The organism is Pedobacter frigidisoli (assembly GCF_004331675.1).
In the GTDB taxonomy this organism is placed as follows: Bacteria; Bacteroidota; Bacteroidia; order Sphingobacteriales; family Sphingobacteriaceae; genus Pedobacter; species Pedobacter frigidisoli.
The window spans coordinates 1-115,343 of the sequence record NZ_SJSN01000006.1; the positions used below are offsets into that span (position 1 = coordinate 1).

General features: G+C 36.2%; 101 protein-coding genes and 1 pseudogene (1 of these 102 running past the window's edge). 46 read left to right on the forward strand and 56 right to left on the reverse strand.

Translation table 11 applies throughout. The annotated features are described in order from the left end of the window. On the forward strand, positions 1–267 hold a 267-nt coding region (locus tag EZ449_RS08490; protein WP_131557664.1), incomplete at its 5' end, for an IS66 family transposase. Positions 268–540: 273 nt separating this feature from the next. Here EZ449_RS08490 and EZ449_RS08495 read toward each other — a convergent pair. From EZ449_RS08495 to EZ449_RS08510, 4 genes are all read right to left on the reverse strand, one after another. Beyond that, on the reverse strand, positions 541–792 hold the full coding sequence (locus EZ449_RS08495) for a hypothetical protein (RefSeq protein WP_131557666.1): 252 nt from the start codon (positions 790–792) through the stop codon (positions 541–543). Between the two features lie 259 nt (positions 793–1,051). Then, complete coding sequence (locus EZ449_RS08500; RefSeq protein WP_131557668.1) at positions 1,052–2,650, reverse strand: GxGYxYP domain-containing protein; 1,599 nt, start codon at positions 2,648–2,650, stop codon at positions 1,052–1,054. A 61-nt stretch (positions 2,651–2,711) separates the two neighbouring features. After that, positions 2,712–3,827, reverse strand: a complete 1,116-nt coding sequence (locus EZ449_RS08505) for an acyltransferase family protein (RefSeq protein WP_131557670.1) — start codon at positions 3,825–3,827, stop codon at positions 2,712–2,714. 268 nt (positions 3,828–4,095) lie between these two features. Further along, on the reverse strand, positions 4,096–5,163 hold the full coding sequence (locus EZ449_RS08510; protein WP_131557672.1) for an SDR family oxidoreductase: 1,068 nt from the start codon (positions 5,161–5,163) through the stop codon (positions 4,096–4,098). 169 nt (positions 5,164–5,332) lie between these two features. Between EZ449_RS08510 and EZ449_RS08515 the strand changes: the two genes are divergently transcribed. Continuing rightward, positions 5,333–5,914, forward strand: coding sequence for a Crp/Fnr family transcriptional regulator (locus EZ449_RS08515; protein WP_131557674.1), 582 nt, complete (start codon positions 5,333–5,335; stop codon positions 5,912–5,914). Positions 5,915–5,925: 11 nt separating this feature from the next. Here EZ449_RS08515 and EZ449_RS08520 read toward each other — a convergent pair whose 3' ends face one another. The 3 genes from EZ449_RS08520 to EZ449_RS08530 are packed head-to-tail and all read right to left on the reverse strand — an operon-like array spanning position 5,926 to position 11,345. Beyond that, entirely contained in the window at positions 5,926–7,752 is a 1,827-nt protein-coding gene (locus tag EZ449_RS08520) for a glycoside hydrolase family 2 protein (protein WP_131557676.1), read from the reverse strand. Positions 7,753–7,755: 3 nt separating this feature from the next. After that, on the reverse strand, positions 7,756–9,156 hold the full coding sequence (locus tag EZ449_RS08525; RefSeq protein WP_165499725.1) for a sulfatase family protein: 1,401 nt from the start codon (positions 9,154–9,156) through the stop codon (positions 7,756–7,758). Positions 9,157–9,191: 35 nt separating this feature from the next. After that, entirely contained in the window at positions 9,192–11,345 is a 2,154-nt protein-coding gene (locus EZ449_RS08530) for a GH92 family glycosyl hydrolase (protein WP_131557680.1), read from the reverse strand. A gap of 163 nt (positions 11,346–11,508) precedes the next feature. Here EZ449_RS08530 and EZ449_RS08535 point away from each other — a divergent pair, with 163 nt between their 5' ends. From EZ449_RS08535 to EZ449_RS08545, 3 genes are read left to right on the forward strand one after another with little or no spacing between them, the layout of a single operon-like run. Beyond that, the gene (locus EZ449_RS08535; protein ID WP_131557682.1) at positions 11,509–13,773 is read left to right on the forward strand and encodes a glycoside hydrolase family 95 protein; all 2,265 of its coding nucleotides are present in this window, start codon (positions 11,509–11,511) and stop codon (positions 13,771–13,773) included. A gap of 59 nt (positions 13,774–13,832) precedes the next feature. Further along, positions 13,833–15,053 carry a DNA cytosine methyltransferase gene (locus EZ449_RS08540; protein WP_131557684.1) on the forward strand — a complete coding sequence of 407 codons (1,221 nt, stop codon included), beginning with the start codon at positions 13,833–13,835 and terminating at the stop codon, positions 15,051–15,053. 4 nt (positions 15,054–15,057) lie between these two features. Further along, positions 15,058–15,612, forward strand: a complete 555-nt coding sequence (locus tag EZ449_RS08545; protein WP_131557686.1) for a hypothetical protein — start codon at positions 15,058–15,060, stop codon at positions 15,610–15,612. Positions 15,613–15,773: 161 nt separating this feature from the next. Here EZ449_RS08545 and EZ449_RS08550 read toward each other — a convergent pair whose 3' ends face one another. The 3 genes from EZ449_RS08550 to EZ449_RS08560 form a co-directional block, all read right to left on the reverse strand. Continuing rightward, entirely contained in the window at positions 15,774–15,968 is a 195-nt protein-coding gene (locus tag EZ449_RS08550) for a hypothetical protein (protein WP_131557688.1), read from the reverse strand. Beyond that, positions 15,965–17,152 (reverse strand): GAF domain-containing sensor histidine kinase, encoded by a 1,188-nt coding sequence (locus tag EZ449_RS08555; RefSeq protein ID WP_225872271.1) that lies wholly within the window; start codon positions 17,150–17,152, stop codon positions 15,965–15,967. The genes EZ449_RS08550 and EZ449_RS08555 overlap by 4 nt, the downstream gene beginning before the upstream one ends. Before the next feature lie 172 nt (positions 17,153–17,324). Beyond that, positions 17,325–18,749, reverse strand: coding sequence for a glycoside hydrolase family 125 protein (locus tag EZ449_RS08560; protein WP_131557690.1), 1,425 nt, complete (start codon positions 18,747–18,749; stop codon positions 17,325–17,327). A 318-nt stretch (positions 18,750–19,067) separates the two neighbouring features. On the opposite strand from EZ449_RS08560, the gene EZ449_RS08565 reads away from it, so the two are divergent. After that, positions 19,068–19,613, forward strand: coding sequence for a hypothetical protein (locus tag EZ449_RS08565; RefSeq protein ID WP_131557692.1), 546 nt, complete (start codon positions 19,068–19,070; stop codon positions 19,611–19,613). 186 nt (positions 19,614–19,799) lie between these two features. Continuing rightward, complete coding sequence (locus EZ449_RS08570; RefSeq protein ID WP_131557694.1) at positions 19,800–20,783, forward strand: SH3 domain-containing protein; 984 nt, start codon at positions 19,800–19,802, stop codon at positions 20,781–20,783. Positions 20,784–20,796: 13 nt separating this feature from the next. On the opposite strand, the gene EZ449_RS08575 is transcribed toward EZ449_RS08570, so the two are convergent. From EZ449_RS08575 to EZ449_RS08655, 18 genes are read right to left on the reverse strand one after another with little or no spacing between them, the layout of a single operon-like run. Continuing rightward, on the reverse strand, positions 20,797–21,564 hold the full coding sequence (locus EZ449_RS08575; protein WP_131557696.1) for a leucine-rich repeat domain-containing protein: 768 nt from the start codon (positions 21,562–21,564) through the stop codon (positions 20,797–20,799). Continuing rightward, on the reverse strand, positions 21,564–25,727 hold the full coding sequence (locus tag EZ449_RS08580; RefSeq protein WP_131557699.1) for an eCIS core domain-containing protein: 4,164 nt from the start codon (positions 25,725–25,727) through the stop codon (positions 21,564–21,566). Before EZ449_RS08580 ends, EZ449_RS08575 begins: the two co-directional genes overlap by 1 nt. A gap of 2 nt (positions 25,728–25,729) precedes the next feature. Continuing rightward, positions 25,730–27,109, reverse strand: a complete 1,380-nt coding sequence (locus EZ449_RS08585) for an ATP-binding protein (RefSeq protein ID WP_131557701.1) — start codon at positions 27,107–27,109, stop codon at positions 25,730–25,732. Next, complete coding sequence (locus EZ449_RS08590; RefSeq protein WP_225872272.1) at positions 27,076–28,563, reverse strand: contractile injection system tape measure protein; 1,488 nt, start codon at positions 28,561–28,563, stop codon at positions 27,076–27,078. The genes EZ449_RS08585 and EZ449_RS08590 overlap by 34 nt, the downstream gene beginning before the upstream one ends. Positions 28,564–28,571: 8 nt before the next feature. Further along, positions 28,572–32,246 (reverse strand): hypothetical protein, encoded by a 3,675-nt coding sequence (locus tag EZ449_RS08595; RefSeq protein ID WP_131557705.1) that lies wholly within the window; start codon positions 32,244–32,246, stop codon positions 28,572–28,574. Positions 32,247–32,257: 11 nt separating this feature from the next. Further along, entirely contained in the window at positions 32,258–36,196 is a 3,939-nt protein-coding gene (locus EZ449_RS08600) for a hypothetical protein (protein ID WP_131557706.1), read from the reverse strand. Next, positions 36,197–39,511 carry a hypothetical protein gene (locus EZ449_RS08605; RefSeq protein WP_131557708.1) on the reverse strand — a complete coding sequence of 1,105 codons (3,315 nt, stop codon included), beginning with the start codon at positions 39,509–39,511 and terminating at the stop codon, positions 36,197–36,199. A 3-nt stretch (positions 39,512–39,514) separates the two neighbouring features. Beyond that, complete coding sequence (locus tag EZ449_RS08610) at positions 39,515–39,934, reverse strand: GPW/gp25 family protein (protein ID WP_131557710.1); 420 nt, start codon at positions 39,932–39,934, stop codon at positions 39,515–39,517. A gap of 2 nt (positions 39,935–39,936) precedes the next feature. Continuing rightward, on the reverse strand, positions 39,937–40,215 hold the full coding sequence (locus EZ449_RS08615; protein ID WP_131557712.1) for a PAAR domain-containing protein: 279 nt from the start codon (positions 40,213–40,215) through the stop codon (positions 39,937–39,939). 2 nt (positions 40,216–40,217) lie between these two features. Further along, complete coding sequence (vgrG, locus tag EZ449_RS08620) at positions 40,218–41,945, reverse strand: type VI secretion system tip protein VgrG (RefSeq protein WP_131557714.1); 1,728 nt, start codon at positions 41,943–41,945, stop codon at positions 40,218–40,220. Positions 41,946–41,951: 6 nt separating this feature from the next. Continuing rightward, on the reverse strand, positions 41,952–42,671 hold the full coding sequence (locus EZ449_RS08625; protein WP_131557716.1) for a CIS tube protein: 720 nt from the start codon (positions 42,669–42,671) through the stop codon (positions 41,952–41,954). Positions 42,672–42,673: 2 nt separating this feature from the next. Beyond that, positions 42,674–42,835, reverse strand: coding sequence for a DUF5908 family protein (locus tag EZ449_RS22625; protein ID WP_165499726.1), 162 nt, complete (start codon positions 42,833–42,835; stop codon positions 42,674–42,676). Positions 42,836–42,840: 5 nt separating this feature from the next. Then, complete coding sequence (locus tag EZ449_RS08630) at positions 42,841–43,296, reverse strand: phage tail protein (RefSeq protein WP_131557718.1); 456 nt, start codon at positions 43,294–43,296, stop codon at positions 42,841–42,843. A gap of 5 nt (positions 43,297–43,301) precedes the next feature. After that, the gene (locus EZ449_RS08635; RefSeq protein ID WP_131557720.1) at positions 43,302–43,736 is read right to left on the reverse strand and encodes a phage tail protein; all 435 of its coding nucleotides are present in this window, start codon (positions 43,734–43,736) and stop codon (positions 43,302–43,304) included. Positions 43,737–43,757: 21 nt separating this feature from the next. Next, on the reverse strand, positions 43,758–45,188 hold the full coding sequence (locus tag EZ449_RS08640) for a phage tail sheath family protein (RefSeq protein WP_131557722.1): 1,431 nt from the start codon (positions 45,186–45,188) through the stop codon (positions 43,758–43,760). 4 nt (positions 45,189–45,192) lie between these two features. Next, the gene (locus tag EZ449_RS08645; RefSeq protein ID WP_131557724.1) at positions 45,193–46,971 is read right to left on the reverse strand and encodes a phage tail sheath C-terminal domain-containing protein; all 1,779 of its coding nucleotides are present in this window, start codon (positions 46,969–46,971) and stop codon (positions 45,193–45,195) included. Between the two features lie 17 nt (positions 46,972–46,988). Then, entirely contained in the window at positions 46,989–48,095 is a 1,107-nt protein-coding gene (locus EZ449_RS08650) for a hypothetical protein (RefSeq protein WP_131557726.1), read from the reverse strand. After that, a complete protein-coding gene (locus tag EZ449_RS08655) occupies positions 48,095–48,700 on the reverse strand; it encodes a DUF4255 domain-containing protein (RefSeq protein WP_131557728.1) in 606 nt (201 codons plus the stop codon). The genes EZ449_RS08650 and EZ449_RS08655 overlap by 1 nt, the downstream gene beginning before the upstream one ends. 475 nt (positions 48,701–49,175) lie before the next feature. On the opposite strand from EZ449_RS08655, the gene EZ449_RS08660 reads away from it, so the two are divergent. After that, positions 49,176–50,363, forward strand: coding sequence for a DUF1624 domain-containing protein (locus tag EZ449_RS08660; protein ID WP_131557730.1), 1,188 nt, complete (start codon positions 49,176–49,178; stop codon positions 50,361–50,363). A gap of 49 nt (positions 50,364–50,412) precedes the next feature. Here the strand turns inward: EZ449_RS08660 and EZ449_RS08665 are convergent, their stop codons facing one another. After that, positions 50,413–51,603, reverse strand: a complete 1,191-nt coding sequence (locus EZ449_RS08665; protein WP_131557732.1) for a BaiN/RdsA family NAD(P)/FAD-dependent oxidoreductase — start codon at positions 51,601–51,603, stop codon at positions 50,413–50,415. Between the two features lie 241 nt (positions 51,604–51,844). Here EZ449_RS08665 and EZ449_RS08670 point away from each other — a divergent pair, with 241 nt between their 5' ends. Both EZ449_RS08670 and purE read left to right on the forward strand, forming a co-directional pair. Next, on the forward strand, positions 51,845–52,984 hold the full coding sequence (locus EZ449_RS08670; RefSeq protein ID WP_131557734.1) for a 5-(carboxyamino)imidazole ribonucleotide synthase: 1,140 nt from the start codon (positions 51,845–51,847) through the stop codon (positions 52,982–52,984). Between the two features lie 179 nt (positions 52,985–53,163). Beyond that, entirely contained in the window at positions 53,164–53,679 is a 516-nt protein-coding gene (gene purE / locus EZ449_RS08675) for a 5-(carboxyamino)imidazole ribonucleotide mutase (protein ID WP_131558187.1), read from the forward strand. A 162-nt stretch (positions 53,680–53,841) separates the two neighbouring features. Here the strand turns inward: purE and EZ449_RS08680 are convergent, their stop codons facing one another. Then, the gene (locus EZ449_RS08680) at positions 53,842–54,405 is read right to left on the reverse strand and encodes a YqgE/AlgH family protein (protein WP_131557736.1); all 564 of its coding nucleotides are present in this window, start codon (positions 54,403–54,405) and stop codon (positions 53,842–53,844) included. A gap of 46 nt (positions 54,406–54,451) precedes the next feature. Between EZ449_RS08680 and pdxH the strand changes: the two genes are divergently transcribed. The 4 genes from pdxH to EZ449_RS08700 all read left to right on the forward strand — a co-directional run bounded on the left by pdxH (position 54,452) and on the right by EZ449_RS08700 (position 59,161). After that, positions 54,452–55,102 (forward strand): pyridoxamine 5'-phosphate oxidase, encoded by a 651-nt coding sequence (gene pdxH / locus EZ449_RS08685; RefSeq protein ID WP_131557738.1) that lies wholly within the window; start codon positions 54,452–54,454, stop codon positions 55,100–55,102. 317 nt (positions 55,103–55,419) lie between these two features. After that, positions 55,420–56,316: a 3-hydroxybutyryl-CoA dehydrogenase gene (locus EZ449_RS08690; RefSeq protein ID WP_205942969.1), complete on the forward strand. Its 897-nt coding sequence runs from the start codon at positions 55,420–55,422 to the stop codon at positions 56,314–56,316. A 31-nt stretch (positions 56,317–56,347) separates the two neighbouring features. After that, the gene (ruvB, locus tag EZ449_RS08695; RefSeq protein WP_131557741.1) at positions 56,348–57,370 is read left to right on the forward strand and encodes a Holliday junction branch migration DNA helicase RuvB; all 1,023 of its coding nucleotides are present in this window, start codon (positions 56,348–56,350) and stop codon (positions 57,368–57,370) included. Positions 57,371–57,652: 282 nt separating this feature from the next. Further along, positions 57,653–59,161, forward strand: a complete 1,509-nt coding sequence (locus EZ449_RS08700; protein ID WP_131557743.1) for a carbon-nitrogen hydrolase family protein — start codon at positions 57,653–57,655, stop codon at positions 59,159–59,161. A 215-nt stretch (positions 59,162–59,376) separates the two neighbouring features. On the opposite strand, the gene EZ449_RS08705 is transcribed toward EZ449_RS08700, so the two are convergent. Continuing rightward, positions 59,377–59,583, reverse strand: coding sequence for a hypothetical protein (locus EZ449_RS08705; protein ID WP_131557745.1), 207 nt, complete (start codon positions 59,581–59,583; stop codon positions 59,377–59,379). A gap of 136 nt (positions 59,584–59,719) precedes the next feature. Between EZ449_RS08705 and queG the strand changes: the two genes are divergently transcribed. Then, positions 59,720–60,652, forward strand: a complete 933-nt coding sequence (gene queG, locus EZ449_RS08710) for a tRNA epoxyqueuosine(34) reductase QueG (protein WP_131557747.1) — start codon at positions 59,720–59,722, stop codon at positions 60,650–60,652. Between the two features lie 148 nt (positions 60,653–60,800). On the opposite strand, the gene EZ449_RS08715 is transcribed toward queG, so the two are convergent. Beyond that, positions 60,801–62,660: a M1 family metallopeptidase gene (locus EZ449_RS08715; protein WP_131557750.1), complete on the reverse strand. Its 1,860-nt coding sequence runs from the start codon at positions 62,658–62,660 to the stop codon at positions 60,801–60,803. Positions 62,661–62,708: 48 nt separating this feature from the next. Continuing rightward, positions 62,709–63,665: an exonuclease domain-containing protein gene (locus EZ449_RS08720; RefSeq protein WP_131557752.1), complete on the reverse strand. Its 957-nt coding sequence runs from the start codon at positions 63,663–63,665 to the stop codon at positions 62,709–62,711. A 186-nt stretch (positions 63,666–63,851) separates the two neighbouring features. Here EZ449_RS08720 and EZ449_RS08725 point away from each other — a divergent pair, with 186 nt between their 5' ends. From EZ449_RS08725 to EZ449_RS08735, 3 genes are all read left to right on the forward strand, one after another. Continuing rightward, the gene (locus tag EZ449_RS08725) at positions 63,852–65,825 is read left to right on the forward strand and encodes a transglutaminase domain-containing protein (protein WP_131557754.1); all 1,974 of its coding nucleotides are present in this window, start codon (positions 63,852–63,854) and stop codon (positions 65,823–65,825) included. Positions 65,826–65,937: 112 nt separating this feature from the next. After that, a complete protein-coding gene (locus EZ449_RS08730) occupies positions 65,938–67,908 on the forward strand; it encodes a DUF3857 domain-containing protein (RefSeq protein ID WP_131557756.1) in 1,971 nt (656 codons plus the stop codon). After that, the gene (locus tag EZ449_RS08735; RefSeq protein WP_131557758.1) at positions 67,909–69,816 is read left to right on the forward strand and encodes a DUF3857 domain-containing transglutaminase family protein; all 1,908 of its coding nucleotides are present in this window, start codon (positions 67,909–67,911) and stop codon (positions 69,814–69,816) included. Here the strand turns inward: EZ449_RS08735 and EZ449_RS23280 are convergent. Then, entirely contained in the window at positions 69,800–69,922 is a 123-nt protein-coding gene (locus EZ449_RS23280) for a hypothetical protein (RefSeq protein WP_262711116.1), read from the reverse strand. The two genes, EZ449_RS08735 and EZ449_RS23280, sit on opposite strands and share 17 nt — an antisense overlap. Before the next feature lie 36 nt (positions 69,923–69,958). Next, positions 69,959–71,407: an SDR family oxidoreductase gene (locus EZ449_RS08740; protein WP_131557760.1), complete on the reverse strand. Its 1,449-nt coding sequence runs from the start codon at positions 71,405–71,407 to the stop codon at positions 69,959–69,961. Between the two features lie 217 nt (positions 71,408–71,624). Between EZ449_RS08740 and EZ449_RS08745 the strand changes: the two genes are divergently transcribed. Continuing rightward, positions 71,625–72,410 carry a murein L,D-transpeptidase catalytic domain family protein gene (locus EZ449_RS08745; RefSeq protein ID WP_131557762.1) on the forward strand — a complete coding sequence of 262 codons (786 nt, stop codon included), beginning with the start codon at positions 71,625–71,627 and terminating at the stop codon, positions 72,408–72,410. On the opposite strand, the gene EZ449_RS08750 is transcribed toward EZ449_RS08745, so the two are convergent. Next, positions 72,407–72,850 (reverse strand): hypothetical protein, encoded by a 444-nt coding sequence (locus tag EZ449_RS08750; RefSeq protein WP_131557764.1) that lies wholly within the window; start codon positions 72,848–72,850, stop codon positions 72,407–72,409. The two genes, EZ449_RS08745 and EZ449_RS08750, sit on opposite strands and share 4 nt — an antisense overlap. 163 nt (positions 72,851–73,013) lie before the next feature. Here EZ449_RS08750 and EZ449_RS08755 point away from each other — a divergent pair, with 163 nt between their 5' ends. After that, the gene (locus tag EZ449_RS08755) at positions 73,014–74,864 is read left to right on the forward strand and encodes a DNA topoisomerase (RefSeq protein WP_131557766.1); all 1,851 of its coding nucleotides are present in this window, start codon (positions 73,014–73,016) and stop codon (positions 74,862–74,864) included. On the opposite strand, the gene EZ449_RS08760 is transcribed toward EZ449_RS08755, so the two are convergent. From EZ449_RS08760 to EZ449_RS08780, 5 genes are all read right to left on the reverse strand, one after another. Further along, positions 74,861–75,238 carry a response regulator gene (locus EZ449_RS08760; RefSeq protein WP_131557768.1) on the reverse strand — a complete coding sequence of 126 codons (378 nt, stop codon included), beginning with the start codon at positions 75,236–75,238 and terminating at the stop codon, positions 74,861–74,863. The two genes, EZ449_RS08755 and EZ449_RS08760, sit on opposite strands and share 4 nt — an antisense overlap. A 185-nt stretch (positions 75,239–75,423) precedes the next feature. After that, positions 75,424–77,337, reverse strand: coding sequence for an AAA domain-containing protein (locus EZ449_RS08765; RefSeq protein ID WP_131557770.1), 1,914 nt, complete (start codon positions 77,335–77,337; stop codon positions 75,424–75,426). A 59-nt stretch (positions 77,338–77,396) separates the two neighbouring features. Continuing rightward, entirely contained in the window at positions 77,397–77,780 is a 384-nt protein-coding gene (locus tag EZ449_RS08770; protein WP_131557772.1) for a DUF3037 domain-containing protein, read from the reverse strand. Beyond that, positions 77,758–78,549, reverse strand: a complete 792-nt coding sequence (locus EZ449_RS08775; protein WP_131557774.1) for a HipA family kinase — start codon at positions 78,547–78,549, stop codon at positions 77,758–77,760. The genes EZ449_RS08770 and EZ449_RS08775 overlap by 23 nt, the downstream gene beginning before the upstream one ends. A 110-nt stretch (positions 78,550–78,659) precedes the next feature. Then, positions 78,660–78,848, reverse strand: coding sequence for a hypothetical protein (locus EZ449_RS08780; RefSeq protein ID WP_131557776.1), 189 nt, complete (start codon positions 78,846–78,848; stop codon positions 78,660–78,662). A 108-nt stretch (positions 78,849–78,956) separates the two neighbouring features. On the opposite strand from EZ449_RS08780, the gene EZ449_RS08785 reads away from it, so the two are divergent. The 3 genes from EZ449_RS08785 to EZ449_RS08795 are packed head-to-tail and all read left to right on the forward strand — an operon-like array spanning position 78,957 to position 80,306. Next, entirely contained in the window at positions 78,957–79,337 is a 381-nt protein-coding gene (locus EZ449_RS08785) for a hypothetical protein (RefSeq protein ID WP_131557779.1), read from the forward strand. A 26-nt stretch (positions 79,338–79,363) separates the two neighbouring features. Next, entirely contained in the window at positions 79,364–79,567 is a 204-nt protein-coding gene (locus EZ449_RS08790; protein ID WP_131557781.1) for a KTSC domain-containing protein, read from the forward strand. A 1-nt stretch (position 79,568) separates the two neighbouring features. Beyond that, complete coding sequence (locus tag EZ449_RS08795; protein WP_131557783.1) at positions 79,569–80,306, forward strand: DNA-formamidopyrimidine glycosylase family protein; 738 nt, start codon at positions 79,569–79,571, stop codon at positions 80,304–80,306. 221 nt (positions 80,307–80,527) lie between these two features. On the opposite strand, the gene idi is transcribed toward EZ449_RS08795, so the two are convergent. The 4 genes from idi to EZ449_RS08815 all read right to left on the reverse strand — a co-directional run bounded on the left by idi (position 80,528) and on the right by EZ449_RS08815 (position 83,140). Next, a complete protein-coding gene (gene idi, locus EZ449_RS08800) occupies positions 80,528–81,037 on the reverse strand; it encodes an isopentenyl-diphosphate Delta-isomerase (protein WP_131557785.1) in 510 nt (169 codons plus the stop codon). A 4-nt stretch (positions 81,038–81,041) separates the two neighbouring features. Next, positions 81,042–81,878 carry a phytoene/squalene synthase family protein gene (locus EZ449_RS08805; protein ID WP_131557787.1) on the reverse strand — a complete coding sequence of 279 codons (837 nt, stop codon included), beginning with the start codon at positions 81,876–81,878 and terminating at the stop codon, positions 81,042–81,044. Then, a complete protein-coding gene (locus EZ449_RS08810) occupies positions 81,875–82,768 on the reverse strand; it encodes a MerR family transcriptional regulator (RefSeq protein WP_131557789.1) in 894 nt (297 codons plus the stop codon). The genes EZ449_RS08805 and EZ449_RS08810 overlap by 4 nt, the downstream gene beginning before the upstream one ends. A gap of 93 nt (positions 82,769–82,861) precedes the next feature. Beyond that, on the reverse strand, positions 82,862–83,140 hold the full coding sequence (locus tag EZ449_RS08815; protein ID WP_131557792.1) for a hypothetical protein: 279 nt from the start codon (positions 83,138–83,140) through the stop codon (positions 82,862–82,864). Positions 83,141–83,438: 298 nt separating this feature from the next. Here EZ449_RS08815 and EZ449_RS08820 point away from each other — a divergent pair, with 298 nt between their 5' ends. The 10 genes and pseudogenes from EZ449_RS08820 to EZ449_RS22815 form a co-directional block, all read left to right on the forward strand. Continuing rightward, complete coding sequence (locus EZ449_RS08820; protein WP_131557794.1) at positions 83,439–84,179, forward strand: LytR/AlgR family response regulator transcription factor; 741 nt, start codon at positions 83,439–83,441, stop codon at positions 84,177–84,179. An 89-nt stretch (positions 84,180–84,268) separates the two neighbouring features. Beyond that, positions 84,269–85,369: a sensor histidine kinase gene (locus EZ449_RS08825; RefSeq protein WP_131557796.1), complete on the forward strand. Its 1,101-nt coding sequence runs from the start codon at positions 84,269–84,271 to the stop codon at positions 85,367–85,369. A gap of 150 nt (positions 85,370–85,519) precedes the next feature. After that, complete coding sequence (locus EZ449_RS08830) at positions 85,520–86,278, forward strand: LytR/AlgR family response regulator transcription factor (RefSeq protein WP_131557798.1); 759 nt, start codon at positions 85,520–85,522, stop codon at positions 86,276–86,278. 120 nt (positions 86,279–86,398) lie between these two features. Further along, positions 86,399–86,761, forward strand: coding sequence for a response regulator (locus tag EZ449_RS08835; protein ID WP_131557800.1), 363 nt, complete (start codon positions 86,399–86,401; stop codon positions 86,759–86,761). Between the two features lie 11 nt (positions 86,762–86,772). Beyond that, positions 86,773–87,402, forward strand: coding sequence for a hypothetical protein (locus tag EZ449_RS08840; protein ID WP_131557802.1), 630 nt, complete (start codon positions 86,773–86,775; stop codon positions 87,400–87,402). Positions 87,403–87,573: 171 nt separating this feature from the next. Then, positions 87,574–88,947 carry an exonuclease domain-containing protein gene (locus EZ449_RS08845; RefSeq protein ID WP_131557804.1) on the forward strand — a complete coding sequence of 458 codons (1,374 nt, stop codon included), beginning with the start codon at positions 87,574–87,576 and terminating at the stop codon, positions 88,945–88,947. A gap of 126 nt (positions 88,948–89,073) precedes the next feature. After that, a complete protein-coding gene (locus tag EZ449_RS08850; RefSeq protein ID WP_205942970.1) occupies positions 89,074–89,409 on the forward strand; it encodes an MmcQ/YjbR family DNA-binding protein in 336 nt (111 codons plus the stop codon). Between the two features lie 97 nt (positions 89,410–89,506). Next, the gene (locus tag EZ449_RS08855) at positions 89,507–89,923 is read left to right on the forward strand and encodes a VOC family protein (RefSeq protein WP_131557809.1); all 417 of its coding nucleotides are present in this window, start codon (positions 89,507–89,509) and stop codon (positions 89,921–89,923) included. A gap of 16 nt (positions 89,924–89,939) precedes the next feature. Further along, entirely contained in the window at positions 89,940–90,092 is a 153-nt protein-coding gene (locus EZ449_RS22810; protein ID WP_205942971.1) for an SRPBCC family protein, read from the forward strand. A gap of 18 nt (positions 90,093–90,110) precedes the next feature. Further along, positions 90,111–90,371: pseudogene (locus EZ449_RS22815) on the forward strand (SRPBCC family protein); the annotation flags it as partial. A gap of 54 nt (positions 90,372–90,425) precedes the next feature. On the opposite strand, the gene bioA reads toward EZ449_RS22815, so the two are convergent. Genes bioA through EZ449_RS08875 form a run of 3 tightly spaced genes read right to left on the reverse strand, consistent with a single transcriptional unit; the run spans position 90,426 to position 93,155 of the window. Then, positions 90,426–91,730 carry an adenosylmethionine--8-amino-7-oxononanoate transaminase gene (bioA, locus tag EZ449_RS08865; protein WP_131557811.1) on the reverse strand — a complete coding sequence of 435 codons (1,305 nt, stop codon included), beginning with the start codon at positions 91,728–91,730 and terminating at the stop codon, positions 90,426–90,428. Positions 91,731–91,741: 11 nt separating this feature from the next. Then, the gene (locus EZ449_RS08870; RefSeq protein WP_131557813.1) at positions 91,742–92,182 is read right to left on the reverse strand and encodes an NUDIX domain-containing protein; all 441 of its coding nucleotides are present in this window, start codon (positions 92,180–92,182) and stop codon (positions 91,742–91,744) included. Beyond that, on the reverse strand, positions 92,169–93,155 hold the full coding sequence (locus EZ449_RS08875) for a cation diffusion facilitator family transporter (protein WP_131557816.1): 987 nt from the start codon (positions 93,153–93,155) through the stop codon (positions 92,169–92,171). The genes EZ449_RS08870 and EZ449_RS08875 overlap by 14 nt, the downstream gene beginning before the upstream one ends. A 113-nt stretch (positions 93,156–93,268) precedes the next feature. On the opposite strand from EZ449_RS08875, the gene EZ449_RS08880 reads away from it, so the two are divergent. Continuing rightward, a complete protein-coding gene (locus EZ449_RS08880; protein WP_205942972.1) occupies positions 93,269–94,465 on the forward strand; it encodes a pyridoxal phosphate-dependent aminotransferase in 1,197 nt (398 codons plus the stop codon). Between the two features lie 215 nt (positions 94,466–94,680). Here the strand turns inward: EZ449_RS08880 and EZ449_RS08885 are convergent, their stop codons facing one another. Next, complete coding sequence (locus EZ449_RS08885; protein WP_131557818.1) at positions 94,681–95,925, reverse strand: ABC transporter permease; 1,245 nt, start codon at positions 95,923–95,925, stop codon at positions 94,681–94,683. A gap of 200 nt (positions 95,926–96,125) precedes the next feature. On the opposite strand from EZ449_RS08885, the gene queA reads away from it, so the two are divergent. Together queA and EZ449_RS08895 are read left to right on the forward strand one after the other, a co-directional pair. Beyond that, complete coding sequence (queA, locus tag EZ449_RS08890; protein WP_131557820.1) at positions 96,126–97,175, forward strand: tRNA preQ1(34) S-adenosylmethionine ribosyltransferase-isomerase QueA; 1,050 nt, start codon at positions 96,126–96,128, stop codon at positions 97,173–97,175. Between the two features lie 76 nt (positions 97,176–97,251). Next, positions 97,252–97,917 carry a 2-C-methyl-D-erythritol 4-phosphate cytidylyltransferase gene (locus EZ449_RS08895; protein WP_131557822.1) on the forward strand — a complete coding sequence of 222 codons (666 nt, stop codon included), beginning with the start codon at positions 97,252–97,254 and terminating at the stop codon, positions 97,915–97,917. 106 nt (positions 97,918–98,023) lie between these two features. On the opposite strand, the gene EZ449_RS08900 is transcribed toward EZ449_RS08895, so the two are convergent. The 6 genes from EZ449_RS08900 to EZ449_RS08925 all read right to left on the reverse strand — a co-directional run bounded on the left by EZ449_RS08900 (position 98,024) and on the right by EZ449_RS08925 (position 101,257). Then, positions 98,024–98,182, reverse strand: coding sequence for a lmo0937 family membrane protein (locus EZ449_RS08900; protein WP_131557824.1), 159 nt, complete (start codon positions 98,180–98,182; stop codon positions 98,024–98,026). A 321-nt stretch (positions 98,183–98,503) separates the two neighbouring features. After that, on the reverse strand, positions 98,504–98,725 hold the full coding sequence (locus EZ449_RS08905; RefSeq protein ID WP_010603503.1) for a DUF2795 domain-containing protein: 222 nt from the start codon (positions 98,723–98,725) through the stop codon (positions 98,504–98,506). An 86-nt stretch (positions 98,726–98,811) separates the two neighbouring features. Then, positions 98,812–99,360 (reverse strand): cob(I)yrinic acid a,c-diamide adenosyltransferase, encoded by a 549-nt coding sequence (locus EZ449_RS08910; RefSeq protein WP_131557826.1) that lies wholly within the window; start codon positions 99,358–99,360, stop codon positions 98,812–98,814. A 64-nt stretch (positions 99,361–99,424) separates the two neighbouring features. Next, a complete protein-coding gene (locus EZ449_RS08915) occupies positions 99,425–100,183 on the reverse strand; it encodes an ABC transporter ATP-binding protein (protein ID WP_131557828.1) in 759 nt (252 codons plus the stop codon). A gap of 55 nt (positions 100,184–100,238) precedes the next feature. Beyond that, positions 100,239–100,529, reverse strand: a complete 291-nt coding sequence (gene gatC, locus EZ449_RS08920) for an Asp-tRNA(Asn)/Glu-tRNA(Gln) amidotransferase subunit GatC (RefSeq protein WP_131557830.1) — start codon at positions 100,527–100,529, stop codon at positions 100,239–100,241. Further along, positions 100,526–101,257 (reverse strand): lysophospholipid acyltransferase family protein, encoded by a 732-nt coding sequence (locus EZ449_RS08925; protein ID WP_131557832.1) that lies wholly within the window; start codon positions 101,255–101,257, stop codon positions 100,526–100,528. The genes gatC and EZ449_RS08925 overlap by 4 nt, the downstream gene beginning before the upstream one ends. Before the next feature lie 388 nt (positions 101,258–101,645). On the opposite strand from EZ449_RS08925, the gene trpS reads away from it, so the two are divergent. From trpS to EZ449_RS08955, 6 genes are all read left to right on the forward strand, one after another. Next, positions 101,646–102,644 carry a tryptophan--tRNA ligase gene (gene trpS / locus EZ449_RS08930; protein ID WP_131557834.1) on the forward strand — a complete coding sequence of 333 codons (999 nt, stop codon included), beginning with the start codon at positions 101,646–101,648 and terminating at the stop codon, positions 102,642–102,644. A gap of 113 nt (positions 102,645–102,757) precedes the next feature. Beyond that, positions 102,758–103,372, forward strand: a complete 615-nt coding sequence (locus EZ449_RS08935) for a deoxynucleoside kinase (RefSeq protein WP_131557836.1) — start codon at positions 102,758–102,760, stop codon at positions 103,370–103,372. A gap of 66 nt (positions 103,373–103,438) precedes the next feature. Further along, positions 103,439–103,636: a DUF5808 domain-containing protein gene (locus EZ449_RS08940; RefSeq protein WP_131557838.1), complete on the forward strand. Its 198-nt coding sequence runs from the start codon at positions 103,439–103,441 to the stop codon at positions 103,634–103,636. Between the two features lie 3 nt (positions 103,637–103,639). Next, on the forward strand, positions 103,640–104,428 hold the full coding sequence (kdsB, locus tag EZ449_RS08945) for a 3-deoxy-manno-octulosonate cytidylyltransferase (RefSeq protein WP_131557840.1): 789 nt from the start codon (positions 103,640–103,642) through the stop codon (positions 104,426–104,428). 273 nt (positions 104,429–104,701) lie between these two features. Next, complete coding sequence (locus EZ449_RS08950) at positions 104,702–105,241, forward strand: hypothetical protein (protein WP_131557842.1); 540 nt, start codon at positions 104,702–104,704, stop codon at positions 105,239–105,241. A 58-nt stretch (positions 105,242–105,299) separates the two neighbouring features. Further along, positions 105,300–106,433, forward strand: a complete 1,134-nt coding sequence (locus tag EZ449_RS08955; protein WP_131557844.1) for a hypothetical protein — start codon at positions 105,300–105,302, stop codon at positions 106,431–106,433. A 142-nt stretch (positions 106,434–106,575) separates the two neighbouring features. Here the strand turns inward: EZ449_RS08955 and EZ449_RS08960 are convergent, their stop codons facing one another. Beyond that, on the reverse strand, positions 106,576–107,697 hold the full coding sequence (locus tag EZ449_RS08960) for a Fic family protein (RefSeq protein WP_131557847.1): 1,122 nt from the start codon (positions 107,695–107,697) through the stop codon (positions 106,576–106,578). Positions 107,698–108,112: 415 nt separating this feature from the next. On the opposite strand from EZ449_RS08960, the gene EZ449_RS08965 reads away from it, so the two are divergent. The 4 genes from EZ449_RS08965 to EZ449_RS08980 all read left to right on the forward strand — a co-directional run. Beyond that, a complete protein-coding gene (locus tag EZ449_RS08965; protein ID WP_131557849.1) occupies positions 108,113–109,729 on the forward strand; it encodes a CTP synthase in 1,617 nt (538 codons plus the stop codon). A gap of 21 nt (positions 109,730–109,750) precedes the next feature. Next, the gene (yidC, locus tag EZ449_RS08970) at positions 109,751–111,553 is read left to right on the forward strand and encodes a membrane protein insertase YidC (RefSeq protein ID WP_131557851.1); all 1,803 of its coding nucleotides are present in this window, start codon (positions 109,751–109,753) and stop codon (positions 111,551–111,553) included. A gap of 315 nt (positions 111,554–111,868) precedes the next feature. Further along, positions 111,869–114,727, forward strand: coding sequence for a S9 family peptidase (locus tag EZ449_RS08975; protein WP_131557853.1), 2,859 nt, complete (start codon positions 111,869–111,871; stop codon positions 114,725–114,727). Between the two features lie 120 nt (positions 114,728–114,847). Beyond that, positions 114,848–115,343 carry the start of a nucleoside recognition domain-containing protein gene (locus tag EZ449_RS08980; protein WP_131557855.1) on the forward strand. 782 nt of this gene lie beyond the right edge of the window, so only the first 496 of its 1,278 coding nucleotides appear in the window; the start codon lies at positions 114,848–114,850; its stop codon lies beyond the right edge, outside the window.

The following is a 115,343-nucleotide window of genomic DNA, read 5'->3' on the forward strand; positions in this document are numbered from 1 at the left end:
CTTTATGATGGCAGCCTTCAAATCGACAACAACCTGGTAGAAAATGCAATAAGACCGGTGAGCCTGGGCAGGAAAAACTATCTCTTTGCAGGAAGCCACGAAGCGGCGCAAAGATCAGCAATGATCTATTCTTTCTTTGCGATCTGCAAAAAACATGAGGTTAATCCCTACAAGTGGCTTAAATACACGCTGGAAAATATTATGTCCATAAACCACAAGAAAATTAAAGACCTGTATCCACAGAACTTTAAAAATATAAATGGTTAATTAAATATGTACTTTATAGGCTGCATACTGTTTTGTCGTGTTTGCCATTATTGTTTGTGTCGTAATGGCCGGTAATAATTATAATTCCTGTTGTCTTGTTAACTACCCAAGTGCTTACAAATAATTTACTGTCAGTTAGTTGAGTTTTTTGTTTTCCGTCTGTTGATAAAACTATAATTTGAATTGGATCATCCCAGTCAATTCCTTTCTTTCCGTCTAAGTCAACAGTCTGTGCTGAAACAAGTAAAGAATTAATTCCTAAGCTGTCAATTTTTATTTGTTCAACTTTCTGAAATACCCTTCGTTTGGAAAGTCAACTTGGTTTGTCTGTCCATTTTTTGTGTCAATAAATAAAAGGTATCTATTTTTAAAACCTTCCGTTTTACCCCAATTTTCAATTCGAGCAATCACATATCCAGTTCCTTCAACTTCTGTCAGCTTGTTAAAACTTACATAATTGTATTTGTCTTGTCCATACGTTGTCAAGGCGAAAGTTGTCAAGATAATTAAAAGTATGTGCTTCATTTTTTTAGTTTAAGTCTTTTATACTATTTTAAATATACAAAAGATAAATCCTGTCACTTTCGTTAAAGTGTTAAAACATGTTAAAGAAAAAAGGTTTTAATTTATATATAATTGATAGACAGGACGCCCTTATAATATCCATAGTAGTGAAATCACAAAAACAAAAAAGTGGTTCGAGAAAATGTCAGTCAAGTTCACAGAAAACCTCACAGAAATGTGAGTTTTTTTGCTTAAGCCTTTTATAGATTTAAACGTATCTCTATTTTGGATTAATGGACAGACCTTTTTCCTCACGGATAAGCTGAAAAAGGTGATCAGGGCGAACGATTAAATAATCCTCATTAAGTGAATTAGCCACATTTTTGAAACTTGTTGGCGAAATATTGGTCCATGGCTGGGCCTGTATAATTATAAAACGAGGCGAGTTTTTATTCCAACCTTTTGAAGCAGCGGCAATATGATTTTTCATTGCCTGCTCATTTGTGCAGTAATTACAGGAAAGCGCCATTCCAGGTAAACTATCATTATAAATAGTGAGTCCACCTCCTGTGTTCTGAGCAGTTACACCAAGTAACGATTTTGCCTGAGTAGCATAAATTTTTCCCACGTTGGGATTGATTCCACCAACAATAGTATTCCAAATGGTGATGACCCTTAAACCCGCTCGATTATTATAGTCCTCAGTTTTAGCAGCGAACTGTTTTAATAAATTTTCATCCGGCCACTTGTTAGGATAAGTGTAACCATATCCAGAGGGTCCAGAAATCAGATTATCATTATTAGTGGAAGATTGCCAATAGTAATTTAGTGCGCCAGGCATTGCATCAAGCATAGCCGGAGAAACCGTCCATCCCATTGGGACAGCACCACGATCTGGATTATTCCAAAGTTTGCGCATCAGGTGTTCTGTAAATTGTAAATTGTCGCCATCACTTAAAATGAATGCAACATAGATCTTATTTTTGAGTGCTGGTTTTGGCGGAATTGGTTTTATTTTTACTTTTCTAGATGTACCGCTATGAACGCTGAGGTTAGAACACCAGTCACTTGCAATGGTAGCAATACCATACTGTGAAGCCCGCTCTACTCCCGGCCCTTCCTGTGGCCACCAACCCATAAAGCTCGAACCTGGAGACATAGAAGATAAAAATTTGTTTAGCAACTCACTTTCGCCAGTAATTTTTGGGTCGAGCCATATTACCGCTACACCCAATGCCGCTGCGTATTCACGGAGAGCTGCTTTATGCGCATTAGGATTTAGCCCGATTAGCAAACGGTGATCAAGATTTGGCCAATACACATCATATAGTGATTGATAAACTTCAAGCTTACTACTAAATTTCCCTCTTAAATCTAACAGTATGGGCAAATTATAAGGTGCAGCAGTTAATTTAGATAATAATAGTGGCGATACAATCAAGGCATTTTTACTTTTTGCAAGTACTGTGGCTAGATTTATGGTGTGTGTTTGGGCGGTATCATAAACGATCAAACCCGAAATTTCGTTTCGGTATTTAGTAATCAAATCCCATTTATCTGCCGGTTCAGACCATTTTAAACCCAAAGACTGCAGCCAAGTATGCGGCCCCTCACCGAAAGCATCACCTTCATAAGAAAAAATACGTGGTTTTGTTTTGTTCACGATACCTTTAAGAGATGCAAATAAATACATTTCTGCTGCAGAATAAAACGATTTTTGACGAAGCGTGATTAAATCCTGAACTTTTGCGGGTGCTGCAAAAGATGGAAGCAGCTGATCTTTTGGCCATTTAACCTGAGCAATAGATGGTATTACTAATAAAATGATCAAAAGAAAACCTATCGCTTTAACTCTTAGTATTTTAATCAGTTTAATCATTAACTAAATATAGGGTTAAACTATTACTAATTTATGTAGTTGTAGAAAATCGTATTTAATCCTATGCAAACTTTTTTCTCAACCATTTCCGAACCGGCTCATCATACCATTTCAATGAGGCGTAAGCCAAAGCAATTCCACCTATTAGAATCAGTAAAGCATAAGGCCATGCCTCTACTATAGTTACGCCTTTATTATTGCTGATCCATGCCACATAGAAATAGACTAACGGGTAATGCACAAGGTAAAGAGAATAGGATATATCACCTAAAAATTTGCATATCTTATTTTCTCTTTGAGTTTGAATCACCCCACTAGCACCAAGATACACGATAAGCGGAAAAATGAAAATAATGCAAATAGACTCATAGATCCCGTTCATCCAAAGATGTGCTGCACCCCCAATTCGAGGCATATAAAGCACCATAGCAATTAATAGGCTACACAATAAGAAAGCGTTTTTAATTCGGGTAGGTTTTGCAATTCGTGAAAGTAACAAGCCAGCAAAGAAAGGGAACATAGTTCGGGTAAGCCCAATACGTACCTGTTCTACATTTAATGTCCAGCCACCACTTACATCGCCGTTAGTGATAGCCAAGTGTGCGAGTGCTATGGCCGCGATGCCTACTAAGATACACAAGGCAGTTTTTGAAAATTTCCTGATCCAGACCGCATAAAGAATATTGGCAATGTATTCAAAAAACAATGACCATCCCACGCTATTCAGTGGGTGCATTTCTTCCCAGCCACGTATATCAAGCGATAATGGTACGGGTAAAATAGTGTAACCAATTAGCATCACCAGCAGCATCTTCCAAATGGGAATAGTATGAATAAGTGGCCATATTGTAGAATCGGTATAATAAAACCCAATAGCGCCAAGCGTCATTCCCAAAATTACCATTGGTTGAAGACGTACAATACGGCGCTTAAAGAAATTGCCGACTGTCATTTTATTCCACCTATCATCGTAGGCATAGCCCATTACAAACCCTGATAATAAAAAGAAAAAATCTACTGCCAAATAACCGTGATTAACCAAAATATCCAAATGTCCGGTGCCTAGAGGTTCGGTAAGGTGAAAAGTAACAACGATTATGGCTGCGACACCACGTAGTCCATCTAAAATAGGGTAATGTGGCTTGGTGGCCAACTCTTTATTTTGGTCAATTATCATGCATTTTAAAAATTGCAATTTGCAAAAAATAGCTCACATTCAGCTATCAGAATATTTTTTTGTTTAAGCTAATAAAGTAAGAAATGCATTTTTTAATATTACGAATCTAACGACTTTACAATCGATAAAATGATATTAATACCAATTCCGGAAGCAAGGCTAACCGAAGGTAAGAACAAGATTACCGTCGTTCAAATCTCAATATTGCAAAAAACTGATTTCTGCGGTATCAGAAATCAGCTCTAAATTATCAAAAAGATTTATGGTGTTAAGGAATCAAATGTGCAGCTTTCAATTTCTTGAAGAGCTTATAAAAAGCCTCTTCAGTATCTTGGTAAATGGTAAAGCCCAATTTTCTACTCTTCGACATATCGGTCATCACCTCAATCGGTCTTCCCAAATCTAAATCGGTATGCCATGCCGTTGCCAAAAGACTTAACGATTGTTCTTTTAGTTGGTATTTTTCGGCCATTCGCTTCCAAGTTTCGGCATCATCTGCCATCTCTAGTTCCAATGGATGTACCTCACCATCAAAACCTATAACCTCAATATCGAAGTAATTAGCCAAGCGATTCCATAATCTGTTCCACCGAAATACATCGCCATTCACAATATTAAATGCCTCATTTTTAGCAGCATCTGTTGTAGATGCCCAAATTAGGTGCTCAGCCAGAATACCAGCATCTGTTACATCAGATAAGCCATTCCATTGTGCAGCAGAACCTGGCCATGTAAACTTACCTCTGGTTTCCTTACAAATGCTAGCATAAACAGCAAGTGTTGTTCCCATATTCATGGCATTACCAACAGCCATTCCGATAACGGTATGCGGCCTATGAATACTCCAAGTAAAGCCATCACGTTTTGCTGCTGCATAAACCTCATCTTCCTGTGCGTAGTAAAAGTTTTCTAAATCCAGTCTAGGGTGCTCTTCCCTTAATGGTGTTTCAGGTAAAAAACCTGCTTTCGCATAGGCTTCGAATGGGCCGAGGTAATGCTTTAAACCTGTAACAAGCGCCACATGTTCTACCGATTTCCCAGCAGACAGTGCCGTGAGAATATTCTTAACCATTAATCCATTAACCCTGATGTTTTCGGCTTCGGTTTCGTTACGCATCCAAGTGGTAATGTAAACATGCGTAGGTCTAATATCAGCGATGGCTACTCTTAGGCTTTCAAGATCCAAAAGATCGGCTTTTATAGGTTTAAGTTCTTTATTTTCGGTATTTGGGGTACGTGCAAGTCCGTAAGTTTCCCAGCCTTTTGATATTAATTTATCGGCCAAATTACTTCCTGCAATGCCACTTGCTCCTACTACTAACGCTACTTTTTTCATATATTATTTTTTTTGTGATGTTCAAAAATCCCTTACAAAATTAGAGATGTTTGCTTAGCCAGCTATTGATCTGTATCATATAATAAACTTGATTCAGATCAAGCGCCAATGCATTTTGGAAGTACCTGATTACCGATGAAAGAATTACCTTTGAGATTAAGATTAAAATATGATTGATATACTTTTTAAGCATATTCGGGAAAAGGTTTCACTTGCGATAACAGACGAAGCGCTGGTAAAGTCTTTTTTTATCGAAAAGAAATTAAGGAAAAGACAATACTTGCTTCAAGAAGGAGACGTGTGTAAATATTTAGCCTTTGTGGCCACAGGACTTATCCGCACCTATAATATTGATGCAAAGGGCGATGAACACATGAGTCTTTTTGGCTGGGAAGGTTGGTGGATTTCCGATTTCAATAGTTTTTTATCGGGCGAACCCGCAGTTTTTAACATTGATGCTATTGAAGACACTACACTTTTAACGATTTCATTGGCCAACTATGAAGCGCTTAATTTAGCTGTACCAGTAATGGATCGTTATTTCCGCATCCTATATCAAAATAGTTTGGTGACTAAGGAAAAAAGACTCATGAGTTCGATTAGTTATACCGCTGAAGAAAAATATGTAGGGTTAGTGAGTTCAAATCCACAGATGATAGAGCGAATACCACAAAACCTTGTGGCTTCATATTTAGGTATTGCTCCCGAAACATTAAGCAGAATTAAGAAAAAACTTGTTCTTCGTAAATAAGGCTAATCATTCTAACGTTGTATAAGTGCATTTATTTTTTTGCCCTCAGCGATTACTGCCTGATTAATTTCCTTTACCCTTTTTACATCCATTTTTTCCACCGTTCGATCATAAGTCAGCAGTCCATTAACCTCATGTTCCACATCAGTGGTTTGAGTGTAAACTGCAACACTTAGGCCTTTGTATTTCATCAACTGCTCAACCTGACTCATCAGCAGCACGTATTTATCCGTTAGTGCAGCTTGGGTTGGCTCGTAAGCATAAGCATTATTCTCTACAGGCCACATGTGGTCTCGCACGAAAAGCCCAACACCTCCAAACTCACCGAGTGAAGCCGCTCTTTTATCATCGGGTTGAGATGCATCATTAGGACCGATATAAATATGGGTGTCAACAAAATCTCCGTTCCCTGGGTCACCAGCTGCTTTTTGATAGCCCGGGTTGTTGTTGAATCCTGAGTTCCCGTTAACTAATCTGGAAGGATCGTATTTTTTTACCCAGTCTGTAATTTGTGGTACATCGAAAGCGCCCCAGTTTTCGTTAAAAGGTATCCAAGCAATAATGGAAGGGGAATTATAATGTTCATCCATAACTGCTTTAAGTTCTTTACGAAATGCTGGACGTACCCTTGCGGTATCTTCGTTTTGATACCATATTGCGGGCATATCCTGCCACAAGAGCATTCCCAATTTATCTGCCCAATAATAGAAACGCTTAGGCTCGGTTTTCATGTGCTTACGAATAAGGTTGAAGCCTGCTTTTTTAGTAAATTCAACATCAGATTTAAGCGCCGCTTCTGTTGGGGCAGTGAGAATTCCATCTGGCCAATAGCCTTGGTCGAGCAAGCCGACCTGCATTATAAATTTTCCATTGAGCAATGGACGAATAATGCCAGCTACCTTGCCCAATTTAATCTCCCGCATACCAAAGTAGCTGTTAATTTCATCTGTAATTTTCCCATCATTATCTTTGAGTGTAATTTTCAAATCATAAAGAAAAGGATCTTCCGGCGACCATAGCTTTGGGTTTGAGATGGGCAGATAAAAAACTTTCCCAGAGCTTCCTGAAGTTTGTGAAACGATCTTGCTGCCATCAAGCGCTACCGCAGATAAATTGGATGAACCAGCATCAACAGTTATCTGAAGTCTACTATGCTCGATATCAGGCAAGAGCCTTATATTTTTAATATGGACTGAACTAACGGGTTCGAGCCACACGCTTTGCCAAATACCCGAGCTATAGGTATAATCACCTCTAGGTCCATTTTTTCCTGATGGCATACGCCCATCGTTTGAATCGAAAGCAGCAACAATTAGTTCATTACTTCCACTCTTAAGCAAAGAAGTGATATCAAGTGAAAAGGCATCAAATCCCCCAGCATGAGATCCTGCAACTTTTCCATTTACAAATACAGTTGCGTCATAGTCAACTGCCTCAAAATTAATCAGTACGTTCTTGCCGTTCCAACTCTGGGGAATTTCGAAACGCTTACGGTACCACATATTAATTTCTTGCTTGCGCTCAATTCCTGAAATAACCGCCTCGGGACAGTAAGGCACTAGGATCTGCTCAGATTTTCCGCTAAAATCAGTTGGGATTTTGGGATATAGTGCGGAAGCTTTGTCTTTGCCTCCAATATAGTCCCATTTGCCATTTAACGACTTCCACTCCTTGCGCAAAAGTTGAGGACGCGGATATTCTGGAAATGGATTTACAGCCAACATTGCTTCGCTTGTCCATTTTGTAGGCAATTTTGCAATCTGGGCAAATACATTTCCAGAAAAAACTCCATGTAGCAAAATCGTAAAGCAAATGATAAATAAATTTCTATTTCTCATAAATTAATTCTCCTCTTTGTTTTTTGGTTGTCGGCTTAAAGCTTTCATTTCTGTTTCAATTCCTTTATCACCTTGCTGCTTCATAAATAACGCCAACTGATTTTTTAGCAGCTTTTTTGTATTACTATATTTAGCATCAGCAGCGATATTATTCAAGTTATAGGGATCATTAATCACATCGTACAATTCCTCTTCCGGTCGAATAACATATCCTTGGCTACGTTCTGGATTTGTATCCATCCATTGCTTAAAAAGATTAGAACTGGTGAGTACATTTGAGAATTTCTCCTTAAAATTAAGGTTACGAATATATAGATATTGTGCTGTTCGAACTGATCGAATTGCATAAGCGTCGCTCCCTTTAATAATTCCTCTGGTGGTTTGTTCGCCATAAACAAAATCGCTGTGGTGGTTGGTTTCACCAAATAGAACATTGGTAAAGCTCTTTCCATCAAATCCATTTTTACCTAAACCATCTACCGAACCCGTATTCATTTTTTCTGGTTTTCCACCGGCCATTTCTATCAATGTTGGCAAAATATCACAATACTGCATCATTGCCGCACTTCTAGTATTGGGTTTAACTTTACCTGGCCACTTCACAATAAAGCCAGATCGAAGTCCTTGATCATATAAAGTCCATTTGGAAAAAGGGAACGAATTACCTTGTTCGGTAGCAAATAGGATGATTGTATTTTCTTCTTGCCCACTTCGTTTCACCATTTCCAAACAAACGCCAACCAAACTGTCGAGGTAAGTAATTTCTGCAAAATACTTTGCCATTTGCTTCCGTGTAATTTTAGTATCGACCATGTTTGGCTTCAGCTTAATTTTCTCAGGATCGTAAGCGCTTTGATCGCCGCGTGTCCAAGGCTCGTGAGGCTGGTTACTCGTAAACATCAAAAAGTAAGGCTTTCCCTTTGATTGCTGAATGTATTGTTCCGCCCTACTTAAATCGACATCGATCCCGTTGCCGTTATCATGATCTCGTCCTCCCAAAAAATCAAATGGATAAGCTTCCATTGGTGCGTAATGCCGTTTTCCAATCAATGCGGTATTATATCCTTGTGCCTGCAAGTAAACTGGCAACGTTTTTATGCCATCATAAATCATGGTATGGTTTGGATAAGCGCCGTTTCTAACGGGTCCGAGGCCAGTAAGCAAAGATTGCCTTGTTGGTGAACAAACCGGCACCATATTAAACATATTATCGATGCACATCCCTTCTGCAGCGAGTTTATCTAAATTGGGCGTATGCACTTGTTTACTTCCAAACGGACCGATATCGTTCATCGAAAGATCATCGCCCATAATGAAAATGATATTCGGTTTTTGTGCCTGATGAACAATTGCATCAGGATTCTTGTATCGAAAAGCACTGATTACCAAGCAAGCAATCAACATTAAAACAATTAAAGAAAAGGAATTTTTCATCATCATTATTGTGTAATTACTTCAACTTTTCCACCGTTCTTAAATAAATTGTGAGGAACAAAATAACCATTATTTACTTTACCATCAACCTTTATGGAAGTTATTCCTCTGCCCTTTCCAGGCTTAGATATCGTTAACATTTTCCCGTTGCTTGTTCTCCATTTCACTTCATCAAAAAGTGGTGCAGTTACAATGTATTCAGGATCTGTTGCCGAAAAAGGATACAAACCCAAAGCGCTGAAAACGTACCATGATGACATTTCACCAGCATCGTCCATACCAGAAAGGGCTAAACCATCTGCTCCTATTCCGTAGAGCTCATTCAAGATTTTATCGATAATTTTCTGAGATTTTTCAGGCTTGCCAATAAAGGTATAAGCAAAAGGCGCTTCGTGATCGGGCTGATTTCCTTGGCAATATTGGCCAATCATCGTTTCTACATTTCTGGCAATGTATTTCGGGTTCCAAGGTAAGGTAAATAATGAATCTAGTTTCGATTCGAAACCTTTTGCACCGCCGTACAATTCGATTAAACCTTTCATATCATGAGGCGCATAAAATGAAACTTGCCAAGCATTTGCCTCACGATACATGTATTCATAATAGGGATATTGCGGATTAAAAGGCTTAATCCAGTCGCCATTTTCTAATTTTCCCCTCATAAAACGGGTTGATGGATCGAACATGTTCTTGTAGTTTTTTGATCTCGCCATCAACGTTTTATAATTCGCAGAATCGCCCAACTTCTTGGCTATTTGCGCCAGTGAATAATCATCGTACGAGTATTCCAAGGTTTTAGAAACACCCGCTTTGGCCTTAGTTTCTACATGAGGATTTTTAACATCGGGATCAGAAATGTAGCCTTTTTCAATATATTCTTTAATGAAAGGACGAGCGCCGCCCTCTACATTTGCATTCCTTAAAAATACTTGATACGCACTATTGATATCAAAATTATCAATCCCTCGTAAATAAGCGCCAGCAACCGATGAAGTTCCGTGATCACCATGGAAAAACGTAGGCATAAAACCTCGTTTCTCGCCAACATCAATCATCGATTTTATTACATCAGTTGTAACATCTGGCGTAATTAATCCCAATAAAACATCCTTGTTGCGGTAAGTATCCCAAAGGGATGGTTCGGTGTAATACCTAAAATCTGCTTTGGTAATTTTACCCTTAGCATCCTTAAATTCTCCATTTACATCACTCCGTAATGCAGGCCATAAGAATGATCGATACAGGCAAGAATAAAGCATTTCCTTTTGCTTATTTGTGCCTCCTTTTACTTGAATGGCAGATAAAAGCGTTTCCCAAGTTTGGGTAGCTTCATTTTTAATTTCATTAAATGTTTTGTTACCGATTTCCTTTTCTAGATTTTGCTTCGCATTTTCTACGCTTACGAAAGACAAGCCAATTTTTAATTCGACTGGTTTATTTGTACCATTTGCTAAATGAATAATTGTATTTCCACTGCGTTTGCCCTCTTCTGTTTTAATTAATTTTTCGATTTTGGTATTGATAGTAGCGTAAAAGAAAACATTTTCTCCGCCCTGAAATCCTTGAATAGTAAAGTCTCCAACTTGTTCCATATTCCAAGTAGAAACGCGACTATTCGCCTTGCCCATATCGAATAGAATTTGCCTATCTGTTCCGTTTTTATATTCGTATTGATGGAAACCACACCTCAAAGTTGAAGTTAGGTTAACATTCACTTTATAATCTTCTAAATAAACCTGATAAAAACCAGGTGATGAGCTTTCCTTTTGATGAGAAAATTTTGATCCGAACTTTTCTGCAGGATTAGACATAGGTAAAATCGGAATATTGCAAAGGTTCCAATGGCCTTTATTGGTGTGCGTAAAACCTAAAATTACGTTATCTTCGTATTCGTAACCCGCACCAGATCCGTACTCCGTTATTGGGCTTAATTGTACCATGGCATTTGGCAAAGAACTGCCCGGAAAAGTAAGTCCAGCCCACGATCTCCAACCATTAGGCAATTCATAACCCAATATTTTTGGATCGGTTAAAGGCGCCGTACCTATAAAAGTGTTTACGTATTTTGTTAAGGAAGTTTTCTGTTGACTTTGAACGCTATTTGATGCGAATAAAAGCACCGTTAGCACAATAAAAAAATGTTTGGTTAGGGTGTTCATTTGTTCTAAATCGTTTTAGTATGTGTAGTTCAAATATATAAATTCAAATAAGTGTTGAAACAAAATATCAGAATCGTTACTGAAAAAGACCTCATCAATATGGCCAAACCAAGCTACTCTCATTCAATAATTATATATTTGAGTACACCAAATAAAACCGAAAATGCTTTTGAAACTCAAGCAAATCATCAACTGTGCAGTTTTTTCATGCTTACTCCTATCTTTTTCAAATCCACTATCCGCTCAGAATAAAAGCAAGCTTATTATTTGGGATGATAAACCAGCAACCACTTGGATGACAGAAGCCTACCCTATCGGTAATGGCCGAATTGGGGGAATGGTTTTTGGAGGAGTAGCACAGGAACATATTCAATTTAACGAAAACAGCCTTTGGACTGGCGACGAAAACGACCGTGGAATGTACCAGGCTTTTGGTGATTTATTTATCGATTTTGATCAGGCAGATAAAAACTTTTCGAACTACCGAAGGGAATTAAATCTTGCTGATGCGCTACATTCCATCAGCTATACGCAGGGAAAAATCAATTATAAAAGAGAATATTTTTGCAGCTTTCCAGATAAGGTGATGGTGTTGCGATTGACAGCCAGCGAAAAGAAAGCTTATTCGGCTACGATCAGGCTTAAAAATGCACATCGAGGGTTGATCACTGTAAATGGAAATACAATCCAATTTAATGGAACACTGCCAAACGGTATGAACTACGAGGCAAAAGCTGTTGTAAAAATTGAGAATGGAAATAGCAATCATGTTAAGGATGATGACGGAGAGCGACTAAAAATTACCAATGCTGACGCCATCACCATTATTTTTACTGCAGCTACTAACTACAGCAATAAACGAGAACAAAACTGGAAAGGTGAAGAACCCGAACCAAAAATTGAGCGCATTTTTAGTAAGGTCAACAACAAATCTTACAAGCAATTGCTACAAAATCATATTCAGGATTATCAAAAATTATTTAATCGCCTAACGATAAATCTTGGCTCAACGCCGCCCAGTGAAAATATTTTGCCAACTTACAAACGATTAATCAATTATAAAAAAACAGCAGATCCGGAATTGGAGTCTTTAATTTTTCAATATGGAAGATATCTTTTAATCAGTTCTTCTCGGCCTGGTGGCTTGCCTGCAAATTTGCAAGGACTTTGGAACGAAAGCAACACGCCACCTTGGGGAAGCGATTATCACTCCAACATTAACATTCAAATGAATTATTGGCTGGCCGAACCGACTAATCTTTCTGAATGTCAAATTCCTTATTTAGATTACATCAATAGTATGCGAGAAGTGAGTAAAATGCATACTCAAAAAGAATACCCTAATACTCGCGGCTGGACAGTTAGAACAGAAAATAATATTTTTGGAGGCATGAGCTTCCTTTGGAATACCCCTGGAAGCGCTTGGTATGCTCAGGCTTTGTGGGAGCATTATGCTTTTACTAAAGATAAGAATTACCTAAAAACCTTTGCCTATCCTATTATAAAAGAGATTTCTGAATTTTGGGATGACCACTTGAAACGCAGACCAGATGGAACATTGGTTTCTCCATTAGGTTGGTCGCCAGAGCATGGACCAACCGAGGATGGCGTAACACACGATCAGCAAATTGTTTATGATCTATTTACAAATTACATTGAAGCCGCAGGAATTTTAGGAATTGATTCTGCCTATAAAAACCACATTGCTGATTTGAAAGCACATCTCTTAAAACCAAAAATTGGCAAATGGGGACAATTACAGGAATGGGAAACCGATCGTGATGATCCAAAAGACCAACACAGGCACATATCTCATCTTTTTGGTTTGCATCCGGGAAGAGAAATTAGCACCATAAAAACTCCAGAATTGGCGCAAGCTGCAAAGGTAAGTTTAATGGCTCGTGGCGATGAATCTACGGGTTGGTCTATGGCTTGGAAGATGAATTTTTGGGCGAGATTACAAGATGGAAACCATACTTATAAAATATTACAAAATTTTATTACACCGGTAGGCGGCTCAGGAACAGATTATAATAAAGGCGGAGGGATCTATTCAAACCTATTTTGCGCACATCCACCCTTTCAAATTGATGGAAATTTTGGTTATACCGCAGGGATTTCTGAAATGCTTTTGCAAAGCCAAGCTGGAGAACTACAGTTTTTACCTGCCTTACCCGATAAATGGGCATTTGGTAGCATACAAGGCTTAAAAGCAAGGGGAAATTTTGAAATCACAGATCTCCAATGGAAAAATGGTAAAGTAATTTCTTTGAGCATCAAATCTTTATCTGGTGAAGATTGCATCATTCGCTCACCAAACGTTTTGAAAGGCAGCTTTAAACTTATCAATGAAAAAACTTCGGGAAAAGATTTCCTTTATAGCTTTAAAACTCAGGTTGGAAAAACCTATCAATTTACCTCGATATAATCTGTTTTATGTTTAAAATGAATAGCTCATTTTAATTACTTTTACACGATTGATTTAAAATGATAAAAAGCGAAAATTTAACCTATTTAAGTTTATTCAGCAGTGCTGGAATTGGTTGTTATGGCTTTAAAACCGAGGGTTTTGATTGTGTTGCTACCGTAGAACTTCTCTCTAAACGATTAAAAATTCAGCAAAATAACGATAAGTGTAAATTCGCTTCCGGTTACATCAGCGAGGATATTACCACTGATAATGCAAAAGTTAAAATTAGGGAAGAGTTAGCAAAATGGAACATCGAAGCCAATGGAAAAGATCTCGATGTATTGATTGCTACTCCGCCTTGCCAAGGAATGTCGGTAGCCAACCATAAAAAAGGCAATGAACTCAATCGAAATTCTTTAGTAACCGAATCGATCAGGTTAACAAAAGAGATTAAGCCCAAATTCTTCATCTTCGAAAATGTACGTGCTTTCTTGAAAACACTTTGCACTGATGTTGATGGATTGGATATACCAATTAAGGAGGCGATAGAATTGAATCTAGCTGCAGATTACCAAATCAGTTATCAAATACTGAATTTCAAGGATTTTGGCTGCCCATCAAGCAGAACGCGATCTTTGGTAATTGGTGTTAGAAAAGACCTTAACAAACAACCCGAAAATTTCTATCCTGAAAAATCTCCTGAGCAGTTATTGAGGACAACAATCGGTCATTTACCTTTGCTAAAAACCATGGGTGAGATTGCCGAAAACGATATCTACCATAACTTTAGAAATTACCGTCCGGAAATGCAAGACTGGATTTCGGCTATTGGTGAGGGAGAATCTGCGTTTGATAACAAGGATTCGAAGAGAATTCCCCACAAAGTGATTGATGGAGAAATAGTTATCAATGTAAATAAAAACGGTGATAAGTATAAACGCCAATATTGGGATAAGGTAGCACCTTGCATTCACACTCGAAATGATATTCTTTCTAGTCAGAATACCGTTCATCCTGTTGATAACCGTGTTTTTAGTATCAGGGAATTGATGCTGATGATGTCGGTTCCAGAAAACTTTAACTGGCTCGACCAAAGTTTTGAAGATTTGAATAAGCTTTCCACAACAGAAAAGAAGAAAATCTTGGCAAAAGAAGAACTCAATATCCGCCACTGCCTTGGAGAGGCTGTTCCAACGGTGATATTTCAACAAATTGCCAGCAAAATAAAAACTGCGCTTGCAACTAAACACACTAACAATCAAAATATTATATTAGCGCTAGATGAAATAAATATCTAGCCAAATGAAAGTTGCAATTACCGATGAAATGCGGACTCGAGCGAAGATAGAATCGCAAAAGAGAAATCCGAACATCAAACATCATTTCGAGGTTACTCACCTTTCTTATAGCGACCGAGATGAACTTGGTTTTTTAGGTGAATTTGCCTGTTTCAGTTTATTAGGCTTAGCTTGGCAAAAGAATATTAGGGAAAATTACGATACCATCGATGATTTTGATTGCCTTGCCAAAGGTTTAAAAGCTGATATTAAAACTGAAACCATTCCAAGAAAGTATGCTTCAAAAATTCTCAACAAAAGCATTCTTGACAATGAATTATATGGAAAAAGATTGATCCATGAAGGACAGTTCAAACTTTTAAGCAAATACGATATTGTAATCTTCGGTTTTTTTATCAGAGATGAAGTTGATTTCTGGTATCCAATGGGTTACATCGAAACAGAAATTATCCTCAAAAATTATCCGCCGACGGTGAATAGATCTGATGGCGGGAAATATCCATTTGCGGGTTCTCCAATTCCAACTTCAATTTTAAAACCCTTTTCTGATTTGGTTTAAGCTGATCAATAATTATTGTTTGTGGAACAGGAACCAAGGTTATATGTTAATTTAAAATTTGCTAGCGTTAACAATGGAAGCGGCATCTTAAAACGCCCGAGAACCCTAATAATGATTATATATATTAAATGTAGATTACCTGCTTATGCAAAAATGCATTTTTAACAAACCTGCCTAATTTTTCGAACTATAATCTGTTGCTTGTTTTCTAAGGCAAACAGAAACATCATATAATCATCTCGCTCTTGAATCTCGATTTCCTGTACAATTCCCGAGCGAGAATCACTTTGAATTTCATCTCCGACTTTAATTTCAAGAAGATTTGAAGTTGGGCTATTATCGCTAACAGTTATCATTTAATAACCGGTAGAGATAATGTAAAACAAGTTTGTTCTGCAGTAGAAGAAACTGCTAAAGATCCACCATGCGCCTTTGCTATTTCAGAAGAAATATATAGCCCCAGCCCTAAGCCCTTTTGGTTAGGCTCTACTTCTCCCCTAGAAAATGGTTGAAATAATCGCTCTATTGTAGACTCTGATATTTGTTTACCAGGATTGGCTACACAAAGAGTAAATTCTTCGGTGTTACTAATTGCCGTAATATCTATTACAGCACCCGGCGGACTATAATTCAAGGCGTTGCCTAAAAGGTTTGAAAAAAGCTGTGCTATGCGTTTACCATCGGCACTTACTGGATGGAGCATATCAAAATTCATCGTGATTTTTCGATCAGGTGAAATGGCCTGAATCTCTTCTACAACTTGAAACAAAACATGCTCTAAATCTTCGTCTGGTGTGCGAGCAATAGCTATTCCACCTCCTAGTCTTCCACTTGCAAAATCGAGCATATTCTCGATTAAACCATTCATCCTAAATGATGAATCCTTGATAATTTTAACAAGCTTTTGAGTACGGTCTTCTAAATTAATTCTTGCCAATAACTGTGCACTATTTGCTACCGCATTAAGTGGATTGCGTAAATCGTGACCAAGAATGGCAATAAATTGCTCTCTTAATTCGGAAGTTTCTTTTTCTATTTGTAAGTTTTTATTTGATATGGAAAGCTGTTCTAGGGCATCTAAGTGAAAAGCAATTAAATCAGCAAACATTTTAAACATCCCCACAGTAGTTGGGTTATTAACCTTTGCTGGTTTTGGATCGATGGCACAAAGTGTTCCAAAAAAAGTGCCGTCCTTTAGGATAATAGGCATGGAGATATAGCTTTGAAAGCCATACATTAACGGGGTGTGATGATTTACAAAATTTTCATCCTCAGCAACATGGTCAATTGCAACGGCTTCGTGATGCTGCCTAATCTCATTACAAATGGTTGTTTCCAACTTTAATTCTCCGCCGGGCACTAATCCAAAATTTATTTCATCGTGTACCGCACAGGCAAGCCATTTATCTGTTGTAACCCTAGCAACTGCAGAAAAACCCATTCCTGTTGTTTTACAAACAATTTCTAAAATATGAGCGACCGCCGGAATTTGGCTAATCGAATCAATATCTGCAAGAAGATTTTTTTGGAATGATTGCAAAGCTCGTAATAATAAGTTTGCACAATTTACAAATATTTAATGTTAAAAGTGAAGTAATCAAAACATCTAACATAGCTTTTACACAGCATGAAGATTTTTAAGGTAAAAAAGTATAAATACGCTGTAAAAACCCATAAAAAAACCAGCTTCGGTTAAGAAACTGGTTATATTTTTAAGCTTTTAAAAGTGCGGGCTTTTCATGATAGGTTCTCCAAAGTAACTCACCAAACAACGTGTTCGACCAAGCAAACCAGGCCCTTGTAAAGTTTGCAGGATTATCCTTGTTAAATGATTCGTGCATGAAACCTTTGCCAGCATGGGTTTTCTTTAGTGTATCGATACAATATTTAATTTCTGCATCATCCTTTGAAGTTAATGCCCGCATGGTTATGCTCATTGGCCAAATCATATCTTGCCCAGCGTGTGGCCCACCTATTCCTTCTGCCGCAGTGCCTTTAAAGAAATATGGATTATCTTTTGAAAGTGCGAATTTTCTAGTGTTTTGATATATTGGGTCATCAGCGCTCATTGCGCCCAAATACGGTAAACTCAAGAGACTTGGCACATTGGAATCGTCCATTATATAAGAGCTTCCAAAACCATCAACCTCAAAAGCATAAATTTTTCCGTATTTAGGATGATGCACAATTGCATATTTCTTAAGTGCCGCATTAACTTCATCAGCTAAATTTAACAGGCTACTTTCTAAAGTTTTATCTGGCTGAAGTGCTTTAATCATCTCAGCAGCATGCTTTAAGCTTGAAACTGCAAAAAAGTTAGATGGCACCAAGAAAGGGAAAATTGTTGCATCATCACTTGGGCGAAAAGCCGAACAAATTAGGCCAACCGGATTAACAGGAAAGCCATAACCTGCCATTGGCAACGAATCTGTGGGCTGAGTAGTTTCCCTTTGGAAATGATATGGGCCTTTATCCGCTTTGCGTTGTTGCTCCTTAAATGTTTTTAAAGTTGCCTCAATACCTTTCTTCCAATCGGCATCGAAAGGTGTTTTATCACCAGTTTTTTTCCAATAATTATACGCTAAACGAATTGGATAACACAAAGAATCTATTTCCCATTTACGCTCATGCACACCAGCTTGCATTGTTGTTTTATCAGTTTTCCATTCACCTACTTTATTCGGGTCGCCGTAAAATGCATTGGCATAAGGATCTTTTAGCACACATTTTGTTTGATGAATAATTACACCAGCAATTAGTTTTTTAAGTGGCTCATCTTCATTAACAAATTGTAAATAAGGCCAAACCTGTGCAGAACTATCACGCAACCACATCGCATCTATATCTCCGGTAATTACATAAGTATCTGGGCGACCGCCTTTCTCTTCGTAGTAAACTGTTGTATCTAAAGTATTTGGGAAACAATTTTCAAAAAGCCATGTTAGTTCTGGGTTTTTAACATTGGCTTGAAAGGTTTTTATCGCCGCATCTACCGCCTTACTTTGAAAATGGCGCTTACCAGCAGTTACTCTTACCACAGGAAATTCTGGAACTAAATTGGCAGCGAAAGAAAATTTCGATGCTACAACTCCGGCCCCTAACAAGCTTGTGTTTTGTATAAATGTTCTTCTTTTCATTATTGATGTGTTATTGTGATTTGGTTCAAGGTTTAATTTTGATTGAAACTAGTTTCGAGCAAAAGGTAATTGTTCTTGTATGATAAGCAATAATCCGGTATTGATTATTTTAGAAATTAAAGACATTATCTGGTTAGAACTGAAACAAATATTAGGATAATTTTTTGAACATCAAAATCAAAATAGCTGATTGTGATATTTCTAAATCGATTTTATAGATTATTTACAGATAATTTGTGATTTGATAAAACGATTTTAAAAATCCTTATATTTATGTGAAGTTAAAAATATCTAATCCTCCATATTAACCGCTATTTTATGGAAACGCAACAAGTTCTCGATCTGAATAAGCAACTGCTAGAATCAGAAAATCACTTCAATAATTTACAAAGTGAATATCGAAAAATTGCATCAGGCTGGTTACTTGCTAGCTTTGCGGGAATTGGTTTTGCGTTAACCAATGCTAAAATTCTACCAATAGATCAAAACATATTTTTGGCCTTTATTTGTTATGGTGCATCACTGGGCTTAATTCTGCTTTGGAATATGGATTTGAGTGTTTATCAAAAACTTTTAGATGCAAATTTTAAAGAGGGACTTAAATTAGAGCAAGAATATTCATGGCTGCCACAGGTGAGGCACAATATGCTCGCCTATCATGGAAATAGTGGTGTGCTTAAACGTGTGATTTGGTTTTACAGCATGCCTATATTGGTTTTCGTAACCATTGCTGCTTATCTAATTACAGTTTATTATGCTGATAAAAGCATGTTTATTAAAGCGTTGATTTGGTTCCTACATCTATTTGTCTACAGCCTATTTTCTTACTTCGTAAGAAACGAAACGCAGCGCTGGAAGAAATAAACACAGCCCATTAATTTTTGGTGTATTTCTGATTAGACAATATTTCAAATATCTCATAACAATTTGATTATAAAAAAGTTATGCATTTAATAAAGATTTAATTATTTTTATTTGGCGATAGCAATTCCACTCTTTTACAGCTCAATTCTTCTCAAACGCCATCTAATTATTAACCAAAAAACTCTTATGAACACCAAATTCGGTTTTACCAAAATGAACATCGATGAATTTGAAACTTGGGTTTCGAATTTACGGGTAGCACGTACAGTTTTGTATATTCAACAACACCACACTTGGAGCCCAAGTTACATTCAGTTTAAAGGCGCCAATCATTTCGATCTGCAACAAGGTATGAAAACTTACCATGTGAGCAATAACGGTTGGATGGACATTGGTCAGCACTTTAGTACATTTCCCGATGGCAGTATTGTAACAGGAAGAAGTTTAGAGAAAACCCCAGCATGTATTGTTGGCTTTAATTCCAATGCCATTTGCATAGAAAACTTAGGCAATTTCGATACTGGGAAAGATACAATGACTGCTGCTCATAAAGATACCATCATAAAAATGACGGCAGCGCTTTGTAAAAAATTCGGTATTGCAGTAAATTGCGATAAAATTGTATATCACCATTGGTTCGATTTAATAACAGGAGCCAGAAACAATGGTGCCAAAAACAATAAAACTTGTCCTGGTACAAATTTCTTTGGCGGAAATAAAGTTGCTGATTGTAACCAAAACTTTATACCGCTAGTAGCTGCAGCCTTAGGTGGCTCTGTTGCTCCAACTTCGAATACGAGTATTTTAAAATATGTTTGTGTTACCACTGATAGCTTGAATATTAGAGAAGCTGCAAATGCGCAAAGCAAAAAAGTAACCGATCGCGAAGCCGCAACCCTTGGTGCCGTACTCCGTGTTTTCGAGGAAAAAAGTGGTTGGTATAAAATTTCTGGCTCTCAGCAACATTGGGTAAATGCCAGTTATACAAAAGAAGTTAGTAGAGCTACAGTAAACGCCACAACATTAAATGTTCGTAGTGGTCCAGGTTCTACTTTTCCAAAAATTGGATCGTTTACGCAAGGGCAAGAAGTATTTGTTATCGAAGAAAGCGATGGCTGGTGTAAAATCAGTGCCGATAATAAGTGGGTGAAGAAAGAGTTTTTGAGCTAACTTAAATTAACGTTTATTGAATCACCTCAACATGTTTTTTAATCAATTCATCAATAATTTGCTGTGAACCACTCAGCTTATTATTAGAAATATCTATAAATTTTAATTGCGTAAGTGATGATAAGGAACTTAATTTCGTAATGTAATTATTAGCTAGGTTAATATATTCTATTTCCTTAAAGTTTTCAAGCATTGATGCATCCGTTAGAAGATTTGCATCCGCTCTGAGTTCTTTTAATTTAGAAAGTTTACTTATAAAATCTAGGCTCCTTATCTTATTCTGAGCAACATCTAAATATTGTATATTTTTCAAACAGCTTATTGAATCTGGAAAACTAATCTCGTTTCCTCTTAGAGTAATTTCAATTAAGGAGCTTAGTTTTGACAATACATCTATGTTATTTATACTATTTGATTCAGCGTAAAAAAAAATAAGTTTCTTTAATTTCCTCAATATGGATATATCTTCAATTGAATTGAAGCTGATATCTATTAAAGATAATTGGCTGAAATATTCTAATGGTTTAATATCAATCAAATCTGTATTTGATGCATAAAACAATTTAATTTTTAGAAGTTGTGTTATTTCCTCATCAGTTGTTAAAATGCTATCAAATTCGAAATGAAATTTATATCTAAAATTATCAAAAGGATTAACACCCCAAACAAGCCATTTTTTTTGTTCTTTTGCCGAAAGCTTAAAATTATAAAAATGATTTATTGATAGTATTTTTTTCCAATTATCATCCAAATGAAGCCACCATTTAATTTCTAAAGCCATTATCGTGTTATATTTTGTTCGTAATAAACTCTTAACCTGCCTCTAACATCATCCCTAACTGTTGACGGTATCCTAGATAAATTTAACCTATCAAGACTATAATTGTTAAAACTAGCCCTATTCCCTATCATTGTTCTTCTAAAATACTCATCAATTAATTGCCGTTTATTATCAAAATAATCAATTCTGGTTTCTAAGGTTACAGGATCTGGATCTGGTAAATTTTCACCAATTAATGTTGTTGCCGCCATAGCCTCGCCCCGTTTTTGTTTTGTAAGTGTTATTCTGCTTGGAAAATAAGCCGTATTCCACGCTCCAAAAACATCATTTGCTACAATTTGTGTTGGGTTGAAATCACTAATTTCTACTTCATATTTATCATAAATAACATTACTGTTCAAGTCTCTCGAAACTTCATTTTCTATGTTTGAAAGGCGAGAATTAGCCGATTGGGTTGTGGGCGTTAGGTTCCAATTTTCGGATGGGCCATGCAAAATTGCACTTAGCAAGTGTACTCTTCTCCAATCAATTACCCTACTTGCCCTGCCAGATGTGGTAACTCCTTCAGTCCTGTTCGAGTTTAAATAATTGGCAATTTCCCAACCTAGTGGCCTACTTCCACTTGCAACATCTTGCCCCCGTGTATTTCCAGCTAATTTAGTTAAAGGTTGTGCTGTAACTTTTTTAGCCTTGCCGCCTTCCATTTGATAAGTTACATTTGATAAAGGTATATCGCTCTCATCAACTCCTCCCGTAATAAGCTGGTTCTTAATTCGTTCCAAAAATCCATCAATATTAGTTTGAATATCTTGCGTGCCAGCAGAACCAGCAGGCGCACTTGCAACATGGGAGGTAATAAAAGAGTCCATCTCGTTTTTGATGCTAATGGCACTTTCACAAGCAGCAATCTTCTCTGCATTAGCCTCTCTCGATCCACTAAGACTATTAATTCTGGCTCTTATTTTTACCTCTAAAGGCTGGGGATTATTACTTGCAACAATTAAATGGCTGTTATTTTCTTGCCCTGTAAAATAAATTTCGTGGTGTTGCCCATCACCTGTATTGAAACCTTTGCGTAACCCCAGCCACCCCAAAACAGCGTCCCTTACACTCCTCCCCGCATCCATCACCGCTCCACCAATTCTTATCGCTTGATCGATAACCCAAAGGATTCCATTGTCAATTCTCGCTTTTACGGATTCTAAAATTTCCTGCATCCGTGTAGCAATTCTGCCAAAGCCAAACTGGTTGGCCAAGAAACCGATCATAATTGGTAATGAATTCGCTAAAATTCCCTCTAAAAAGTTTGCGGCTCCTGCAATATTCCCTCGGGCCACGTCAGCCAACATCGTTACATATTGATTAATAATTCTAAGCATGGGAACGAAGTACTCTGTAAAACTTTGTATGGCCCGATAAACTGCCAAAATGCTGTTAACTACCGGCATAATTCCCGAAATATCGAGCATGCTCAAGAGCCAAGCAGTGGCTTGCGCCATGATTCTTTCGTTAATAAAGGTTACTATATTGCCAATTACCGTATCCCAAAGATTACTGAGTTGCTCTTGTATGCGCTCCCAAATTGCCGCTGGACCGCGTTCTACCACATCGGCAACAAAGCTCCATGCCCCAGTCGCCATATCAAGCATTCCTCGTAAACGCTGAGCCCTTTCCTCCCCAATTCTGGTGGCCAATAAATTGAAAATATTATCAATTGTAATTCCTAAAATTTGAAGAATAAAGCTAAATATAGAGCCAAATGAAAAATCGGTAGGCGGCGTAATGCCCATGGCCTGCATTTCTGCCGTAAGCCAATTTACTACACCCGATAATAAATGTGTTCCGATATTTCCAAAGAATTGCGTAAAACCTTGCTGCAAACCACTAAGCAGATTGATAAAAAATCCTACTGGATTACCTAAAATATCGACAACAGCCTGCGAAGCGTTTGCTAATATAGAAACGACCAACTCTGGAGGAATGCCAACCAAACTCAGCAGTTCCCTGAAGAAAGTCCACATGGCGCCTGGCAAATTACCATCCACAAAAACCTGATATAAAATAGTCATTACGATTTGCTGTGCTCTTGCCCAAACATCGCCAATGGCCATAATTTGATTAAACAATGGTATTCTACTTAGAATTTGTTCAATCAAGAAGTTTTTTATCGGTGTTCGAATACACTCTGGAATGAGCATGAACTGCCCAAGAATAAAGTCTCCTGCCCGACCCGCTAAATCGCCAAGCGTATCTACTATCCTTTGTAAGGCATTTAGAATTGGGTTAATGAAACTGCCCAAATAACCCAATCCATCACTCGCCATCGCGAATAAACTGATGACACCCGTTTGCACCCAGTTCCCTAAGCTTAAAGCGGTATCGTTGATCCAAGCAATTGCTGGTGCGGCTGCAGAAAAGATAGAACTTGAAGCTACATTGTTGTAAAACCCTGTAATTTGAGCGACAAAACCGCCAACATTTTCAGCAACCCATAAGCCTGTATTGCTTATTCCTTGTTGAACCTCAACAATTTTTGATTGAACCGCTGGTAAAATAATATCGCGTAAAGATGCTTGCTGGGCTTGCGCTGCTACTCCCGATCCATCATCGCCCATGGCAGTTGCCATTCCGTTAACGCTTACAGCAAAATTAGAAACCGTATCTCTAAGATTCATAATGGCATTAAGTGGTAGAATTTCCATCACTTTCGATGCAATTTGCTGTACAGGTTCGATAACCGGCCTAACCGTTTCTTTAATAGATGTCCAGGCTTGTTCTGCCTTTCCGGTGATCCATTGAATGATTCCATTAGAATTTTCTGCACCACCGCTATCCGATCCTATTCCTAATGTAGATTTCACCCAATCCCAAGCCATGGAACCATATTCGCGAACTGGAGAAGTCCAATCCCAAATACTTTGGCCAATGCCCTGCATCCATGCCCAAACATCGCTGGCGGTTTGCCCAAGCCAATCCACTACAGGCGCTCCAAAAGAAGTCCATAAACCGGTAAAGAAATCTCCAATAGGCCTTACAAAATCTGTTAAACCAGCCCAAGCATCGGTAGCAATTGTGGTAATTACATTTTTGAGCTCGATTACAGCAGCTAATAAAGGTGCACAATCTCCAGCTATCAAGGCTTGCATGATAACCGAAACCCGCTCGTAAAGCATCGAGAATACCGTTATTAGATTGGTTACAAAATTACCCACTGCTGGGAATCTATCAAACAAACGATTGAGGCTTACCATGAGCTTATCATGTAGGAAACCGAGAATCCCTTTATTACTAATTTCTCTTAAAAGCTGTACAAATTCTGCTGGAGCAATTTCCTCTACAATTTCCCAAGCACTATCTGCCAACCATTCGCCAAGATCCCAACGCTGAACTTTTTCTTCGCTGCAAGCACAGCGATTAATCTTTTCTGGTTCTTGCGTACTTCGCTGTAATTCCCGTTTATTATCCTTTCTGTTAATTTTCTCGGGATCATTAACTTTTCGCAAAACCTTTTCCTTTTCATCAGCTTTGCGTTGAACAGTTCCTCCTTGCTGAATAGTATGGGTTAGCTCATGGGCGAGTAAAAATTTCCCACCGGATGAATTTGGATTATATTCTCCCTGATTAAAATAGATGTTATTTCCTACCGTGAACGCCCTGGCATTTACATGAGCAGTCATTTTAGCAGCATGAGAATTATCGTGGATTTTTACACCAGAAAAATCGGCGCCCATTTTACCACCCAAATCTGAGCTGACATGACTTGGAAGACTAGCTCCGCCACCCTTTGTTGCCGCTATTCCCGATTGGACGCTAATTGGTGCTGTTCCGCCAGCGGCGAAAGATGCGCCAGCTTTGGCTTGTAATATTTCTGGTTGATCTATTTCTTTAAGCTCTTCTTCCTTGCGGGATATTTTTTCTTCGCTTTCACAATTGCTACACTTACGCTGAACATTCATTCCAACTGCACCACCGCCAATTCCGCCCATTGCGAAGCCGACGTTTGATGGCATTCTCATTACTTTCTCAGCAACTTGATCTGCCTGTTGCTCTTGTGGATCATTTATTGCACCCACTTTTAATTTCGCTTGGACACAATTTGCACTTGGCCTGTTTTGCGTAACAGACTTAAAAGATGAATTGCTATATGCCAGCGCAACGCCCATATTTACATTGTTCTTCCAGATTTTTTAAGTTCAGCCTTTATTCCATCGAAAATATCCTTTTGCCGAATTTGAGAAACACCATCTTTCATCATTTTTAGGGTCGCATACCTCACTACATTGATAATTACCCCTCCAGAAAGTTCATATTTCGTAGCGATCTCCACAAGATTAACTTTTGGCTCTAACTTAGTAATTGCAGAAAAACTTTGTTGCCAGAGCTTTAAACGTTGCTCTGCTTCTGGAATCGGAAATTCTATAATGGATTGAAAGCGTCGTAAGAATGCTTGGTCTATATTCTGTTTGAAATTACTTGCTAAAATAACCAAACCATTATGGTCTTCAATTCTTTGGAGCAAGTAACTTGTTTCTTGATTTGCGTATCGATCACGAGCATCGCTAACATTGGTTCGTTTGCCGAAAAGTGCGTCTGCCTCATCAAAAAATAATATCCATTGCTGATTTTCGGCGGCATCAAAAACCTTTGATAAATTTTTGCCTGTTTCGCCAATATACTTGCTCACAATTCTGCTCAAATCTATTCTGTAAACTGGAAAACCATGTCTTTTACCTAACAATGCTGCCGCAAGTGACTTTCCAGTTCCAGGCTGGCCAAAAAATAAGGATCTAAAACCAGGCTTGAGTTTGGTTTTCAGTCCAAAATCGTTCATCATTGTATCATTGTGTTGCAGCCAAGTGGCTATCAAATCAAGCTGATCCATGGTTTGATGCGGTAAAACAAGTTCATTAAACTCCATTTGAGTTTCTATAAGCTGTGCCGGAAATTCCGTAGAAAAACGAGGCCGACTTCTTTTTCCTGTTGTGAATTCCTCGAACCAATTTTTGTTAATGTGTAAAGGAATACTAGAAATAGGTTCACCCGGCGGCAGTGGCTCGTATTCCATCACATCCAATGCAAATAATGGGTGTTTAGCGTCAAACAACTTCAGTAAATCGAACCTAAGCGAAAGATTATCTGCAGCAATTATAAAAAGAAATGTTTCTGCTGTGGGTAGAAAGCCACTAAATACATTCCCTTTTCTGCCTCCAAATTCTGTGAATATTTGCCCGGTTGCGGCATTTTGTACCAGAAAAATATCTAGGCACTGTGGCTTAACCTGACTAACCATGGCTAAGAAAAGTAATAATCTCTCCTCGAAATTAAAATTATGGGCTGAAACAAAACTGCCGTATTTTGATGTACTAGCATTTAAATCTGGAGGCTCAGCATCGAAAATTGAAGTCCCTGAAGGAACATTTCCAAAATTTATGGCACTGCGGAGCTGCAACACTTCTTCAAACCATGCCAATTCGGCTTGAATAGCGTTCGCATTGGCTTGCAATTCTGTATTTACCAATTTACTTGTATTAAATATTTGTTCCATGGCAATTTTATAATTGAGAATCCCCAAGGCAATTGATCAAATAAGATATCAAAACCTTTTTTTTCTACGGCAAGATTCCAACTGCCATCCTTGTAATTTAAGATACCATTTCTAAGGATGAAAGTTTCTGTTAATCCTGCAGGCGATGTTAATTTTAAACCGTTCCAATGCCCTATTATTGCTTTTTTTAATTCATTAGATTCTGCTAAGTCTTCTGCAGAAAACGCTATATTGTTAAATTCAATAATCATTTCAGGCTCTGCGCCACACAATATTTTATTTAACAACAGCAAGCTTTCATCTTCTGGCAATTCGTTGTAAATCAAATAATGTAAATAAACTATTGCTTTTTGCTGCGCCAAATCATTTAAAAAGCCATCTTCGTTTACCAACTGCAGTTGCCTAAAAAGTGGTTGGATGAAAGGATGAAAAATAACTAAACCTGCATTTTCGATCATTAACGAATCTATTACGAGCTTTTTACTAGGCGTTTTTTGTTGAATGCTCTTCTTTAATTTCATTATTCGATGCTTTGGCTCATCATCATTATTCTTTATTTTAGATGTTAAAAAGTTAGACAATGGCATAATGGTTACTTGCTGTTGTTTTGCTGAAATGTTATCTGTTAAATAATCCCTCACAATGTCAGCTATATTGACCTTTAATTGTGGATGTTCTTTCACAAAATTCAACAACCATGTTTCCAAATTCTGATATGTAATTTCACTATCTTTTTGATGAATTTTAGAAAGCCATATTTCAAGAATTAGATTATATAAATCTATATTAACCATTGAAATAAAATAACTTAAAAAATTTGTGTACTCATTAAATATTAAATAATTATGAAAGAAGATCGACTTATTAATTAATTGTTTTAATCGATGATATACAACTGAATCTTCTTTAACCGCGTTGATCAATTGCACAAAAAGTGGCTTATCGTATTTATAGATATTTAACAAAATTTTATTGGGTTCAAAATTAACTTCAGAAGAAACCCACCAAGGTTTTGTGCCCGTTTCACAATAGAAAACTAGTGCTTCATAATCATTTACATGAGTTTCAACTTTATTGGAAATTCCTTGCTCATTGCGAAATGCCTGCTTTGAAAAACTTCCTACATTTTTAAACAATGAAGAATGTTTATTAGTTAAAGTAAGTTCATCACTCATATTGCTTAATTTATAGTCGTTCAATTTCTTATATAATTGATTATGAATTTGCTCTTTCATAACTTCAACCAATTTATCTAAGGGCACATTTCCCAAATTCAAATTTAATTTATCAATGCGAATGCTCTCTAAAGTAGCCAATTGATCGAAAATAGAATTGAATAAATCTGGTAAATCATTGCTGCAAAAATCCTTAACCTGAGCTTGCACAAGTTCCCAATCCTGCTGACTATCTACTGTTAGCATCATTTTTTGAGAATGTATGATGTGGTTACTCATCGTTTTTTTTATACTTTACCAAATTCGAAATCTGCAAAATTATCCTTATCCTCTATTTTTACAGTCCTATTTTGTGGAGGATATTGCGTTACAGATGGTGTTACCGTAATTTGATACTGACCGAGCTGTAACAAAATGTTATAGTAAGATCCCGTGAACTGTTGCGTTTTAATTAACGCATCGCCTTGTCGTGCTGTTATGGTAAAAGCCTTAACACCGGTAACTCTTCCGCTAAGCTCAAATTCTTGCTGGGCAATTGTACCCACGGCAATAAAGAAACTCAATTTTGATGCTCCAACTTCTTCTCCAGTTTCCTTTTCTTTGATCACATAATCAAATTCATCGATTACAACCATTTGTGATAACGATTTTCGATCGAGGTTTTTGGGATCTAACGTATAAACCAACACCTGCCGTTTTTTATCTGGCATAGGTTCATAAACCTCTTCCTCAAAAGTAATTGCACCATATTTTGGGTCTGATTTTACCGCTACTTCATAAAAATCTGGATGGTATAAATTATTTAAAACCTGAACTTTACTAATAGTGGCTTTGCTTTGGTTATAAGCTACTATTCTGGAAATTGGCACGGCTAATGGCGTTAATTCCTTGTTCTTGGCATCTTTTGGATTACAATCACAGCAACTATCATCTTCGTAAACTGTAAAATCGGCGATTACATTAGCACCCAAATTCTTCAAGCCATTGTCTCCAATTTTTTCAGCCATGGCATTGAACTCTTTGTTAAACTTGGTCTCAAAATCTGTAAGAAACTTATTTCTAGTGATTCTTTTTGCAGCAACCACAACTTCCTCTAATACATCATCTTTTTCTTCTTCAACTGCTTTTCTTTTTATATTCAACAAATCTAACCGACTTTGGTATTCTTGCTGAGTATCCATTTCCTCCTTAGTTTTCTTATCAATTTCTTCAGTAATCCCTATGCGTTTGTTTTCTAAATCAATTTTCAAGGCATTTGAAACCTCTTTAATTTCCTTATTCTCATCTTTAATAGCACTTTTACGCAAAACATTAACCTTATCCTCAAATTCTTTTTTAAGTGATTCTTCGGCTTTGGAAATGGTTTCACTATTTGTCGTGCTAAACAAAGCTTTCTTACGGGTAAGTAATTCTGAATTTAATTCTTCTTCGCCTTTTTTAATTTGATCTTCATTTAGTACCACGCGATTTTTAACCTCAGCTACTTTTACTTCGAGTGCTTTATCTACCTCAAATTCGGCTCGTTTAATATCTTCAGCTTTTGTTTTAATTACTTCTTGAATACTTTGCAGCTTAACTTTATATGTGGCATGGATTGCATCTTCTGCCAGTTTCAATTCACTTAATTTTTCCAATCGAGAATTGCCTAGCGATACCTGCGGCCTGGTGACTATTTCGCTTTCCTTTCCCGTATGATATAACAAGAGCAAGGTATTGCCGCGTTCGGCTCCAGCAAGATGCTCCGCTGCACTATCTCTTAAATAATCTGCTAATGATTTATTGATATTTAAACTCGAATTTCGCTGTTTTCGAGTATCCATAATCGTTCCGATGGTTACATAAGGCCGAATCATAATCACATTTAAAGCTCTATGAATCAAACTACCAATCATTAAATAGGAGAGCAACTCTTTGTCTTTTTCCTTGTTAATAATGCTAACAAGAGTTTTCATTGCGTCAACATACAGGTCTAGAAAACCGGTGTATTTCATCTTAAATTCTTGATCCTTAAAATCAGAAAACTCCAATGTCATTAATGAAATTAAATCTTCGATATTGGCATTAAACCTTGATATCCAATTTAAAACATCTTTTTCGATATCATCTTTAGCATCTTCTGCCTTAACTTTTATGGTGGTAATTTTGGTGTAATCTGTCCGATTTATCTTTTCGGAAACAGTACCCATTTTAATAAAATTCTTATTTAAAGTGGCAAAGGTTTTAACCTTATCAACATTAACCTTTGGTGCTTCAGCAGTTGCGCCGTTTGCATTGGGACTTTCAGCGGCTGGCTCCTTTTCGTTACCCATCACATTGTCGAAAGCATCTTTAGCCGCATCAACTACATCATCAAATCTTCCAGCCATATTTTCGGCCAAATTGCTGTATTTAATGAGGTTATTGAGGTAGTACAACATCAAATTCCTCCAAGCTAAATATTGTGAATCAAGGTCAGGATAGCGACAGTTGCTCGTTACAGAACCACCAACGCCCATAAAAATTGATCTAACCTTTAATGGCAAATTGAACCTACGCTGCATTTTTTTGTATTGATTAACAGCGGTTGCTTGGTCTAAACTTAAATGCCCCTCTAATCGGAAGAAATTCTGATCATTGAAATTATAAAACAGCGGTGCAGATAATTTATCTAATCCATATTCTTGGGCTTCCAACGGCAATTGATAATGATAACTTAGCGGCTTTCCATTATCGCAACCGTGGCAAAGCGATTCGTTCCAATACTTTTCAAAATCACTATTATTAGGATCAAAATAAATTGGCAATGTCCTTTTACCTATATTTTGCCATTTTTCTTTACTAGGCGTAGCCAAAACGCCCTTTTTGCCTTTTTCTGTTAAATCATCGAAATAGCCATCGAGCATGGTCATTGTTCTTCCGAAAATAGAAACCACTTTCTTGCTCCAATCTTTGTGTTCATTAAAAAGGGGTGAATATTCAAATTCTTGGCGATTAATTGATGGCGGACAGTCTATCGATCCAAGCATTAAATGCATCGGAAAAGCATCTGCATTGGGCAAAGTAGAACTATTTAGGTGCATTGCTGCACAACGGAGTTCTTCATAAGACTTTATAATATCCTCAAAAGCATCATAAACATATTGAAAGCCGTAAGCAGTTCCATTTAGGTATTTCGATGCCAAATCCATCAGCTTATTTTCCCAATTAGCACGGATTGTGCCGATATCTGTGTTTTGAAAATTGCGCTGTAGAATCGGTAATTCTTTAAAAATAATTTCCAGTTGATTGGTTACATCGGCCAAAATAGCTGCTACCGGACTTAAATAACTATTTACTAAATCTGCATAATTCCTAGCCTCAGCTGGTGTGATCAATGCCCGGGGATAATTTATTGTTTCGAGATTGTATAACGCAGGATACTTCGCACCACCTCTATTCGCATTTGATGCATTAATTTTATTTAAGTCATCGATGGTAATTAAAAGCTTCCGAACAGTGAAAGTCTTTTCGATCCCTAAATCATCGCAGCTTTTCCCTAAACAACTTTGGAGGTTCTTCGTTGCTGGCTCCAAGAAAAGTAGCACAATGTAATTACTTAATATCAAGCCAGAATCTATCTGTTTTGCTCCAGTGGCTAAAGCATTTTCTGCTGTAAACAATTCCAATAAGGGAACATCATTCCCTAAGCCATCCATAAAATAAGGATAAATTAATCCCTCTGGAAGTTTGTATTCCTTGTAGTGAGTTAGATTACAATCGCCTAACGAAATTAAAAAGCCCCATGAAGTAACACCCACACCCTTAGCAATATTAACTTGATTCGAATTAATATTTACTTCAAGTCCATAAGCAATACCTCTACCAATCAATCGAGTTCTGGTTAGCCTATTTTCCTGAAAAAGAAAATCTTGCATGGTGTTAAGCTGACCAGCAGTAAGTACTTGATTTTCTTCAAAAACGGTGGTTGTATTAATGAGTTCCATAGCTTAGATTTTTAAAAAATGCCAATGTTAGTTTGATTGAGGATAAGCGTGTTCTTTTGTACTTCGTTTTCATTGCAACTGTGCAGTTTGCCCGATGGATAAACACTCCTTAAACCTTGAATAATCTCTATAAAATTTTTAAGCGCCTGCACCCTTTCAACGTCTCCCGAACTGGTAGTGTTGATTTGAATAAGCCAATTCTTGTATGCTTTCTCAAATTGCCCCATTTGTAAAGGGCTAACCCAGCAAATATTCATTGCAACATGTGCTGGGCTTTCTTCTCGTAAGGTTTTCTCTATAAAGTTTCTGAAATTTCGATCTCTAAATCGATCAGGCCAATATGGTAAAACAGCCGTCATAACGAAGCTGTAAGTATCGGTTATCTTGCATTGTTCGCAATCTACATCGTTATGGATGTTCAGCAATTTATCGGAATTATTTTTTTTTGGTCGTAGGAGTAAGTGTTCGATCAAGTGAATTCCCTCCCGATCGATAAAGGTTTTATTGAAAAAGCTGACCATGTCCTGAACAGCCAACTTCTCCTTTACAGCCCTAATGGTAATTGTTTTTGGTGTTATACTTTTAATAGAAAATAGATTATCATACAGTATTTTAGCATTTACTATATGATCCAACACTATAGATGAAATAATGGTAGTTTTGTTGTCTGTATAACTGATTTTCAAGATTTCAAATTCAATTAAAATCACTGGCGATTTTATCAAAGTCATTTTATCTCCAACACGCATGCGTGAAGTGAGATCTAAACCATCAAAGCTTAATTCACGACCGTTATCGCTGACTTCAGCAGTAAAGGTTTCTGTAAACTTGACTTTTCCATCGGGATAATTATTTGGCAAGGTCTCGTTAATCTCTATTTTAATATTCGGTCCGGTGGCTACAGTATTATTAACAGTATAAGTGCCATTATTAGACAACGAATCAACAATTTTTAATTGTGGAGTGTAGGCACTGTCCTCAATAATTTCAGCCAATGGGCCATTATAGTTCTTACTTTGATGTTTCCCAATTGTATTTCCATAGATATCAAATACCTCAAAACGATAGTTTGGCTCATAATTGATTACGTGTTCAGGGTCGAAACGGTAGTAATCAACGTCAGAGGCAAACCTAATCAGCTTCCAAAGCAAACTAATCTCTGTATTCATTAAAGTTTCAGCATCATCCAAACCTGTAACTTCTGGCCCCTCTATATCTCCTTTAAGAATTATTTTTCTCACAAGAGCATCCTTAGGCTGATCGAATAATTGATATTTTATTTTGTGTAAATATGGAACGGTAGTTTTGACAACAGTGTGCGTTAACACCTCGAAATAAGCCAGTATTGGTGGTGCTAAATTCTTTCTATTTGCTAAATTATTGTTATATAATTCATTATTAACCAATATTATATGATCGCTAATTAAAGTTTTAGCACCGATTAAAGTCAGTGCTGTATTTTTACTCTGTGCAATAATATTTTCGCTAACAAGATCATCAAATAACACTATTTGATATTTATTTAGAGCCGAACCAGATATGATTTTATAATTATTTTGATGTACTCCTGCACTAATCATTTTCTCCATTCCGGATTTAGCAAGCAGTTCATTTTTAAAGGGATTATTACCTTGAAAATAAACCTTGCCACCAGACTTTGTCTCAATACTCCATACGGTACCTGTTTTTAAAACCCTAAACTGATGAGAGAAAAAAAGATCTTCGGGCTTCTTTGGATCAATCCCAAGTAGCATGCTAACGCGTTTTTCATACCCAGAAACGTTCTTGTAAAACCAGCTTAGTTCGTTTTTATAATTGAAAGCCTTACCGCGGTTGCTGCTAATCTCTGGATACGAATTTAAAAATGCTAGCTTATCTTTTATCAGCTCTGCTCCTGCTTTTTGCCCATCTATGGTATAGGCAATCAAAGCATAATCACTAAATTGTTCGCAGAAACGTGAAAGCAAATGATCCAAGAAACGGTTTTTCCGCTTTTCAAAATCGTCCTTTGTTTCAGTAATTGCTTGCAGTTGGTTGCTATAATTATCAGCAAATATCTCTTGACTATTCGCATTCGGCACAACATCAAGGGTTGCTGAAGTTAATGGCTCGCCGAAATAAGTCTTATTTAACAGTGGTTGGCCATATTGATCTAATTCTTGATTAAGACTAAAAAGTGATTTCAATCCATTTACTTGTTGCAGATAACCATAGAGCATTTGATCAAAAAACGAAAGAAATCCCTTGAATTGTTTTGCATCCGTAATTCTTTCATTTCGAGCATCGTTATCTATCGGCAAATTTGGAATGCCGTCAGACCCGACGCCATAAACCAATGGAAAATCTTCTTGGATTGAGGTGTAATCCGTAGTTTCTCGCCATTTACCAGCGGGCAAAGGGCGATCTAGAATTGGGTTTTCTGGATAGCGTTTTCTAGAATTGGAAAACAATTCCTTGTACCTCATATCCATATCATCTTTATCGAAAGAGAATGGCAAATTATTTTTGTAGAAAGAAAGGTTTGATAGTTCAGGTGATAATCGTGGTACATAAAGTTGATCAATAGCCAAGGACATGCACCATTTGACACTTTTTTGAGCGATGGTTTCGTCGTTATCTTCCGGGTAATTGGCCAATTGTAAGCCACTTACCGATCGCACTACTTTTTTGCCCTCAACCTCAATATCCATCATAATCTGGATGAGATCACTCACTCGGATGGTGCATTTTTGAGTTGATGCATTTAATTCATCATCATCTATAAAACCATGTTCCAAAGCAGGTCCATCGAAAATATCCTCTGTAGATTTACCTTTCGCTTTTATATCGGGCAAACTATAGAAAAGAACATCTGGAGATAGGAAGCGAGAAATTTCGAAATAGATTTTTGCTGCAACTGTAGCCGCATCTGCAAATGGGTCGATTTCTACATCACCACAAATAGCAATTTGTTCTACTTTTAAAGCCCGTGTATTGAAATAATCCTCACAAAGCGGACGATTATCATTCAACCTATCTTCAGCTTTTTTTAGGATGCTTTTAACAATCGCAATTTTTGTTTTGTAGCGTTGCAAAATCCCATCCGTGGCCACGAAAATAAAATTATTAATGTTGTCATCCAGAAGATTTAGATCTGGAATATCTACAGGCACACTTGCAATTGTTTTTATCCCCTTTAAAGTAACTGTGGCATCCAAATCATTGCTATCCCAAAGCAGATATCCAGTTGGCATTTCATCAAATTCAACTTTTATGCTTTTGATTTTTGAAGTAATCGATGCATCGTTTTCAAAATCTACGCCAGAATCATCCCAACGAGGAAAATGAATAGTAATCTCTACTTCTACGCCGTCTAATAGCGGATCCACAAAATCGTTAATGATGTATGTACCAGAAAGTGAATTGGAATTTAAATCGCCATGATTTATAGATTGATCGAATTCAAACAAAAAATTATATAATCCCTTAAGAAAGAACCCATTCGGATCAGTTGATGTAGGAAAATAATCGAGTTTTTCTTTAACCTTATCAACATATAATTTCATTTCAGATTCGACAGATGGCGTTACCCAAGCATTTTTTATACCTATCGTTTCTCCACCAACTTGCACTGCAACATCCATCAGCAGTTTCCGAAAATCTTTAATCGTTACTGGGCCATTGTGCAAAATCTGCCTAGCTGTAAAAAAGTTTTTGAAATCGATATCCGCTTCAGCATTCGGATTATTCGCAAGCAAATCTTGCATATCGAACGTTAAGCGATAACCTAAATCGGTAATTGCATAGCAAAGCGCCTCTAATGTTGTTACACCAGGATCGTGAAGATTGTAATCTGTCCAAGTGTTTTTACTCAACTCTTGAATCCGCTGCAAACCCTTTTCCCGCAGCTTGTCGAAATGCATACTTTCCAAGGGAGGATTTTCTTTCGATATGATTGTTAAGTTGCTCATTTAGTTACAACCACATTCATTTACCGGAACAAACTGTTTAGTTGATTTTATGATATTATCTTCGCAATCTACACATGCACAATCTGGATTTTCAATGCCAGCAATATCATTTATATTTAAAATACTATGTTCAGGAAAAGAGGTTAAAATACTGGCAGCAGTTGCTGTTTCTGCCCGTTCAAGATCCCTAGTAGATATATCTTCTAGACCAGCAGGGCGAATAAGAAACATTTTAAAACAAGTAATATAATCTACATAACTCAGTTTCTCGAGTTGATAGATTAGGGTAGATTTCTCAATTTTTCCACCAAATTCTAATTGCACAGCATTGTTGTTCGTCCAAGGCGCCAACAAGCCCCTAATTCGTTCTTTGAGCATTGGCAAATAGATATTTTCTTCGTAACCATCTTTTAACTTAACATGAAAATGAAGCTTAATTTCTTCGTAAATTGGATTTTGGACATTCAATTGTGCAAATGCAGAATTCTTTTTATTGATAAAACCCTTAATTTCTTCAAGTGTATTTTTCGAAACCATAGGCTTTAAAGGATTTGGGGCATTCGAAATCGAGATATCTGGAACGGCGATAATGGTAACAGCACCCGGCGACAATGAGTTATAAGTACCGACATTGCCATTATAACTTGTGTGGCTGATACATTTAGCTGTATAAATATTTGGAAACTGCGCTAAAATTAACCGCTCATAATCCCACAAAGTGATGGATCTTCCCTTATGCCTAAGCCTTTCACTTACCCGCAAATAATATTCATTTCCATTTTCTGCAGGTTTTCCATCGAAAGATCCGTAAGGCTGGGCAACCTTTTTTACCGCAGCATCGGGATTTTTTAGCTTACTAATTACTCTAGCTTCAATAGCTATACTTTCAGGCACAACATCTTCATATATAGAAAATTCAGCTTCCGCAGCTTGAGCAGTTATAGAGATAATATCGCAAATAGAAAGCACATCCTTTTGTGCGCTAATTCGCAACCAGACAAAACCAGTTGGCAGCAAAGTATTATCTGCATTAACGGTTTTAGGAATGTTAAGGGTAACAATTCCGGTGGTTAATAACCCGTTGGTTTGCTCTCGTAGAATTTCTATGTTTTTAAAATCATACCAGTTGTTATTTTGCAAATATGCCCAACTCAAAATGGCCTTATCAAAATCAGGATTGGCACTGCCCTCACTCACCTGAAACAGTAAGCTTAATTGCTGAGGCACAACAACATCAACCAACCCAATGTATAACTCACCTTCGTTTACAAAATTTGGCAACAAATAAACCACGCCTTTATTTTTAAAAGGATGAACTTCTGCTTGTCCGAATGGCGCTGAAACATAGAACTGATGAACTCTATTGTCGTATATGTTTTTTGAATCTACTGTAGGCGTCAACTGAATGGTTGTTTCGCAAGTATAACTCAAACTTAGATTTTGAATGAGTGGCGTATAAGGCGCATTTGGTAATTCTATTGTTGATAAATCTTCCTTAACGTTATTTAAAACGTCCCTACTGTAGGCCAATTGGTAATCTGCGTGGCCGAATTTTCCATCAGTAAACTTTAATTTTAAAAAACCACGTTCAGAATTTAGATCGTAACCATCGCCAGCATTTGTATTGTAATTTGACTTCAACGTTGTTGGAACAGACAAATTAGACTTAAATAATGCAACAGGCGCTGCTGCATCTGATGTACCGAATAAACTTACTTTCTGCGGAGCTGCAGGTGGTAATGGAATCCAGCTACGATGATCGAGATAGGAAACCTCAGCCTTAAAACTAGAATTGTTAACGTAATTGCTAAACAAGGTCTTAATTTCATCCTTTTCCCAATATTTTGGAATAACAGATAACATTTGTGCCACCGAAGAATCTTTCGTTGTAGTGTCACTCTTAATTTTTGAAATTGGTGTAGTATCTGCAAGTGTTTTTACATCAGCGTCATCAGTAGTCGTTCCAATCTTTGCTGAAGACGATGCCAATGCGATGGTTTGCATCATGACTAAAGGAAGAAACTCATATAGCTTTGCTGGTTCTGCATAAGATTTATAATAATTATTGAAAGCCATGCCTGGCAAGTTCAAAAACTCAAAACTTAGGTTTAACGTTTTTAATTCATGCTGAAAAACCTCAGAACTACCGATATAAAAATTGGCGCCAATGGTTGGTATCGAACCAAAAGGTTCCATTGGTTTTGAGGCATCTAACTTGCCCAAGCTATTTTGCACCAAAAGATTTTTAACTTCCCTAACATCAGTATTAATTTTGACGCTGCTTATTGGCGCAAACATCAATGAGTTATAAAGTCCGCTAGTGGGAATTAATTCGATCTTAACCACAGGATATGTGGCTCTAAAATCTTCCAAATGAAGCTTTAAATCGTAATCGATAATCTTCTGATTGGTTTCATCAGCAAAAAGAACCAGCTGTAAAGTGTTAGTATTTATAAACGCTGCAGATTGAATGGCGATTTCTTCCCATCCTTTTTCTGCACTTACCAATGCTTTGAAATTCGCTGATGATACTGATGGCGCCGTCTTGTAACCAGCAACCAATTGGATATTTAAGGTGATTTTTCTTTTCCCCTCTGCCATCCTAAACAACGGCGAAGCAATTGCAAAACCAATCTTTGCTTTTTCACGTTTAATATCACCAAAAGCATCCCAGCTTTTATCTTGATTAACGAAATCGCCACCAATTCCATCGCCAGAATTAGTAATTGGTGATCTAGCAATGATACTTTTCTCAACCGAATCAACCAAGATGGATTTTATGCTACCAACCTGAGCGTTACTAAAACTAAAATCGGAAAGTAATTTATAGAACTGTTCTTTTTTATTGCTGTTTTTACCCGCCTTAAATTCGGTGCTGTCATTTAAGATATATTGAGAAATGTGTTTTGCCAACTCCACAGTTAAGTAAACTTTATCTGGCGATGCTGGTTTCTTTTCAAAACCTAAAACTGTTTCAAAAAAATAATCTAAGTGTTTGGCCGTAAATTGATTTAAGTCTTTCTGTGCGATGGCATATAAATCCAAAAAAGCATCAAAAAGCGCAAGATGGGGTTCGGTTAAGCCATCATTCCTAATTTCATTAAGATTGAAAACTGTTTGCCAAGTGGTTTTATTTTCAGCACCATTATAGTAGTAATAATTAATATAAGCACTCAAACGCTCTACAAATTGATAAAGTGCTTCCTTGCTTCGTTCATCAATGGCAACAAAAGATGCATCCAACGCTTGGGGTAAGCGATTTAAACGGTTGGTTCCGTTTCTTGGTGCATTATTTTTATTGCAATTTTTACTCATTTTCTAAAGGTTTGTTCCCTCGTTTAAATAATATGGATATACAATATTGTTCCTGGTGTTGGTACTTCTAACTGTGTATTCTACCACGAGATTAATAATACCATTCTCCTCGTTTTTAAAAACATCGAGTTTATCGAGCTTAATTCGCGGCTCGTAATAGATGATTGCCCTCCGGATTCTTTCTGTAATTCTCGTCACCAAGGTTACATTAATGGGTTCAAAAAGCATGTCATCTAAGTTGCAGCCGTACTCTGCCTGCATAACACGTTCACCAACGGCGGTGCCAAAAAGTATTTCCAAACTTTGATTAATATCGGCAACATCACTAGCCATGTTTGTAGCAAAATGGTTCGAATCACCATATTTGATTATTTTTGGTGGGAAAGCCCATCCGGTTCCTAAAAAGCTGCTTTCTGTTTCCATAATTAACCTATTGTAACTGTCGGACAACCAACCACGGCACTAGCGCCACAAATACACGCATCGCCAGTTCTTATTGCTGGCAAGCCGCCGATAAAGACAGTTGTACTTCCTGCAGGGAAAGCGCTCACCGTTGGCTGATGCGTATTTGGTGGCAAAACGCAAACATGACTATCTCCCACCACGCAAGCTGGCATGCCACCGATTAAAACCGTTGGTACCCCAGGCCCGACAATTGTTCCGCCATGATTGGTAATATCTGTTGCTCTTACTGCGTTTGGCATAGCTAATTTATTTGGACAATACTTCCCTTAACTTTTGCAATAGCTGATGAGCTTAATTCTACACCAGCACTTCCACTTAGTTTCAATTGGGCATTCGCCTCTGTTGTTATATTTTTTCCCTCAATTTTAATATCTCCTGAGGCTTTTAAAGTGAGATCTTTACTACTTTCAATTGTAATTCCACCATCGCTGGTTTCTATCTTATTTCCATTTTGATCTTCAATGGTGATCTTTTTTCCATCTTCATTAAGTGTAATCTTGTTTCCTGCTGGTGTTTCTATGTTGATGATTTTCTTTTCATCATCAAAAAGGATTTGCATTTTACTACGAGTTTGTAACCCTTTTTGGTGATTGTCATCCTTAAATGTTAAGTGTGGCGGATTTGCGCTGCTATATAACCGACCTAAAATCACAGCATCTCGAGGATCATCGTTGATAAAACCAATAATTACCTCGTCATCAATCTCTGGATTCCATACCCAACCACGATCCTTTCCGGCATCTACGCTCGCAAGTCTTGCCCAAATGCCATCACCATCTTTTTCAACCGTTGGTAAGCGCACCCTAATTCTACTTTCTCCATCAGGATCACTTTCCAATTGCGTTACAATGCCAATTTGCAATCCATTTACCGGTGGAATAATTCCTGTTGCTGGTTTTTCTACCAAATCATCAAACTTATAATTGTGCAGCGTTTTATCTAGGCCAAACTGAACGTGACTGTACCAAGCCGCCTCGCCAGAATAACTATGAATTACACCCGTTACCAAACATTTGCCACTAAATCTATCTCCAATTCCCAAAAGTTCGACAATAATTCCAGGCTTAAGTTTATGATCACCCAAAACCCTAACATTGCCTATGATTCGGTTTAACCTGCTTCTAAATAATTGTGCAGTTGCCCATTGGTTCGACTCTTGCTCTGCAACATTTCCAGAATGATAAGAACTACTATCCGCCCAACCTAATACTTCTGCTAAGTCATCGCCAGTGATATTTCCTTGTGCTGGCATTGGTTTATCTGAAGAAGTTCCCTCTTTCACTTCTTGATTGGTGTAATCCCAGGTTTTGGTTAGCACTTCAGGAAACTGCGTTCTGGCATCCATCTGCGCCTCAAAATCATAAATTTCAGCACCGTATGTATAAGTTGCCGTACTGGCCTGGTTAACATCTGGCGCTGCAATAATTAATTTTTCAGCATCGGCAATTACCAAAGCACTGTTCAATTCTGCACGAGTGATCATAAAATCCCAGTTGCTGCAATTAAACTGAACGAGTTGTTTGTGATGTAAATCTAAATCATTCAAATCGCCAGAAATTCCATTTTGTCCTAATAAATCGTTTATCGCATCTTCATCGCTCACATCTTCCCAAATCTTATTCTTTCTACCCGCTGTTAACTTAATTGCCTTATGTCGGCATTCTATTTCCAGCAGGCTACCATCCTCATTCGCTTTTATGGTCTGGCTGATAATCAGTCCCGAAAAAATCAATTCATTTTTTCCATCATATCCTGCCGAAATAGTAATTTCTGCGCCTGGGATAAAGTCTGTTCCGTTGCTTAAATCAAAGTTTTGAGCAGCGGCATTACCATCCATTACTATAACTTTTGCTTTTGGAATGGCGTTTACGATGTTAGTAACTGTTATTTCTAATATCCCAACAGCATCGGATAATGGTTCGCCCCCAATGGTGATACTAAAAGATTGCACTCCTGAGTTTTGTGGCATGTTCTACTATTTTTCTATTGGCGGAAACGAAATGCTTTGTCCTTGTTTTAACTTCCTGAAATTATTTAGTTTATTGGCTTTAGCCACTTCTAAATAATATCTATCTGTTTTATATATGTTGTATGTCATCATCGGTAGCGGACTATCGCCTTCTACATTTCTATAATGTGTTAAATCTGGGGAGCTTCTTTGCAGCTCATTCGATTGCTCTACCAAAGAGGTGTAACTGGTAAAAGTGCAATCAGTTTTTGCCCGCAAAGGCTTTCCGGTATTATCGAATAAAGTGTAGGTAACCTTAACCGCTGTAAGCATTCCTTGGAAAGTTAATTCCCCCCAATGGATTTTTAAATAGTTGGGTTGATGCGTATCATCCTTGATCTTAAAACAGGTATCGATAAACTTTTCAATTACCTTATGAACTGTTTTATCTTTCTGTATATCAGATTGAAAAGCAGAGTTACCCGAATAAGAAGCTGAGGTTGCATCCCATAACAAATCGAGCTTTAATTCTTTTCCTCTTGATGATTTAAATTGCCCAACACTATCAGCTGCATTGGCAGGCGCATTGTTATCCAGCTCATTTTTATACTCAATAAAATAAGTGTTCGGATTATATAAAACCTTAAAGCTTTCTACAGGCGAACCCGAAAAGTTATCGTTGGTGTAAACATCGATAATGAGCTTTTCTAAATTGCCCAATTCTCCAAAAAGCTGACTTAGCGCCATAATTACCTCTCGTTTCTGTTTTTAATTTGTTGCTTTAATTCCTCCAATGCCTTTTTCATTTTGCGATCTGTTGCGGTTTGTCCTGATGGACTTGCCGGTACAGAACCTGCAACATTATTAGTTACAGTTGCCGTGATATTGAGTTCTCTTATTTCTACAGGCATAATCTTTAAATATCTATCCTCCTAAAATATTGATGCGCAAATTCAATGCTTTCGATTATGATTCCATTCTGTTGCGCATTAAATCCCTCAACTGCCCATTTTATTGGGTAAGCATTTACAAAGTTCCAGGCCTGCAATGGATTGTGTTTTTCATTAAGCAAAATCAATGTAATATCTCGCGGTTTAAAGGTGAAAGATTCTACACTTTCCTTAAACCATTTCATTGCTGATGATCCGATTAACATTCCTCGTTTAAGTGTTAAATTACTGTAGGTTATCGCTGTTGGTAATTTGTGTGCAAAGCGATTTTCGCCACCCTCTTTATACTCTTCAGTTGCTATATTTGCCTCCAATCCTGTTGCATCAGTAAAGCCAATATCAGCCATACCTGGGTATTCGAGTTCTAGCCCTTCTATCCGAAGTAAAAAATGAAAACCTACTGGAGGGTATTTTGCCGCCATAACGTTTAAGTAAATTCGATGCTCAAACCTTCATGTGCCAGTTCAACGGTTTCAATTGCCACCTCATTTCCTGTAGAGTTAAGTGTCGGTCCATCTACTTTTGATGGCCATGCATTTCTAACTTTCCAAACCACAACAGGCTCATGACTTTCGTTAAGCAGACTTATGGTTAAATCTCTTCGCTCAATCTTATTCAAGCTTACCGTATTAAACCATTGGAAAAGCTCATTATCGCCCTTTGTTAAACCTCTCTTCATTGAAATAGCAGAATATTGCTGCATTCCAGGCATTTTTGTAACATGGTATTCTGGAGAATTACCCTCTCGATAATCTATCGGTTGGGTTTCTACTGTTAAGCCGCTAACTTCAGTAAAACCAATTCGTGAGCCGCCCCATTCCACCTGAAAGTGGAAGACCGGCAATGGATAAGTATTTGCCATAATATTTAGAATTTATGATGTTTATTCTTGTAATTTATGTGAGAATTTTAGGATAATGAACTCTGCCGGACGAACAGCAGCCATCCCAATTTCGACGTTCATTCTTCCCTCCAAAATATCTAAGGAAGTCATGGTGATACCCAAACCAATGCGGACGAAAAAGGCATCATCTGGTTTTGCACCTTGCAAAGCACCTTGTCGCCACAGCTGATTTAGGAAATTTTCGCACATGGCTTTTACTCGTAACCAGGTATTGGCATCATTAGGTTCGAAAACAACGAACTCCGTTGCTTTTTTAACGCTTTCCTCTACGAAATTATAAAAGCGTCTAACCGAAATGTATCGCCACTCGTTATCATTTCCTGCCAAAGTTCTGGCGCCCCAAACCAATGTTCCCTTACCTGTAAAAAAGCGAATCACATTGATGGATTTTCCAGTAGTTGGATCGATATTTAAGTTTTCCTGTTGCTGTGCCGTAACCTTTATCGATGGGCCACTAACCATATTCAGGCTTTCATTTGCAGGCGCTTTCCAAACGCCCCGATTGTTATCTACCCGTGCCATTACACCCGCAACAGCACTCGATGGTGGTAAATCAATCACATTTTTATTAATTTCTGCCTTGAGTAAACGATAAGTGTTTAAGTCCATCGCCTTAATAGCGGTTAAGCTCTTACCGTCATACGGACCATTATGTTTAACCAGAATTAAATCTTCATTATAGCCGTAATTTAAGGTAGATTCTAGCCAAGGATAATAAACGCAACCGTATTTTAAATCAGCCATACTTACATCATTGCGAATAATTATGGCATCATCGTAAGGAACTGAAGAAAGTTTCCATGGATCTAAAATGGCAATGCGATCTTGCAACTTGTTACATAAAGCTAGAGCATTATTGTAAAGTGTGGCATAACCAGATGTTGCTGCGCCAGCGCTATTATGCTTATCTGTAAAAATCAGCATAGTTGGCTCATCAACCTTCGCAATTGCGGCTAAGCTGGCATTTCCCGCATCATCATTTAAAAGGCTATTATAATTACCACTAGAAACGATATAACATGGGCCACCACCATTTGCGTAAAACATTTGGATGGCGTAATACATGTATCTTCCACTTGCAAAATCCTTACGGGCATTGCAGGTAATGGTTCTGCTTTGTACAGCGCCATTTACAATTACATCGGTAATGGTTGGTAGGCCAGAGACCTTGAAAACATCCGTTTCGGAATTTGGACCGCCAAAATATTTCTGGTAATCTAAAAATGAAGTTATCCTAATTGGTGAGGGAAGTTTGCCAACGGCAGGAAAAATATCATCGCCATTTTCATCCTTAGCAATTTCTGTTCTACCCATAAAAGCTGGAATTGCAGTTTCTACAGGTGCTATGGATGCAGGAAGTTTACTGATTTCTTCAATATAAACACCTGGAGTTTTATAATTCTGTGCCATAGCTTTAAGATTTTGCTAATAAATGAGAAAATTTTAAAATGATAAATTCTGCTGGCCTAACGGCAGCCATTCCTATTTCTATGATTAATCTTCCCTCTAAAATATCAAGGGAGGTCATGGTTATGCCCAAACCAACATTTACAAAATAGGCATGTTCTGGTTTTGCACCAGCCAAAGCACCTTGTCGCCACAACTGGTTTAAGAAGTTTTCGCACATGGCTTTCACTCTAACCCAAGTTTTAGCATCATTTGGTTCGAAAACTACAAATTCCGTTGCCTTTTTAACAGACTCTTCGACCATGATAAAAAGCCGCCTAACAGGAACATAACGCCATTCATTATCATTTCCTGCCAATGTTCTGGCACCCCAAACTAAGGTACCTTTACCAGCAAATTTTCTAATGGCATTGATGCTTTTTCCTCCCGTTGGATCTACATTTAAGTAATCTTGCTCTTCATCGCTGATGGTAATTAAGGGTTTATCAACCGTTCTGATGCTTACATTTGCAGGCGCTTTCCAAACGCCCCGATCATTATCTACTCGAGCCATAATGCCTGCCATCATCCCCGATGGGTAAAGTGGAACCGTATATGCATTTAAAGCAGCCTTAATTTGATTGAATAGCACAAAATCTACACTATCGAAACCACCAGTTAAGCTTGGCGACTCGAGCGTAACAGCCAACGCACCACCTTTTGGATCGTAAACTACGGGGATATTGTTGCCATCAGCACCTAATTTCAAGGCAGTAATGGTGACTACTTTTGCTGTAGAATCTGCCAGAACCAATAGTTTTAAATCATCGTTGGCGTTAATCACGTCTTTTAAACTTTTCGCAGTTGCTGTTGTAGTGCCATCAATTGCAATTCCCTCTGGGCCAAATGTTAAACTGATGCCAGCTATGCTAGTCGATTGGTTCTCGGTTGGTGTAGCGTCTATTGTAATTTTTGTCGATGCAGCGATTCCAACTTGTGCGGCCGTTTTAATAACATCGGTTATCGGCTTAAATACATCGCCAACAGATTTGTAAATCCCTGCGTTTGCCCCACCTCTATTATCTGCTGCGATTAAAATGTTTTCATCGGCAACTCGATTATAAATTGCGCCACTTTTTATCTGTGGATAGTAAACGGCGCCATATTTCAGGTTATCAGAACTGACGTAATCGTTTCTAAATTTATCAGCGACTAAGTAAGGTGTTGTCAAATCTCCTTGTAGTGCATCCAAAATGGCAAAACGATCCTGCAATTTGGCACATTGGGCAAGCATGGCATCATTAAGTTCTTTTATTTGCGAGGCAGAGGTTAAATTTACAAGCTCTGGAATAACCAATAAAGTAATTTCATCTTCCCGTTCGCAGGCGTCTAAACCGTTTTTCAATTCCGTTTTATCGATTGCCGGAACGGCATTAAAAGTTCCTGTCGAAATGATAAAACATGGTCCGCCGCCATTTTCATAAAACATTTTAACATGGTAATAGAGCAAATAACCCGATGGATCTGCTGCTGGAGCGACAACGATTTTTGGCAACGCTGATCCATTTTCAGGATTATCGATCGTTACTTCCAAGACCTCGGGAAATGCGGCACCAAAATATTGCTCAAAATCCAGCATTGAAGTTATTCGTTGCGGAGTGTTGATATCGAAAGTCGATCCGTTTTTTTCTCGCTTTGCGGTATAACCGATAAATCCCGGTATTGCGGTTTCTACCTGTGCAATTGAGGGTGGAATTGTCGAAATCTCTTCAACGTAAACTCCTGGATGTTTATATGTTAGCGCCATATCTTTATGAATTATTTTTAAACATATATGTAAATTCTACTCTCCTCACCTGCCTGCTTTTCGGCTGTTGGATTAGGTAAGTTTTTTGATAAAACCACTTCTGTCGGACCATCTTTTTTGCTAAGCTCTAGACCTGTTTTAACCTTTTGAAAAAATGGAATCTTTACATTACTGGTGAAAAGAACGATCTCCGCATCAGCAATTTTGTTAATAGGATCGGTATCATCGGCAGGAACAGGAATCCCAGCGAAAGTATAATTTGAATAAACTGGGTTGCCACTTGCACTTCCATCGGCACTTTTATCATTAACAAAAAGACCAAAATCATCTAAATCGATTCCACTTTGATTAATCACATAATATTTCCAAGTGGTTTCTTTTCTTAAAAAATTGATCGAGAATTTGGTTTCAACAGCGGCAGCATCCAAGGCTGGTATTTTGATATCCAATACGCCAAAATTGGGTTGAGCACTTAATTCATTGCTTTTGAAGATTTTAAAACTTAATAAATCGTTCCCTGTATCAGCAGCATTTTTGATAGAAATAGCATATAAACCATCAGTCAGTTTGGATAGATCTAGCAGTTTGCTGAAAGTTCCGTCATCGCTTTTTTTAATTTTGTATGGACTTGGAATTGGTCCTCCATTGGTATCATAAGCAATTACCAAATTGTTTTTTTCTAAAGAATTTACCCTTAATGTGATTTCACTATTGGCTGCCAAACTAAAATTCAAACTCATTAAATCGCCGACTACAGCATCAATTATGGAATATTTTAAATCGGGATTTAAACCAACATTGGTTAAATAAATTTTCTTATTGCTCAAAAATTCTTTCGCGGGAGTAGTTTCATTTAGATTAGTTATCGCCATAAATTTGGCAGCTAGTTTTAAACTTATTCCGAATTGAAATTTGGTTTCTGAAAGCTTAATTAATGGTTTTTTTTCACTATTAACCTCACAAATTAGGCTGAAACCAGTAGCAAAAGCTTTGTACAATAAACGTTGATTACGCATTATTGAACTTGAGTTTTGAGTGGGTACAAAACTTAAATCCTCACACAAATAATCTTCATAATAGTTATGACGTACATTCACCGAAAATAATTTGCTATAGGCCGTCATCACTTAGTTCTTGTGTTTAGTAAAATGTTTTCTACAATACCATCAGGCGCCAACTGTACATTTTCTTGAATGGTTAACATCCTTATTTTGTATAACACTGATGGTAAATAACTGTGACCAATAATGCTCCAGAAATGGTTCATTTGTTCGAAGTTGAAGCTAAAAAGCTCCGCACTTAACCGCTCTATTTTACTATCGGTTAAAGCCAAAAGCGGCGAGTTTGCTTGTGTAAAAATGCTTTTTCCCTGAAAAAAGGAAATTACCTGAGATAGTCTTTTTAAGCCCTCCAAATAATCTAACCTTGGAGATTCTGTTTCCTCATAATGGAAATTTGCTGAGATGAGTATGAATAAATTAAGGTAAATATCGGGGTTTCGGGTTTCGATTTCGCCTTGCATATTTCTAACCGTTACCCTTTGATCTTTAGCTACCCGGTCTTCTTCAATATTCATTAAAGTTAAACCCAATGTTTTATCGGGGATAGCTAATTTGCCATCGTAAACAATGCTCGAAACCACGATATAATCCTCTATTGTGGTACCCGCAATATTGTTTAAATAGCCATTAATTTCTTTCGAAATAAAATCTAGAGCAGTGTTAATCATAGACGAAAAAATAATTCTGGTTAGATTGGTAAGTAAATGATTATCATAAACTTATACATGAACTGTACAATTGTTATCAACATTTTTAAATAAAGTTATCCACCGATACAAAATTGAGAAATCTTGGATTTTATATACAAAAACAAAGATTCTAGAGAGTCAATGACCTATTAAATATTTAGTTATCAACAACTTGAAAGAATACTCCTATTGAGAATGAAATGATAAATAGTCAACTTTCCCTGGTAATCTATAGTAAGCTCTTTAACAAATTGTAGTAATATAAACTTTCGTTATTCATAAAACTATCATAACCAATCTTTTACACGTATAATTAAAAATACAGATGTAAATAAACTTGAATTATATTGCCATTTTTTGCCCTTAAATCTTATTACTCAGAATGGAATTTTGAACCCAAGCCAAACCATCCAAATAAAAAATTTATATATTTAAAAAAACCAAACCTATTCACATGATTATTGACAAATCGCCCTTATCAAAACGTATATTATCTATTGATATATTAAGAGGATTAGTAATGATCATTATGGCACTTGATCATACCAGAGATTTCTTTCATATCGGCGCAATGACCGGTGATCCGTTAGATCCTGAAACGACAACAGGAGTTTTATTTTTTACCAGATGGATTACCCATTTCTGCGCACCTACTTTTGTTTTCTTATCAGGATTGTCTGCCTACTTATCAGCCCAAAGTAAAACCCGAGCAGCGGCAAGTGCATTTTTACTAAAGCGTGGATTGTGGCTCGTTGCGGTTGAAATCATTATTATTTCTTTAGGCTTAACTTTCAATCCATTTTATAATTTAATCATTCTACAGGTAATATGGGCTATTGGCTGCAGCATGATCTTTTTGGCGCTAGCAAGTAGAATATCTTACAAAACCGTATTAGTAACAGGGTTGATTTTAGTTTTCGGCCACAACGTATTTAATCTTTTACACATTCCTACAGATGCAACCACAGGAATGCTACTAAAAGTATTTTTCACCTCTTTTGGAACAGTTATTCCGTTACCAAATAACCATTTAATTGGTGTTTTTTATGCCATTTTACCATGGACTGGAGTAATGTTTGTGGGTTATGGCGTTGGTGCTTGGTATAATAAAAACTATGATAGAGAAAAGCGAAGACGTAATCTTTTAATTGTTGGTTCGCTAACGGTATTTCTATTCTTATTTTTAAGGTTTATCAACATTTACGGCGATCCGGTTCCAAGAAAAGAACACTATGATTTTTTTAAGAACCTACTTACCTTTTTTAATGTAAGTAAATATCCTCCCTCTTTGCAATATATTTCAATGACGCTTGGTCCAGCTATGCTATTCCTCGCTTTTACAGAAAATATTAATAATTGGTTTACTAGAATTTCCTCGGTATACGGTGCGGTACCATTCTTCTATTATGTAATTCATTTCTACCTCTTGCATACCATTTTGGTGGTTGTATTTATTGCAACAGGTTATACTAGTAATCAGATTGTGCAGATACCTTTCTGGTTCCGCCCAACAGATTTTGGCTTCAATTTAACCATAGTTTATTTGATATGGTTGGCCGTTGTGGCATCTTTATATTTACCATGCAGATGGTTTAAAAAATACAAGGAAACACACAAGCAATGGTGGCTGAGCTATGTTTAAGATGTAACTATGTGGTAATTTGGTCTTAATGTTCAAACCTATAAAACGACTAGATGTTTTGCGCTATCACAAAACCACTTGCCCAGGCCCATTGGAAGTTATAACCACCCAGCCAGCCTGTAACATCCAAACACTCTCCTCCAAAAAACAAATTGGGTATTTTTTTACACTCTAGGGTTTTGGAAGAAATTTCATTGGTATCGATGCCCCCACGCATTACTTCGGCTTTGTCATAACCTTTATCTCCAGCCGGCTTAACCTTAAAATGATGAATGGTTTGTTCGATCAAATCAATTTCTGCTTTGTTTAACGATGCAACTGGTTTATTTAAAGGAAGAAACTTCGCTAAGGCATCGGTAAATTTTTTGGTGTAAAAACGGTTCAACAGCGTTGATAAAAGTGTTTTTCCGTTTGATTTTCTTTCCTCATCCAAGAGCGAAACTACATTTTGATGCGGCAATAAATTGATGTTAACTATCTCACCTCTTCTCCAGAAAGAAGAAATCTGCAGAATTGCTGGCCCACTTAGACCCCAATGTGTAAATAAGATATTCTCTTCGAAAGAAATTTCTTCATTACTTACTTCACAGAAAACAGAATTTCCAGAAAGTTGAGCAAACCATTCTTCATCTTTCCCGGTGATGGTTAATGGAACCAAGGCTGGTGCAGTTTCAATAATTTTTAAGTCATGTTTACGGGCAAAACGAAGTGCAAAATCTGTGGCACCCATTTTCGAAATTGGCAATCCACCTGTGGCAATAACCAGTTTTTCGGCTTTTATAATTATTGTTTTTCCATTTCTATCGTAAGTTATCTTAAAGCAATCAGGTAAAATTTCAATATCCTTAACATCAGCACTGCACCGAATGTCTTGACCAAAATCTTTACAGATTGACGTAAAAACCGCTACAACATCTTTGGCATTTTTATCATCAGGAAACAATTGTCCTAGAGTTTTTTCCTTACCTTGAATGTTATAGGTTTCAAAAAAACTAATGGTATCATCAACAGTCCATTGCGTGAAAGAGGATTTTATAAAATGTGGATTTGCGGAGATAAACTGTTCTGCCGATGCAAATTGATTGGTGTAATTGCAGCGACCTCCACCTGAAATTAAAATTTTGGCGCCAGGTTTTTCATTTTTTTCGAGCACGATTACTTTCTTTCCCAAATAGCCAGCTTGCACCGCACACATTAATCCGCAAGCGCCTGCTCCAATAATTATCGCATCAGCATTCATTTAGGCAAAGTTATAAGTTTTAAGCGCTAAGTTGATAGCATATCAGTTTTATAATAGCCCCGACAGTAGCGAGCACGAAACCCAATTCTTTATTGGGTGAAGTAAAGCGAATGGCGGGAGTGCATTTTAATAGTAGCAGTAACCTTGCGCTTCTGAAAAAAATCATACCTTTTGATTTGAATAAAACCCAATTGGCGTACAATTTTTTGTTATTTTTGCGTCTTAATAATCTTTCTCATTAATGGCAAAACAGATTAGCGAATTAAAATTGGGTATTTTAGGTGGAGGCCAGTTGGGCAGAATGCTTATCCAACAAGCGATTAACTATAATGTTACTTCACTAGTTTTAGATCCAGACCCAGATGCTCCTTGCAAACACATTGCAAATTATTTCGAAAATGGCTCTATTACAGATTTTGATACAGTTTACAACTTCGGTAAAAAAGCAGATATTATTACCATTGAAATAGAAAAAGTTAACATTGAAGCTTTGGAGCAGCTGGAAAAAGAGGGCAAAAAAGTTTTTCCGCAATCGAGAGTGATTCGTTTAATTCAAGATAAAGGTGTACAGAAACAGTTCTTTAAAGAGAATGATATTCCTACTTCTCCTTTCCAAATTGTTAATACTAAAGAAGATATAGAAAATAGTGCTATTCCTTTTCCATACATTTTGAAATTGAGAAAAGATGGTTATGATGGTAAAGGTGTAATGCGAATTAATAGTGCTGCTGATTTAGATAAGGCATTTGATGCACCTTGCATCATTGAAAAATTGGTAGATTTCGAAAAGGAGGTAGCTGTAATTGTTGCCCGTAATTCGAACGGCGACATGAAAACTTTTCCGATGGTAGAAATGGAATTTAACCCGGAAGCCAACTTGGTTGAGTTTTTGATTTCGCCATCTACCTACGCAGAAAGCTTGCAGCAAAAGGCAGAGAACATCGCCAAAAATATTGCCTCGGCAATGAATATTACTGGCATTTTAGCCGTTGAAATGTTTGTAGGTCGTGATGGAGAATTGCTGGTAAATGAGGTGGCGCCTCGTCCGCACAATAGCGGTCATCAAACCATTGAGGGCAATTACGTTTCCCAATTCGAGCAACATTTGCGCTCTATTTATAATTTGCCTTTGGGAGATACCACTAGCATTACGAATGCTGTAATGATTAATTTGTTGGGCGAAAAAGGCCCTGAAGGTGTGGCAAAATATGAAAACTTGGAGAAAATTTTAGCTATTGATGGCGTGTTCGTTCATCTCTATGGTAAAAAATACACTAAACCTTTCCGCAAAATGGGGCATGTAACCATTGTGGATATCGATAGAGAAAAGGCTATTGAAAAAGCTAGGTATGTGCAGAAAACTTTGAGGGTGATTGCATAAAATCAATCCCCCTAGCCCCCGAAGGGGGAACTAAAAGCAAGGTAGATAACACCCTAGCCCCCTAAAGGGGGAACTGAAAGCAAGTCGGAGATAGTAGAAAAAAGATAAGTTAAAAACTAAAAGATTAAACGATATATATGAGCACTGGAAATTCAATTTCCCCTGTAGGGGTAGATGATATGAACGATGGAGGGAAAAAGCCTCCTTTAGGGGGTTTGGGGGTTGTTGGAATAATTATGGGTAGCAAATCTGATTTGCCAGTGATGCAAGATGCTGCTGATGTATTAAGGGAATTTGGAGTTAGTTATGAGATTACGGTTGTTTCTGCGCACAGAACTCCAGAACGCATGTTTAATTATGCTAAAGAAGCACAAGGCAGAGGTTTAAAAGTAATTATTGCTGGGGCTGGTGGTGCTGCACATTTACCAGGAATGGTGGCTTCGATTACTACTTTGCCAGTTATTGGTGTTCCTGTAAAATCCTCCAATTCTATCGATGGCTGGGATAGTATTTTATCTATTCTACAAATGCCAAACGGTATTCCTGTAGCTACTGTAGCATTAAACGCGGCTAAAAATGCTGGTTTATTGGCAGTTCAAATTTTGGCTACAGCCGATGAATCCTTAACGGTAAAAATGCAGGCTTACAAAGATGAGTTAAGAAGAAAAGTAGAGGAAAGCGCTGATAGTCTTTAGTCCTTAAGTCTGAAGTCCGAAAGTCGGATGGCATAAGGCTTATTCCGCACAAACCTCTGACTTTTGGGCCATTAACTTTTAAGCCTTTGAAACACCTGACTTTCAGGCTTTTTAAAACACCCAAACTTCTGACTTTCGGACTTCTAAACTTCCCGACTCAGATCAATTCAGACTCGGATCTATCGGAAAATTGCTCACATGGGCATATTTCGGACCTAAATTTACAATTACATCTCTCCAAAGTTGTTCATCATCATTTCCAAAAATAATTTCAGGATTGGAAATATCGCTTACCATCCAAGCATTGTCCTCTATTTCTTGATCAAGTTGTCCATTCCCCCATCCAGAATAACCCATAAAAAATTTAATTTCATTTTCTTCAATCGCATTGGTATTGATGAGGATTTTAAGTGTTTCAAAATTTCCTCCCCAATACAAACCGTTTCCAATCGGCTCACCACTTTGCAGTTTATCGTAACAACGGTGAATAAAATGTAGCGTATCAGCAGCAACTGGCCCGCCAAAATAAATTAAGTTATCTGCTTCCCACAAATCTTGAACTACATCTTTTAAGATTAGGTTTCCAGCTTGATTTAGAATGTAACCAACCGTTCCATCTTCGTCATGTTCCGTAATTAATACCACAGATCTTTTAAAATTAGGATCAGACATGAAAGGCTCGGAGATAAGTAATCTACCGGTTTTTGGTTTGATGGGATTAAGCATGCTAATATTTATTTGTTCGCCAATAAAAGATGAGTAAGTTTGCTCTATGCAAGTTACAAATGAATTTCTACAAAACCTGCGCCAAGATTATAAAAGCGCAACGTTGGATGAAACTGACGTAGATAATAACCCGATTACCCAATTTAAGAAATGGCTTGATCATGCTGTTGAGGCTCAAGTTTACGAACCCAATGCAATGACCTTAGCTACAGCTGATAAAGCTGGCAGACCCGATGCAAGAATTGTGCTTTTGAAAGGTGTTGATGAAAATGGGTTTAGGTTTTTTACGAATTACTTAAGTGCGAAAGGCAAGGAACTGAAACGAAATCCTTATGCTGCACTGGTTTTCTTTTGGCCAGATTTAGAACGACAAATAAGAATTGAGGGTACGGTAGAAAAACTGGATAAGGAAACTTCTGAACAATATTTTGTTACCCGTCCGGTGGCAAGCCAAATTGGTGCGGTTGCTTCTCCTCAAAGTCAGATAATTCCCAACAGACAATTTCTGGAAGAAAAGTTCGACGAATTAAAATCTAAAAGTGAGGATAAAACTATTGCTAAACCAGCACATTGGGGTGGTTACATTGTAAAGCCAACGCGGATAGAATTTTGGCAAGGCCGACGTAGCCGTTTACACGATAGAATTAACTTTGAATTTATAAAAGGCAGCTGGGTTAAAACAAGATTGGCACCTTAATTAGTTCTAGTAAAGAAAATAGAGATACGCCATCTAGCCATATCTCTATTTCTAACGAATCATTAACTGACCTAAATTTACTAGGAAGTACTTTTTCTAAAAATTCTTTACTTTCTTAATCTTCCGAAGCATAAAATGTTAATTAATGATAAACCTGATTTTTGTATCGATAAACCATTTTAACAAAGTTAAAAAGCTGGTTTAAGTGAAAAAATAAGCCACTAAAAGCTTATGGAGGTTTATTTTTAACCCGAAATCATTTAAAAAAACAATCTCTACAGAACATTGCGCAAAAATCAAAAGATAAACTAACCAAAATGATAAAAAATATTTCAGTTATCGGCTCAGGAACAATGGGAAACGGCATTGCTCATGTTTTTGCACAGCACAGTTATCTGGTAAACTTAATTGATATTAATCAAATCGCTTTAGATAAAGCTATACAAACCATTACAAAAAATCTAGATCGACAAGTTGCGAAAGGAACCCTTACAGAAGAACAAAAATCAGCTACATTAAAAAATATCACTAGGCATACTTCGATTGAGGATGGTGTTAAAACTGCAGATTTAATTGTAGAGGCAGCAACTGAAAACATTGATCTCAAGCTTAAGATTTTCAGGGAATTGGATGAATTTTCTCCTACTGAAGCCATTTTGGCATCTAACACCTCTTCTATTTCAATCACTCAAATTGCTGCAATTACAGGCCGTGGCGACAAGGTTATTGGCATGCACTTTATGAATCCCGTTCCGGTGATGAAGTTAGTTGAGGTAATTCGCGGTTATCAAACCAGCGATGAAACCACGCAAAAGATCATGTCGCTATCCGAAAGCTTGGAAAAAATTCCGGTTGAGGTAAATGATTATCCTGGATTTGTAGCCAACCGCATTTTAATGCCAATGATTAACGAAGCCATCTATACTTTATATGAAGGCGTTGCAGGCGTTTACGAAATTGATACCGTGATGAAATTAGGAATGGCACACCCAATGGGTCCACTTCAATTGGCTGATTTTATTGGTTTAGATGTTTGTTTGGCCATATTAAAAGTATTAAATACTGGTTTCGGAAATCCGAAATATGCCCCTTGTCCGCTTTTGGTTAATATGGTTGCTGCGGGTTACAAAGGTGCAAAAACTGGAGAGGGCTTTTATAAATATACTGCAGGCTCAAAGGATTTAATAGTATCAGATAAATTCAAAAAATCCTAATTTTTTTAGCATTTAATTTTATATTTGCTTTATGAACGAAAATCTTGATCCAGAAGCTACCAACCTTACTCCTACCGATAGAGATATTGAACGGGTTTTAAGACCACAGGCTTTTGAAGATTTCACTGGACAGGAAAAGGTAATGGAAAACCTAAGGATTTTTGTTCAGGCTGCCAAGCTTCGTGGTGAGGCTTTAGATCACGTACTGCTTCATGGCCCTCCTGGATTAGGAAAAACTACCCTTTCTTATATCATTGCAAATGAAATGGGTGCTGGTATAAAAGTTACCTCCGGACCTGTTCTAGATAAACCTGGAGATTTAGCCGGACTATTAACTGGATTGGATACCGGCGATATTCTTTTTATCGATGAAATTCACCGTTTATCACCTTTGGTAGAAGAATATTTGTATTCGGCTATGGAAGATTTCAAGATTGATATCATGCTAGAAACTGGCCCTAATGCCAGATCTGTACAAATATCCTTAAATCCATTCACTCTTGTTGGGGCAACAACTCGTTCAGGTTTATTAACTGCACCACTAAGGGCCCGATTTGGAATTAATTGTCGCTTGGCATATTACGATGCTAAACTATTAACAACGATTGTTTTACGTTCATCAGAAATTTTAAATACGCCAATTAATGATGAAGGCGCTTACGAAATTGCCCGTCGTAGTCGTGGAACGCCACGTATTGCGAATGCACTTTTGAGGAGAACAAGAGATTTTGCTCAAATAAAGGGTAATGGAAATATAGATACAGAAATCGCTCGTTATGCATTAAATGCCTTAAATGTTGATGAACATGGCTTGGATGAAATGGACAATAAAATTTTGGTTACCATTATCGATAAATTTAAGGGCGGTCCGGTAGGGTTAAAAACCATTGCTACTGCCGTTGGAGAAGATGAAGGTACCATTGAAGAGGTTTATGAACCTTTTTTAATTCAAGAGGGATACATTATGCGTACCTCTCGAGGTAGAGAAGTTACAGAAGCGGCTTATAAACATTTAAAGAAAAATTATCCAGGGCAAACGGGGAAACTGTTTTAGCTTCATATTAATTTTATCCGCTAAAATCATATTTCAATTAGATGTTAAACATCATTACCAGGCACTACCTCCCACTTAACTTGATTCAGCATTTTTCTAACTATTAAGTCCTTGAATCAAGTTCAGGGTGACGCTCGATCTTGGCATAACTGTTATATCAATTAACTACAGAATCTTCCTCACCACTTAAGTAATGGAAATGGTTTTATAAGTCTCATCCCCTAAATAGAAGGAAAAAACATTTATTCCTCTTTTCTGTTCATTACATACAAATCAAACAATATGAATATCGAATTACGCAAATTGACGCTCGAAGATTACGCGGATCTAAAAGAATCTATGTTACAAGCATACGATAGTATGGGCGGCTCCATTTGGCCAAAATCTAGCATTGCAAAGCTTTTAAATATATTCCCAGAGGGTCAACTTTGCATAGCTGTAGATGATAGAGTTGTAGCCTGCTCATTAGCTATTATTGTAGAATATGATGAATACGGCGACCGCCATACTTACAAATTAATTACTGGCGATTACTCATTCTCTACACATGATCCCAATGGAGATACGCTCTACGGAATTGAAATTTTTGTTCATCCAGATTTTCGTGGCTTACGTTTAGGAAGAAGATTATATGAAGCCCGCAAAGAACTTTGTGAGAGTTTAAACCTAAAAAGTATTATTGCAGGGGGAAGAATCCCTGGCTATCATGCGCATGCAGAAGAACTAACTCCAAGGCAGTACATAGACAAGGTAAAAGCTAAGGAAATTTACGATCCGACGTTAACTTTTCAAATCTCTAATGATTTTCACGTTAGAAAAGTATTGAAAAATTACTTACCTGGTGATAAAGAATCAAAAGAATATGCCACATTAATCGAATGGAATAACATTTACTATCAAGGGATAGATGCCTCTGCCCGTTCTGCAATGACCATTCGATTGGGCTTAGTACAGTGGGAAATGCGTTTATTTCCAGATATGGCAGTTTTTTACGAGCAGGTTGAATTCTTTGTTGATGCCTTAAGTGGATATAAATCAGATTTTATCTTATTTCCAGAATTGTTTAACACGCCATTACTTCAGCCTTACAATCACTTACCAGAGATTGAGGCCATGCGCAAATTGGCAGAGAAAACTCAGGAAATTGTAGATAAAATGCATGAATATGCACTTAGTTATAATGTAAACATCATTACCGGTAGCATGCCTCTTTTAGAGGATGGCAAACTTTATAATGTTACTTATTTATGTCACCGAACAGGTAAAATTGATGAATACCGCAAAATACACATCACACCGAATGAGCAGAAGTATTATGGAATGGTAGGTGGAGACAAGGTTCAGGTTTTCGATACCGATTGCGGAAAAGTTGGCATCTTGATTTGTTACGATGTAGAATTTCCAGAGCTGAGCAGACTTTATGCAGATCAAGGAATGCAGATTTTATTTGTTCCATTCCTTACAGATACGCAAAACGGATATACTCGCGTTCGCCATTGTGCGCAAGCACGAGCGATAGAAAACGAATGTTACGTTGCCATTGCTGGTTGTGTAGGTAATCTCCCGAAAGTAAATAATATGGATATTCAATTTGCGCAATCGGCCGTATTCACGCCATCAGATTTTGCTTTTCCAACCAATGCAATTAAGGCGGAGGCTACCCCAAACACAGAAATGGTTTTGGTGGTCGATGTCGATCTTCATTTATTAGATGAATTGCACCATTACGGAACGGTAAAGATTTTAAAAGATAGGCGTAAAGATCTTTACCAAGTTAAATTATTGAAATAAAATTAGGAGCGCAATCTTCTACAAGAAATAATGTTTGTTCCCGCTTTCTGCTAAATACCGATTCGTCTTGCGTATTTTTTAGTACCTACAATCGGGATATCGCTGTCAATCGGGGCTAATAGCAAAATGCTGCCAATATTAAGGTTTAGCATTCAAAAGCATAAAAAAAATGCCGGTCGCATCAACAACCGGCATTTATTTTTAATCTAAGCTAACTATTTTCTTAACGCAAACCATACAATTATGCCTATAATTATTATTATCGGTAAAATCCATTTCAAAACGGATCCCGCACCATTTTCATCTTTTTCCGTAACTGCTGGTTTCGCTGGCCCTGGATCTTCCTTATGACTTTCGTAATCTTTTTCTATCGGTTTTGGGGCTTCCCCAGACTCCGAGTGTTTTGGATCTATATCTTCCATTTCTATATTATTGAGTAACCATTCTTTCTTTCCATTGATTAAAATTTCAAGAAATCAATTAATTAATTTAGTGTATGTATTTAGAACAAGTGATTAATCAAAATGTTTTGCAACTAAGCCTTATCTTTGCATTTCCGTGTACAACAACGCCGCAAAATATAGTCAGTTAATTAAGGATGAAGCACAACGCCTAGGATTCATAGCATGTGGCATCTCCAAAGCTGAGTTTTTGGAAGAGGAAGCGCCACGTTTAGAAAAATGGCTCAATCAAAATCATCACGGCGAAATGAAGTATATGGAAAATCATTTCGATAAGCGCCTTGATCCTCGCTTACTTGTAGATGATGCAAAATCAGTAATATCCTTATCCTTAAACTACTACACAGATGATAAACAGCTTGATCCAGATGCTCCCAAAATTTCAAAATATGCTTACGGCCAAGATTATCACTATGTAATAAAAGACAAACTGAAAGCTCTTACCCATTTTATCGAAGAAAATATTGGTGCGGTTTCTGGTCGGGCTTTTGTAGATTCGGCACCAGTTTTGGATCGTGCCTGGGCCAAAAAATCGGGAATTGGCTGGATAGGAAAAAACTCTAACCTGATTAGCAAAACAGATGGCTCCTTTTTCTTTCTCGCCGAACTTATTATCGATTTAGAGCTAGATTACGACCATCCATTTCAAGCCGATCACTGCGGCACTTGCACCCGATGCCTTGACGCATGTCCTACTGATGCGATCATAGCTCCTCAGGTTGTTGATGGCACAAAATGTATTTCTTACTTAACCATCGAACTTAAAAATGAAATTCCCAAAGAGTTTAAGGATAAAATGGATAATTGGATGTTTGGATGTGATATCTGTCAGGATGTTTGTCCGTGGAATCGTTTCTCAAAGGTGCATAATGAGGAGGCTTTTATAGCAGAAAATGGATTGTTGGATTTAAATGCCAAAGACTTAACGGAAATAACCGATGAGGTTTTTAAGAAAGTATTTAAGGATTCTGCTGTAAAACGAACAAAATATGCAGGATTAAAAAGAAATATCGATTTCTTGAAATCTTAATGGTAAGTGCTGTTTATTTTTTCGTTAACGGTTGAAGTGGCATCCCCTATTTTTTCAACCAGAGATACAGTCCCGAAATTTCGGGATTAAAACGCCCAAATACATTATAACAAAAACAAGAATTCTATCTTTTTATAGGTACAAGTTATTACTTTACGGAGAAGCTATTATCGCTCTTAACCTTATCTGGCGTATGTGGATTGCCCATTACCACCTTATCTAATTTTTTAGCGGTTTTAATCTTTATTTGAATTTGCTTTTCGCCTTTTTCCCAAACCCCAATGGTGCTATGATTTTTTTCTGTAGATCCATCGCTATAGGTAAGTGTTAAATCAATGGGCAATGCTTTGATACCCTTATTTTCTACATTGATCATGTAGCCATCAGCGTTTTTATCGACGCTTTTAATGCCCATATCCAAAACACCACCCTCAAAAAACCAAGGTTTCCAAAACCAATTTAAATTCTTTCCGCTACCCTCGTTCATGCTATTAAAGAAATCATACGGCATTGGGTGTTTTCCATTCCAGTTTTTAATATAAGTATGAAGTGCTTTTGTAAATAACTCATCCCCCAAATAATCCTTAACATATAAATAAGCTAGCCCTGGTTTTGGATAGGAATTAGTGAAAGATCCCGATCCTTTTAAATCAGGTGTTAATGTCATAATTGGAGAATCATCTTTACCACCAGAAGTTGAAGCTGTTGGCTGAATGCCATATTCATCAACAATAGTAGAATCGATCATTGGCGAAACCAACCACTCACCTATTGTAGCCCAACCTTCATCCATCCAACCATATTTAGTTTCGTTTATCCCCATATAAAATGGAAACATGGTATGAAAAATTTCATGATCAGTCAGCGTAATCGCATCCACACGGTTATCAACCGGATTATCATTAACCATCATAGGATATTCCATTTGGTCGAGTCCATCAAAAATAGTTTCATGGCTATATGGAAATGGCCATTTTGGAAAAGTATAACTCATCGACTCCACTGTTTTACGGGCAAAATCAATCACTTCATAATAATCTTTATGTTTCGGATTAAAAACAGCATCAACACGGGTTCTTCGCTTCGTTTTTGGGTCTACCACCAAACTACTAGACTTCCATAAATAATGATCGCTTAGCGCAAACACAAAGTCTGTCACGTTTTTCGCTTCAAACTTAAAAGTATTATATGCATTCGGTTGAGTTACCTTTTTCTCAGCAAGATCTTTTTCAGTAATTACATCCAAAACAGCATCATTTAAACCTGCCGCTGTCATTCTACTCACAATATCCTTTTGAAAAACATCAGCTGGATTTTTTAAATCGCCTGTTGCCCAAACTCCATAGCCACCAGGAACGGTTACTTCTGCATTAAATTGATCAAAATCATTATAAAACTCTTCAGCACCAGTGCAAGGGAATTTGTTCCAGCCATCAACATCATCATAAACAGCAATTCGTGGAAAAAAATAAGCCACAAAATGCGAACCCTCATCTACCTGACCAGTACGCATATGCGAACCTTTGTTTAAAATATAGTTGTAATTAATAGCAAAGCTGATTGTTTTTCCTGGCAAAACAGCTGGCACGTTCACCGTCATGTTTGTTCCATCAATCTTAAAATCGTTGATGGTTTTTCCATTTGCAACTAGTTTCTCAATCGCTACGCCATCTCCCAGATCAGATTCAGCAAACTTAGATTTTCTTGGGGTTCCCTTTTTATAAAGGTTTGGATAAATTTTAAACCAGATTTCCTTTAAAGTATCAGGACTGTTGTTGGTATAAACAACATCAACGCTACCTTTGAGCAAACGACTTGTTGGATTAAAATCAACCTTTAAATTATACTTAGAAGTGTTTTGCCAGTAATTTTTACCTGGTTTGCCATTTGTATTTCGAGTCTGCTTTTTGTAGGTATTTTGAAATACGGGCTCGATTGGCAAAACTGTTTGAGCATTTGCATACACCACCGCAAATACTAAAAAGCAAAATATCTTTATTGATTTCATTAATGTTTAATTGTATAAAAGTTCGATGGGTAAACTAGCGATAACACCTTATTTACCAAATTTCATTTTCAATTGATCCAACATATCATTATTAATAGGTTGCGCAGGCTTTTCTTGTTTAGGTTGCGGCTTAGATTGGTAATGTGGCTTTTGAGGAGCAGGAGCTTGATTTTGCGTTTTAGCTGCCTTATTCTCATTCTTTTTAGCATTAAACTTTGCCCACTCCTCGTCTAATTTCTTTTTGGTATATAGCGGAAAATCACCTTGTTTCATCCAAGCGTAATAACTCGGCTCTACAGAAAATACTTGCTCGGTAGTTTTGCCTTTATGTTTACCAAAATTAAAGCAAACCTCATCATTATCATTAAAAACCAATCGACCAGCAAAATCTACGGGCTTGTTAATGTTAGTGAAAACGTGTAGCGCATCTACATCATTTACTACAGGCACACTTTTAACCCCTTGTTTACTTTCAAACTCGGTTTCTTTGTACATCTCCAATTGACCAAGCAAAACTTTATAAGTTGCAATTACATCAGCTTCAGCAGCATGTGCATTGATCAAGTCTTCCTGGCAGTAAAATTTGTAGGCCGCTTTTAATGTACGTTGCTCCATCTGGTGGAATATATTTTGAACATCTACAAATTTGCGATCTTTCATATCGAAATCTACATTAGCCCTCAAAAATTCCTCTAACAACATTGGAATATCAAATTTATTAGAATTGTAACCTGCTAAATCGCTATCACCCATAAATTCAGCAATTTCAGCAGCTAAGGTTTTAAAGGTTGGCTCGTTAGCAATGTCTTCATCATAAATACCGTGAATTAAGGATGTTTGCAAAGGAATAGGCATTTCTGGATTAACTCTCCATGTTTTTACGGTTTCAGAACCATCGGGCATCGCCTTTAAAATTGCAATTTCTACAATTCTATCTGCACCTACATTTATACCAGTAGCTTCTAAATCAAAAAATGCTAGAGGACGTTTTAAATTTAATTTCATTATATATTATATGAGATGTGGGCACAAAATTCGATAATTGAATGCCAAATTTCTTTTTATCAAAAGTGCTAAAAAGGTTTCATTTGTACTATAAAACCTAATTATTAATTTTTGGAGAATTTAATCGCAAAATAATTTCTCAATGTTAGCAAGTAGCATTAAATTGCATTAGTTTTTAATGCTCCCATGAATAAAATTTTAACGATTGCAATACTTCTCCTAAGCTGTTTAACAGCTAACGCTCAGAACTTTAACTTCGGATCAATAACTCCAGAAGATTATAACTTTGATAAAAAAACCATAGATACCAATGCAAATGCTATTGTATTGAGAGAATTTGGCACTGCCTGTTTTGAAATGAATGAGGAAGGGCATGTAGATTTAGCTCTTGTTCATCACGTAAAAATTAAGATATATAATAAAGATGGCTTTAATCAAGCAAACATTATTATTCCTTTATACAAAGGCGAATATCGCGACGAGATAATCAGTGATTTAAAGGCCTCTACCTTTAATCTTCTTAATGGAGTTTTTAAAGAAACAATGCTTGATAAAAGTAGCATAATAATAGAGAATAAATCCAAATACACGAACCTGGCTAAATTTACATTGCCAAACCTTAAAGAGGGCTCGATAATAGAATATAGCTATAAACTCCTATCACCTAATGTTTTTAACTATAAAACCTGGGAGTTTCAATCCAATATCCCCAAAGTACAAAGTGAATTTGTTGCCAATATTCCAGCAACTTATAATTATCATATTTCGTTGAGGGGCGATCAGAAATTGGGTGATCAAAAAATCGAAGTCGCAAAAAAGTGTTTTACATTCGCTGGAACACCAATAAATTGCTCTAAGTTAACCTATCTCATGAAGAATATTCCTGCATTTGTAAAGGAAGATTATATGACTTCTCCAAATAATTTTTTATCAGCAATACACTTTGAATTATCTGAATATCAACACATTAATGCAGGCAAGGTTACATACACAAAATCTTGGAAGGATATAGACAATGATCTTATTGCGGAAGAAAGCTTCGGATCTCAGATGAAGAGAAAAGATTTATTTAAAAATTTTGCATCAAAAATTGCTGCTGACTCCCTAAGCAACTTAAACAAGGCAAAAGCCATATATACCTTTGTGAAGAAGCAAATTAAATGGAATAATTTTTACGGAAAGTATACTACTGAAACGATTAAAAAGGCACTTGAGGCAAAATCTGGAAATGTTGCAGATATAAATCTCAGTTTGGTTGCGGCTCTACTAGCTGCAAATTTGGATGCTGAAGCTGTAATTTTATCAACACGAGAAAATGGAGTAGTTAGTAAACTATATCCTATAGTTACAGATTTTGATTACGTGATAGCAAAAGTGAACATTGATGGTATAAGCTATTTACTTGATGCCACAGAGCCTATGCTTTCATTCGGGCTTTTACCATTCCGATGTATTAACGATAAGGGAAGGGTTATCAATCTAAAGAAGCCATCATATTGGATTGACTTAAAAGCGTCACAGAAAATTTCCACAAGTTATTTACTCAACGGAAAGTTAAATTTAGATGGTACCATAACTGGTAAATTGACTATCCATAACCAAGGTTATGCCGCTTTTAATAAAAGAAGAGAAATTAAAAATTTTACCTCTGTTGATGACTTTGCAGAAAAGCTGGAAGAAAATATGCCAAGGGTAAAATTTCTTAATCATCAAATAATTGATTTGGATAGCGTTGAAAATGTATTAACCGAAGAGTATGAAATAGAGATTAAAACAAATAATGAATTAAATTCTAATCAATTTTATTTTAATCCATTTATTATTAATGCCATATCGAAAAATCCATTTAATTTAAACGAAAGAAATTACCCTATCGATTTGGGCGCTAAGTCCGAAGATCGAGTATCCATAAACATTGAACTTCCAATTGGATTTGAAATGCTAGAAAAGCCCAAAAATTTATCACTTGCACTTGATAATAATGGAGGAAAATACCTGTTACAAACAAACATAGAGAATAATTCCATTTCATTGAATCAAACGATACAGCTTAATAATGCAATTTATCAACCTGGCGAATACCTAAGTTTGAAAACATTTTACAGTAAAATTATTCAAAATCAAAAAATTGATTTTTTATTAAAAAAAGTAAGTAAATAAACGAGGTTGATCTACCGTTTGGTAGTGTTCAAAGAATTTTTGATTTTTATCGCAAAATAATTTCTCAATGTTAGCAAGTAGCATTAAATTGCCCTAATTTAATAACGCTCTAATGAAGAAAATTTTAATCGCTTCCATCCTATTTTTTTTAACACTAGCTTCTTACGCCCAAAACTTTAATTTCGGTGCCATTACATATGATGATTATGAATTCGACAAAAAGAAATTAGATAGTAATGCCAATGCTGTTGTTTTAAAAGAGTTTGGTACTACAAGTATTCAGCAAGATGAAAGCACTGGACATTTAGAAGTAATATTTGAACACCACGTAAAAATCAAAATATACAACAAAGAGGGTTTTAAAGAAGCTAATATTGTTATTCCGATGTATAAAGACGATTCTCGTGAAGAAACAATAAGTGAATTAAAAGCGTCAACATTTAACCTTGAGAGTGGTGGTTTTGTAGAGACCATTATGGATAAAAAAGCTGTTTTCACCGAAAATAGATCGAGATATACCAGATTAACGAAGTTTACCTTGCCAAATTTAAAAGAGGGCTCTATTATCGAATATAGTTATCGTTTAAGATCTCCGAATTTATTCAACTATAAAACATGGGAATTTCAGGGCGATATTCCAAAAGTTGTAAGTGAATACTTGGCCTATATTCCAGGAATATACAACTACAATGTTTCGCTTCGTGGTTTTCAAAAACTTACTGATCAAAAATCAGAAATTAATAAAGAATGCCTAAGGTTATCTGGTGCGGCTATCGATTGCTCAAAGATGACTTACATCATGAAAAACATTCCTGCTTTTATCGAGGAAGATAACATGACGGCGCCAAGCAACTTTAAATCTGCAATTTATTTTGAATTAGCTGAGGTTCAGAATTTAACGGGTGGAAAAACTTCTTATACAAAAACATGGAAAGACGTAGATTATGAACTTGTATCAGATAAAAACATCGGTGCTCAAATGAAGCGAAAGGATGTTTTTAAAGATCTTATCTCCGTAATTACGAAAGATGCTGCAGATGATCTTTCTAAAGCCCAGACCATTTACAATTACATAAAAAAGCAAATCAAATGGGATAATTATTATGGTATCCAATCTTCCGATAACATTAAAAAATCACTTGAAAGTCGTTCTGGAAGTGCTGCTGATATTAATTTAAGTCTTATTGCTGCTCTTTCTGCTGCCAATTTAGATGCTGAAGCTGTTATTCTATCTACCAGAGAAAATGGCACCATTAACAAACTTTATCCCGTAGTTAGCGAATTTAATTATCTGGTTGCCAAGGTTAATATTGGAGATAAAAGTTATCTGTTAGATGCTACTGAACCACTTTTGCCTTTCGGTTTATTGCCCCTGCGATGTATAAATGATCAAGGCCGAGTGATCAATTTGAAAAAACCATCATATTGGATCGATTTAAAGGCAAACCAAAAAACTATTACCAATTATATCCTAAATGGAAAATTAACAGCAGACGGGAAAATTATTGGAACATTAACTACCTTAACTCAAGGTTATGCTGCTTATAATAAAAGGAAAGAAATTTTACGCTACAGCTCACCCGAAGAGTATGTAGAAAAATTAGACGAACGTTTAACACGAATTAAGATTTTAGAACACAAAATTATAGATTTGGATAGTGTTGAAAATGTATTAACCGAAAAATATGAAGTCGAATTTTCAATTAATGATGGATCAAAAGATCAATTTTATTTCAGTCCATTTTTTATAAGTGCCATTACCAAAAACCCATTTAACTTAAATGAACGAACTTATCCTGTAGATTTAGGTGCCGCATCTGATGAAAGAATAATTATCAATGTGGCATTACCTAGCAAATATGAATTGGTAGAAAAACCCAAAGACTTAGCAATTGGGTTACCCAATGCAGGAGGAAAATATCTTTTGCAAACAAAGTTGGATGATTCGACAATTTCTATGAGCCAGATTCTACAATTTAATAATGCTGTCTATCAACCAGAAGAATACCTGTATTTAAAAGAATTTTATAGTAAGATCATTCAAAACCAGAAGTCTGAATTTTTGTTAAAAAAAGCCAATTAGATGAAATTTACATTTTCAGTTTTTTGTTTACTTTTCCTCGTAATATTTGGTTATGCCCAAGATAATTACGATACAGATTTAATCCCCTCAAATCTTCGTAATCGGGCAAATTCCTGCATCAGAAATGAGGAAACCGTTATCGACATGCGCTCTCCCGACAATGTAATGCTCAATGTAAAAAAGGCTATAACTGTCTTTAACGAAAATGGAGAAGATGAAGCTAGATTAGTGATTTACTACGATAAAAATACATCAATAAAAAGTATAAAAGGCGAGGTTTATAATGCTGTAGGTAAACCAATTAGCAAATTTACCCAAAGCGATTTCTTGGATGTAAGCGCTGCTGATGGATTTTCCCTTTTTGTAGATAGTCGCGTTAAGCATTACTTGCCAAACGTAAATCAATATCCATACACCATTGTTTATAATTATGAAATACGAAACAAGCAAAATCTGATTATTCCCGATTGGCAACCTAAACCAGCTGATGATGTTTCTGTAGAAACAAGCACCTATACTTTTATAGCTAAACCAACGGATCAAGTTAGGATTAAGAGCGTAAACTATAGCGGAAATCCGGAGGTAACTATCGATGAAAAGCAGAAAAAAACAGTTTGGAAAGTGGCCAACATCTTAGCTGTTAAAACAGAACCTTACAGTCCTGACCCTGAAACCTACAGAACTAGTATTCAAATCGCACCACAACAGTTTACTTATTATAGTCATTCTGGCAAGTACAATAATTGGGAGGAATTAGGTAAATGGGTGTATGATGATTTACTAAAATCGAGGACTGCACTTTCTCCAGCCACAGTACAGATGGTAAAGGATTTGGTAAAGGATGAAAAAACAGATAAGGACAAGGCCAGAAAAATTTATCAATACCTACAAGATAAAACAAGGTATATTAGTGTTCAAATAGGCATTGGGGGCTTCCAACCGATAGCGGCCAGCGAAGTAGATCGTTTAGGATATGGCGATTGCAAAGCCTTGGTTAACTATATGCAGAGCCTTTTAAGAGCTGCAGATATAGATTCATACTACTGTGTTGTAGAGGCCGGTACTGAGAAAAAGAGTGTTGACCCGAGTTTTGCGAGCATGGTTCAAGGGAATCATATTATTTTGTGTATGCCGTTAAAAGGCGATACTACTTGGTTGGAATGTACCAGTCAAAAAATTCCTTTTGGCTTTTTAAGCGATTTCACTGATGATAGAATAGTACTTGCCTGCACACCAGAGGGAGGTAAACTATTACATACACCAAAGTTAAAAACGCAAGAAAATCTTCAAATACGTAAGGCTACTTTGGTAATAGAAGCTGATGGAAATATTAATGGAATAATGAATACTGTTTTTTCTGGAGCACAATATGATAACCATGAATCGATGATTGGAAAGTCTTTAACAGAACAACACAAGTTGCTTAAAGAATCTTACAATATTGATAATATTGATTTCCAAACTGTTTCTTATGTCCAAAAAAAGGATATAGACCCAAAATTAACAGAAGATATTAAGGTGAATATTAAAAATTATGCGCCGATAAATGGTAATAAAATGTTTCTTCAATTAAATGCTTTTAATATAAAAAGATCAATCCCAGAGGTTAGAAATAGAACCTTACCAGTTTATGTAAACCGTGGATATACCGATGAGGATACAATCGTTTACACACTGCCCGATAATGTAGATAAGGATCTAATTACGAAGAATGAGAAAAATTTCAACTGTGCTTTTGGTGAGTACATTGCAACAGCAACAGTTGATGGAAATAAACTTATCTACTATCGAAAATTGGTAATAAATGATGGAACTTTCACAGCTGATAAATATGCAGAGTTTACAAAGTTTATAAATGATGTTAATGCTGCAGATTATTTAAAACTAGCGCTTAGCTTAAAAAAATAATCCCTAAACCAATCCCAATAATCATAATTAGGTACATTAAAATCTCTGTTGAGGCAAAGCGTTTGTACTTGGTCCAGAAAGAATAGTCTTCTTGTTGATTTGGCATGGTAGATTATTTAGCCTCAAAAATAACTAAATGAATTTATATATTGGGTTTGTATGTGGTAATCTCTTTGGCCATTCCTTTAAATAAAACGATATGAAAAGGCCACATGGCATACCAGTACACTCTTCCCCACAAACCTTTTGGCCTGAATGTTGCAATTTGCGATAAAAAAGCCTGACCATGAAATTCAATTAATTTTAATTCCAACCAAGCTTCTCCTGGTACTTTCATTTCGGCGTAAAGCAGTAAACGCTTACTTTTTTTATCAGCTAAAAGCACACGCCAAAAGTCGAGCACATCTCCAGCTTGCAGGTCAGTATTGCTTGTTCTCCCTCTCCTTGTTCCTACGCCACCAAACATTTTATCTAAAAATCCTCGTAGGTGCCAAAGCCAGTCCATAAAATACCAACCTCTGTTCCCGCCAATGCTCCAAATATTTTCAAAAACCTCCTCAGCTTTACGCTCGAAAGGCATTTTAACTTTGTATTGTAGCGTACCATTTTGAGGCACCTTAATCTGATCCATAAAATCAGTTTGTAAGTAGCCTCTATTTAAAGCATCTTTCCAACTGGAAACGATGGAGTTTTGATCGATTTTTTCGAAAGCCAAATGAAGCGATTCAGCGTAGGTTAAACACACTCTTGGTACAACATCTTTTATACTATCATCTTTACAAACTACTTCATTCTTCATGCTATCAACAAGGCTTCTGGCTAATGAATAAGGCACGGGTGTAATAAAATTCAACCAAAGTGAAGATAATCGTGGCGTAAGTACAGGTACAGTAATAAGCCATCGCTTCAATCCGCGTTCCTTAGCATAACCCAAAAGCATGTTTTTATAAGTCAGAATATCTGGACCTCCAATATCGAATGTTTCATTGTATGCCTTTTCGTTGTCCAGAACGCCTGTTAAATAACCAAGTACATCTCTAATTCCAATCGGTTGGCATTTAGTTTTAACCCACTTCGGCGCCACCATCACTGGAATTTTTTCTGTTAAATCTCTAATAATTTCGAATGATGCACTTCCAGAGCCAATAATAATGGCTGCCCGTAATATTGTACAGGCAATACCAGATGATTTTAATTCATCTTCTACGGCTAAACGCGAACCAAGATGTTTAGATAGGTGCTCATCATTCGCAATACCTGTTAAATAAATAATCTGTTTGCATTTGGTTTTGGATATTGCTGTAGAAAAGTTTTCCGAAGATTGCTTTTCCATATCGGAAAAACCATTATCGCTAGATGACATGGAATGAACAAGGTAATAAGCAGCATCAATATCATCTGGAATCTCTGTGAGCGATTCTGACTTTAGCAGATCTCCAGTAATTATTTGAACCTGTTCACTTAAATCTGACTGAGCTGCAAACCTCCGCTTATCGCGTACCATACACACTATTTCGTGTTTATCTTCCAATAATAAAGGAAGTAACCGAGTTCCAATATATCCGTTTGCTCCAGTAAGTAAAATTTTCATTGATTAAAGATGATTTATATAACAACAGTTAAATCGCTGCTTTGTTATTGATCACTAACGAATTATAAATAAATAACATTCGTTAAAGCTCTAATCAGCAGTTCATATCGCTTTTTAAGCAAAAACCTACTGTATATTTAACACTACAATTTTATTAGCACAACAAATACCCAAAAGTTACGTATTAGTTGTTCAGTATTACACCAAACATCCCTTAATGAAGAAATACGTATTAGGCATTGCTTCGATATTTTTAGTGAGTATGAGCATTGTCGGAACCAGTTGGAAAGCGGTGGAAGATCCACAAACACAACAACAATTACTTAAGAATATAGCTGCAGATAGCCTTTACAGCCAATACATACTAAACTTATACCACGAGGCTCACTTAGATTCGGCAGGTTTAAATGCAGAAGTGTTTGAAAAAGCTTTAACCGGTTTTTATAATATGAAATATTCGGGTCTTCTGCATTCAAAATCTATCCTAACAATTGCCGATTTCGACCAGGAAAGTTGTAAAAAGCGATTGTATATCATCGATTTAGAAAAGAAAAAACTGGTTCTGAATACCTGGGTGGCACACGGACAAAACAGTGGTGGAGATAAACCTGATTCGTTTTCAAATAGCATCAACTCCAATCAAAGCAGTTTAGGCTTTTATTTAACTGGTGAAATTTACTATGGAAAACATGGTCGTTCGCTCAAATTGGATGGAATGGACCAAGGTTTCAACAACAATGCAAGAGATAGGGCCATAGTTGTTCATGGAGCAGATTACGTTGGACAGGAAAGCATAAATCAGCTTGGGCGTTTGGGTAGAAGTCAGGGTTGCCCAGCGGTTTCCTCAAAGCTATCTGATAAGGTAATTAGTGCTATTTCAGACCGCACAGTTTTGTTTATCAATAATTCTGATCAGCAATATCATTCTACGTTTTTAAATGAAACATTAGCCGCTAGTGTTGCGCTACATCAAGAAGAAGTTTTAGCATCGAGAATGGATTAATGTAGCTTAAGATTTTTAGCATTTAGGTTTCTTGGAAGCAGTTTGATAAATAATCCTTTAGACCCTGCTAGGAAATCCCAAACCCAGCGATTGCTATCTTTCCCTTGCTCACCGCAATCTACCACTTCCGCTCTTTTTAAAAGCTTGCTAACCAAGATTTGTATTGGCTTAATTTTAACCATTTTGTTAAAAAGTAAACCAATATAGTCGCAATAAACATGAACAAGAATTTCTAGGATTAACGAATTATTAGAAATATCTAACGGCTTTTTAAAAGTTAACAGGTAATCCTTTTTGATGGTTTCAACTAATAAATCGAATCTAAGACTAGCATTTCCTTTCAGAAAACCCCAAAGTTCGGCGTTGCTATAAACCCTAACCAATCCATCATCTAATGAAACCTTAAGTCTACAACCGGCTAATTCGTAAATTTTATCCATTCGCATTTAGATTTTAAAACCATCGTTTTGTTACTAAAATTCTGTTCATTTAACACCGAAACAATTAAAATGTTTATCAATCAACTGGTTAGGATGTGAGTAACATTTTAGCTTTTGCAAGGATATTTTAATCATATTTGGGGTTGAAAAATAAGCCTAATTAATGAAGATTGTAATTGCAGAAAAGCCCTCTGTTGGTCGCGAGCTTGCTAAAGTTTTCGGAGCAACTACCAGAAAAGATGGATACATTGAAAGTAAGGGATATTCCTTTACATGGGCTTTTGGACATTTATTACAATTGGCTCCACCACAAGATTATGGCTTTATAGGCTGGAGGAAGCAACATTTACCCATGCTACCAGCAAAATTCAAACTTGCCATCAGAAAGATAAAAACTAAAGATGGCTTCGTTGAAGACCCAGCTGTTAGGAAACAACTCGATACCATTAAAAAGCTTTTTGATGAAGCAACCGAGATTATTGTGGCAACGGATGCTGGACGAGAAGGCGAACTCATTTTTAGGTACATTTATTATTACCTTAAATGTAAAAAACCATTCAAAAGACTTTGGATTTCCTCTCAAACGGACGAAGCCATAAAAGATGGTTTTAGAAATCTAAAACCTGGAACTGATTACGATACACTTTTCAACTCTGCACATTGCCGTTCTGAATCTGATTGGCTAGTTGGAATGAATGCTACTCAAGCATTAAGTATCTCTGCAGGAAATAGAACTGTTCTTTCTTTGGGCAGGGTACAAACACCTACCCTAGCCATGATTTGTGCTCGTTTTTTAGAAATTAAAACCTTTGTACCGCAAACCTTTTATCAGATTAGTATTTTGCTAATCAAGGATGAACAAATTTTCAAGGCAGTTTCTACATCAAATTATAAGAACAAAGAAGAAGCAGAAAAACTTTTTAGCTTGGTAGAAGATGTTCCATCAGGCTTTCCAACTGGTGGAAATATTACCGCTGTTGAAGCAAAACCTAGAAAAGAACCACCACCACTTTTACATGATTTGAGTAGCTTACAGCAAGAAGCCAATAAAAAGAAAGGCTTCACCGCAGATCAAACCTTAAATCTTTTACAGAATTTGTACGAAAGTAAACTGGTTTCTTATCCACGTACCGGATCGAGGTATATTGGCGATGATGTATTTGCTGGCGTACCGGACCTGATTACGAAGTTTACCAATCATCCAGATTTTGGAAAGCAAGCTCAATTTCTACAAACCATTACGTTAAATAAACGAAGCGTAAATGCTAAGAAAGTGACGGATCACCATGCAGTTTTGCCTACGGGCGAAGAAGCTTACGGGTTGAGCAGTGACAAACAGGCTATTTACGATATGGTTGTTGGAAGAATGATCGAGGCTTTCCACCAAGAATGTTTAAAGGAAATTACCAAAATTACTATACAATCGGGATTAACTTTTATTGCAAACGGTACGGTAATTCGCTCTGCTGGCTGGCGTTCTGTCTTCAACGAAACAGAAGATGATAAGAAAGATGAAGACAACGCCGCCTTACCAAAGGTTGCTGTTGGGGAACAATTACCAATTACCGAAAAATCGCTGCTAGAAAAGCAAACTAAGCCAAAACCCATGTTCAATGAGGCATCGCTTTTAAAAGCACTAGAAACTTGCGGTAAAGAGATTGAAGATGAGGAACTGCGTTACGCCATGAAAGACAGCGGTTTGGGAACGCCTGCAACTAGGGCATCTATCATTGAGACATTAATTACGAGAGAATATATTACCCGCGAGAAACGAAATCTTATTCCATCTACAAAAGGGTTAGCGGTTTACGAAGTAGTTAAGGATAAACAGATTGCCCAAGCAGAATTAACAGGGCAATGGGAGAAACGATTAGAAGAAATTCGTTCTGGAGCTTCTGTTAAAGATTTCAAATCAGAAATTACTGAATACACTAAAATGATTACAAACGAGTTATTAATTGCTGGGGCAAGTATATCTGGCAGGTTGGAAGATAAAAAATTAGAGCAAGCTTAATTAAATATACGTTTTAAAACTTCCTCGAGCGAAGTTCCCATATTTTCGTCTTTTTGGATAAACCCTACAGCACCAGCTTCTAAATAGCTTCGCTCTAAAGTGGCTTTATCATTTCCAGTAAACATGCAAATTTTAATATGAGGTTGTTTTTTAAGCACTTCCTTAACCGTGTTTGGATTGCTATCGCCTCTTGGCATATTAATATCCAAAAGTAAAAAATCAAAATTTTGTTTTTCTAAAACCTCAAATGCATCTGGCAAGTTGGAAGTTTCTAAAATTTCAGGTGAGAGAAGAAACTTCTTAAAAAAACCTTTCATAACCATTCTCATCAGTTCGCTGTCATCTGCGATTAAAATCTTAAGGTTTTCGTTCATCTAAATAGCTGTGTAATTCGATACAGTTTTCAATTGTCTAATAATCACAGAGATTTAAAAGCAACTAACTAATCAGTGTAAAAATGAACACCGTTTTAGTTGACTAATAAAAAAATCTGGGATGATTTTCTCAAATGTAATAATTTATTTGAGCTTTATAAAGTGCAGAATAAACTGAACAATATTTAAATATCCATATACTCCCATGCGCTATGATAGGAACCTAATTTTTCTGCGTAGCTAATAAAATCAGCATAAAATTTCGATTTGGATAATGTAGAACTATCACCAACAACAACCAACTTCTTTCTCGCCCTTGTCATGGCTACGTTCATTCTTCGGGTATCTGATAAAAATCCAATAGCACTTTCGGCGTTGCTTCGGGTTAAACTGATGTAAACAATGTCTCGCTCCTGCCCCTGAAAGCTATCAATTGTGTTCACAGCAATTCTATTTTGATGGCCCATTAAAAACTCGTTTTCGTGAACAAATGATTTTAGAATCTGAACCTGTTGCTTATATGGAGAAACAATAGCTATAGATGGAAAAATGCTGCCCACTTTTTTGGATTCAAGATTATGAACTAAGCTAATTAAATGCTTCACTAAAAAAGCTGCTTCATCGGGATTAGTAGTACTAGTTCCATCTAATTTTTCATCGAAACTGCAGCCTGCTGTGTCAATAAATGTTAACGGCTTATCATCAGCAAAGAGTAGATGATTGGCAACAGAACTATGCGCATTCAACCTATTCTCATAAAAAACTTTTGAAGAATAACCCATAATATTTTTATTCATCCGATATTGCTCATTCAGGAGCACAACAGATTCAGGATGAAGACTTACCGATTTCTCAAGTAAGGTTTTGTCTAATCCTTTCCTCGCTGCATCATTGGATTTTACAGTGGGCGATAATTGAAAATGGTCACCAGCTAGAATTACCTTTTGAGCTTTTAGTATCGGAATCCAACAAGCGGGTTCTAATGCTTGCCCAGCCTCATCGATTACCACAGTGCTATATTTCAAATTCCGAACGTTGTAATGATTTGACCCAACCAGTGTTGCTGTAATAATCTGTGCTTTAGCAAACAGATTATCCATAATGTATTGTTCTGTTTTTTCTACTTCCCTACCAATTTTATGGGCTTCATCAAATAAGGCTTTACGCTGATCTCGCTCTGCCTTACCAAAACTTCGCTTGTATTTATGAGCCATGTTTTTGTACTCATTTGCCTGCTTTTTTAGCGATTTAATGGCTTTCATCTCTGGATGATCTGCCATTTTATGATCAAGCGTTGCCGCCAATAATCGCTCGGAAACCCGTGCAGGATTTCCTACACGAATTACGTTCAGCCCTTCTGCCGATAATTTTTCTGTTAATAAATCTACAGCAGTATTGCTTGGTGCAACCACCAAAATCTTTTGATGATCATGCTTAATCAACGATTTTATGGCATGAACCAAGGTTGTAGTTTTTCCTGTTCCAGGTGGGCCATGAACGATTGCTAAATGATCTGCAGAAATAATTTTAGTAACCGCTAATTGCTGAGATTCATTTAAAGTACTTGGAATAATAAATTTCTCTTCTTTTTGAAAGGATGGTTTTTCTCCTTTAGTTAAAATTTTGATAAGCTTACTTTCAGAATCGTTTTCTGCTAAATTCGTGGCTTGTTTAAGCGCACTTTGCATTTCATCGTAACTGTTGTTATCAAAAAGCACATCTACACCAAGCTTTCCATCTTTGGTCCAATCGGGCAATTCATCTATTCGCAAGCTAATCTTCATTTTACTACCAGCCTGGTGCGTAATAATTCCCTCCATACGATCTTCTTTAGGATCGTGGTTGGAAAACAAAACCACAGCAGATCCAAACCTAAACTGATGAGACAGATCTTGGTGTGTAGTTCTTTCCAACTCTAAAGTTAAGTAATCGCCCCGGCCAATTTCAGTATTTCTAATCGCGATTGGATACCAGGTCAAGCCCAATAATCTTCTATCTGATGCGGAGGTATTTTGTGTGATTTTTAAATAAGATTGAAAGTCTTCTTCACGCTCGATATCAAGCAAAGCTTGAAGTTTTTGGAAATATTCTTTTGGCAAAAGGGAAAGGTTAACGGTGTGAATTTTTTAACTGTTGATATATTCTGACTGCTTTTTGTCTATAAAACTAATTCTAGATGCAACCTCAACATGGTTTCCTCAGCATCATTACAAAAACCTGGATGTACTTTCGAACATTGAAGAACTGTACTTCTGGTTGCGGTTAGCCATCTAAAACGCGATGCTTGATCATATTGACCAATTGAGCCTGAGCCCACTGATCCTTTGCTTATTCGCTCGAATGCAGAAAGGTTAGCTTTTAATTCACTTAAATCAATATCAGCTGAGAAAGCTTTGATTCTTTTTTCATCTATGGTAAAAACACTTTGCAAAAACTTCTCTTTGGCGCAAAATAAAATGATTCCAACATTCATAAATTCTTCGCGTTCTACCCTAGGCATCACGCGAATCACGGCATACTCAAATAAGAATTTCTCTTGCATGCTGTGCTTCTTTTAAAAAGATATTTGAATTTGTTAACCGAGTTTCTAAGAAATATAGATATGCTTTTCGATGTGCGGCTTTAGTGTCAAAATTTGTATCGCCCTCTAACCACACATCAGGAATCAAATTGATAACGGCTTGGATTTTTTCCGAATTGAGAATTGAACGAAATTCTTGATCAACACTTTCCAATTCAGAAGCCCATGGTAATAATACATGGTCTTTAACCAGAAAAAAAGGGCGCAAAGCTTGTTCTTCCCAATTTTGCCACGAATGATGAAAATAGAGTGAAGCACCATGATCAATTAACCAGAGTTCTTTGTGCCATACCAACATATTGGTGTTGCGACAGGTGCGATCCATATTGGTTAAAAAGCAATCTAACCAAACAATTTGCGATGCCAATTTAGCATCAACTGTAGTAACTGTAGGATCGAAAGTGATGGCTCCAGATAAATAATGTAGTGCTAAATTTAAGCCTACGCTTGCTTTCAATAAATCTTGAATTTCCTCATCCGGCTCTGTTCTTCCGAAAGCCTCATCTAAATTTGCGAAAACCAGTTCTGGAATACGAAGTCCTAGAATTCTTGCAATTTCGCCGCCAATTAATTCGGCTATTAAAGCTCGTGGGCCTTGGCCTGCGCCACGAAATTTTAAAACATACAGAAAATTATCATCGGCCTCTGCAATTGCAGGCATTGAGCCTCCTTCACGCAATGGCGTAACATATCTGGTAACGTTTACGGTTCTAAGTTGTAAATCAGTCATAACGCACATTTAGAAAAGCATTTGTTAGCAAAAACGCAATTTCTAAACCTGCGACAAATTTATAAGAATTCTAACAATAATCTTGTAAAGATTTAGACCTGTAATTTAGGTTAATCATGCCCAACATAAGCATGACCAGCAGGTGTAAGTACCGCCGCCCATTGAACAGTTTCACGGTTGATTTTAACTAATCCCATACTCTCCAATTCTTCATAATCTTCTTCCATGCCACCCAAAATTGGTGAATTTACCTGCTGATTAATGACCTCAAGTAGAGATACAATTTCTGATCTTTCCATAATTATTATCGATTAAGTATTGTAGTAACATAAATGCAATCAAAATGTTTATCGCTATAACTAAACATTTTAAACGGTTTAAGGTTGTATCTAAAACAATCCATCCTTATGGAAACACCAATTTATTACCTTTTCGTTTTGGCTTTGCCAATTGCTTGTGTAGCATGGACTGTAACAAAGGAAGAAATTTTTAAAGAGGCAAGAGAATTTTGTGTAGACCGTTCTAAAACAGCGCATAGTTTAATTAAAAGAAAGTTTTTCTACGTTTTCACCTGCGAGTACTGCTTTAGCCATTACGTAACCCTTTTACTGCTTTTCATTACCAACTTTAAACTCATTTATCCCGATTGGCGAGGATATCTTATAGCTTTTTTTGCATTGGTATGGATTGCGAATGTTTATATGAGTATTTACAACATCATCAGAATCGATTTGAAAAAAGAAAAAATTAGGGCAGCCAAAGAAGAATCGGAGCTTAAAAATGAATAATATAACATTGTAACTAAAATTTAATTATGTCATCAACTGTAATCAAATATTTCAGTTATAATGCTCAAGCTAAAGTTCTAAAGATAATTTTCGTTACTGGAATGGTATATCTGTATCAGGATGTTCCAAAGCAAGTTTTCGATAAATTGAAATTAGCAGATTCTAAAGGCCACTATTTTAACCAATACATTAAAGATAAGTTCGATTTTAAAAACTTAGGAGAAGAATAATATGCCCGAAGGACCATCGATAATAATATTAAAGGAATTGATTGATGATTTACATTTAACAAGACCAGAGGTTTTAGAAGTATCAGGAAATGTAACTACAATTGATAAAGACCGCTTATTAAACAAAAAAATTATTGCGTTTAAAAGCTGGGGGAAACATTTTCTTATCTGTTTTGATGGCTTTACAATTCGCATTCACTTCATGCTATTTGGCACCTATTTGATTAATGAAAGCAAAAAAACACCTTTAGAATTAGGTTTGACCTTAAAAAATGATCAGCTAAACTTTTATACCTGTAAAATTGATTTATTAGAAGGAAACATTGGCGATTATTATGATTGGAAAACTGATGTAATGGCCGATGAATGGAATGAAAAAGAAGTTATTAAAAGGCTTAAATTAATGCCTGACATAAATATTTGCGATATTTTACTCGACCAGCAAGTATTTTCTGGAGTTGGAAATATTATTAAGAACGAGGTGCTTTATAGAATTCGAGTTCATCCGCATACCAAGGTTCGTAATTTACCTAGAGCAAAACTGAGGGAGTTGGTTAAGGAAGCTAGAAATTACAGCTTCGACTTTTTAAAATGGAAAAAGGAAAATACATTAAGCAAGAACTGGGAAGTTTACCAACAGAAAGAATGTCCGCTAAAGCATAAGATTGAGAAAAAGGAAATTGGAAAAACGCATCGCCAAACTTACTTTTGTACCAAATGCCAAAAAAAATACAATTAAATAAAAAATATATTTTGAGTTGAATATGTATTAAATTACTTATAATTAGGCTGTTAAAAAACTAATAATTTAATACAGAATTTATAAGTATAATCTAAACGTAAAAGAATTGTTAAATAATTAGGAAATAAACTGAGTACTCTTATATTTGTCCTCGAGAGCGTTAATTTAGATACGGGTATATGGTTTAGGCTATATGCCCGTTTTTTATTTCACATGCTTTATACATGCTGAACTACATTATTAAGGCAGATTTTTAACCATGGCGTAAATTGACTTGGGTTGGAATCTATTTCCTCTTTCAGTAAATCTAAACTCACATAACGATAACTTTCTACCTCGCTTTTATTAATTTCGGGTATTTCATCTGAAGAGCCAAAAAAAACATGGTCCAATTCATGTTCGATTAACCCATCCTCAAATTCTGCTTTGTATATAAAGTTAAATCCGTAACTCAAATTACATTTCATTCCCATCTCCTCTTCCAATCTTCTTTTTGCAGCCTCTAAATTACTCTCTCCAAAACGTGGGTGACTGCAGCAAGTGTTTGTCCATAAGCCACCAGAATGATATTTATCCTTTGCCCTTTGTTGCAAAAGCAATTCATTTTTTGTGTTGAAGATAAAAACAGAAAAAGCACGGTGAAGCTTGCCCTTTTGGTGCGCCTCTAATTTTTCCATTTGCCCAGTTGGCAAATCATTTTCATCTACAAGAATTACTCGTTCTTCCATCTAACTAAATCACGTTTAACTTATGCCTAATCATTGAATCGAACATTAAGCCTATTTTATGGCGATTAGAAATTCTAATTCGCTCTTCCATAATTCGTTCGGCACTTAAGCCCTTAATTTTAAAGAAAAGCTTTTTGTAATAGATATAGGATAAATAAACCCCGTTTCTAGCGACTGACGGCAACATTTTAATGCCAATTAGTGCTTCTACAAATTCCGCTTCAATCTCTTTCTCTATTTCTCGTTTCTGGTTATCGCAAAATGCCGCTAAGTTAACATTTGGAAAATAATTACGGTTTAAAGATTGATGATCGGCCTTAACATCGCGTAGAAAGTTAACCTTTTGAAAAGCAGAGCCCAGCTTCATAGCAAAAGGCTTTAATCTTTGGTAATCAACCTCATCACCTTTGGTAAAGACCTTGAGGCACATTAAACCAACTACTTCCGCCGAACCCAAGATATATTCATTGTAAAGTGCTGGCGTATACAGTTGATCGTTAAGATCCATTTCCATACTTTTTAAAAAAAGATGAATAAGTTTTGGATCTATTGCATATTCGTTAACAACCTTTTGAAAAGAATTTAAAACTGGGTTGAGGCTAATACCCAATTCAATCGCTTCAAAAGTATCTTGTTTAAATTTCTCTAGTAAATATTTTTTATCGTAGTTGTGAAAACTATCTACAATTTCATCAGCCAAACGAACAAAACCATAAATGGAATATATAGGCTGTCGAAGCTCTTTACCCAAAAAGTAGATACCAAAAGAGAAGCTCGTGCTGTAACTCTTTGTGGTTAGCTTACTACAATCGGCCGATAATTGATCGAACATTTCTTTCATAATGATTGGGATTTTTGAATAGAATTTTCAAATTCATCAAGCGATTTAAACCAGTTAATGTGATCGATATTTTCTAATTTATCAATCACCTGGCTATTACCTGCTAAATGGATTTGAGTGGATGAGCATATTTCTGATAGTTGATCTATATAATTTTGTGCTGCGTTTTTCAATCTCAATTTCGTCATAAAAAGCAAAGCATGATCAATAGCTACATTTTTTAAAATCTTAGCTATAGAGTCTGTTGGCACTTTACTGCCTAAAAAAATAACTTTTTGCTTGTTAATTCTCAGCATGTAATTTGCAAAAAGTAAACCAATATCGTGGTCTTCATCTTCAGGTAGAAAGAGTAACCATGTTTTTTCGGCATCGACCTGTAAGGGAATGCTATTTATTGCGGCAAAAAATTTCTGTCGAATAATGTTCGAGAGGAAGTGCTCATGCGCCGGACAAATATCATCTTTGCGCCACATAAAGCCTAACCTAACGAGTAATGGGTAGATGATAAGACGATAAGAATTAATCATTCCGAGTTTTAAAATGGCCTCATCCATTAAGGTAGAAAAAGAAAACTCGTTAAAAGCTATACCGTATTTAATGAGCTGGGAAATATAAAATTCATTCTGTTCACTTTCAGAAGATGAACCATAATGCTGGTCGATTAGCTCATTTACAGCTTGATCCGAAAGTTTGCAAATTTTGGAGATTTTTAATCCGGCCTGGTTTAAACTTACAATATTAAGTAACCTAACCAATTGGTTATCATCATAAAGGCGTGTATTGCCATCCGACCGCATGGGTTTGAGGGCATTATATCGTTGCTCCCAAATCCTGATGGTATGAGATTGAATGCCCGAAAGCTGTTCAAGATCTGAAATGGAGTAAGTCATATTTTGTTTAAATATATCAAATAAAATCTAAACAAAAAAGACTTAAAAAAGTTTCAACTTAACTACTGTGAAAAGTTGCGAAGAATAACGTGTCTAATGAAATGCTTTTTCGGTTAGTAAAACTCCCCTTTCGCCATTACCCGTTTCAATTGTATGAACATGTTTGTAAGAATGGCTAAAAAAATCATATCCATGCTCCATTTGCTTTATTGAAACCGTATTTAATGGATAGTTTCTATTGCTTTGCATACAAAGTAAACTTCCGTTAGCCAATAGGAGAAAATCACAATCGTATCCTTTTTCTTGTAATTCTATAACTTTTTTGGTAATTGATACATTTAATCTTTTGGTTAATGCGGTTCTGTTTTTCATAAGGTTAGGTTTTAGGTAAAAAAATTGCTTTTAAGTAATAAGTGCAAAAAACATACACTATAATTACGAATTCAACTGCAATATATTGTAATACAACCAATTAAATTAGTTTGTTTTGTTCATTATCTTTAGATTAATGCTGTTCATTTTTTATAAAACTGGTGTTAAACTGAATAATTTATGGAAATCATCAACATCTACCATCCTATTCGAAACCATTAAAAACCTTTACTAAATACTTTTATTTCTTAATTTAAAACTCAAGGGTTAATTTCGTATCCTCTAATCTCCTTACCTAATGAAATTAAATTGTATCGTAATTGATGATGATCTGCATGCTATCAACGGTATAAAAACATATATAAATACGTTATCAAATATTGAGCTTGTTCAATCTTACACCGATCCGTTAGCGGCCTTAAATGAGATTACAGTTGGTGCGGAGGTTGATATTATCTTTATGGATGTTGATATGCCAATGATTTCTGGAATCGAATTATCGAAAGCTATCCGACATAAAACAAGCAAACTTATTTTTACTACCTCACATTCAAAATATGCGTATGAGGCTTTCGAAATGAATGCAAATGCCTATTTATTAAAACCTTACACCTTTGCTCGCTTTGCAGAAACCATTAATAGACTTTTCCCGCATGTTCCAAGCACACCTCAGCTAACGCTAAAAAAAGAGGCCGATTATTTTTTTGTCCGTAACAAAAACGATAAAAACACTCTAATAAAGGTAAGGTATGCAGATATAGTAGCCATAGAGAGTTTGCAGAATTATGTTCGGATATTTACATTGAATGAAACCATAGTTTCTTACATAGCACTTTCAGAAATTAAGGTAATTCTTAAAGATTATCCAAATTTTGCTCAGGCACATCGGTCGTTTATCATTGCCAAAAATTTTATAGAAAAGGTAGAGGGCAATACTTTAAAGATGATAAATAACCTTACTGTAAACATTGGAAATAGTTACAAAGAAGATATTCAAGAATATATTAAGCAAAAAACAATTAAAACTAATCGAACATAAACACTTAAAAGCATTTAATTTCGTTACAAAAGATTGAGATATTTCTCATTTAGATAAAAGCCGTTCCCCAATTTACTAGCCAGATACTCATGAAACCTAATATTGAAACTCAATATAAACCGAATACAATCCTAAAGTGGATTTCAAATAAGAAGCTACACATTCTAGTCTGGTTGATATTTGTTACTTACGAATCGTTAATTGTTGGCATTTTCTCCGGACGATTTGCCCAACTAAACAATTACATTTTATACTACAGCCTAAACATTTCCTTATTTTATGTTCATGCTCATTTAGTTTTAACCAACGCCTTAAAAGACACAAAAAAAGCTTGGTGGAAAATTCCATTATTTATTCTGTTCGAATTAATTGCCTACATGCTTGTAACGGCTTGTTTAGATTATATCATTATCACTTACACCAATTACACGGGAACAAGAAAATTAGGTTTTAACCTGCTTTTTTTTGCTGGCCCAATTTATCGTGCCATTTATTTTATGTGTTTTTCTACCGGATATTATTTTCTCTTAAATTTTTTAATGGAAAGAAAAAAGACCGAAGATCTAGAGAAACAACGCCTAAACAATGTAATTCAGATTGCAAGATCAGAGAATGCCTTTTTAAAAGCGCAAATCCAACCACACCTTCTTTTTAATACCTTGGATTTTATTTATCAAAATGCTAGAGAATCATCTCCGATAGCTGCAGAGACTATTCATTCACTTTCAGAAATGATGCGATATTCTGTAGATAGCAATAAAGACAGAGATTTTATTCCATTAAGTGAGGAAATTAACCAGGTTGAAAATTTAATAAACCTCCATCAACTTCGTAAAGATCACTCTATACAAATCAGGTTTTGGTACGATGATGAAATTCGTAATATCAAAATTATTCCCTTAATACTCATCACCCTGGTTGAGAATATGTTTAAACACGGAAATTTAACATTACAATCAAATCCTGCAGAGATAAAAATCACAAGGGTTAATGGTAAATTGGTAATTGAAACATCAAACCTTATTAAAGAAACTTTGGATAACACTGGTCTAAATGCTGGTATAGAAAACATAAAAAAACGTTTGTATTATACTTATCAGGATAAGGCAGATTTTAGCTATTTTATCAATCAGGATATTTATTTTAAAGTAATTCTTTCTATAGAGCTATCTCCAGAAAATCAGATCTAGCATTTTTATAATTTACATCAACCTAATTACTAACTTTTGACAAAAGATTTGGCTAATTTCCTTTTCCAACTGCATTAAATCCGTTTCGGAAATTATTTTTTTCCTTTTTTAGTACTGAAATTGTAATTTGCATAAACTAAACTTAAAAAAATGTCAATAAGTTGCATCGCTATTGATGATGACCCCCATTCTTTAGAGAACTTAATAGCATACATGGATAAGTTGCCCGACCTAAAACTTGTTAATACTTTCACAGAACCACTTAGGGCTTTAGCCGAAATTTCTACAGCTAACCCCGTTGATATCATTTTTATGGATGTAGAAATGCCATCACTTTCAGGCATTGAATTGGCGGGATTAATAAGGCAAAAAACAAAACACTTGATATTTACTACGGCACATGCAAAATACGCCATTGATGCATTTAAGGTAGATGCCGATGCTTATTTACTGAAACCCTATTCCATTCTTCATTTTGCAAAAACAATAAACAATTTATATCCGACAGGAAAAAAAACACCAGACCTATTTTCGATTTTTGAAGATCATTTCTTCTACATTCCCTTACGAGGAGATGATGGAGATTTGGCAAGAATAGATTTAACCAAGCTCATTGCGATAGAAGATTTTGGAGAAGATATCCAATTTAAAACCATTAATGATTCATTTTTAAGCCCAAAAGCTAATTTTACCAAAACAATAAAGATGTTGGGGAATCATCCGGCTTTTATTCAAATCTCTCAAAAAGTAATCATATCTAAACAACATATAAAAAGCGTATTGGGAAACAGAGTACTCCTATCTAGTGAAGCTTCCTATACTGTAGAGAAAACCCACAAAGACCTTTTTGATATTTTTATACAACATAATTTTTTAAACGCAAAACCTAAATCCAATACAGATCAATAAGATTCTAAATCCAAATAAATTCATTACCAGTATTTTATAGTATTTTAAGTTTTAATTAAAACATTCCCCAACAAAGTTTGTATTAGGATAGTCTATTTAAATAATTATTGATTATTCGTTTTGAAGAGAATTTTGGTTGTGGATGATGACCCTGATATTTTAGAGGTTTTTCAGATTGCGTTAGAGGGGGAAAATTACAGTGTGTTTCCTTTACTTTCTCCAAGATATATTTTTAAGAACATACGAGATTTTAATCCCGATCTAATTATTCTAGATATAATGTTAAACGGAATGGATGGCCGTGCCGTCTTTAAGGAACTTAGATTAAATCCTGATACAGAGAAGATACCTGTAATTTTAGCCTCGGCAAGGTATAATGAAAGTTATGTTTCTTCTCAAAAATTTCATCCTGATGGTTATTTGGAAAAACCTTTTGATATGGGCGAAATGCTACAAAAAGTAAATAAACTAACTGAAAATTAAAATATAGAAATATGAAATTAAAACTACTAACACCAATTGTGCTACTTTTTGTAGCAATATCGATAAAAGCGACTGCACAAACTGGCCGCCCCGATAAACTTTACTCAATGAGCGGTTTGGGTTTTGCTTTCCCAATGGGAGAAACATCTGATTACCTTAAACCAAAATTCTCTACATCTTTAGGCTTAAACTTAGGCTTAGGAAATAGCGGACTTTTCCTTTACCCAAAAGTGAGCTTACATGCATTTACTTTTAACCAAATAACACCCGATGCCGGCTATACTTATACTATACAAAAAGGCAGGGCCACAACTTATTTATTAAATGTTGCCTTGGGATATCGTAAAATTGTCGAAAAGTGGGCATTTTACGGATTTGCAGGCGCTGGAGGTGGTTTTATTCTTACACCTCAAGCTGGTGTAAATGCTACTTCATTGCAAGTAACAATGGATAATAAAACCAACAGCCTTGGTATTGCCGAAGGTGGTGCAGGTATTGAGTATAACATTGGTGGCGCTAATTTATTTGTAGAAGCAAGTTACATGTATGGATTTAGTAAAATTCAAAATAGAACATTTAATACAGTACCTATCCAAATTGGCATCAAACCTAATTTGAGCAAGCTTTTAAATAAATTATAAAATTTAGTTATATTAAATTATTGGGCGATTACGTTAATTCACGTAGTCGCTTTTTTTTGTTGAATATTTTTTTTCAAGATAAAATTTGAGCTAAAAATAAATTGAAATTATAGAACATTAGATTTTTATTACTAATTATTTTAGTATAAATTTGTACTCCAAGAAAACTTAATGTTATACGCAGTTGTAGATATCGAAACCACGGGAGGCCATGCCTCAGCCAATGGAATTACAGAAGTTGCCATCAATATTCATGATGGTAATCAAGTAGTTGAATCTTTTACAACGCTGATTAATCCAAAGCAGCCCATTCCAATTTACATTACGGCATTAACGGGTATTGATAATAAGATGCTAGTTGACGCACCAACTTTTGAGGATGTTGCCTTGCAAATTTATCAATTATTGCACGATAAGGTTTTTGTTGCGCATAATGTAAATTTCGATTACTCCTTTTTAAAACATCATTTAGCTGCAGCAGGTTACGATTTAAATTGCCGAAAACTTTGTACAGTAAGGTTAAGCAGGAAATTAATTCCAGGAAAAGTTTCATACAGCCTTGGCAAATTGTGCAGCGCATTACAAATCCCTATCGAAAATAGGCATAGAGCCGCTGGCGATGCTGATGCCACCAGTATTCTTTTTAATCTTTTGTTGGAAACTGATCAAGAGGGTATTATTGCAGAAATGCTTAAAAAAACATCGAAAGAACAAGTTTTACCGCCACACTTAGATAAAGCTTCGATTTTAAGATTGCCGAATCAGCCCGGTGTTTATTATTTTAAAGATAACAAAGGTAAAATTGTTTATGTTGGTAAGGCAAAAGATTTAAAAAAGCGTGTCATTAGCCATTTCACGGGCAATAAACCTAACCGACAACGACAAGATTTTTTAAGAACGATACACAATGTAGATTATGTAATTTGTGGCACGGAGTTAATGGCCTTAATTTTAGAAGCAAATGAGATTAAGCGCTTGTGGCCTGAAAATAATAGGGCAATGAAACGCTACGAGCATAAATATGATCTTTTTATTTTTGAAGATCAGAATGGTTATTTGCGTTTGGCAATAGACAAACATAAAAAGAACAATAAAGCGTTACAAAGCTTTAATAATTTGCTAGAGGGTTATAATTTCCTAAATCAATTGGTAGAGAAATACCAGCTTTGCGCCAAGTTATGTTATCTTCAGAAAACAGCAACAAAATGTAACGCACACGAAAACGGACAATGTTTTGGCGCCTGCAGTGGAATAGAAACCGTAGCCATTTATAACAAAAGATTAAATGCCGCTCTTGATGATATTCAAAATTTGCAACCAAGTTTTGCACTTGTAGATGAGGGAAGAAAGGATGAGGAGTTTAGTTGTTTAGTGGTAGAAAAAGGGAAATTTTATGGTATGGGCTATTTTACTGATAAAAATTATCTGTCTGATGGCTTAGCTCCAATCAAAAATGATTTGTCTGTTTATCAATCGAATAGTTATATTCTAAATTTAATTTTGAACCACGCAGAACAATTTCCACAAAAATTATATAAATTGTAGGTTTTAAGACATGAGCGTAGATAAACTCGAACTTTTATAGGTTTGCGAAGCTGCCAAATTTCATTACAGACACTAAAATAGGTCATTGATTTTAAATAAAATTGATAGACTACTTAACACATAATTATGAATTCAGAAAATTTCAGAGAACTAGCTTTATCTTTTGAAAACGTTGTTGAAACGCCTAACACCAATAAAAATTCCTTTAAGGTTGATGATAAAATTTTTATCACCATAGACAATACAAATTTGAAAGCTGTTTTTAGATTAACCCCAAAGGATCAAACCAAGTTTTCAGATTTAGATCCATCGGCGATTTATCCTGCTCAAGCGGGTTGGGGAAAGCAAGGCTGGACTATTTTTGAAGTAAGCTTTGTTGAACCAGAAATGCTTAAAAAAGCATTGATCCTTTCTTATTGCACCGTTGCACCAGAAGAATTAGCTAAAAAATATAACGGATAAATTATGTTTGTCTCAAATAGCCCTCATTTTTTCTCTTTTGATAACCATAAGGCTGTTTCGAGTTATTTATCTTTACTTACAATAAATACATAAAGTTATGACCAAGTCTATCTGGATAAATCTTCCAGTCAACAACATCAATAAATCAAAAGATTTTTTTTCTGTATTAGGATTTACCCTTAATACACAATACGGTGTCAGAGACGATTCTGCTAGCTTTTTAATCGGCGACAGTAATTTTGTTTTGATGTTGTTCGAAAAATCTCTTTACGAGGGCTTTGCTGGAACTTCTGTGGATGATAATCGCTCTGGCAGCGAGGTTTTATTCTCTATTGATGCAGAAAGCCCAGAAGAAGTTGATGATCTTGCAAAAAAGGTAATTGCCGCTGGTGGTACAATTTATGGCGAACCTGGCTATAGTCAGGGCTGGATGTATGGTTGTGGATTTATGGATTTAGATGGCCAGCGTTGGAGCATCTTGTACATGGATATGAGTAAAATGCCATTGGGATAATTAATTAAGCATAATTATGGGAACAAAACCAATTATAGTAGAATGCATTTATCACGCGACTATTGAGAATGTTTGGAAAGCCTTAACCCATAATAGCGAGCTTAAAAAGTGGTATTTCCAATTGGAAGATTTTAAACCAAAAGTTGGCTTTAAGTTCGGTTTTTCTTGAGGCGCTGATGATGGACCAAAGTATCTTCACTTATGCGAAATAATCGAAGTAATTGATGGTGAAAAAATTGCCTATACTTGGCGTTATGATGGTTATCCGGGAAACTCAAAATTAAGCTGGGAATTGTTTAAAGTTTCAGAAAATGAAACCAGGTTAAAATTGACACACACAGGTCTCGAAAGTTTTGCAGAAAACGGTAAAGATTTCAGTAAAGAAAGTTTCAAGGGCGGCTGGAATTATTTTGTGAACGAAGCCCTAAAAAATCACTTGGAAGCTTAAAATATTTTTGAGATCGGGGCTTAACCAGCAACGATCTCAAAAATAACTTAACGACTAAACTTCCTCTAGTGCCGATTTAATAGCTGCATATATATAATCTAAATCTTCATCGCTAATAATATAAGGCGGAAGAATATAGATAATGTTTCCGAGCGGCCTTAGTATTATTCCTTTATCCAAAAAGTAAGCATAAAGTAAGTTCCTCAAAGTGCTTAAATATGAGGTTTCATTGCCCGTTTCCCACTCTATCGCAATGATTGTTCCTGTTTGCCTAACTGCTTTTACTTTTGAATGTGATTTAATTTCTTTTAAAAAAGTGGTGTGTTTAGCCTCTATTCTCTTAATATTTTGAAGTGTTTCACTTTTAAGCAAGATATCTAAACTCGCCAATGAGGCCACGCAAGCGATTGGATTGGCCGTAAAGGAATGCCCATGATACAATGTTTTAAGCTTATCATCACTTAAAAAAGCTTCAAAAATTTCATTTGTACAAGTGGTTACACCCAAAGGCATAGTTCCACCAGTTAAACCTTTGCTCAAACAAAAAATATCGGGTTTATTTGTCAGTTTTTCACAGGCAAAATAGGTTCCCGTTCTGCCAAATCCAGTCATCACTTCATCAGCAATGGTTAATATGTTGGCATGTTTACAAGCAGAAATCAGTTGATCCAAATATTCAGCTTCGTACATCAACATCCCACCAGAACCCAAGATTAGAGGTTCGAAAATGAAACAAGCTACTTCAGCTTGCAACGCAGAAATTTTAGATTTTAAATCTTCAATATTATCTTCATTTGGTAACTCAATAAATTCTACATCGAACAATAAGCTATTAAAAGCGTCGGTAAAAATACTTCTTCCACTTACAGACATAGCGCCAAAAGTATCGCCATGATAAGCATTTTTAAAAGCTATTATTTTTGTTTTCGGCGTGCCTTTATTGTCCCAGTACTGCAAGCACATTTTTAAGGCAACTTCAACTGCTGTCGATCCATTATCTGTGTAAAAAACCTTTTCCTGTTTACCTGGCAAGATTTTCAATAACCTCTCTGCCAGTAAAACTGCAGGTTCATGTGTAAAACCAGCGAAGATTACATGTTCTAAAACACTAAGCTGTTCAGCTACTTTTTTGGCAATGTACGGGTGCGAATGACCATGAATATTCACCCACCAAGATGAAACTGCATCGATATATCTTTTCCCATTGTCATCAAAAACGTAAACACCTTCGCCCCTAACGATGGGAATATGAGGCAAGGCATTTTTCATTTGTGTGTAAGGATGCCAAATTACTTTTTGATCGCGTTCAGTTAGATTAAGATTAGAGTTCGGAGCTTGTAAATTGGAATTATCTGACATTTTGATATAAATTAAAATTGTTCTTTTAAAAGTTGGGCTACGGTTTTATCAGTCCTAAAAGTGATTTCATCGACGTCTAAATTTTTAATGGCAACCCAACGAAAAGCCTGCAGCATGTCTCCGTCACCATCAAAATCGTAAATTTTGTTTTTAAAAGCCAATTTTAAGGGTGCTTTTTCCTTTACTAAATAATAGACACTAATAACTTGGCTATCATTAAAAGAAGATTTTTCAAAAAAATCCGTGGTGTAGAAATGAGAAATCACCTCGATTTCAGCGTTACATTCTTCCAAAAATTCACGCTTTAGCCCATCAATTAATCCTTCACCAAATTCTAACCCACCACCAGGAAATTTACTGAAGCGAATGCCATGCTCTTCCTCGTCGCTAACCAAAACTTCGTTATTAGCGTTAATTAATAAACCATAAACGCGGACATTAAAGTAGCTCATTTTCGAAATGTTTTTTGTTTTTAATCACGATTTCTGGTGTCCAAGTTATTTCTTTCTTAAAAGCCTCTGCCCTAACTGGACACTCACTCATGTGGCAATAGTGGCAACATTTAGGCAAGCATGGATCTGCATGGATGAAAAGCTCTGCCTTTCTAAAACCATTTTTATTGATCAATTCATCAATCTGTGATATTTCTCGATGAACCTTATTTAAATCGAAATAATATGGCAAGGTAACATGGCAATCGATGTGAAATTCTGGTCCATATTGCTGCGTTCGAAGATTGTGAACATCTATCCAAGGATTATGACGATTCCTTTGCAGCACATCTACCACTTCCTCAATCAAGGTAAAATCGCTCTCATCCATTAATGCACCAACGGAACCTCTTGTTAACTGATAGCCAGAATAAATAATATAAAAACCCACACAAAAAGATAATAAGCTATCTAACCAAATAATATTTGTTAACTGAATTAGAATTAAGCCAACAACAATTGCCCCACTCGTGTAAGTATCGGTTAATAAATGTTTACCATCTGCCTGTAAAGTAGCCGAATGTTGCGCCCTACCTATATTTATGAGGTATAAACCAACAATCATATTTATCAGTCCAGTAATTCCAATAATTAGTGTACCCTCTAAAAGTTTACCAACTGCATGAGGATAAAAGAAATTGTAGGATGATTTAAAAATAATAAAGACACCAGCAATTAAAATCAGTATTCCCTCTACAAAGGCAGAGAAGAATTCGACTTTACCATGCCCATAAGGATGATTTTCATCACGCGGTTGCGTACTCAAATAAATGCTGTAGAAAGCGAAACTTCCAGCAATAACGTTTACAATACTTTCTGCAGCATCAGTTAAAATTGCGTTTGAGCCTGTAATAAAATAGGCCACAAACTTAGCCAGCATTAAAGCAACACTCACTACCAAGGAAATTATTATTGCTTTTTTTTTGACCGTCACGGGATTTTTTTTCACAAAAATACGCTTATCACGTAAATTATATGATAAAAACTCTACCTTTTTTAGTGCAGAATAATATTTGGTTTATATATTTGCGCTCAAAGTAATTAACCATGAGCACCTTATCGAAAAGAATCAACAGTCTATCAGAATCTGCAACGCTTAAAATGACCAAACTTGGCCGCGAATTAGCATCCAAGGGAGTTAACATTATTAGTTTAAGCGTTGGCGAACCCGATTTTAATACGCCTGACCATGTAAAAAATGCCGCAAAAAAAGCATTAGACGAAAACTACACCCGTTATTCGCCAGTTCCGGGCTACCCAGATTTGCGCCAAGCAATCGTAAACAAACTGAAAACCGAAAACAATTTAGATTACGATATCTCTCAAATTGTGGTTTCAACCGGTGCCAAGCAATCACTTTCGAATGTGATTTTAACCTTAATTGATCCTGAAGATGAAGTAATTATTCCTACTCCTTATTGGGTTTCGTATTCGGAAATGGTAATTTTAGCAGAGGGTAAGTCGGTTTTTATCGATACTGATATCGAAAGTAATTTCAAGATTACACCAGAACAGTTAGAAGCTGCAATTACACCGAAATCTAAACTTTTTATGTTTTCTTCGCCTTGTAATCCTACGGGGTCTGTTTACAGTAAAGATGAATTGGCTGCGTTGGTAAAGGTTTTTGAAAAATATCCAAACATTTATATCCTTTCTGATGAGATTTATGAGCACATCAATTTTGTTGATAAACATGAATCTATCGCACAGTTCGACAGCATTAAAGATCGCGTAATTATAGTAAATGGTTTCTCTAAAGCATTTGCCATGACCGGTTGGAGATTGGGTTACATTGCAGCAAATAAAGAAATTGCAGCAGCAAATGATAAACTACAAGGCCAAACAACTTCTGGAACGTGTTCTATTGCACAAAGAGCTGGTATTGTTGCTTACGAGCAAGGATTAGAAAGTGTATTAACCATGAAATCGGCATTTTTACGCCGTAGAGAATTGGTTTACAATTTATTGAATGAAATTCCAGGTGTAAAAACTAATCTTCCTGATGGGGCATTTTATTTCTTCCCAGAAATTAGTTCATTCTTCGGCAAAAAAGATGCTGATGGAAACGTAATTAAAGACTCTTCAGACTTAGCATTGTATTTATTAAACGTTGGTCACGTGGCTACGGTTGGCGGCGACTCTTTCGGTAACAATAACTACATCCGTTTATCTTACGCAGCATCTGATGAAAGCTTGGTGGAAGCTTTAAGAAGAATTAAGGATGCTTTAGGTAAATTATCATAGGCTAATTTCATATATTAAGACTATAAAACCCCTCGTTTTTTAAATTTAACGAGGGGTTTTCTATTTAAGAATAATTTATTTTTATTGGGTTTGGAAATGTAAGCAAGCATTCCATTTGAAACCCCAGTCCTTCTTTCCGCTAATCCGATGAAGAATCGGAAACCGCTTCAATAAGGTTTATTAACATGGGCAGCTGCTAAATAAAACCTTTAAGGCTAACTTCTAATAGCTTCTACAGGATCTAATTTCGATGCAGAATACGCGGGCCAAAATCCAGAGATTGTTCCAATAATAATCGAAATTCCAATTCCCAAGGCAATATTATTTAATCCCAATATAATGTGGAAATCTGTTGCAGCGCCAATGGCCAATGCCATTAAATACACCAGCACTAAGCCCAGTATACCACCTAAAATACAAAGCGAAATAGATTCGAAAATAAACTGAAGTAGTATGAAATAATTTTTCGCACCCAAAGATTTCTGTATCCCAATGATGTTTGTTCTCTCCTTAACTGAAACGAACATAATATTTGCAATACTAAAACCACCTACCAAAATCGAGAAACCACCAATAACCCAGCCTGCTAGATTTACAATATCAAACATGGAATCTAGCTTATTTGAAATAATTGTGGTCTTGTTCAACGCAAAATCGTCTTCCTGACCGGGTCTAATCCGATGAATGGAACGCATTAAACCTTGTATTTGGCTTTCTATTTCTTCAAGGCTAACGTTATCATTCCCACGAACCGTAATTTGTGGTTGATAGCGTTCATTCTGAATATCCAGAACACCTTTTGCAAAGTTTATTGGGATATTTACATTTTTATCTAAGGTTGTTCCAAAAATATCCTCACCCTCTTTTTTAAATACGCCAACAACAGTTAATCTTCGCCCTAAAATTTGAACTTGCTTACCGATTGGATCATCGCCACCAAACAAGCCTTCAGCAATATCAGCACCCATTAACAAAACGGGAGCACCATTATCACTTTCGGTTTCAGTAAAATACCTGCCGGCCTGTAATTCGAAATTCCAGGTTTTATTAAAATCTTGAGAGGCGGCCGAAACCGTAATGCCTTCTACAGAGCTGCTTCTATATTTTATGGTTCTATCACTGGTCGACATTTCGAAAGTGATTCCTTGCGCATTATCCATTCGCTCGCTAAGCGCCTGAAAATCCCTAAGCGAGGGTTGAGGACGATTCATGTATTTCCACCAAGGATAATTATCGCTAAAAGCCCATGGCCATTTTTGGATAAAGATGGTGTTAGAACCTAACTTATCTACACTTGCCTGCAGTTTGCCACGAAAGGTATCAACAGCAGAAAAAACTGTGATAATGGTAAAAATACCAATCGTAATTGCCAAAAGTGACAACATGGTACGAAGTTTATTTTGGCGCAACGCATCAAATGCAAAACGGAAACTCTCGCCTATTAGCCTAAAGATTATCATAATTAAGGGTTAGATGCAAAGCAGATCAAAAGGTTACAACTCATCTTCAAAACTAATTAATTTTGTAGCTACAATATAGATTGGAGAAAGTATTTTTGAGGTAAAAGCACTTAAAACATAATATACTTTAAATGCGTTTGATAAAATACGGAAAAGAAAAATTAAATTCGTATTTTTGCACCTCAAAAAATTCATCAAGAATGAAATTATCACAATTCAAATTCAATTTACCAGAGTCATTAATAGCTAACAATCCAGCCGAGCAACGCGACGAAGCTCGTTTGATGGTTTTACATAAGGACAGCGGTAAAATTGAACATAAAATTTTTAAAGACGTACTGGGTTATTTCGATGACAAAGACGTAATGATATTAAATAACACTAAGGTTTTCCCTGCTCGTTTATACGGTAATAAAGAAAAAACTGGTGCTACCATCGAAGTTTTCTTGCTACGTGAATTAAACAAAGAATTACGTTTATGGGATGTTTTGGTAGATCCAGCTCGTAAAATACGCGTAGGAAACAAATTATATTTCGGTGATGACGATTTATTAGTTGCCGAAGTGGTAGATAACACTACCTCCCGTGGTCGTACTATTCGTTTCTTATTCGAAGGTACCGACGAGGAGTTTAGAAAGAACGTTGAGATATTAGGTGAAACTCCACTTCCAAAATATATTAAACGTAAGGCAACAGCAGAAGATAAGGAACGTTATCAAACTATTTTTGCTAAGCATGAAGGTGCTGTAGCTGCTCCAACTGCGGGTTTACACTTTAGTCGTGAATTGATGAAACGCCTTGAGCTTAAAGGCATTGAGTTCGCAGAAGTTACTTTACATGTTGGTTTAGGAACATTCAGAACTGTAGAGGTAGAAGATTTAACCAAACATAAAATGGATTCTGAGCAGTTTATTATCGAGCCGAAAGATGCTCGTATTGTGAATAAAGCTTTAGAAGAGAAAAGAAAAATTTGTGCGGTTGGTACTACATCTATGCGTGCCATCGAATCTGCAGTTTCGGCTAACAGAACCTTAAAGGCTGCAAACGATTGGACAAGTAAATTCATCTTCCCTCCTTACGATTTCAATATCGCAAACTCGATGATTACAAATTTCCACACACCAGAATCTACTTTATTAATGATGGTAAGTGCATTTGGTGGTTACGAAAACGTAATGAATGCTTATGAGGTTGCAGTAAAAGAAAAATATAAATTTTATAGCTACGGCGATGCTATGCTAATTATTTAATTTAGATTCAAGTAGTAGGTATCAAGTATCAAGATGTAATTCTCGATACTTGATACTAAAATCTTGATACTAGAATATGAAATACTACGCTATAATTGTAGCAGGCGGTTCTGGCAATCGGATGCAAACGGAAACCCCAAAACAATTTCTACTGCTAAAAAACCTCCCGGTTTTAATGCATACCATAAAGGCTTTTGCGCAAAGCGATTCTCAACCTAAGATTTTACTGGTTTTAAATAAAGATCAACAAGGCTATTGGTTAAGGCTTTGTGAGGAATTTAATTTCCGCATTCCACACCAAATTATAGATGGAGGAACAGAGCGTTTCTACTCTGTTAAAAATGCCATTGAGACTATAAATGAAGAATGTTTCGTAGCCATCCACGATGCCGTAAGACCATTGGTTTCAAAAGAACTGATCGATAACTGTTTTAAGCAAGCTGAACAACGCGGAAATGTAATTACTGCGGTTCAATCTAGTGATAGCGTACGTTTGCTTAGAGATGAAAAAACATCTGCTTTAATACGCAGCGAGATCTACTTGGTACAAACTCCGCAAACTTTTAGTTTAAACGTACTTAAAGAAGCTTACCAGCAAGATTTCACGAGTCAATTTACGGATGATGCAAGCGTTGTTGAGGCAGTTGGTTATGAAATCAATATCGTTGAGGGCGAAAGAAATAACATCAAGATCACTTATCCTATAGATTTGGAACTGGCAGAACTCCTGCTGAAAAATTAAAATATTTTCAAACAAAAAAATGGAGCTTCAATTAAGGAGCTCCATTTTTATTTTACCAATTCGCTAAGCAAAGCTTAAAATTTGATAAAAGTTTAATTGATATATTTTATGTTGCTCTTCCAATAACCTTAAGCAAGATTGCGATAATTGCAATAACCAATAAAACGTGGATTATATTACCTACATCGCCGAAGCCGTGGAACACAAAACCGATCACCCATAGTATAACCAATACTACCGCTACTAAATACAATAAATTTCCCATAGTGTTAATTTTTTAAATTAATGTTGATGTATTAACACTCTTAAGAATAATTTGTTTAAAAAATGTAAATTTTATTTTCTAAAGGGTTTTAAATGATGATTTTACTTTGATTGTTTATCGACAAGCTAATCACCAATCGCCTTTTTATATAGAATCTAGATGCACTTAAAGAATAATTCTCGAGATTTTTACAAGCATCCGGATTCCATTACTAAGGATAACAATGACGTGCGTTAGATATTCCATCGTTACCTCAACGAAAAAATATGTCATAAAAAAACCTCCCAATTTTTGATTGGGAGGTCTTTATCTTGTAGGATTTTAGTATTCGTCCTCATTAAAGAAGAAATCCTCTTTAGTAGGGTAATCTGGCCAAATTTCCTCAATAGTTTCATAAGGCTCGCCATCATCTTCTAAGGCCTGTAGGTTTTCAATAACTTCTACTGGGGCTCCAGAACGGATACCGTAATCAATTAATTCGTCTTTAGTTGCAGGCCATGGTGCGTCTTCCAAGTGCGATGCTAATTCTAATGTCCAATACATATCTTCAATTCAATTAAATTCTTGTTTCTTAATAATGCGCAAAGTATATTAAAATTTTTGAGCAAAACAAACTTATTTTTCCACTATTAAACACGGGGTATCCAAATGTTTTCTTCTACCTGAAGATCATTAGTCAGTTTTCGTGCCAAAACGAATAAATAATCACTCAAACGGTTCAAATAAACCGTTACCCGTTCATCTACAAAGCTATTTTCTGCAAGCTCTACGGTAAGTCTTTCGGCCCTACGGCAAACGCATCTAGCAATATGGCAGTAAGAAACGACAGTATTTCCGCCAGGTAAAACAAAATGTTTTAATGCAGGCAAAGTCTCATTCATCGAATCCATTTCAGTTTCCAACAAAGTGATGTCCGAATCGTGCAAATCAGGAATCTTCATTTTTGATTTTTCAGGATCAGCAGCCAATGAAGCACCTACCGTAAATAAACGATCTTGAATTCCTTTTAGCAATTGCTGATGATGCAAATCAATATCCTGACACATAATTAAACCGATATACGAATTTAATTCATCTACAGTTCCGTAAGCCTCTATGCGTAAATGACACTTAGGAACACGTGTACCACCGATTAATGATGTCTGCCCTTTATCGCCAGTTTTAGTGTAAATTTTCATACCCTAGCCCCAAAAGGGGAATTATTATGCAAAATCCTAAATTCCCTTTCAGGGGATTTAGGGGTTAATTGATTTTTTCCCAGTCGCTGCCACTTTTCTTAAGGGCATCTAAACGTGGCGACACAGATTTTATATCTGTATTAACGTAATCGTTTTCGATTAAACCATCTCTCATTCGAACAATTCTATGGGCATGTTGAGCAATATCCTCTTCGTGAGTAACCAAAATAATGGTATTTCCTTTACTATGAATTTCTTCGAGCAAACCCATAATCTCTATGGATGTTTTGGTATCTAAGTTTCCTGTAGGTTCATCGGCTAATATGATCGATGGATCATTAATCAAAGCCCTTGCAACAGCAACACGTTGACGTTGACCACCAGATAATTCATTAGGTTTATGATCCATACGGTTACCCAAACCAACATTTTCTAAAGCTTTAGCGGCTCTAGCATCACGATCTTTTTTACTATTACCAGCGTAAATGAGCGGCAGTGCAACATTATCCAACGAAGTAGATCGGGGCAACAAATTAAACGTTTGAAAAACAAAACCAATTTCCTGGTTACGAACCTCGGCCAGTGCATCATCAGTCATGTGACTTACATCAGTTCCGTTTAATATGTATGTTCCACTTGTTGGCGTATCTAAACAACCTAAAATATTCATTAATGTTGATTTACCAGAACCTGATGGCCCCATTAAAGCAACGAATTCGCCTTTATTTATATCTAATGAAACTGATTTCAAAGCATGGATAACTTCTGATCCGATTACGTATTTACGGCCAATTTCTTTTATAACGATAAGTGGTTTCTCCATGTTTTTTCTTTTTTAGACAAGCGCAAAGGGTGAGATGTTACAAGCGCAACAAAAATTACTTTTCAATAATCTTCGGCACCATAAAAAATTGATCTGAATGCTTAGCAGAATTTTTCAACCCATCTTCCGTTGAAATTTCTTGTTTTACAACATCTTCACGCCAAACATTTGCAGCCTCGTTCATGTAAACCAATGGCTTAACGTTTGAGGTATCTAACTCATTTAACTTTTCCATAAATGATAGAATTTTGTTCATCTCTGGAATTAAGGTTTCAACTTCCTTTTCATCAATATGAATTCTGGCCAAATCGGCTATTTTATGGATGGTTTTTGCGTCTAAATTCATATCTCTACTAACTTACTATCAATCAGTTGGAAAACCTTTTCTTTTAAAAGATCAGAATCAACATCAGCCAATTCTGAAGTATTTATAGGTTTGTGGACGTAAATATCGCAAATTCCCGGCTTACTTCCATATTTGGAGCCATCATCCCAATTAATTTTCCAAACATTGGTAATGCTGACAGGAACAAGCGGAATATTTTTATCGATGGCCAAACGAAATGGCCCATTTTTAAATTCACCTAATTTAGGTGGATAATGATCATCAATTTTACCCTCTGGAAAAATAATCAAGCTCATTCCTTTTTCTAAATTTTCACCAGCTTTTTTAAAGGCACGAAATGCGGAAATTTTGCTATCTCGATTTACAGAGATATCGATGGTTTTGAAAAAGATCCCTAAAACCGGATTGTTCAGTAATTCATCTTTCCCCATAAAATGAAATTTTCCATGGCATAAGATGCAAAACACCATAATATCAAGATTTGAAGAGTGATTTGCGCAATAGATATAGGTTTGGTTGTAATCTAATTTTTGCTCATATTGATAATTAAAAACCACTCCCGAAAAAAGACTACATAAAAAACTATTCGCTTTCCTACAAAAGTTAAGTATGGCATAATACTTCGGATCTCGCGAGGTAAGGTAATACATCGGATAAAAAAGCATGAAGAAAAAAAGTATCCAAAATAGAAACCATACTCGGTGTACTTGCCTTAGAAAGTGAATCATAGATAATCAAAAATATAAAATAGTTTGATACTTCATTACAACTTATGAAGTTTCAAATGGCTAAACGCGGGGCAGAACCTTGTAAGTTTAGAGGAATTAAATTACTAGACTTACGAAGTTTCCCGCCAACACAGCCCAACAAAACTTCGTAAGTCAAATTACGGCCCAACTTACGAAGTTTCAAATGGCCAAAAGTGAGGCAGAACTTCGTAAGTTTAAAAGGAATTAACTTATGAGACCTACGAAGTTTACCGCCACCACGACCCAACTAAACTTCGTAGGTCTATTCATGAACAATAACGCCCGCCAAACCTCGTAAGCTGATGAGCTAATAAAATTAAATCTATAATATACTTTGCAAGCTTTTTATTTTTAATTTCGTGCCATTATGAAAGAAACAGTGGTGAGCGGTATTCGCTCAACAGGAAAATTACATTTGGGAAATTATTACGGTGCGGTAAAAAACTTTGTGCAAATGCAGAATGATTACAATTGCTACTTTTTTATTGCCGATTTACACTCTTTAACAACACATCCTACCCCGGCAGATTTACACGGAAACATTAAACACGTTTTAGTAGAATATTTGGCAAGTGGAATTGATCCAGAAAATAGTACCATTTACATACAAAGTGATGTTCCAGAAATTGCTGAGCTTTATTTATACCTAAATATGAATGCTTATATGGGCGAATTGGAACGCAGTACTTCGTTTAAGGATAAAGTTCGTTCCAATCCAGACAATGTAAATGCTGGTTTATTAACTTATCCGGTATTAATGGCTGCCGATATTTTAATTCATAAAGCAACAAAAGTACCTGTTGGAAAAGATCAAGAACAACATTTGGAAATGGCCCGTACTTTCGGAAACCGTTTTAATAGATTATATGAAACTGAGTATTTCCCTGAGCCTTATGCCTTTAGCTATTCTGAGAAGTTAGTTAAAGTTCCTGGTTTAGATGGAAAAGGCAAAATGGGCAAATCAGAAGGAGAAGCCAACGCGGTTTACTTATCCGATGATCCGGAAACTATTCGTAAGAAAGTGATGAAAGCGGTGAGTGATGGCGGTCCGACAGCAGAAAACCAACCAAAACCAGAACCGATTCAAAATTTATTCGATTTGATGAAAGTGGTTTCGACTGCAGATACGCACCAACATTTTGAAGATTTATACAGCAAAATGCAGATTCGTTATGGCGATTTTAAGAAACAACTGGCAGAAGATATGATTGTTGCAACCGCACCAATGCGTGAGCGTATTCAGGATATTGCTAAAGATGATTCTTATTTACGTCAAGTTGCTAAACATGGTGCTTTAAAAGCTCGTGAAAGTGCTCAAAAAACCATCAGAGAGGTTCGTAGTTTAATCGGATTTAAAAGTTTTTAATAATATTTAATAGATTTGGGAAGATAGATGCAAGATTCGAGATTTAAGGCAAATTGCTTTACCTTAAGTCAAAATTCTCAAATCTCTTATCTCAAATCTCATATCTAAGTAATATGCACATAGCAATCGTAGGGAATATAGGGGCCGGTAAAACAACGTTAACTGGTTTATTGGCTAAAAATTATGAATGGGAAGCTTTATACGAAGCTGTGGACAACAATCCTTATTTAGAAGATTTTTATAGTGATATGAAACGCTGGAGTTTTAATCTTCAGATTTATTTTTTAAATAGTCGTTTTCAACAAATCACTGATATTGAGGTAAATAAGCGTAATGTAATTCAAGATAGAACGATTTATGAGGATGCGCATATTTTTGCAGAAAACCTGCATGATATGGCATTGATGACTACTCGTGATCATGATAATTATCGTGCAATCTTCGATAACATTACCTCATTTATTAAACCACCAGATTTATTGGTTTACTTACGTGCCTCAGTTCCTACTTTGGTAAATAACATTCAACGCCGTGGTCGTGAATATGAAGCTGGTATTCGCATTGATTATCTTTCGAAACTAAACGAAAAATATGAGGCCTGGATTAAAGGATACAATCTTGGTAAACTTTTAATTTTAGATAAAGATAAGTTGGATTTTACCAATAATCCTGAAGATTTAGGAACGGTAATTCAATCTATTGAGGCTGAAATAAACGGGTTGTTTTAATTCCCCCAGCCCCCTGAAAGTGGAGCTATAGGTAAAGTGGAAAAACAAAGTTTTAATTTTATAAGCATGAAAAAAGATTTTGAGCATGAAAATCCATCGAACTGGAAATGGGGAACTTTCTATTTCAATAGAAATGATTCTAGATTGATTGTTCCGAAACGCATTAAATTGCTAGGCTGGACATTCAATTTTGCTCATCCAATATCTTACATTTTCATAGGGTTAATTTTTGCATTCGTTTTTTACAGAATCTATCAAGCTTAATATATGAACGATGGAAATTCAAAATCTCCTTTAGGGGATTTAAGGGTAATCGGAATTATTCCTGCTCGCTACGCCTCTACCCGCTTTCCGGGCAAACCTTTAGTTGATATCGCTGGCAAAACGATGATTCAACGTGTTTACGAACAAGCATTTAAAGCAAAAAGTTTATCGAAAGTAGTAATCGCTACGGATGACGAACGAATTGCTGATGAAGTGAAAAGATTTAGAGGTGAATTTGTTTTTACGGCTTCGCATCATCAAAGCGGAACGGATAGATGTGCAGAAGTGATTGAGCAATTCCCTGAATTTGATATCGTGATTAACATTCAAGGTGATGAACCTTTTATAGAGCCTGCTCAGATTGATTTATTGGCTAGCTGTTTTATTGAAGAGAAAGTTCAGTTAGCTACGTTAATTAAACCCATTCAAAGTCAAGAAAGCATTTACAACCCCAATAGCCCAAAGGTTGTTATTGATGTAAATGGCAGGGCGATGTACTTTAGTCGGAGTCCGATTCCATTTATTAGAAATGGCGAACCTGGTGTTTGGGCAGAAAAGCACCAGTTTTACAAACATATTGGCATTTATGGTTATCGTACAGAATCATTAAAGGCCATCACCAAATTACCTCCATCATCTTTAGAATTGGCCGAAAGTTTAGAGCAACTTCGCTGGATTGAAAACGGCTTTTACATTCAAACAAAAATCACTGATTTAGAGACAGTTGCTATTGACACTCCAGAAGATTTATTGAAATTAAATAAATTGATTGCTTCCTTAAAAATGGAATAATCTTAAACTTGCAGCAGATTAAAATTGTTTTCTCGCTTTAAATTAACAGGTTTTAAATACTGTTGCAGAATAGTTTTTAGCCGCAGATTTGCAGATTAAGATTTAAAACTAATTATCAAATTGTCATCTTAAATTTATAAAGATAAAATCTGCGAATCTGCGGCATTCTTAACTTATTAACTAAATTCCATCAATTTTCGATTTTGATCCACAATCTTGGTCCCTTATTCCAACATCCAATTTGATATATCCATTAAATTTGTAGTTTTGAATATGAGAAATCTAATGCTTTTCGTTTTATTTTGCACACTTGTGCTTTCAGCCTGCAATGCTGATCGCAAAAAACAAAATTCCATCGAATTTAAAAACGTAAATCAAAGTATTGCGAAGTCTTTTTCTAGCTTAGATAAGCTAGATACTTTCAAAATTGAATTAACAGGTAGAAAACCTGAAGATATGGTTTTAACTTTTTCCATTAAAAATGCTTTGGGTAAAGAGATTTATAATGCCAAATTAAAAGGAACGGATTTACTCGGTAGTACAGATCCTAATGTCGATTTATCGAAAGAAAAATATCAAATAATCTTCTTAAAAACTATTGCTGATGATTTTTTTGCCGAAGATAATTTTCTTGAACCAGCGGTAATTCCAGAAGATAAAGCAGATAATTATACCCCAGACAAAGCCCTTTACGAAGAATTAAAAAAGTCTGGATTAAATGGCTTCAAATATCGCTTGGGTAAGGAAAATAATATTTACATTGCTTGGAGTGAAAAAGAGCAGAAAGTAAAAATTTATTATAACTGCTGCTAATCAAATCCTCTTCCCCATTCATTGTAGTTATCCATATCAACTTATGCATCGATCTACCATGAAAAAACTGACGCTACTTCTCCTTTGCCTAAGTATTTCTATAATCGCTTACTCGCAAGCTTTATTCTTAAAAACAAAACCGGCAAACACTAAATCTGCCGTAAATTTTACGGAACCATCTCCAAATGTAATGTTCTTCGGTGTTGATGATGGAACCATTAATTTTAAGAACCATAAGCTAAAAGGCAAAGAAATAAATAAATATTTTGGCGCTGTTTACAGCAACTTCCCCATATTTGATATTGGAAAAGAAAATGTGGTCGAGTATCACAATGCTAATGGTCACTTTTTTTTCTACAGGCCGAATACAAAGAAACCTTTTGGAATGGTGATCTCAAACGGAAAAGATCAACCGATATTGGTCACTCACCCAGATCAATACCTAAAAACAATTAAAACCTATCTAAATATTGGCAATGCAGATTATTTGGTTCCTAAAACTTTAGATGCAAATAACGAAAAAAATGCTCAGCAGGAAATGGCACAAATCCTAAAGATAAAATTTGCTACTGATAAAAATTATGCTTCGAAACTTATAAAGAACGTAAATTCTGTTCATTACAGCAAAGTTTACGATGATGGAAGCATTAGAATGAATTGCAAGGAAAGGATTTTTGAAATGTTTGGCGATAGTTTAATGACAATGAAATCTACTTATGGAGCAAAATATCTTTACAACGATAAGAATGAAATGGAGTTAATGGTGAACACTGTTGATGGTAAAGAAAACGGCTATTCCAAATACGAAAGAGATGAAGATGGTTTAATTAGAAAAATTATAAGTGGAGATGAAAAATTGGCAGATACTACCGTATTCATCTATGAAAAAGACAAATACCACACCGTAAGTTTGAGTCGCGGCAAACCCTATAGTTTCGAAACATTTTTCTTAAATGATCAAATGCAATGTGTCCGTCGACTTTCGAAAAGATCAGATCAATCTTTAATTTGGGACATTACTTACATCTACGATAAATTTGGTCGCATTATTCGAGAAGGCAAGGTAGATAGCGAAATGATTTATCAATACAAAAATGATTCGGATTCAATTTTTTCAGGCTTTAGTTCTTTCTCCTTAAACCCTAGAAAGTTAAATCTACAAAACGAGTTGATCAGAGAAAAGAACAAGTAAATTTTTATTGGCCGCAATGGTTCTGGCGATCAAAACTTTAAATCAATTACCTACGCCGCTCAAGATGGGGCAACCAAAACTTATTCTTACGATAAGGATAACAAATTGACAAGCGTAAGTGTGGTTAGGTGCAAGAATTAAACTACCTATTCACAAAATTTTCATTTAGAAAATAACTTGTACTCCTTCCACCAGCTGCTTCTTTTTGAAGTATCTGTTTATCGACCAGATTTTGTATATCCCTTATAGCGGTATCTTGAGAACATTTGGTAATTTTTGCCCACTTGGAAGAATTTAACTTCCCATCAAAACCATCTAATAATTTATTAATCATCAATTTTTGGCGCTCATTCAACCTTAATACCGAAGCCTTTTCCCAAAATTTAGATTTGAATATTATTTTATTTAAGGTTTGATTGGTATTTAACACTGCTTTTTGAAAGCAATTTAAAAACCACAATAACCATTCAGTGATATCTAAATCGCCCTTTTGCGTTTTTTCTAAAATAGTATAATATTCGTTTCTTTCCGCCCTTATCTGTGCCGACATACTATAAAAGCGATTTTTATTTTTATCAGCCCTTGCTAAAAACATATCAGTTATTGCCCTTGCTATACGTCCATTTCCATCATCAAACGGGTGAAGCGTAACAAACCATAAATGTGCTATCCCTGCCTTTAACACTAAATCAAGTCTATTTTCTTTATTTATCCAAACAAGTAGAGCATTCATTTCAGTTTCTAATTCTTTAGCATCAGGGGCTTGAAAATGAATTATTTCTTTACCGATTGATACAGAAACAACCTGCATTGGATCATCCTTTGTATTATTTCGCCAATCGCCCACCACGATTTTATAAACACCACGATTTAAATTGGGAAATAAGGCGGTATGCCAATCAAATAATCTAGCCTTATTTAATTCTGCGCTGTAATTTTGAGTGGCATCTAATGTCATTTTCACCACACCATCAACGTTTCGATCAGATGGAACAAGGCCAGCTATATTCATATCCAACCGCCTAACTATAGATGATCTTACCTGATTTTCATTTAGCACTTCACCCTCTATCTCACTTGTTTTTACAACATCTTGAGTTAAGGTTTGCAGCGTTGCCTCTTCTTTCAAATTAAATCCTAAATTTTCCATCCTACCCAACAACCTACCTTGCTCATGGCGCACCTCAACCAATCGGCTATTAACCGAATCAGAATCCCAAGTAAAATTGGGCCATTGCTTATTTTGATAGATATAAAAACTCATTCTTCGCAGATTATGCAACGAATGTAATAATTATTCTCCGCAATACTTTCGTATTCTACGCAAATATTGCGTCGATTAGACTTATTATTCTTCGCATTTGAGTTTTTAAGGTTTTAAGAATGACTTAAATTAACTAAACCTGGTTGTAGCGTTATCCTTTTTTGAAGCACATAAATTGTTTTCTAAATCGCCAATAACAAAAAGGATAAAGCGGAAAACAGAACTAAAAGTTAAAGGAACTACAGGTTTTTACTTTACAGAAAACAGCAATCAAATGTTTAATTTTCTGAAAAACACAGCATTATCATTTTTAAAATATCTTCTTTTTAAATCTACAAAAACGAGTAATTTTCATATCTTTGTATCCCGTACAAAAAGCGGCAATAATTACATTTTGCTGTAAAAAAAAACAAACATGACTAAGTATATTTTTGTTACGGGCGGTGTTACTTCCTCGTTGGGTAAGGGCATCATTTCCGCATCTTTAGCTAAACTTTTACAGGCACGTGGCTACCGTGTAACCATTCAGAAATTCGATCCGTACATCAATATCGATCCAGGAACTTTAAATCCTTACGAGCATGGCGAATGTTTTGTAACTGAAGATGGTGCAGAAACCGATTTAGATCTTGGTCATTACGAGCGTTTTCTTAATGTTCCAACTTCGCAAGCAAATAACATCACTACAGGTCGTATTTATCAAAACGTAATTAACAAAGAACGTAAAGGCGAATATTTGGGTAAAACCGTTCAGGTTGTGCCACACATTACGGATGAGATTAAACGCAATATGCGCATCTTAGGCGATACTGGTGAATTTGATATCGTAATTACTGAGCTTGGTGGTACTGTTGGTGATATCGAATCCTTACCGTTTATCGAAGCTGTTCGCCAGTTTAAATGGGAAGAAGGAAGCTCTAATGCCATTGTAATTCACTTAACTTTAGTGCCTTATTTAGCTGCTGCTGGTGAGTTGAAAACAAAACCAACACAACACTCTGTTAAGGCTTTGTTGGAATATGGTATTCAGCCAGATATTTTGGTTTGCCGTACTGAGCATCCAATTAACATGGATATCAGAAAAAAAATTGCGCTTTTTTGTAACGTTAACATCAATGCGGTAATCGAATCGATGGATGCATCTACAATTTATGATGTTCCGTTGTTGATGATGAAAGAACAATTAGACAAAACTGTTTTAGCTAAGTTGAAACTTCCGACTAAAAACGAACCAGATATGGAAAGCTGGAAAGAGTTTCTTGGTCATTTAAAAAATCCAACCGCCGATGTTACTATTGGCTTGGTTGGTAAATATGTAGAATTGCCTGACGCTTACAAATCGATAATCGAATCTTTTGTACATGCAGGATCTAAAAACGAATGTAAGGTTCGTGTAGAATATATTCATTCTGAAGGTATTTTCCCCGATAACGTAAAAGAGAAGTTAAGTCACCTAAATGGTGTATTAGTTGCTCCAGGTTTTGGAAGTCGTGGTATCGAAGGAAAAATTGATACCATAAAATACGTTCGTGAAAACAACATTCCTTTCTTCGGAATCTGTTTGGGTATGCAATGTGCCGTAATCGAATTCGGTCGTAATGTTTTAGGACTGAAAGATGCTCATACTACAGAGATTGAAGAGAATGCTGCAAATCCAGTAATTAACATGATGGAAGAGCAGAAAAAAATAACCAACAAAGGTGGAACAATGCGTTTAGGCTCTTATCCTTGCGATATTAAAAAAGGCACAAAAGCATTTTCTATTTATGGAAAAGCACACATAAACGAGCGCCATCGCCACCGTTATGAATTTAACAACGATTATTTAAAGCAATACGAAGAAGCTGGAATGATTGCTTCGGGTATAAATCCACAAACCAATTTGGTGGAAATTGTGGAGCTTAAAAACCATCCATTTTTTGTTGGCGGGCAGTTTCACCCAGAATTAAAATCAACAGTTGCTAATCCTCACCCACTTTTTGTTAAATTTGTCGCCGCGGCGATGGAGTTTGCGAAAAAGAAAACGAATTAATAAGCAGTACAAACAAATATAATGGATAGAAATACCTTTACAGGATTGTTCCTGATAATGATCATTTTGGCAGGATCATTCTACTTTTTAGGGCCAAAGGACGCTGAAATAAAAAGAGAGCAATTCACAATTGACTCAACAAAGAGAGCAGATTCGCTAAAAAAAGCTGGCATAAAACCAGTTCAAAAAGATACTACAAAAACAGTTAGCACAATACCAGTTGTAGATTCCTTAGCTTTAAAAGGGCCATTTGGAACTGCATTAACTGGAACAGCATCAAACACAGTATTAGAAAACGAAAATTTATTAATCACTTTAAGCAATAAAGGTGGTAGAATTTCATCGGTTCAGGTTAAAGGTCAAAAAACCTTTGCCGGCAAACCGCTAATCTTATTTAATGGAGATGCTAACAAATTTGGATTAACCTTAAATGCAGCTGGTAAAGCAATCAATACCAACGATTTATACTTCACGCCTACTAAAACAGGAAATAACGTAACCATGCGTGCAAATTATGGCGCAAATGCTTATGTAGAATATGTTTATGACTTGAAAGCGTTAAGTAACAAAGTTGGCTTCAATATTAATTTAGTTGGTTTACAACAAGTAATTGCTGGCAATACAATTGGTTTAAATTGGCAAACAACTTTATTACAACAAGAAAAATCTTTAGAAAGTGAGCACCGTTACTCTGCGCCCTATTATAAGTATTTTGATGGAAGTGTAGATCACCTGAGTGTTTCGAAAGATGAAAAAGAGGATTTAACGAAAGGTAAAATTCAATGGTTTTCATTTAAGCAACATTTTTTCTCTGCAACATTAATTGCTAAACAAGCATTTGAAAAAGGAAGTTTAGAAGTTAAAATCCCCACCGCAGCAGGAGAGGTAAAGTACTACGATGCCAACATGCAATTACCTTACGCACACACTGCAAACCAATCTTACGAAATGGAATTCTATTTTGGAACTAACAAATTCTCTGCTTTAAAGGCACAGGGTTATGATTTGGAACAGCAAGTAGATATGGGCTATTGGCCTTTGAAATACATTAACCGTTTTATCGTGTTACCTGTATTTAACTTTTTAAATAGCTTCAATTGGAATTATGGTTTAATCATTTTTGTACTTACGATTCTACTTAAACTAGCGCTTTCGCCACTTACTTACAAGTCATACTTATCTATGGCAAAAATGAGGGTTTTAAAGCCAGAAATGGATGAAATTAAAGCTAAAGTTGGTGAAGATAATGCAACATTGGTTCAACAGGAATATTTAAAACTCTACAAGAAAGCGGGTGTAAATCCGCTCGGTGGATGTTTACCAATGGTTTTACAATTACCATTGGTGATGGCTTTCTTCTTCTTCTTCCCTAACTTATTTGAGTTACGTGGCGAGAGTTTCTTATGGATGAAAGATTTATCAACTTACGATGAATTTATAAAATTCGGCTTCAAAATCCCTTTTATCGGTGACCACCTAAGCTTAATGTGTGTTTTGATGACGATTTCTACCTTAATCATGACCTACTTTAACAATCAGGTTTCTGGTGCAACTGGTCAAATGAAATACATTGGTTACATTATGCCAATCATTTTCTTAGGTGTTTTAAATAGCTATCCTGCCGGATTAAATTACTATTATTTCTTAGCCAATTTAATGACTTTCGGACAGCAGTTCTTAATTCGCAAAATGGTTGATGATGATAAAATCCACGCCTTGATTCAACAAAACAAGGCTAGACCAGCTGATGAGAAAAAGAAGAAATCTAAATTTCAACAACGTTTAGATGATTATATGCGTCAGCAACAACAAGCAAAAAAATAATTGTAATTAAATATAATTCAAATCCTCTATCGCCAATTGTGATAGAGGATTTTTTTTTGTTTTTAGAATGCTGAAACAAGTTCTGAATGAGCGTGGTGGTTAGGCAAGTGCCGTAGAAAACCAACCACGAACGGTCGTCCTCCTGAACTTGATTCAGTATCCTAACAATTTAATCCCTAGTAAAACTTCTCTAGGGAATTATCAGCAAAAAACACCTTTCTATTGTAATATTTGGCGTACAAGCTTTTAAATGAGCCAAAAAATTCCAATTTTAGAAGATTAAATCTCAACCACCAAACTAATTCATTTCTAAAAATGCAAAAGAGTCTAACAATCATTCTGTTTTTCGTTGTCAGCTTCGCCTACGCACAAAAAAAACCTTTAGATCATAGTGTTTATGATACCTGGGAATCAGTAGGAACCAAGCAATTATCAAATAATGGCCAATGGGCAATGTATGGCGTTTTACAGCAAGAGGGCGATGCGCAATTATTCATCACCAACTTAAAAACCAATACCAAATTAAATATTCCAAGGGGAATGAACTCGCAGTTTAGCAACGATTCTGAATTTGCCGCTTTCAACATCCGTCCCTTAAATAAAGATATCCGTCAGGCTAAAATTAAAAAGAAAAAACCCGATGAAACCCCAAAAGATTCATTAGGAATTGCCAACCTCACCACAAACGCAATTATAAAAGTTGCAAGAGTAAAATCATTTAAGTTTCCTGAAGATGGTTTTGGCGTAATGGCGTACCTAACCGAAAAACCAGATACCGCAAAAAAATCTGTTAAACCAGTTGAGAAGAAAGATTCGGAAACCGATTTTGCTGATGACGAGCCTGCAGGTAAACCTAAAACCGAAGAGGGTACAGATTTGGTGGTTAAAAATCTTTTAACGGGAACAGATAAAACCTACAAATTCGTTACCGATTATTATTTCAGTAAAGATGGAAAACAACTTGTGTTTACTTGTAGTGGATCTAAAAAAGACAAAACTGCTCCACAAGGTGTATTTTTACTAAGCACGGAGAAGGGAACGCTTAAAACCTTAGTAAAAGGTAAAGGAAGTTTTAAAAATTTCGCCTTTGATGAAGACAGTGAGCATCTTGCTTTTGTTGGCGAGCAAGATCCAGAGAAGCAAGAAATAAAGAAATACAATGTTTATTATAACTCAATAACCCTAGATACCGCACAAACCATTGTTGACTATGACATGCCCGGCTTACCTGCAAAATGGTCTGTTAGTGGTGATGGAAGAGTGAATTTCAGTAAAGATGGCAAGAAATTGTTCTTCGGTATCGCTCCTATTAAAAAGGCAAAGGATACCACAATCGTTGATTTCGAAGTTGCAAAGGTTGATGTTTGGAATTACAAGGATGATTACTTGCAGCCAATGCAGCTTAAAAATGCAGATCGCGACAGTAAAAAAAGCTATTTATCGGTTATTGATGTTTTCAGTAGTGATCCAAAAGTTATTCCGTTAACGGATTTAACCTTGCCTGATGCCAATATGATGGCCGAAGGTGATGCTCCTTTTGTGTTGGCTTCTACAGATTATGGACACAGAATTGAATCGCAATGGAGTGGATCTACCTCAAAAGATTATTATTTGGTTGATACTAAAACTGGTCAGCGTAAGAAGATTATTTCTGGATTAAACGGAAATGCAATGGCTTCTCCGGGCGGGAATTATGTTTTGTATTTCGATAGAAAAAACGGAAACTGGTACACTTACAATGTTGTAACAGCAAAAACTGTGGCCTTGACAGAAAGTTTAAATGTAAAATTTGTTGATGAAGATAACGATGTACCAGATTTGCCTTCATCATACGGCATTGCAACTTGGACAGAGGGCGATAAAGCGGTATTATTAAATGATAGATACGATATTTGGTCGTTTTCACCAGATGGAAAATCTCCAGCAAAAAATATTACCGCCGGCTTCGGTAGAGAAAACAAGATCACTTTTAGATATGAACGTGTTCAACAAGACAACCGATTAGAAAGATTTGTGGATAATAAATTTGTGAAAGCAAATGAATTGGTTTGGCTTGATGGCTTCAACAATACCACCAAAGAAAATGGTTTTTATCGTACCAATGTTGGATCAGTTAAGGCTCCAGAATTGGTGGTAATGGCAAAAACAAAGTATTCAAACTTAATTAAAGCGAAAGATGCAGATGTTTACATTTACGATAAGGGCAATTATGTAGAATCGCCAAATGTGTATGTAACTACGGATTTTAAAACAGAAACTAAGCTTACAAATACCAATCCTCAGCAGCAAAACTATAATTGGGGAACTGCAGAGTTAGTAAAATGGACTACTCCAAAAGGCTTTAAGGCAGAAGGAATTTTATACAAACCAGAAAACTTCGATCCAAATAAGAAATACCCAATGATTGCTTATTTCTATGAGAAACTTTCTGATGGCCTATATTCTTACCAAGCGCCAGCTCCTACTCCATCTCGCTTAAATATTTCATTCTTTGTAAGTAACGGATATTTGGTTTTTGCCCCAGATATTAGTTATGAAGCTGGTCATCCTGGTCAATCTGCTGTAGAATTTATTAATTCTGGTGTAGAAAGTTTAAAGAAAAATAGTTGGGTTGATGGCAGTAAAATCGGTATTCAAGGCCAAAGTTGGGGCGGTTACCAAGTTGCTTATTTAATCACCCAAAATAATATGTATGCGGCAGCTTGGGCTGGCGCTCCTGTAGCCAACATGACTTCTGCTTACGGCGGAATCCGTTGGGAATCTGGTATGAATCGCCAATTTCAGTATGAGAAAACACAAAGTAGAATTGGTGCCACACTTTGGGAGAAACCAGAATTGTACATCGAGAATTCACCGTTATTTATGTTTCCAAAAGTAAATACGCCAGTAGTAGTCATGGCAAATGATGCCGATGGTGCTGTGCCTTGGTACCAAGGTATTGAAATGTTTACAGGCTTACGTCGCTTGGGCAAACCAGTTTGGATGTTAAACTACAATGGCGAGGCACATAATTTAGTTCAACGCCAAAACCGCAAGGATATTCAAATTCGTGAGCAACAATTCTTCGATTATTACTTAAAAGGCGCAAAGGCTCCAGCCTGGATGACAAGTGGAGTTCCTGCAACTGAAAAAGGAAAAACTTGGGGTTTTGAATTAACAGACGAAAAACCTTAGGTAGTCTAGAGTCGAAAGTCTTTAGTCTGAAGTCCATAGCTGATAGTACAATTACTAAAAGCTATGGACTTTTAAAGTAAAAAAGCTATTTTCACACATCAAAAAAACTAAACAATCCTAATGGCATTAAGCAGAATTTGGTCGGCATTTATAATAGTTGCAATTGTTATTGCCTGTATTAAATGTTTTTTCTTTGGGCAAAGCGATATTTTTAATTGGATGGTAATTGGGAAGTCAGATGATCCATTAAATCCACTAAAGCTAAATGGCATAATCGAAACTTGTTTAGGCGCTGTAGATATTTGCCTAAAACTCATTGGTATTATGGCACTTTTTATGGGTTTTATGAGCATTGCAGAAAATGCTGGTGGCATTAGGTTATTATCGAGATTAGTTGGTCCGTTCTTTTCAAAATTGTTTCCCGAAATCCCAAAAGGACATCCAGCAACGGGGCACATGGTGATGAATTTTTCTGCAAACTTATTGGGCTTAGATAATGCCGCTACCCCATTTGGGTTGCAGGCCATGAAAAGTTTGCAGGATTTAAACCCGAATAAAGATACGGCCTCCAATGCTCAGATTATGTTTTTGTGCTTACATGCATCTGGATTAACCT

Bases quoted from the DNA above. Each gene is read 5' to 3' on its own strand.
- EZ449_RS08600 (WP_131557706.1), bottom strand. From the start codon at position 36,196: ATGAGCAACTTAACAATCATATCGAAAGAAAATCCTCCCTTGGAAAGT.
- EZ449_RS08550 (WP_131557688.1), bottom strand. From the start codon at position 15,968: ATGATAACTGTTAGCGATAATAGCCCAACTTCAAATCTTCTTGAAATT.
- EZ449_RS08545 (WP_131557686.1), top strand. From the start codon at position 15,058: ATGAAAGTTGCAATTACCGATGAAATGCGGACTCGAGCGAAGATAGAA.
- trpS (WP_131557834.1), top strand. From the start codon at position 101,646: ATGAAAGAAACAGTGGTGAGCGGTATTCGCTCAACAGGAAAATTACAT.
- EZ449_RS08935 (WP_131557836.1), top strand. From the start codon at position 102,758: ATGCACATAGCAATCGTAGGGAATATAGGGGCCGGTAAAACAACGTTA.
- queA (WP_131557820.1), top strand. From the start codon at position 96,126: ATGAAATTATCACAATTCAAATTCAATTTACCAGAGTCATTAATAGCT.
- EZ449_RS08640 (WP_131557722.1), bottom strand. From the start codon at position 45,188: ATGGCACAGAATTATAAAACTCCAGGTGTTTATATTGAAGAAATCAGT.
- EZ449_RS08495 (WP_131557666.1), bottom strand. From the start codon at position 792: ATGAAGCACATACTTTTAATTATCTTGACAACTTTCGCCTTGACAACG.
- EZ449_RS08585 (WP_131557701.1), bottom strand. From the start codon at position 27,109: ATGGAACAAATATTTAATACAAGTAAATTGGTAAATACAGAATTGCAA.
- EZ449_RS08850 (WP_205942970.1), top strand. From the start codon at position 89,074: ATGAATTCAGAAAATTTCAGAGAACTAGCTTTATCTTTTGAAAACGTT.
- EZ449_RS08605 (WP_131557708.1), bottom strand. From the start codon at position 39,511: ATGAGTAAAAATTGCAATAAAAATAATGCACCAAGAAACGGAACCAAC.
- EZ449_RS08610 (WP_131557710.1), bottom strand. From the start codon at position 39,934: ATGGAAACAGAAAGCAGCTTTTTAGGAACCGGATGGGCTTTCCCACCA.
- EZ449_RS08745 (WP_131557762.1), top strand. From the start codon at position 71,625: ATGAAGAAATACGTATTAGGCATTGCTTCGATATTTTTAGTGAGTATG.
- EZ449_RS08940 (WP_131557838.1), top strand. From the start codon at position 103,439: ATGAAAAAAGATTTTGAGCATGAAAATCCATCGAACTGGAAATGGGGA.
- EZ449_RS08815 (WP_131557792.1), bottom strand. From the start codon at position 83,140: ATGAAAAACAGAACCGCATTAACCAAAAGATTAAATGTATCAATTACC.
- EZ449_RS08670 (WP_131557734.1), top strand. From the start codon at position 51,845: ATGGCAAAACAGATTAGCGAATTAAAATTGGGTATTTTAGGTGGAGGC.
- idi (WP_131557785.1), bottom strand. From the start codon at position 81,037: ATGGAAGAACGAGTAATTCTTGTAGATGAAAATGATTTGCCAACTGGG.
- EZ449_RS08810 (WP_131557789.1), bottom strand. From the start codon at position 82,768: ATGACTTACTCCATTTCAGATCTTGAACAGCTTTCGGGCATTCAATCT.
- EZ449_RS08790 (WP_131557781.1), top strand. From the start codon at position 79,364: ATGTCATCAACTGTAATCAAATATTTCAGTTATAATGCTCAAGCTAAA.
- kdsB (WP_131557840.1), top strand. From the start codon at position 103,640: ATGAACGATGGAAATTCAAAATCTCCTTTAGGGGATTTAAGGGTAATC.
- EZ449_RS08900 (WP_131557824.1), bottom strand. From the start codon at position 98,182: ATGGGAAATTTATTGTATTTAGTAGCGGTAGTATTGGTTATACTATGG.
- pdxH (WP_131557738.1), top strand. From the start codon at position 54,452: ATGCAAGTTACAAATGAATTTCTACAAAACCTGCGCCAAGATTATAAA.
- EZ449_RS08740 (WP_131557760.1), bottom strand. From the start codon at position 71,407: ATGAAAATTTTACTTACTGGAGCAAACGGATATATTGGAACTCGGTTA.
- EZ449_RS08775 (WP_131557774.1), bottom strand. From the start codon at position 78,549: ATGACTGATTTACAACTTAGAACCGTAAACGTTACCAGATATGTTACG.
- EZ449_RS08760 (WP_131557768.1), bottom strand. From the start codon at position 75,238: ATGAACGAAAACCTTAAGATTTTAATCGCAGATGACAGCGAACTGATG.
- EZ449_RS08880 (WP_205942972.1), top strand. From the start codon at position 93,269: ATGAGCACCTTATCGAAAAGAATCAACAGTCTATCAGAATCTGCAACG.
- EZ449_RS08515 (WP_131557674.1), top strand. From the start codon at position 5,333: ATGATTGATATACTTTTTAAGCATATTCGGGAAAAGGTTTCACTTGCG.
- EZ449_RS23280 (WP_262711116.1), bottom strand. From the start codon at position 69,922: ATGCCAAATCAACAAGAAGACTATTCTTTCTGGACCAAGTACAAACGC.
- EZ449_RS08575 (WP_131557696.1), bottom strand. From the start codon at position 21,564: ATGGCTTTAGAAATTAAATGGTGGCTTCATTTGGATGATAATTGGAAA.
- EZ449_RS08595 (WP_131557705.1), bottom strand. From the start codon at position 32,246: ATGGAACTCATTAATACAACCACCGTTTTTGAAGAAAATCAAGTACTT.
- EZ449_RS08520 (WP_131557676.1), bottom strand. From the start codon at position 7,752: ATGAGAAATAGAAATTTATTTATCATTTGCTTTACGATTTTGCTACAT.
- EZ449_RS08965 (WP_131557849.1), top strand. From the start codon at position 108,113: ATGACTAAGTATATTTTTGTTACGGGCGGTGTTACTTCCTCGTTGGGT.
- EZ449_RS08690 (WP_205942969.1), top strand. From the start codon at position 55,420: ATGATAAAAAATATTTCAGTTATCGGCTCAGGAACAATGGGAAACGGC.
- EZ449_RS08975 (WP_131557853.1), top strand. From the start codon at position 111,869: ATGCAAAAGAGTCTAACAATCATTCTGTTTTTCGTTGTCAGCTTCGCC.
- EZ449_RS08955 (WP_131557844.1), top strand. From the start codon at position 105,300: ATGAAAAAACTGACGCTACTTCTCCTTTGCCTAAGTATTTCTATAATC.
- EZ449_RS08700 (WP_131557743.1), top strand. From the start codon at position 57,653: ATGAATATCGAATTACGCAAATTGACGCTCGAAGATTACGCGGATCTA.
- EZ449_RS08910 (WP_131557826.1), bottom strand. From the start codon at position 99,360: ATGAAAATTTACACTAAAACTGGCGATAAAGGGCAGACATCATTAATC.
- EZ449_RS08725 (WP_131557754.1), top strand. From the start codon at position 63,852: ATGAATAAAATTTTAACGATTGCAATACTTCTCCTAAGCTGTTTAACA.
- EZ449_RS08730 (WP_131557756.1), top strand. From the start codon at position 65,938: ATGAAGAAAATTTTAATCGCTTCCATCCTATTTTTTTTAACACTAGCT.
- EZ449_RS08735 (WP_131557758.1), top strand. From the start codon at position 67,909: ATGAAATTTACATTTTCAGTTTTTTGTTTACTTTTCCTCGTAATATTT.
- ruvB (WP_131557741.1), top strand. From the start codon at position 56,348: ATGAACGAAAATCTTGATCCAGAAGCTACCAACCTTACTCCTACCGAT.
- EZ449_RS08770 (WP_131557772.1), bottom strand. From the start codon at position 77,780: ATGCAAGAGAAATTCTTATTTGAGTATGCCGTGATTCGCGTGATGCCT.
- bioA (WP_131557811.1), bottom strand. From the start codon at position 91,730: ATGTCAGATAATTCCAATTTACAAGCTCCGAACTCTAATCTTAATCTA.
- EZ449_RS08540 (WP_131557684.1), top strand. From the start codon at position 13,833: ATGATAAAAAGCGAAAATTTAACCTATTTAAGTTTATTCAGCAGTGCT.
- EZ449_RS08805 (WP_131557787.1), bottom strand. From the start codon at position 81,878: ATGAAAGAAATGTTCGATCAATTATCGGCCGATTGTAGTAAGCTAACC.
- EZ449_RS08925 (WP_131557832.1), bottom strand. From the start codon at position 101,257: ATGATTCACTTTCTAAGGCAAGTACACCGAGTATGGTTTCTATTTTGG.
- EZ449_RS08780 (WP_131557776.1), bottom strand. From the start codon at position 78,848: ATGGAAAGATCAGAAATTGTATCTCTACTTGAGGTCATTAATCAGCAG.
- EZ449_RS08845 (WP_131557804.1), top strand. From the start codon at position 87,574: ATGTTATACGCAGTTGTAGATATCGAAACCACGGGAGGCCATGCCTCA.
- EZ449_RS08645 (WP_131557724.1), bottom strand. From the start codon at position 46,971: ATGGCGCTAACATATAAACATCCAGGAGTTTACGTTGAAGAGATTTCG.
- EZ449_RS08820 (WP_131557794.1), top strand. From the start codon at position 83,439: ATGAAATTAAATTGTATCGTAATTGATGATGATCTGCATGCTATCAAC.
- EZ449_RS08830 (WP_131557798.1), top strand. From the start codon at position 85,520: ATGTCAATAAGTTGCATCGCTATTGATGATGACCCCCATTCTTTAGAG.
- vgrG (WP_131557714.1), bottom strand. From the start codon at position 41,945: ATGCCACAAAACTCAGGAGTGCAATCTTTTAGTATCACCATTGGGGGC.
- EZ449_RS08855 (WP_131557809.1), top strand. From the start codon at position 89,507: ATGACCAAGTCTATCTGGATAAATCTTCCAGTCAACAACATCAATAAA.
- EZ449_RS08570 (WP_131557694.1), top strand. From the start codon at position 19,800: ATGAACACCAAATTCGGTTTTACCAAAATGAACATCGATGAATTTGAA.
- EZ449_RS08635 (WP_131557720.1), bottom strand. From the start codon at position 43,736: ATGGCAAATACTTATCCATTGCCGGTCTTCCACTTTCAGGTGGAATGG.
- EZ449_RS08630 (WP_131557718.1), bottom strand. From the start codon at position 43,296: ATGGCGGCAAAATACCCTCCAGTAGGTTTTCATTTTTTACTTCGGATA.
- EZ449_RS08715 (WP_131557750.1), bottom strand. From the start codon at position 62,660: ATGAAATCAATAAAGATATTTTGCTTTTTAGTATTTGCGGTGGTGTAT.
- EZ449_RS08560 (WP_131557690.1), bottom strand. From the start codon at position 18,749: ATGAAAAGAAGAACATTTATACAAAACACAAGCTTGTTAGGGGCCGGA.
- gatC (WP_131557830.1), bottom strand. From the start codon at position 100,529: ATGAATTTAGACGCAAAAACCATCCATAAAATAGCCGATTTGGCCAGA.
- EZ449_RS08905 (WP_010603503.1), bottom strand. From the start codon at position 98,725: ATGTATTGGACATTAGAATTAGCATCGCACTTGGAAGACGCACCATGG.
- yidC (WP_131557851.1), top strand. From the start codon at position 109,751: ATGGATAGAAATACCTTTACAGGATTGTTCCTGATAATGATCATTTTG.
- EZ449_RS08625 (WP_131557716.1), bottom strand. From the start codon at position 42,671: ATGGCGCTAAGTCAGCTTTTTGGAGAATTGGGCAATTTAGAAAAGCTC.
- EZ449_RS22625 (WP_165499726.1), bottom strand. From the start codon at position 42,835: ATGCCTGTAGAAATAAGAGAACTCAATATCACGGCAACTGTAACTAAT.
- EZ449_RS08680 (WP_131557736.1), bottom strand. From the start codon at position 54,405: ATGCTTAATCCCATCAAACCAAAAACCGGTAGATTACTTATCTCCGAG.
- EZ449_RS08655 (WP_131557728.1), bottom strand. From the start codon at position 48,700: ATGATTAACACTGCTCTAGATTTTATTTCGAAAGAAATTAATGGCTAT.
- EZ449_RS08755 (WP_131557766.1), top strand. From the start codon at position 73,014: ATGAAGATTGTAATTGCAGAAAAGCCCTCTGTTGGTCGCGAGCTTGCT.
- EZ449_RS08505 (WP_131557670.1), bottom strand. From the start codon at position 3,827: ATGATAATTGACCAAAATAAAGAGTTGGCCACCAAGCCACATTACCCT.
- EZ449_RS08525 (WP_165499725.1), bottom strand. From the start codon at position 9,156: ATGTTGATTGCTTGCTTGGTAATCAGTGCTTTTCGATACAAGAATCCT.
- EZ449_RS08825 (WP_131557796.1), top strand. From the start codon at position 84,269: ATGAAACCTAATATTGAAACTCAATATAAACCGAATACAATCCTAAAG.
- EZ449_RS08720 (WP_131557752.1), bottom strand. From the start codon at position 63,665: ATGAAATTAAATTTAAAACGTCCTCTAGCATTTTTTGATTTAGAAGCT.
- purE (WP_131558187.1), top strand. From the start codon at position 53,164: ATGAACGATGGAGGGAAAAAGCCTCCTTTAGGGGGTTTGGGGGTTGTT.
- EZ449_RS08590 (WP_225872272.1), bottom strand. From the start codon at position 28,563: ATGAGTAACCACATCATACATTCTCAAAAAATGATGCTAACAGTAGAT.
- EZ449_RS08705 (WP_131557745.1), bottom strand. From the start codon at position 59,583: ATGGAAGATATAGATCCAAAACACTCGGAGTCTGGGGAAGCCCCAAAA.
- EZ449_RS08580 (WP_131557699.1), bottom strand. From the start codon at position 25,727: ATGGGCGTTGCGCTGGCATATAGCAATTCATCTTTTAAGTCTGTTACG.
- EZ449_RS08840 (WP_131557802.1), top strand. From the start codon at position 86,773: ATGAAATTAAAACTACTAACACCAATTGTGCTACTTTTTGTAGCAATA.
- EZ449_RS08960 (WP_131557847.1), bottom strand. From the start codon at position 107,697: ATGAGTTTTTATATCTATCAAAATAAGCAATGGCCCAATTTTACTTGG.
- EZ449_RS08665 (WP_131557732.1), bottom strand. From the start codon at position 51,603: ATGAATGCTGATGCGATAATTATTGGAGCAGGCGCTTGCGGATTAATG.
- EZ449_RS08895 (WP_131557822.1), top strand. From the start codon at position 97,252: ATGAAATACTACGCTATAATTGTAGCAGGCGGTTCTGGCAATCGGATG.
- EZ449_RS08795 (WP_131557783.1), top strand. From the start codon at position 79,569: ATGCCCGAAGGACCATCGATAATAATATTAAAGGAATTGATTGATGAT.
- EZ449_RS08615 (WP_131557712.1), bottom strand. From the start codon at position 40,215: ATGCCAAACGCAGTAAGAGCAACAGATATTACCAATCATGGCGGAACA.
- EZ449_RS08510 (WP_131557672.1), bottom strand. From the start codon at position 5,163: ATGAAAAAAGTAGCGTTAGTAGTAGGAGCAAGTGGCATTGCAGGAAGT.
- EZ449_RS08785 (WP_131557779.1), top strand. From the start codon at position 78,957: ATGGAAACACCAATTTATTACCTTTTCGTTTTGGCTTTGCCAATTGCT.
- EZ449_RS08885 (WP_131557818.1), bottom strand. From the start codon at position 95,925: ATGATAATCTTTAGGCTAATAGGCGAGAGTTTCCGTTTTGCATTTGAT.
- EZ449_RS08870 (WP_131557813.1), bottom strand. From the start codon at position 92,182: ATGAGCTACTTTAATGTCCGCGTTTATGGTTTATTAATTAACGCTAAT.
- EZ449_RS08915 (WP_131557828.1), bottom strand. From the start codon at position 100,183: ATGGAGAAACCACTTATCGTTATAAAAGAAATTGGCCGTAAATACGTA.
- EZ449_RS08530 (WP_131557680.1), bottom strand. From the start codon at position 11,345: ATGAACACCCTAACCAAACATTTTTTTATTGTGCTAACGGTGCTTTTA.
- EZ449_RS08660 (WP_131557730.1), top strand. From the start codon at position 49,176: ATGATTATTGACAAATCGCCCTTATCAAAACGTATATTATCTATTGAT.
- EZ449_RS08565 (WP_131557692.1), top strand. From the start codon at position 19,068: ATGGAAACGCAACAAGTTCTCGATCTGAATAAGCAACTGCTAGAATCA.
- EZ449_RS08950 (WP_131557842.1), top strand. From the start codon at position 104,702: ATGAGAAATCTAATGCTTTTCGTTTTATTTTGCACACTTGTGCTTTCA.
- EZ449_RS08750 (WP_131557764.1), bottom strand. From the start codon at position 72,850: ATGGATAAAATTTACGAATTAGCCGGTTGTAGACTTAAGGTTTCATTA.
- EZ449_RS08535 (WP_131557682.1), top strand. From the start codon at position 11,509: ATGCTTTTGAAACTCAAGCAAATCATCAACTGTGCAGTTTTTTCATGC.
- EZ449_RS22810 (WP_205942971.1), top strand. From the start codon at position 89,940: ATGGGAACAAAACCAATTATAGTAGAATGCATTTATCACGCGACTATT.
- EZ449_RS08650 (WP_131557726.1), bottom strand. From the start codon at position 48,095: ATGACGGCCTATAGCAAATTATTTTCGGTGAATGTACGTCATAACTAT.
- EZ449_RS08500 (WP_131557668.1), bottom strand. From the start codon at position 2,650: ATGATTAAACTGATTAAAATACTAAGAGTTAAAGCGATAGGTTTTCTT.